Source organism: Streptomyces sp. NBC_00104 (assembly GCF_045160825.1).
Taxonomy (GTDB): Bacteria; Actinomycetota; Actinomycetes; order Streptomycetales; family Streptomycetaceae; genus Streptomyces.
Map to the genome: position 1 here is coordinate 6,950,370 of NZ_CP108215.1, position 114,549 is coordinate 7,064,918.

The window sequence follows — 114,549 nt, forward strand, 5'->3', positions numbered from 1 at the left end:
GGATGATCTCGGCCATGGGGAGATTCTCGCAGCCGGGTCAACACGGGCACCGGGACTTCACCCCACGCTTCCCTTGCACGGAGTGGACCTGCCGGACGCGGACCGTGTTCCGTACGGCACAATTCGCTGTCATCGCAGGGCAGTTGTACGGCCGCACGGCTGTGGTAGTGAGCGGACGTACATACGACCCCCGGCGACTTGCGAGGGCGTCCACGGCGGTGCCGATCACGGCGCTGCCGAAGGCGCTGAAGTAGCCGTCGACGACAGCACCTGACGACGACGGCTATGACAACAGCAATGACAACAGCAATGACGAAGCAATGACGACAGCAATGACTACGGCGGCGAATGCCGAGGCGGACGCGGCGCGGGAAGGCGGGCTCGGGCGTGGCGGTGCAGGAGGCGAGAGGCGGCATGGGTGCGGGAGCCCATGACGGTGGGTGCATGTGCGGGGGCTGCCCGCACGGGGCGCGCGCGGGACACCGGCGTGCGGTCGCCGAGTTCCTGCTGAAGCGGGAGGAGTTCGCGTCCGGGCAGGGGCTGCCGGCGGCTGTCGCGCACTCCGCGTCCGCCTCCCGGCAGTGGGTCTCCGACGAACTCACCCAGTCCGCGGCCCTCGTCGCCGAACGCGGCCGCGTCGAGGGCGAGGCCTGGATCGCCCGTCTGTGGCTGCGCACGGCGATCGTCGTCTGGGCCGCCGTCGTGACCCTCCTCCTCGTCCAGTCCCTCACCGCGATCGGCGCGGGCTGGACGGTCGCCCGTACCGCCGGTCTGCTCGCCGCCCTGCTGGTGGCCGCTGCGCTGACGGGCGCCGGATATCTGCACCGGGCACGCGGCGGCGCGCTCGCCCCGGTCATCGGCGAGGACAACCGCCTCTCCACCTCCCGTGCCGTCGCGGCCGGCTGGGTGCTCTTCGTCGTCTTCGCGGTCCTCGTCCTCGTCGGCCGCCTGGCCGCCGCCTCCGACCACCGCGAACGCGACGCCCTCATCGCCGGGCTCGACCTCGCCCGCGGCGCGGGCGTCGTGACCGTCCTGGCCGTCGTCTGCGGCATCGCGGTCCTGGTCCGCCGTGTGGTCGGCCTCCGCGTCCTCTCCCAACGTCTCCAGAAGGTCCCCGCCCACCGCCCGCGCGCCGCCGACCTCCTCACCGACGACTCGGGCCGAGGCAGCTTCACGGACATCCAGTACGTGATCATCTGCGGCGTCGCCCTGGCCTTCGCGGCGGTCCGCCTGGCCCGCCGCCCCGACCAACTCCCCGACCTCCCCTGGGGCCTGGCCCTCCTCGTCCTGGTCTCCGCGGCCACCTACGTCGCCGGCAAGTACGCCGAGGGCGGCCGCCCCGTCATCCTCTCCGTCGTCCGCGCCCGCGAGGCCGGCGACCTCGACGCCCCCATCCGCAACGGCGACGACATCGAGATCCGCGGCGCCGGCTTCGTCCCGCCCGGCGCCCAGACCGCCGACCGCCTCTCCCGCATGGTCGTCCGCATCGGTCCCGTCCACGTCCACGTCCCCCTCGTCCCCGTCGCCGGCGGCTTCAGCAACCCCACCGACTCCGTCCTCACCGCCCCCGTCCCCGCCGACGTCGAACCCGGCAAGGTCGAGGTCCAGGTCGTCACCGCGGCCGGCGTCGAAACCAACCGCTACACCATCGAGGTCTCAGCGGACTGAGCGACCACCGGCCGGCCGGAGCCCCGGCCGGAGCCCCGGCCGGAGCCCCGGCCGGAGCCCCTGCCGGGGCCTTTGGGACGGGCGGGATGCGACGGGGCGGGTAGGGGCTGCGGGGCGGGAAAGGGGCGGAGCGGGAGGGGCACCCGAGGCCACGGTCAGACCCCGACAAGGCACCCCGACCCGGAAAAACACGCCCGAACCATTGAGCGCCCCCACCCTTGCGAACGTATCGTCTGTTGAGGGGTCAACGGCACGGCGGACAAGAGGCGGCGCAGACCATGACTCACGACACTCGCACGGACTCCCCCACCCCCTACTTCAACGGCGGCCCCGAATGGCGGGACACCGCCACCCGCTACGCCCTGCTGCCCCTACGCGTCTTCCTCGCCGTCACCTTCATCTACGCCGGCCTGGACAAACTCACCGACAGCGCGTTCATGGCGTCCTCCGGCTCCGGCTCCATCGGCGACATGATGAGCGCCGCCCGCGACTCCTCCGCCATCCCGGCCCTGATCGACATGGCCCTGAACAACCCCGTCGGCTTCGGCTACGCCATCGCCATCGGTGAACTCGCCGTCGGCATCGGCACCCTCCTCGGCCTCCTCTCCCGCCTCGCTGCCCTCGGCGGCGCCCTGATCTCCCTCAGCCTCTGGCTGACAGTCAGCTGGTCGGCATCCCCGTACTACTACGGCAACGACCTCCCCTACCTCATGGCCTGGATCCCCCTGATCCTCGCCGGCGCCCCGGTCCTCTCGGTGGACGCGGCCATCCGCTCCCGCCGCCACGGCGTCAGCAGGCATCGCGCGGGCGCCTACCGCTGAGCCCCCAGAGCACCCCGACCGCGGCCTTTGGCCTCCGGCCCGGCCGGCTGGGGTGATCTGTCAGGACGCCGCGAGTACGGGTGTCGGTCGGAGCCCGCCGCCGAGCGGACGGTCCTGCCGCGCAGGCTGAGGCGAGTCTTGGTGACCGCCCCTTGGTGACCGCCCCTTGGTGTCCCTGGGCGACAGGCACGGCTGGAGGCGGTGGCGCAGCGCTGACCCCCATGTGCGCATGGCCCGGGCGGCCCCGGGGCGCAGCCCGGACGTACGCTCCGGGGCGCAGCCCAGACGCACGTCCCGAGGTCGGCTCAGCCGCGGGATACCTGGTCGGTACTGCCTGAGCCCAACGCACTGCCGGACCGAACCGGGCGCCGACCCGTCGCCCGACCTATGACCCGGCCCCTTCCTGAGACACCGCCCTGCTCGCCCTGCCCTGCCTGCCAACACCCGCCCGGTCCTCCGGCGTTGCGCGCCGCGCCTCTTCGGCAGCCGGCGCCCCGCGCCCCACCTTTCCGACCGCTCCCCGCCCACCCCTCTTGCCCGGCTGCTCCCGCTCATCCCGCTTCCCGACCGCTCCCGCTCATCCCCTTGCCCGACCGCTCCCGCTCATCCCCTTGCCCGGCCGCTCCCGCTCACCCCGCTGCCCCTCTCGGTCTCTCTGTTTCCTCTGCATGGGCCGACCCTGCCGACCCTGCCGACCCTGCCGACCCTGCCGTGCCTGCCGTGCCTGCCGTGCCTGTCGGCCCCGCGGCCCTGGTCGCCCCCGCCCCGGTCGCCCCCGGCGGTCCCATCGGCCCCGCTGTCCCCGTCCGCCCGGCCACCCGTCGCCCTCCTATCGCATGGTTCAGAGAAGCCACCGCTCCTGCCAGACACAGCCCCCCGACGACGAGCGGTATCACGACGAACCAAGGTGTCTGCCAGGCATTTCCCGCATCGCCGAGGTACACGACACCGGCGGCGGTGAGGAAGAGGCCGGCGACGAGCTTCCCGGGCCGGAAGTCATGACGCAGCACGGGCCACCTCCGCCTGTCCCAGACCGACTTCGAGGTCGATGGTGAGCGTGCCGCCGCTGGTCGATCCCTTTGCGGGGGCGAGCGTCAGCTGATCGCTCCTGTCCGGTGCCATGTCCAGGTCCTCCTTGCCGTCACCCGGCAACTGGAGGTCACCGAGGCCCACTTCTACGTCGAGCCGCACGGTGACGCCCGGTGGAACGACCACCCTCGCCTTGCCCGCGCCCACCTCCACGCTCGTGGTCAGCGTCTCTCCCTTCGGTATGTCCACCTTGGACAGGTCCAGCGTGGCGACGCCGGTCCCCAGCTCGTACCGGGCCGCCACGCTCTCCGCGTTCCGCGGTGTCCACTCCGTGCGGGCCCAGTCGGTGGTGATGTTCGCCGGGAGCGCCGCCGTGCACGCCAGGAGTCCCGCCGTGACCACGGCCAGGAAGATCGATCCCGCTCCCGTACGACCGAGGAAGGCGCTCAGGGCTATGCCCAGGCCGAACACGGTCAGCGCGCAGGCGAGTCCGGTCTGCAGGCTGGCTGCCAGAGGGCGGTCCTCCCAGGTCGCGCCGGTGCCGATGCCGCCGACGAGCAGCGCGAGCAGGAAGATCCAGCCGCCTGTCCAGCGCGGGCCGCGCGGCTTCGGTGGGCGCACGGAACGTATGTCCTGGCGGGAGGGCGGCACACCCCGGGCGATGTTGACGGCCGCCGCCATGTCCCGGTCGCGGCTCTCCCACGGCCCCCAGAGATAGCCCGTGCCGCCCACATGGGTGCCGTCCTTGACTATCGGGTCGCGCCACCAGGACGGGTAGGCGGAGGCCACGGGCGGCGCCTGGGCCTCCGGCGGGGCGTCGGCCACGGCCTGCGCGGCCAGGGGATCGGGGTCGGGCGCGCCGCGGTGCCGCGACCAGTACCCCGCGCCGGCCAGGAGCAGGGAGACGACCACGGAGAAGGTCAGGACGGTGGTGTTGCTCAGTAAGGTGAGGAAGACGCCGCAGCCGACCAGCGCGAAGAGCACCGCCGCGAGGGCCTGGCCGTCGACCCGGCCGGTCAGCAGCTTGCGTACCTCGTTCTCCTCCTCGTCGTCGTACGGCACGAACAGCCAGGCGAAGCCGTAGAAGATGAGGCCGAAGCCGCCGGTCGCGGAGAGGACCGCGAGCACCACCCGGAAGATCACCGGGTCCATGTCGCACTGCCGCCCGAGCCCGGCGCAGACACCGCCCAGCATTTTGAACCGTCGGTCACGGCGGAACCTGTGCGGGGCGGCGGGGCCCCGGCCGGCCGGATCGTCGGGGGTGGGTTGCCCCGTCGCGCCGGGGGTGGGCGGGGCTGCCGCGTCGGAGGCGGGGCGGCCCGCAGCTCCTGGCGGGTCGGTGCCCGCCGCTTGTTCCGCGGGCGCACCCGCGCGCGTGTGCGTCCGCGCCCCCGCCCGCTTCCCCGCGTCCCGGTGCGGGTGCGTGCCCGCGTCCCCGTGCGCGCGCGGCTCCTCCGTCCCCGTGCCCGGTGGGGGCACGGCGTCCTGCGGCCCGGTGGTGGGCCGCAGGGCGTCCGGACCCGAGCCGGGGCCCGGCTCCGCTGCCGCGTGCTGGTGATCCGTCATGCGTCCATCGTGACCGCCGAGGCGGTCCGATGGCAGTCGGGATGACCCTGGTCGAACCCTGATATCCGTCCCGGGGATGTGTTCGATCACGGTGCGGCCCGAAGATCAGGGGCGTCTCGGGGGTCGACCCTGATGCCTCGATCGGCCGTGCGTGTGAACATCGATGGCATGCCGGAAGCCGCAGCACTGCCAGTCGACACTCCGCGGCCCCCGCGCAAGCTCTACCGCAGCAGCGACGGACGCTGGCTCGGAGGCGTGGCGCGCGGGCTCGCCGGACATCTCGGCCTGCCCGTGACGTGGGTGCGGCTCGTGTTCGCCGGCCTCTTCCTGGCGGACGGCCTCGGCGCGCTGGTCTACGCGGCGTTCTGGTTCTTCGTCCCGCTCGGCGTGGGCGGCGTCGACAACCAGCGGCCCCCGGCCATCGCCACCGAGACCTCCCCGGACGGCCGCCGCAGGCTCGTGGCCCGCAAGCCTGACCGCGGCCAGATGGTCGCCCTCCTCCTCATGGTCGTCGTGGCCATGGTCTTCGTCGGCAACGTGGACCTCGGTGAGGCGGCCAGGGCGTATCTCTGGCCGACCGTGCTCGTCGCGGCCGGCGTCGCCCTGGTCTGGCGCCAGGCGGACAACGCGCGACGGGCCCGTTGGGCCGAGGTCGGCCGTCGTCGGCGCACGATCACGCTGCTCCGCTCCGTGGCCGGCGTCCTGCTGGTCACCGCGGGCGTCTCCGGGATATTCGTCCTGCAGGGTTCGGCAGCCCACCTCGGCTCGGTGCTGCAGGCCGCACTCGCGGTCCTCGTGGGCATAACGCTGCTGGCGGGACCGTACCTCGTCCGTATGACCCAGGACCTTTCCGAGGAGCGCCTGATGCGCATCCGCGCGCAGGAGCGTGCGGAGGTCGCCGCCCATGTCCACGACTCGGTGCTGCACACGCTGACGCTGATACAGCGCAACGCGGACAAACCGAACGAGGTCCGCCGTCTCGCCCGCGCCCAGGAGCGTGACCTGCGGAACTGGCTGTACAAACCCGAGGGCACAGGAAAGGACGAGGGCGACGAGCCCGACACGCTCGCCGAGGCCGTGCGGCGGAACGCGGCGGAGGTCGAGGACAAGCACGGCGTCCCCATAGAGGTGGTCGTCGTCGGTGACTGCCCCCTCGACGAGGGACTGACCGCGCAGATGCAGGCCGCGCGCGAGGCGATGGTGAACGCCGCCAAGTACGGTGGCGAGGGCGGCGCCGTACAGGTCTTCGCCGAGGTCGAGGGAAGGACGGTCTTCGTGTCCGTCCGCGATCGCGGCCCCGGGTTCGACCTCGACGCGATACCCGCCGACCGCATGGGCGTCAGAGAATCGATCATCGGCCGCATGGAGCGCAACGGAGGCACGGCACGGCTCCGCGCCGTACCGGACGGCGGCACGGAGGTCGAGTTGGAGATGGAGAGGGCGGAGACGACGTCATGAGTGACGCGAACGGGGCGAACGACCATGCCGCACAAGGCGGTTCGGGCACTGGCCCGGGCGGGGACCAGGGAGGTCCGGCCGCGCGGGACACGGGCGCGGGCTCGGCCGAGGGCGTGACCGCCGCCTCCGGTGCCGGTGTCTCCGGGCCCGGGCGGCACGTCCGGGTCGTGCTGGTGGACGATCACCGCATGTTCCGTACGGGAGTGCGGGCCGAGATCGGGCAGACGGACCGTACGGGCGTGGAGGTCGTCGGGGAGGCGCCCGACGTCGACCAGGCGGTCTCGGTGATCACGAGTACGCGGCCCGAGGTGGTGCTCCTCGATGTGCATCTGCCGGGCGGCGGTGGCGTCGAAGTCCTGCGCCGCTGTTCGGCGCTGATGGGGGACGCCGAGCAGCCCGTCCGTTTTCTCGCCCTGTCCGTGTCGGACGCGGCGGAGGATGTGATCGGCGTGATCCGGGGCGGCGCGCGCGGCTATGTCACCAAGACGATCACCGGCTCCGACCTGGTCGACTCGATCTTCCGGGTCCAGGAAGGCGACGCGGTCTTCTCCCCGCGGCTGGCCGGATTCGTCCTCGACGCCTTCGCCTCTACCGACGCCCCACCCGTCGACGAGGACCTCGACCGGCTCACCCAGCGCGAGCGCGAGGTGCTGCGCCTCATCGCCCGCGGCTATGCGTACAAGGAGATTGCCAAGCAGCTCTACATCTCGGTGAAGACGGTGGAGTCCCATGTCTCCGCCGTGTTGCGGAAGTTGCAGCTCTCCAACCGGCATGAGCTGACGAGGTGGGCGACGGCACGACGCTTGGTGTGAGGGGCGGGCCACCGCTGCTTCCGGTGTGCCGGCGGTGCGGCCGTCCGGCAGCCGCTGACGCGTGCCGAGGGATGGCTGGAGCTCGACGGGCGGGCAGGCCGGCCAGACACGACAAGGGGACCAATCTCGACTGGCCCGAGCTACCCAGTGCCATGCGAGTCGGCCCGAGCCACCCTGTCCGAGGGAGCCGCCTCGCGCCGCCCGGCTCAAGGCGCCCGGCCCGCGCAGCCCGACCAGGTCCACGCTGCCCGGACCGCCCGGACCGCCCGGACCGCCCGGACCGCCCGGACCGCCCGGACCGCCCGGACCGCCCGGACCGCCCGGACCGCCCGGACCGCCCGGACCGCCCGGACCGCCCGGACCGCCCGGACCGTTAGGCCCAACCCACGGCAGCCGGGCCCGCGTCGGTGGCCCGTGCCCCCGGCTCAAGCCACCCGCGTCGCCCCCACGTACGGCATCTCGTCGAGAGGGGCCACACGTACCGGGGCCGACGGGTTCGGGGCGTGGATCATCTGGCCGTTGCCGATGTAGATGCCGACGTGGCTGATGCCGGAGTAGTAGAAGACGAGGTCGCCGGGGCGGAGTTCGGAGCGGTCGACGCGGCGGCCGGCGTTGATCTGTGAGTAGGTGGTGCGGGGGAGGGAGACGCCGGCGGCGCGGTAGGCCGCCAGGGTGAGGCCGGAGCAGTCGAAGGCGCTGGGGCCGGTGGCGCCCCAGACATAAGGGCTGCCGATCTTGGAGTAGGCGTAGGAGACGGCCGCGGCGGCGCGGGAGTTGGGTGCGTCGGCGGTGGCGGAGGCGGGGGAGACCGGGCCGGTGAGGCCGCGCTGGGACGCGGAGGAGCGGGAGGCGTGCCCCGCGGTGCCGCCCGGGGTGTCGAACCGCGCGCGGTCCTCGGTGGTGAGCCGGCCGAGCAGCTGTCGTGCGTCGGCCAGCTTCGAGGTCACGGTTTTCTTGTGCCGCTTCAGCTGTGTCTGGCGGGTCTTGAGTGTGCCGAGTTCGACGCGGGCGGCTCCGCGCAGCCGTTCGATCTCCAGCAGTTGCTTCCGTACGCTCGCCACGTCCGCCGAGTGCCGGCTGCCGACGCGTTCGGCGAGGGCGGCACCGTCCAGGTACTGATCCGGATCGGCGGAGAGCGCGAGCTGCCAGGAGGAGTCCATGCCGCCACCCCGGTACTGCGCCGCGGCCAGCGAACCGAGCTCGTCCTGGGCGGAGTTGAGTCGTTCGGTGCGGCGGGCGGCCTGGTCGCGCAGCTCTTCGAGGTTCTCCTGCGCCCTGTCGGCCTTCTCCTTCGCGCCGTTGTACTTCTCGGTGGCGACCTCAGCCTCTTGGTACAGCTTGTCCACTTTCGCCTTGACCTGGTCAGGCGTGAGCTGTGGATCGGCGTGCCCGGTGCCGTCGAAACCGGTCGCGGTCGCCGCGCCCGCGAGGGCGAACGTCGCGGCGGTGCGGACCGTATGGCCGCCGAGTGAGCGCTGTCTGGGCTTGCGGTGCGCTGCCACGTGGAGTCCATGTCCTCTCCGTACGACCGCCGTCCGCAGTACGAACATCGTCTGTCCGTACGGACCGCCTGGGGGGAGCGGTTACGCGTCCGGCGGCGGCCCGCACAGGGGGAGCGGGACGCCGCCGGACCTTCTCGGCGGTGGTGTCCGACTGCCGCCCCTGGCCCGGGCGGCGGTGGGGAGCCGGTCACCTGGGAGAGGACGCTAAACCTGACGGCGAGGGGCCGGTAACGCGTTGTGCGGAAGTGGCGTGCACCGACCGCGAGGTGACCGTATGTGACCGTGATCCCGCCCTGACGCCGTCGACTTCACGCTGCGCGATGACCGATGCGGTCATTTCAGAACGAAAGGGGGTGTGGCGGTGCTATAGAGCGCATATATGCAAGATCATCACGGTGTCGCCGGACGTTCCGGAGCACCACCTTCGGCGCTCCGCGGCAGCCTGCCATCCCCTCCCCCGCCCCGGTGCCCGACGGAACACGGGCCTCTCATTAGGCTCCGCGCATGGACGTACTCATCCACATCCTCGTCGCTCTCCACATCATCGGCATCGCCTCCCTCCTGGGCGGTTTCCTCACCCAGATGAAGGCCATGGGCCAGGGCACCGCCCGCTTCGTCCCCGCCATGCTCCACGGCGCCCTCACCATGCTCGTCACCGGCGTCCTCCTCGTCGGCCTCAACCAGGCCGACGACCAGCCCGTCAACAACATCAAGATCGGCGTCAAGCTGGCCCTGCTGATCGTGATCCTGGGCCTGGTCTACGTGAAACGGGACGAGGAGGCGGTGGAGAAGCCGCTGTTCGGTCTGGTGGGCGCGCTGACGACCGTGAATATTTTCATTGCGGTGCTGTGGACATGAGGATGCCGCCCCCGAGGTGACTCGGGGATGATGCGGGAATGGCACGGTCGGGGGAGAGGCGCCTGGTGTTCCGGGTGCTGGGACGGTTTGGGGGGCGCTCGCAGCGGCGGGAGGCCTGTCGCTGTCGGGCTGGCTCTGGCAGTACACGAACCTCATGGGTTCGCGGGACGTGGCCGACGATTTCTTCGGTGCGATCCCCGTCGTTCTGCCGGGCGGTCTCGGACTCGCCGTCGCGATCGTCGCATGGGCGAACTGGGGCCCCCGGGCAGGCCGTCCGCAGCCCCCGGAGGAGCCCGCCGCCGTTCTCGCCGCCTCGGTCCGCAGGGTCGTACGCACCCGCACCTCCCGTACGAGCCGGCTCGGCCGAGTCGTGCGGCTGCTGCCGCTGGACGCGCGGACGAGCCTGGCCGGCGTCCACTGGCGCAGCCCCGAGGAGGGGGAGCGGTGGGCGCCCGTGGCGCGGGCCGTCGCGGCCGATCGCGACGGCCCGCTGGCCCGGGCCCTGTCCTCGCCGTTGATCCTGGTGCTGGCACTGAGCGCGTACGAACGCCGTGATCCGGCCGAACTCCTCGACCGTAGACGCTTCCCCGGGGTGGACGAGGTCACCTGGCGCGTCCTGGAGAACGCCGATCCGACCGCGAACTTCGAGCTCTGGCGCGACGACGACCGCCGGGGCCGGCGGTCCGAGGACCGGCGGCACTGGCCGGAGGTCGTGACCCGCGTCCTGGGCAGCGCGGACGACGCACTGCTGCTGTGGTGGCGCATGGCGGCGACGCATGCGCCCCGGTGGCTGGTGCCGGGGGTGCGATTGCCGCTGATCGTTCTGACGGTGCCGGCCGTCCGTGCCGCCGGTCCCGACGGGCCGGCCTTCGGAGTCCTGGTCGGTTGTGCGCTGGCACAGCTGTTCACCGTCCTGTCCGAGGACGGGGCGCCCCGGCAGGTCGGCGGCTGGGCCGCCGAGCGGCGGGGGCGTCGGCGAAGGGTGCGATGGGCCCTGGGGGGTGCGGCGGGGGTCGCCGCCGCGTCCAAGGCGATCGCTCTGTCGCGCACCGGCCGTTCCCCTGGGGCCCCGGTGGCGGTTCTGGGGGACGCCGGCCTCGTGCCCGTGGACCGGCTCACCACCGCCCGCGCCAAGCTCGCCGCGGAACCCGACGCGGCGTGGGCCGCCGTGAACCGGTACCGGCGGGAGACACCGCACATGGTGGAGCCGCCGGAACGGACCTGGCCGTCCCGCCTGCTACGCCGGGCGCACCACGCTGTGGATCGACGACTCCCCGTCGTAGAAGACCGACTCCTCGCGGACGTACGTCCCCGGCTTCGGGGCGTGGATCATCATGCCGTTGCCGATGTAGAGGCCGACGTGGCCGATGTTGTCGTAGAAGAAGATCAGGTCGCCGGGCCTGGCGTTGGCGAGGGAGACGGTGGTGCCCGCGTTGACCTGGTCGTAGGTGGTGCGGGGGAGGTCGACGCCGGCGGCCTTCCAGGCGGCCTGGGTGAGGCCGGAGCAGTCGTAGGAGCCGGGGCCGGTGGCGCCCCAGACGTACGGCTTGCCGATCTGCGCGCGGGCGAAGGCGATGGCCTTGGTGGCCTTCGAGGCGTAGGTGGAGTCCTCGGCCGGGGCGGCGGTCTCGGTGGTGCCGGTGGGCGTCTCCGCGCCGGTGGAGGTCTCCTCCTGGGTCCCCTGGGTCCCCTGGGCCTCCTGGACCGACGCCTGCGCCGCCTGTTGCCGCGCGAGTTCCTCCGCCTTGCGGTCGGCCTCCTCCTGCTCGCGCTGTTCGATCGCGGCGAGCCGGGCCTTCTCCTGGGCGGTGAGGGTGGAGAGCAGTTCGCGGGCCTCGGCGAGCTTCGCCTGGACCTTGGCCTTGCTGGTCTTGAGGGCGTTCTGCGACTCGGTGAGCTGCTCGAGGCTGTCGCTCGCCTCCCGGCGCTGCTCCGCCGCCTCGGCCTGCTGCGTGACATACGCGTCGACGGCGCCCTTCTGGCGGTCCGTCAAGCGGTCCATCAGCTGGTTCTGGTCGAAGTAGTCCTGCGGGTTGTCCGCCAGGAGCAGCGAGGCCTGGTCGGGGGTGGCCGCACCCGTGCGGTACTGGGCCGCGGCGAACGAACCCAGTTCCTCTCGCGCGCCGTTCAGCTTCTCCGTGCGTTTGGCGACGTCGTCGAGGAGGGTGTCGACCTTCTTCTTCTGCTTGGTCGTCTTCTCCTTGGCCGCGTTGTAGTTCTCGGTCGCCGACCCGGCCTGGCGGTAGAGGTCGTCGACCTTCTTCTCGACTTCCTCCAGGCTCGGCCTGTCGTCGGTCGCCGGCGCGGCGGTGGCCGTCTGGGAGAGCAGGGCCACGGAGGTGAGGGCGGCCGTGGCGAGAGCGGGGGTGCGTATGCCCACGCGTGTGCCGGCAGGACGCGGCTTGCGGTGCGGCGCCATGGTTCGGCGTCTCCTTCCGTAGTCCGCCTACCGAGTTAGCTGTCGGGTTCGGGCGCAAGCTTCGGAAGGTTTGCCCTACGACCCTCGCCGCGTGCGGCGGGCGGGTCGATTCACCCCAGAGGTCGGTGGGTCCCCGGCTCCGGCTGCCACGGGAGGCGTACCGGACTCGGCGGAGGCTGTGCGGCCCGGCGACGTTCGCCGGTTGGGTCGTACGGCCTAAAGAAAAAGTTAGCCAACTCGTGTGGCCCGTGTGAAGGTTGATGTTCGAAATGTCCGATACGTTTTCGTGACCTTAGCCTCTTCGACGCGACAGGCGGTACGCTCGATCGCTCACCGTCGTGGGGTGATCGCGGTGAGTGGTGCGGGTGGACTTCCCGGGGCGGCCTCCCGCTGTCGGTGGCGGCGCCTAGACTCGGAGAGCGATGAGCAGCCTCTTTGACGACAGCTTCCTGGCGGACCTCCAGGCCCCCCGCGGCCACGCGGAGGAGCCCCCGCCACCGCCCGAGGACGATCACGTACCGGAGCCGCTTCCGGACGATCTGTTCGGCGGGAAGTTCGACGTGCCGCCGGACCGGGACGCGTACTACCGCGGCGGCGCCCCCCGCCCGGCCCTGGACGCGGCGGCGCTCCTGGACGGGCTGAACGAGAACCAGCGCGCGGCCGTGGTCCACGCGGGCTCGCCCCTGCTCATCGTGGCCGGCGCCGGCTCCGGCAAGACCCGGGTGCTCACCCACCGCATCGCGCACCTGCTCGGCGAGCGGCATGTCCACCCGGGCCAGATCCTCGCGATCACCTTCACCAACAAGGCCGCCGGCGAGATGAAGGAGCGCGTCGAGCAGCTCGTCGGACCGCGCGCCCACGCGATGTGGGTCATGACCTTCCACAGCGCGTGCGTACGGATCCTCCGGCGCGAGTCGAAGAAGCTCGGCTTCACGTCCTCCTTCTCGATCTACGACGCCGCCGACAGCAAGCGGCTGATGGCGCTCGTCTGCCGTGATCTGGACCTCGATCCCAAGCGCTTCCCGCCCAAGTCCTTCAGCGCCAAGATCTCGAACCTGAAGAACGAGCTGATCGACGAGGAGGACTTCGCCGCCCAGGCCACCGACGGCTTCGAGAAGACCCTCGCCCAGGCCTACGCGCTCTACCAGTCCCGCCTCCGCGAGGCGAACGCGCTCGACTTCGACGACCTGATCATGACGACGGTCAATCTGCTGCGCGCCTTCCCGGATGTCGCCGAGCACTACCGCCGCCGCTTCCGGCACGTCCTCGTCGACGAGTACCAGGACACCAACCACGCCCAGTACGCCCTGGTCAGAGAGCTGGTCGGCACCTCCGAGCACCCCGTCGACGTACCGCCCGCCGAGTGGGACGTACCCCCCGCCGAGCTCTGCGTCGTGGGTGACGCCGACCAGTCGATCTACGCCTTCCGCGGTGCGACCATCCGCAACATCCTCCAGTTCGAGGAGGACTACCCGGACGCGACGACGATCCTGCTGGAGCAGAACTACCGCTCCACCCAGACCATCCTGAGCGCGGCCAACGCGGTCATCGAGCGCAACGAGTCCCGCCGCCCCAAGAACCTGTGGACCAACGCGGGCGCGGGCGCGCAGATCACCGGCTATGTCGCCGACACCGAGCACGACGAGGCACAGTTCGTCGCCGACGAGATAGACCGACTGACGGACGCGGGCGACGCGAAGGCCGGAGACGTCGCCGTCTTCTACCGCACGAACGCCCAGTCCCGAGTCTTCGAAGAGGTGTTCATCCGCGTCGGCCTGCCCTACAAGGTCGTCGGCGGCGTCCGCTTCTACGAGCGCAAGGAGGTCCGGGACGTCCTCGCGTATCTGCGCGTCCTGGCCAACCCGGAGGACTCCGTCCCGCTGCGCCGCATCCTCAACGTGCCCAAGCGCGGCATCGGCGACCGCGCCGAGGCCATGATCGACGCCCTGTCGCAGCGCGAGAAGATCAGCTTCCCGCAGGCCCTGAAGCGCGTCGACGAGGCGTACGGCATGGCGGCCCGGTCGACGAACGCCGTCAAGCGGTTCAACACGCTGATGGAGGACCTGCGGACCGTCGTCGAGTCCGGCGCCGGACCGGCCACGATCCTGGAGGCGGTCCTCGAACGCACCGGCTATCTGGCCGAGTTGCAGGCCTCCACCGACCCGCAGGACGAGACCCGCATCGAGAACCTCCAGGAACTCGCCGCCGTCGCCCTGGAATTCGAGCAGGAATCCGGAGCGGCCGCGGAAGGCGAGAGTGAGGGCGAGGCCGCGGCGGCCGCGACGCCCGCCGGGCTCTCCGCCTTCCTGGAGCGGGTCGCCCTGGTCGCCGACTCCGACCAGATCCCGGACGAGGAGGAGGACGGCTCGGGCGTCATCACGCTCATGACCCTCCACACCGCCAAGGGCCTGGAGTTCCCGGTCGTCTTCCTGACCGGCATGGAGGACGGCGTCTTCCCGCACATGCGCGCCCTCGGCCAGACCAAGGAACTGGAGGAGGAGCGCCGCCTCGCGTACGTCGGCATCACCCGCGCGCGTGAACGGCTCTATCTCACCCGGTCCTCGCTCCGCAGCGCCTGGGGCCAGCCCTCCTACAACCCGCCGTCCCGCTTCCTGGAGGAGATCCCGGCCACCCACCTGGAGTGGAAGCGCACGGGTGCCTCCGCGCCGGTGTCCTCGGGCCCGGCCGCGGGCATCGCGTCGTCGCTGTCGTCCTCGCGTTCCCGGTCCTCCGCCTCGGGCGCGTCCGGCTTCGCGACCCGCCGCACCAACGAGAAGCCGGTGGTCTCCCTCGCCGTGGGCGACCGGGTCACCCACGACCAGTTCGGCCTCGGCACGGTCGTGGGCGTCGGGGGCACGGGCGTGAACGCGGAGGCCACGATCGACTTCGGCGACACCAAGCCGAAGCGGCTGCTGCTGCGGTACGCGCCGGTGGAGAAGCTGTAGCGAGCTGGCCTGTCGCCGACATGACGCGGGCCCCTGCTGAGGCAGGGGCCCGGTCTTCGTCTCCGTGTCCGTAACGGGGGCCGTTACGGCGTCCGTTACGTCGGGTCCAGCCCGTGGCTGCGCAGCCACGGCAGGGGGTCTATGGCGGAGCCGCCCGCGGGGTGGACCTCGAAGTGCAGGTGCGGGCCGGTCGAGTTGCCCGAGTTGCCCGAGTAGGCGATGGTGTCGCCGGCCTTGACGGTCGTACCGGAGGCGACCTTGTACGTGGAGAGGTGGCAGTACCAGGTCTCGGTGCCGTCCTTGGCGGTCACGATGACCATGTTGCCGTAGGCGCTGTTCCACTGGGTGCGCACGGTGCCGTCGGTCGCGGCCATCACCGGGGTGCCGTACGAGACCGGGAAGTCGATACCGGTGTGCAGGGACATCCAGTTGACGCCGGACTGCCCGTAGTACGCGCTGAGTCCGCGCTTGGCGACCGGCAGTGCGAACTTCGGCCGCAGTCGCTCCTTGCGGGCGGCCTCGGCCGCCGCCTTCTTCTGCTCCAGCTCCTGCTGCGCCTTGAGGTCGATGCGCTCCTGCGTCCGGCTCGCCCGGTCGGCGAAGTCGTCGGCCTCGGCGGACAGGCTCTCCAGCTGGGTGTCGAGCTGGTTGTTGGCGGTGGACGGCTTCACGGCGGTGACGTCGTCCGACTTGACCGACGCCGTTGTCTCCGTGTCGTCCGACGTGGCCCCGACCGAGGCCGCCGCGATCCCCGCGACACCCATGACGCAGGCCGACGGAACGGCCACGGTCAGCAGGGCGGAACGTTTGGCCGGAGCCTTTCGACGCGATCGCGAGGCCGCGCGGGTGGCCGCCCGGCCGGGGCCCGCGCTCCTGGCTGCCGTCGCGGTGACCTCTTCCTCGCCGTCGAGGAGCGCGGCGCGGTCCGCGCCGTCGATCTCGAACTCGCCGTCCGTGTCGAGGGGTTGGTCCTGGTCGTACGGGGCGATCTGTTCGAAGGTCGCGGTCGCCTGCTGGGCGAATTCCACGGCCTCGGCCGAGAGGTCCACCACCACGGTCTGCGGATGGTCGTGGGCGTCGTGCGATTCCGCGGCGGAGCCGGCGTGCTCGTCGCCGACGGGGGTGCCGTCACTGTTCCACTGCGTGGCGTCGAACGCGCCCGTGTCGAAGTGCTGGGTGCCGACCCACTGCTGGGTCTGGTCGGACTGTCCCGACTGGCCCGTCTCGTCGGACCGTTCGGCCTGCTGCCAGCCGCTCGCGTCCCACTGCCCGCTCGTCTCGGGGCCCGCCGACTGCGTCGGGACGTGGGAGAGGTGTTCGTAACCGGCCGACCAGGACGTCGTGTCGTAACTGCCCGTGTCGTACGCGGCCTGGTGCTGGGCGGCGTACGGGTCGTAGTTCAGCGTCTGGTGGCTGCCCGTCGACCACTGCGAGGCGTCGTAGGAGCCGGTGCCGGTGTCATGGCCCGGCAGATCGCCGAAGAGGGGGTCGGCCGCGAACGTGCCGGTCGCGTGGGTGCCGGTGCCGGAGTCGAAACCAGTGGCGGAGTAATCGCCGTACGTGGTGAAGTCGCCGTAGGTGGCTTCCTGATGGCCGTACGACGCGTAGTGCGCCGGGTCGGCTTCGGAAGCCGGAGCCGGGGGTGTTGCGGTCCCCGACGGGTGACGATCGTTCACCAACTTCTCTTTCGCCTCGACGACAGGGGCTGGCAGAGCAGTGCGGTGACTGTACCCGGCGGTATGCGGGCGCGACAATCTTCAACGGGTTTCGCGCGCGCAGGAAACGGGCATTCGAGCGTCTTTCGGCGGTCTGTGGGCATGACTTTGGCTTTGCGTTCGAAGTTTGTTCGATAGTGGACTGCTGTGTGGGGGGTGTGGGACGCCCGTGCCGACAGGGCGGAGACGTTTCTCCGGGTGGTGGCGGGCCGGGGGTGGGGCGCGTTGTCGCCGTCGGGAGGGGTGTCGTGAGTCGGGCGCGTGGCGGGGGCGCATGGGCGTGCGCCACGTTTATCGCCTTACGTCCCCATTTCGCTGTCCTGTGACGAGCGTCACTGTGCTGTCGGCGGCGGTCGCCGGCTCATGCCACGGTCAGGCCGCCGGGGCGGGCGGTGGAGCGGGCGCCCGTCCGTGAGGTGTCCAGGGCCTGTCGTATCCCGGTGGCGACGGCGGGGTGCACGGGCAGGGCGAGATGGCCGATCCCGGTGACCCGGATGTTCTGCGCCATCAGGTCCGGGTGGTCGACACCGGCCGTCTCCAGCGGAACCATCACGTGGTCGAGGTCGCTCCAGAACGCCACGAAGTGCGTACGGCAGCCCGGCGCCGGCTCCCGCAGCTCCTCCAGCACCTTCGAACCCGGCCGCATCTGGCGGACGATCGGGTGCGCGTCCGCCAACGGCACGGCCCGGGTGCCGCCGTGCGGGGTGCCGAGCGTGACGAGCGTACGGACGCGGTGGTCACCGTCGAGCCGCTGCACGTAGTACCGCGCGATCAGTCCACCGAGGCTGTGCCCGACGACGTCCACCTGCTCCTGGCCCGTGCGCTCGCAGATGTCCTCGATGTGCCGGCCGAGCAGCTCGGCGGCGGCGCGGATGTCCCAGGTGAGAGGTGAGTAGTTGAGCGACTCGATGTGCCGGCCGCCGTGCTGCGCGAGGGAGCGGCGCAGCAGGACGAAGACCGAGCGGTTGTCGATGAAGCCGTGCAGCAGGACGACCGGGGGCCTCTCCTCGGTCGGCAGTCGGGGCGCGTCGGGTGGGGGGAGCGTGGGGGTGACCCGGCGCTCCTGCGTCATCCCGGACGGATAGAGCAGCAGATGCCCGGCGAGGATCGCCAACTCCAGGGCGGTCGCCTTGAGAAGGGTCATGGAAAGGCCTGCCGGCCTGGTGGGCAGGAACCGCTCACAGAGCGGAAGAAGGGGCGCGAGCGCCCTGGTGACCTTCATGCCCGACCTCCCGTCGGCAGACGGGTGGACGCCTCTGTCCCCCGTGTGCCCTAGTGGCGAGCCGGGGGCGGGCGGCGGACGGCGGGTGCGATGCGACGTGACGCGGTGCGTGTGGCGTGCGTGACGTGCGGTGCGTGTGCGACGTGTGAGGCGCCGATCACGCGACGAGGGTCCGGCTCTCCCGACTCCCCGCTGCCCTGCCCTCTGCCGTCTGCCGGTGCCGATCCGTCCCGTCCCCGTGGCCTCCCGCGGGCGGTGGATCGGTGCGGCACCCTTCCGACGACTCTCCTTGCGCACGCTTCCCCGTGGCGCGCACGCCGCGCGGGCCTCTGGCGGGCGGCCCGGAAACGGTCCGGATGCCGCGATCACCTCCGTGATCACCTAGGTCCCCGCGACGCGTGAGCCGCGGAAACGGGAGCAGTGCGCGGCGAACGTGTCCCACCGTGTGATTTCCCCCTCGCTCTCCGCCGCGAAACGGCCGGTTGCGGGATGCTGGAGATAACGTTCGTTCACTTCCTCGGGGCGCGGTGTGGGTAGGTGTTCTATGGACCGGAAACCGTGATGTGCGCGGTTTGCGTGGCTCGCTCGACATACGCGGCCGTGTTCCGTTATGGGTTGGTGTAGTCGTTTCATGGAGGCAGTGATGGGTGTGGCAGCCGGTCCGATCCGCGTGGTGGTGGCCAAGCCGGGACTCGACGGCCATGATCGCGGGGCCAAGGTGATCGCGCGGGCGCTGCGCGACGCCGGTATGGAGGTCATCTACACCGGCCTCCACCAGACTCCCGAGCAGATCGTCGACACCGCGATCCAGGAGGACGCCGACGCGATCGGCCTCTCCATCCTCTCCGGCGCCCACAACACGCTCTTCGCCGCCGTCATCGAACTCCTCAAGGAGCGCGACGCCGAGGACATCCTCGTCTTCGGCGGCGGCATCATCCCTGAGGCGGACATCGCGCCGCTGAAGGACAAGGGTGTCGCCGAGATCTTCACGCCGGGGGCGACGACGGCGTCGATCGTGGACTGGGTGCGGGCGAACGTACGCCAGCCCGCGGGGGCGTAGGCCGCCGGCTGTTCGGCCGCGGGTGCGTGGGGGCTGGTCGCGCGGTTCCTCGCCGCCCCTGCCTTTTCATGGGCGCGGCGAACTGCGCGAGAAGCCCCACCCGCGCGCAGTCGCTGATCCGCCCGCAGTCGCTGACGCGCCCGCCGCCGCCGACTCGCCCGCGCCCCCAACCCTCAGGCGGCTTCAGGTGGTTTTAGCTCACCTCGCATCGTCGCCCGCAATCGCAAGGTCGTCGCGAGCCGCTGAAACGCCTCGGCCCAGTAGCCACCGGCCCCCGGCGCCGAGTTCTCCGCGTCCTCCGGCGTCGCGGTGAGCGGTTCGAGCCGCACGGCCTCCGCGGGATCCAGGCAGCGCTCGGCCAGCCCCATCACCCCGCTGAAGCTCCAGGGGTAACTCCCCGCGTCCCGGGCGATGTTGAGCGCGTCCACCACGGCCCGCCCCAGCGGCGGAGCCCACGGCACCGCACAGACCCCGAGCAGCTGGAACGCCTCCGACAAGCCGTGCGTGGCGATGAACCCCGCCACCCACTCGGCCCGCTCGCCGTCCTCCAGCGTCGCCAGCAGCTTCGCCCGCTCGGCCAGCGACACGGCCCCCGGCCCGCCGGCCTCCGGTGTGGAGGGCGCCCCCAGCAACGCCCGCGACCACCCGGGATCCCGCTGGCGCACCGCCGCCCGGCACCACGCCCCGTGCAGCTCGCCCTGCCAGTCGTCCGCGACCGGCAACGCCACGATCTCCTCCGGCGTACGCCCCGCGAACCGCCGCGACCACGCCCCGAGCGGCGCCGCCTCCACCAACTGGCCCAGCCACCACGACCGTTCGCCCCGACCGGCCGGAGCCTTGGCCACCACGCCGTCACGCTCCATGCCGGGGTCGCACTCGTGCGGGGCCTCGACCACGATCGTGGCCGCACCGGCTGCCGTGGACGTGCTGCCCGTGCGGTCGACGGCCACACACGCGGTCGCCCGCTTCGCCATCCGCCGGGCGAGTGCCGAGTCGGGCAGCGCGGACAGCAACTCCGCGGCCGTGGCACGCACGTTCCGGCTGCGGTCGGTCAACGCGGCCTCCAGGAAGGGTTCGTCCGCCGCCTCCAGTCCCGTGCGAAGCGTGTCGAGGAACATCAGCCGGTCCTCGGCGCGCTCCGTCGACCAGGTGGACGCCAGCAACTCGCGTGCCGAGGCGGCGTCCCGGGCCCGTATCGCCGTCAGCAGGGCGACGCGCTCGGCGAACAGGCCCTCCTGCCACAGCTGTTGGACCCGCTCGGGCTCGTCCGGCCCGGGGGGTGCCGAGCCCCCGCCGGGCGCCGCACGCAGCGCGAAACGCCAGTCGGTGTTCAGCCGGGCCAGCCACAGCGCCCGCGCCCCCGCGAAGGCCAGCACGGCGGGACGCAGATCCGTCCGGCCGCGCGCCGCGTCCAGCAGCGCGGGCAGGACCTCCGCAGGCGCCGCGTAACCGTACGCGTTGGCCAGTGCCAGCCACTGGGGCAGCAGTTCCATCAGATCGGGCGCCGCGCCTCGGCGGCCGCCACCGGTGCCGGGCCGGTCGGCCAGCAACGTCGTCAGGCGCCGCATCGCCGCGAGCGGCAGCGGTGGCCGCCGCTCCGGCGCCGCCGGCTCCGGCCGCGCCGCCGCCCGCACCGGCCGTATCCCCGCCCTGCGCCGCACGGTCTCCACGGCCGCCGCGTCCAGCAACGCCACGGGCGCCTCCCGGCCGGACACCGCCCAGGGCGGCGTACGACGATCCGTGCCGAGCAACGCGGTGGTGACCAGCTCTTCCCAGGAGGGCCCCGCCGAGGATTCCGAGATGCCGGTCATGAGGTTCCTTCCGTATGCCACGAACCGCTGCTCCCGCCGCTGCCTCCGCCTGCCCTCAGCACAGCGCCACCGCCTGCCCGATCGCCTCCCGCGCACCCTCCGGCTCCGCCGCCCATGCCGTCAGAGGGGTGAAGCCCTGGTGGCCGCACTCGCCGAAGACCGTGACGGGTGCACCGCCGGAGAGGGCGACGAGGCGCCACAGGCCGGGACGGGAGCGGGCGAAGGGGGTGAGGGGGAGGGCGAGGTCGCCGTCGGCGTCGGCCAGTTGCCAGGAGTCGCCGTCCGGGGCGGGTATGACGCGGGTGAGGGTGACCGGGTGGGAGTCGAGCCAGGGGTCGTCCCGCAGGGCCGCGCCGTAACGGGCCGCCGCTTCGGACGGAGTGGTCCCCGGCGGTCGTACCGCGGTGGGCTCGGGCGCGGTGAAGAGCTCGCCCAGGGCCGCTCGCAGCTGTCCCGTGCCCGGGTACGCCGAGACCTCCGCCTCGAAGGCCAGACCGACCGGGAGCGACAGCTCGGGGGCGCGGCCGGCGGCTCCGTAGGAGAGGAGCAGCGCGGTACGGCCCGACTCGACGCCGTGCAGCCAGACGCGGCGGGTGGTGAGGCGGGAGTCGGACGTGTCGTACTGGGCGAGGGTGAGCCAGCGGTCGCGGACCGGTGGGCCGTCCGGGGAGCCGGGCAGCCCGATCCGGGAGCGGACCGTCGCCGCGAGGCCCTCCGGGAGCCGGTCACGGCGCAGCCAGCCCTGGTCGAGGAGATGGAGGAGAGCGCACTCCTCGAGGAGGCGGACGGGCCGACCGGGGCCCGAGCCCGGTATCGCGCCCAACTCCCGCACCCGGGCCGCCAGTCCGGGGGCCTGGGCGTCGACCATGCGGGCCGCCGTCTCCTCCCACAGCCCGTATCCCGCCTGTTCCGCGGCGGCCAGGCCGCCGCGGAACAGGTCGGTCAGGCGCTGTTCGAGCTCCGCCGCGCCCGCGGTGATCCGGTCGGCGCGCCGCTCCGCTCGGCGACGCGCCGCCTCGGGGTCAGCGGACGTGGCCCCAGATGCCGCGTCCGTCCTCGTCGTCCTCTCCGCTGCGCGCGTGCGGCGGCCTGCAAGCCACTGCTGCGCCCAGTCCGGCGCCTGCCCAGCCGGCACCGCGGCGTCGTCGCCCGCCCAGAGCAGGAGCAGCCCCAGCGCATGCTTGCACGGGAACTTCCTGCTCGGACAACTGCACTTGTAGGCGGGCCCGGTGGAGTCCGCCACGTCGATGATCGTCTGATACGGCTTGCTGCCACTTCCTTTGCACAGTCCCCACACCGTCCCCTCGTACGAACTGCCAGCACCCGACCACGGCCCGGCCGCGGCGAGTTTGCTTCCGGCTTTGCGCGACGCTGCGTCAGGTGCCAATGCCAGCACCTGCTCAGCCGTCCAGCGCACCCCCTGCTGAGTCATGTTCCGAAGGTAGATCCCACCACTGACAATTGGCTTGCGCGATCCAATTTCCGCAGGTCAGACTGGATTGTCAGTGGCGTGGTGCAGTGTGGTCACCAGATCAGAACCGGCCGAGCTGGAGGGGGACTCAGCCATGCCTGCGTCCATTGGAACGACCACCGTCGACCCGAGCCACAACCAGTCCGCGCCCGCGAACACGCACACGGGTGCGCGGGAGGACGCGCGTACGGGCGGCGAGGTCCTGCGGGCACACGCCGAGCACGCGTTCGCCGATGAACTGGCCCTGCTGGCCGCCCAGGACGACCGGCCCCGGCCGGCCCGCTGGAAGCTCTCTCCGTGGGCCGTCGCCACCTATCTGCTCGGCGGGACGCTGCCGGACGGCACGGTGATCACCCCGAAGTACGTCGGGCCGCGTCGCATCGTCGAGGTCGCCGTCACCACGCTCGCCACCGACCGCGCGCTGCTCCTGCTCGGCGTGCCCGGCACCGCCAAGACCTGGGTGTCCGAGCACCTGGCGGCGGCCGTCAGCGGCGACTCCACCCTGCTCGTGCAGGGCACCGCGGGCACACCGGAGGAGGCGATCCGCTACGGCTGGAACTACGCGCAGCTGCTCGCCCACGGTCCGAGCCGCGACGCCCTGGTGCCCAGCCCCGTCATGCGGGCCATGGCGGAGGGCATGACGGCCCGCGTCGAGGAGCTGACCCGCATCCCGGCCGACGTCCAGGACACGCTGATCACGATCCTGTCCGAGAAGACGCTGCCGATACCGGAGCTGGGGCAGGAGGTGCAGGCGGTCCGGGGCTTCAACCTCATCGCCACGGCCAACGACCGCGACCGCGGCGTCAACGACCTGTCGAGCGCCCTGCGCCGCCGCTTCAACACCGTGGTGCTGCCGCTGCCGGAGAGCGCCGACGCCGAGGTGGACATCGTCTCGCGCCGCGTCGACCAGATCGGCCGCTCCCTCGACCTGCCGGCCGTGCCCGACGGCGTCGACGAGATCCGCCGCGTCGTCACGGTCTTCCGCGAACTGCGCGACGGCGTCACGACGGACGGCCGTACGAAGCTGAAGTCGCCCAGCGGCACGCTCTCCACCGCCGAGGCGATCTCCGTCGTCACGGGCGGGCTCGCCCTCGCCGCCCACTTCGGTGACGGCGTCCTGCGCGCCTCCGACGTCGCCGCCGGCCTCCTCGGCGCCGTCGTCCGCGACCCCGCCGCCGACCGTGTCATCTGGCGGGAGTACCTCGAAGCCGTCGTCCGCGAGCGCCCCGGCTGGACGGACTTCTACCGCGCCTGCCGCGAGGTGAGCGCGTGACGGGGTGGCGGCAGGGAGCGCCGGAGACCGGCGGCGACGCCCTGGCCGACACGGTGGGCCGGGCGGCCGGAGAGGGGCCGTTGTTGTTGGGGGTGCGGCATCACGGGCCGGGGTCCGCGCGGGCGGTGCGGGCCGTGCTGGATGCGGCTCGGCCCCGGGTCGTGCTGATCGAGGGGCCACCGGAGGCGGACGCGCTCATTCCGCTCGCCGCCGACGAATCCATGCGGCCCCCGGTCGCGCTCCTCGCCCACGCGGTCGACGAGCCCGGCCGCTCCTCCTTCTGGCCCCTCGCCGAGTTCTCCCCGGAGTGGGTGGCCATCCGCTGGGCCCTGGCCCACGGGGTCCAGGCCCGCTTCATCGACCTGCCGGCCGCGCATTCGCTCGCCTGGGGGAGGGAGGAGGCTGCCGCCGCCGAGCCGGACGGGCCGACCTCGCAGCCGGAGGAGGCCACCGGGGAAGCGCCGCCGGACGAGGCCGCGGTCCCGGCCGAGCGCGCGGCGGAGGAGGCCGTCCGGGTCGATCCGCTCGCCGCGCTCGCCGAAGCCGCCGGGTATGACGACGCCGAGCGCTGGTGGGAGGACGTGGTCGAGCACAGGGGGACGGGCCGGGACGTCTTCGCTCCGTTCGCCGTGCTGGAGGAGGCCATGGGGGCGCTCCGGGAGGTGTACGGGACCGGCGGGCGTGACCGGGATCCGGTGCGCGAGGCGTACATGCGCTCGCAGATCCGGGCCGCGCAGAAGGAGTTCGGGGACGACGGCGTGGCCGTCGTGTGCGGGGCCTGGCATGTGCCCGCACTGCGGGAGAAGCGGACCGTGGTCGCCGACCGGGCGTTGCTGAAGGGGCTGCCCAAGGTCAAGGCCGACATGACCTGGGTGCCGTGGACCAACCGGAGACTGGCCCGGGCCGGCGGTTACGGCGCGGGCATCGACTCACCGGGCTGGTACGGGCATCTGTTCGGCGCGCCCGACCGCCCCGTGGAGCGGTGGCTGACCAAGGTGGCGGGGCTGCTGCGCGAGGAGGACCGGATCGTCTCCTCCGCGCATGTCATCGAGGCGGTACGGCTGGCCGAGACGCTCGCCGCGATGCGCGGGCGCCCGCTGCCGGGCCTGACCGAGACCACCGACGCCGTACGGGCGGTGATGTGCGACGGCTCGGACGTGCCGCTGTCGCTGGTGCGCGACCGACTGGTCGTCGGCGATGTGCTGGGAGAGGTACCCGAGTCGGCGCCGGCGGTGCCGCTGCAGCGGGACCTCACGAGGCTCCAGCGGCGGCTGCGGCTCAAGGCGGAGGCTCTGGAGCGGGAGTTGGAGCTCGACCTGCGGAAGGAGAACGACGCGGAGCGCAGCCGGCTGCTGCACCGGCTGCGGCTGCTCGGCGTCGAGTGGGGCGAGCCGACGACCTCGCGCGGCAGCACGGGCACCTTCCGGGAGGCCTGGCGGCTGCACTGGGAGCCGGAGCTGTCGGTGCGGGTCGCCGAGGCCGGGGTCTGGGGGACCACCGTGCTGTCGGCGACGACCGCCAAGGCCGAGGCCGACGCCGTCACGGCCCGTTCGCTCGCCGACATCACCGGCCTCGCCGAGCGCTGCCTCCTCGCCGGACTTCCCGACGCCCTGCCCGTGGTGATGAGGGTCCTCGCCGACCGAGCCGCCCTCGACACCGACGTCGGCCACCTCGCCCAGGCCCTCCCTGCCCTGGTCCGCTCCCTCCGCTACGGCGACGTCCGCGCCACCGACACCCGGGCGCTCGCGGAGGTCGCCGCGGGACTCGCGGAGCGCGTCTTCGTCGGGCTGCCGCCCGCGTGCGCCGCGCTCGACGCGGAGGCGGCACAGGAGATGCGCCGCCATGTGGACGCCGTGCACGGGGCGGTGGGGCTCCTCGGCGACACCGCCCCGGGGGAGCGGGCGCCACGGGACGGCGACATCCGGAGCCGGTGGCACTCGGTGCTCCACGTCCTCTCCGGGCGGGACACGGTGCCGGGTGTCATCCGGGGGCGGGCCGTACGACTCCTGCTGGACGACGGGGAGTTGGCGCAGGACGACGCGGCCCGGCTGATGGGGCTCGTGCTGTCGCCGGGGACGGCACCCGCCGACGCGGCGGCGTGGATCGAGGGGTTCGTCGGCGGCGGCTCGGGCGGCGGGATGCTGCTCGTCCACGACGAACGGCTCCTCGGCCTGGTGGACACCTGGCTGACCGGGGTGCCGGGGGACGCGTTCACGGACGTACTGCCGCTGCTGCGGCGGACGTTCTCGGCGTACGAAGCCGGAGTGCGCCGGACGCTCGGCGAGCTGGTGCGGCGCGGACCGGGGCAGCGGGGGAGCGCAACGGCCGGCGGGTCCGGCATACCGGGCTTCGCCGACGAGTTCGACAGCGACCGCGCGGACGCGGTGCTGCCGGTGGTGCGGCTGCTGCTCGGCCTGGACGGCGGCCGGGACAGCGCCGACGACAACGACCTTGTGGGGGTGGCGGGATGACGACCGACGGACAGAGCAGGCCGAGGCAGGCCGCCGAAGCGGTGGACGCCGGGGACGGGCACGGGCGCGGACAGCGGTTCCGGTCGGACACCGGTCGGACGACGACCGTGCCGGTGATGCCGCTCTGGGCCCGTCCTCGGACGGGGGCGCGCGGATGACGACCGGGGCGACGGGGACGACAGGGCCGGAGTCGGACGCGGCCGACGAGCGGTTGCGGCGCTGGCGGCTCGTGCTGGGCGGGGACTCGGCGGACGGGACCGGGTGCGCGCTCGGTGGGCGCGACGCGGCGATGGACCAGGCGTTGGCCGCGCTGTACGGGAAGGGGGACAAGTCGCGGGCGGCACAGGACCGTTCGGCGGGGCTCGGGGCGTCGGCGCCGTCCGTCGCCCGGTGGCTGGGGGACATCCGGACGTACTTCCCCTCCTCCGTCGTCCAGGTCATGCAGCGGGACGCCATCGACCGCCTCGGGCTGTCCGCACTGCTGCTGGAGCCGGAGATGTTGGAGGCGGTGGAGGCGGACGTCCACCTCGTCGGCACCCTCCTCTCCCTCAACAAGGCCATGCCGGAGACGACGAAGGAGACCGCGCGGGCCGTCGTACGGAAGGTCGTCGAGGACCTGGAGAAGCGGCTCGCGACCCGCACCCGGGCCACCCTCACCGGCGCCCTCGACCGCAGTGCCCGCGTCAACCGGCCGCGCCACCACGACATCGACTGGAACCGCACGATCGCGGCCAACCTCAAGAACTACCTGCCGGAGTACCGGACGGTGGTGCCCGAGCGGCTCATCGGGTACGGGCGGGCCTCGCAGTCGGTGAAGAAGGAGGTCGTCCTCTGCATCGACCAGTCGGGGTCGATGGCGGCGTCCGTCGTCTACGCGTCGGTGTTCGGGGCGGTCCTGGCGTCCATGCGGTCCATCAGCACCCGGCTCGTCGTCTTCGACACGGCGGTCGTCGACCTCACGGACCAGCTCGACGACCCGGTCGACGTCCTCTTCGGCACCCAGCTCGGCGGTGGCACGGACATCAACAGGGCACTCGCGTACTGCCAGTCGCAGATCACCCGGCCCGCGGACACGGTGGTCGTGCTGATCAGCGACCTCTACGAGGGCGGAATCCGCGACGAGATGCTGAAGCGGGTGGCGGCGATGAAGGCGTCGGGGGTGCAGTTCGTGACGCTGCTCGCGCTCTCCGACGAAGGAGCGCCGGCGTACGACCGCGACCACGCGGCGGCCCTCGCGGCCCTCGGCGCACCGGCGTTCGCCTGCACGCCCGACCTCTTCCCGGAGGTGATGGCGGCGGCGATCGAGAAGCGGCCGTTGCCGATACCTGACCGGGCGTGAAGGGGTGTACGGGGCCGGGGAGTTCGACCGCGCCGGGGTGCGCGGCTCGGGGCCGGTCGCGGGTGAACGGGGGCCGCGACCGCCGCGGCAGGAGGTGATCCGGACAAGGGAGGTTGAAAAGCGGACATGAGAACGCATCGGTGACATGGGGCTTGCGCGACGGCAGGAGTCCCGTGCGAGGATCGGCAACACTTCACAGCCTTCACACGGGTGTTCGCATCTCGCGCATCTTCGCCCCGTACTCCGCCGTTCCGTCGCACGGGAGGGTCCTCCCCGTTTTGACTTCAGCAGCCGCACTTCCCGGTGCCGGTGCCGTCCTGCGCGTGGTGCGCGGGGCCGCCGGGCGCCGTCTGGTGCAGGTGGCGCTGTTGGTGGGTGGGCTGTTCGTGCTGGGCGTTCTCTGCGGGGAGCGGGCGAGCGCGGCCGAGGGGACGCCGACTTCGTCGCTTCTCCCGACCGCCGTCACCGCGATCACCGGGACGGCCGGCCACGCGCTGCCGCCGGTCGGCGCGCATGTCGTCGCACCGGTCGCGCGGGACGTGGCCGAGCCGGTCACCGGACGGGCGGTGCGGTCAACCACCGAGCGGGTCGCGCGGCCGGTCACCGAGCGGGCGGTACAGCCGGTCACCGAGCAGGTCGCGCGGCCGGTCACCGAGGACGTCGTGCAGCCGGTGGTCGACCCGGTGCTGCGGCCGGTCACCGAGCACGTGGCGCGGCCGGTCACCGAGCACGTCGTACAGCCGGCGGCCGAGCATGTTCTGCGGCCGGTTGTCGAGGACGTGGTGCGGCCGGTCACCGATTCGGTGGTGCTGCCGGTCGCCGAGGGTGTCGTGGTGCCGGTGGGTGATCTCGTGGAGTCGGTCACCGAGGGGCTGGCCGGGGCGACGTCGCTGCCCGGGATACCGGGGCTTCCGGAGGTGCCGGAGCTGCCCGGGTGGACCACGTTGCCGGTGGAGACGCCGCCCGTCGACGCGACGCCGCTGGAGCCGGGGCGGGCGGGGGCCGAGAGGCCGGGCTCCACCGTAGACGTTGACGGCGGCAGGAACGGCGAGCCTGCTTCCCGTTCGGCTTCCGTCGCGTACGGGCCGAATGCGGTGGCCGGTGGTGCGCCGGCCAGCGGTGCGGTGGCCGTCACGGCTCCGCACCGGCACGTCGGTGTCGGGGGCTCCGCCGTCGTGCGGGTGCCCGCGCAGCAGAACCCCGGCGGTCTTCCGACGGGCAGCCTCGGCTGGCACTCCGCCGTCGACAACGGCGGGCCGCGGCACGCCGAGTCGTATGCCGTCGCGTCTCCCGACCCGGCGCCGGCGAGCCTCGTGCCCGGCGCCCCCGCCACCGACGCCGCGGACGGGACCCGGGACCGGCACCGGGACATCCCCGAGTTCCCCGGCTAGGGCCGGCCTCCTTCCGCCGCCAGGCCGGTCGCGCGGAGACGGACCACGTCCGCCCGCCGTCCGGGCGCCTCTCCCCCTTGTGGAGCCGGGCTTCCGGAGGCCCCGCACGTCGGCCCGTCGAAGCGGGAACCGCGACCTCGCCGGAATGACGGAGCTGTAGTGCCGGGCGCACAGCCGCCGGTCCCCGACTCCCGGATCCCGACGACTCCCGGATCCCGACGGAAGCGGCGTCACGCGTCGCGGCCCGGCACCCGATCCCGCCACCTGCTCCCGCCATCCGATCCCGGCACCGGTCCTCACGACGTGCCCCACGCGCCCCCCGACACACACCGGCTCCCTGGACCCGGCTCCCCGAAGGAACTGACGCACGCATGAACAAGAAGACCCGCCGCTTCATCGTGACGGCCCTCGACGACGCCGAGACGACGGTCGGGCACGCGGTCGGCGGAGCCGGGAATGTCGCCGCTCCGGCGGACGTCGTGTCCTCTCCCTCGGCGCACCCACCCCCACCCCCACCCTCGCCCCCGCCCCCGTAAGGCGGTCACGGACAACCGATCCTCCGGCTGAAACCCGGACAGCCGAAAGCCGTCGGCCTGGTCCGGGCGGACGCCGGGGGGTGGTGACGGGCGGTCTCCCATGGGGAGGAGATCACCCGTCGGGGGCCCTTCAAAGTCAGTGAAGGGCCTCGTGGGGACCTCACCGGACGTACCCCCGTCCGGTGAGGTCCCGCATACGCGGCACGCGGTGCCAGTGAGCGCGGCATCATGTGACAGGTATCACCGCTCAGGTGTGACCCGCGATTTAGGGGCCTCCCGGAAGCAGCGATAACCTGCGAGACGGACATGCCGCGCGCTCGGACACCGTGTGCGCCTCCCTTGTGACTCTCGGCGGACGTCACGTTGCCCTTCGCGGCACGCCCACGCATCAGACGAACCGCGATCACTGATAGGGACGGAAGCGCGTGGACCTGTTCGAGTACCAGGCGAGGGACCTCTTCGCCAAGCACGGTGTACCGGTGCTGGCCGGTGAAGTCATCGACACGCCTGAGGCGGCGCGCGAGATCACCGAGCGGCTGGGCGGCAAGTCCGTCGTCAAGGCGCAGGTGAAGGTCGGTGGTCGAGGCAAGGCCGGCGGCGTCAAGCTCGCCGCAACCCCGGACGAGGCCGTCGCCCGTTCGACGGACATTCTCGGGATGGACATCAAGGGCCACACGGTCCACAAGGTGATGATCGCCGAGACCGCTCCGGAAATCGTCGAGGAGTACTACGTCTCCTACCTCCTCGACCGCACCAACCGCACCTTCCTCTCCATCGCCTCCGTCGAGGGCGGCATGGAGATCGAGGAGGTCGCGGCCAACCGCCCCGAGGCGGTCGCCAAGACCCCCATCGACGCCAACGAGGGTGTGACCCCCGCCAAGGCGCGCGAGATCGTCGAGGCCGCGAACTTCCCGGCCGAGGTCGCCGACAAGATCGCCGACATCCTCGTCACCCTGTGGAAGACCTTCATCGAGGAGGACGCCCTCCTCGTCGAGGTCAACCCGCTGGCGAAGGTCGCCTCCGGTGACGTCATCGCCCTCGACGGCAAGGTCTCCCTGGACGAGAACGCGGACTTCCGCCACCCCGACCACGAGGAGCTCGTCGACCACGCGGCCGCGAACCCCCTTGAGGCCGCGGCCAAGGAGAAGAACCTCAACTACGTCAAGCTCGACGGTGAGGTCGGCATCATCGGCAACGGCGCGGGTCTCGTCATGAGCACCCTGGACGTCGTCGCGTACGCCGGTGAGAACCACGGTGGCGTCAAGCCGGCCAACTTCCTCGACATCGGCGGTGGCGCCTCCGCCGCCGTCATGGCGAACGGCCTGGAGATCATCCTCGGCGACCCGGACGTCAAGTCCGTGTTCGTCAACGTCTTCGGTGGCATCACCGCCTGTGACGAGGTCGCCAACGGCATCGTGCAGGCGCTGCAGCTGCTCGCGGACAGGGGCGAGGCAGTCACCAAGCCCCTCGTCGTCCGCCTCGACGGCAACAACGCCGAGCTGGGTCGCAAGATCCTCTCCGACGCCAACCACCCGCTGGTCCAGCGCGTGGACACCATGGACGGCGCGGCCGACAAGGCCGCCGAGCTCGCGGCTGCGAAGTAAGGACGAGGGAAAACAGCCATGGCTATCTTCCTCAACAAGGACTCCAAGGTCATCGTCCAGGGCATGACCGGTGCCACGGGCATGAAGCACACCAAGCTCATGCTGGCCGACGGCACGAACATCGTCGGTGGTGTCAACCCGCGCAAGGCGGGCACGTCCGTCGACATCGACGGCAACGACATCCCGGTCTTCGGCACGGTCGCCGAGGCGATCGAGAAGACGGGCGCCAACGTGTCCGTCCTCTTCGTACCGCCGGCCTTCGCCAAGGCCGCCGTCGTCGAGGCCATCGACGCCGAGATCCCGCTCGCGGTCGTCATCACCGAGGGCATCGCGGTCCACGACTCCGCCGCGTTCTACGCGTACGCCGGGACCAAGGGCAACAAGACGCGGATCATCGGCCCGAACTGCCCGGGTCTGATCACCCCCGGTCAGTCGAACGCCGGCATCATCCCCGGTGACATCACCAAGCCGGGCCGTATCGGTCTCGTCTCGAAGTCCGGCACGCTGACGTACCAGATGATGTACGAGCTCCGTGACATCGGCTTCTCGTCGGCCGTCGGCATCGGTGGCGACCCGGTCATCGGTACGACGCACATCGACGCGCTCGCCGCGTTCGAGGCCGACCCCGACACCGACCTCATCGTGATGATCGGTGAGATCGGTGGCGACGCGGAGGAGCGGGCCGCCGACTTCATCAAGGCGAACGTGAAGAAGCCGGTCGTCGGTTACGTCGCCGGCTTCACCGCGCCCGAGGGCAAGACGATGGGCCACGCCGGTGCCATCGTCTCCGGGTCCTCCGGTACGGCCGCCGCGAAGAAGGAGGCCCTCGAGGCCGCGGGCGTCAAGGTGGGCAAGACGCCTACCGAGACGGCGAAGCTCGCGCGCGAGATCCTCGGCGGCTGATCCTCTGCTCGGCTGAGCCCTCTGTGGGCCCGTATCCCGTTGTCCGGGGTGCGGGCCCACTGGCGTCTCCGGGTCTGCCCGCAGTGATGTCTCCGTGGGCGGACCGCTCAGCGGACTTCGGGGTGCAGGCGTTCCGGCCCGGCGGCCGTGTCTGATCTCAGTTTGGCGCGGAGTCTTTGCTGCGGTGCGGAGAGGGGGCCGGGGGCCGCTCTCGGGGGGATGCCCTGGACCGGGGCGCCTGGGGGGACCGGGGGTTCGTAGTGGTCGGGGGCGGTGTGGAGGGTGAGGGCGGTGGTGGTGAGGAGAAGCGTGGTGAAGGCGATGGCGGCGTGGATCCAGCGGCGGCCGCGTAGGTCGGCCCGGGCCCGGAGGGCCACGGGTTTGGTGGGGCCCGGGCGGACGTCGGAAGGGAGCGCGGCCAGCAGGCGGTTGAGGTCGTCGGGTGCGACCGGATCCGGGAGGCGTGCGGTGACGCTCGCGCGGGCGTAGAGGAGGCGGCCCGCCGCGGCGGGCGTGCTGGCCTCCGTCTCGGCGGCCGTGTCGGGCAGATCGAGGCCGACACCGTCGTAGAGGAGCAGGGTACGGCGGTACGGGGGCGGCAGTTCCAGGAGCGCGGTCAGCAGGGCACGGGCGGTGGGGTCGGCCGGCTGTGGTTCGTGTTCGTGGCGGTGCCGGCGGGGGCGGGGACGCAGTCGGTGCCAGGGGGAGAGGGCGTACTCGTGGGCCGCCGCCCGCACCCAGCCGGCCGGGTCCCGGTCGACGGCCACCTCCGGCCAGCGCTGCCAGGCGAGTTGGAAGGCGCGCTCCACCGCCTCGCGCGCGAGCCGGCGCTGCCCGGTGAGCAGATAGGTCTGCTGTACGAGGGTGGGGGAGCAGTACGCGTAGAGCGCGTCGAAGGCCTGGCCGGGCGTCAGGGGCGGTGGGGCCGGGACCGGATCGGCGGCGGCGTTGTCGGCGTCGCCGTCCGTGCCGAGGGGCTGCTGGTACCACTCGGTCCCGCTCTGGAGCGACGGCTCGCCGGAAGCCCCGTCCCCGGCCTCGGCTCCGGCTCCGGTCTCGGTTCCGGTCTTGGCTCCGGTCTCGGTCTCGGCTCCGGTGGCGGCCTCGTCCCCGGCCTGGGTCCCGGCCCCTGGCCCGGTCACCGGATCGCCTCCCGTCGTAGCGACCTCCGTCGGACCGACCCTCGCACGAAAAAGCACATAAGCACATATTGGGCGACACGTGCACGAATCCCTTGTTACGCCGGTAAAGCGCGTGTCGTTGGGAGCATGGCAGATGTGACGCACGCGACCGACTCGAACGACCCGACTGCGGGGCCGGGCCGCCCCACCGACCACGGCTGGTCGACCTCCTCCACGGCACCCGGGACACCCGGGACACCCGGGGCGCCCCTGCGGCACGCGGCGCCGACGGCGTCCCTGTACTCGTCGTCGCCTTGGTCTCCACTGTCGCCGTTGCTGAGGCGGGCGCGCCGCAGGTCGTCCGAGCTCGTCTCCGGGGTGCTGGGCGGGGCCCTGGCGGCGGGGCTCGGGCTCGCGGTGTTCACGGCGCTCGTGACGGTGCTGTGGATCAGCTCGCCGTACCCGGACAGCGGGCCCGGCGGGGCACTGCACGTGGCGGCGGCGCTGTGGCTGCTCTCCCACGGCGTGGAACTCGTCCGCATCGACACGCTCTCCGGCGACCCCGCCCCGGTCGGCCTCGTCCCCCTCCTCCTGCTCGCCCTGCCGGTGGTCCTGCTGCACCGTTCGGCCCGCGACCACGCGGGCGACGGCTCCGGGGTGAGCGCCCGTGCGATGTGGGCCGGGCTCGTCCTCGGATACGCGGCCGTCGGCGCGGTGGTCACGCTGTACGCCTCGGGGGGCGCGCTACGGCCGTCGTGGCTGTGGGCCGCGCTGTGTGTACCGCTGCTCGCGGCGCTCGCGGCGGGCACGGGGGTGTGGGCAGCGCGCGAGCGCCGTCGGCTGCCCCTGCCCGCGCTCCTCGGCGGGGCGCCGGAGACGGAGGGCCGTCGGCAGCTGGCGGTCGCCGCCGGACGGGCCGCCGGGGCGGGCGTGCTCGTGCTCGTCGGCGGGGGTGCCCTGCTGGTGGCCGTGTCCCTGGTCGGGCACGGCGCCGCGGCTCGCGACTCCTTCCTCCAGCTCACCGAAGGGCTGTCCGGGCGTTTCGCCGTACTGCTGCTCTGCCTCGCCCTCGTCCCGAACGCGGCGCTGTGGGCGGCGGCCTACGCCCTCGGCCCCGGCTTCGTCCTGGGCGCCGGACACACCACCGCGCCGCTGTACGCAGCCGCTCCGGGCGCGTTCCTGCCTCCGTTTCCCCTGCTCGCGGCCGTCCCCGGGGGTGGGGGCACACCGGTGTACTGGGCGGTGTGCGCGGTGCCGTTCGCCGCGGGGGTGACGGTCGGCTGGTTCATCGCGGCGCGGGCCGCCGCCGACCGGACGGCGCCGTGGTCCGCGCGACGGACCGCCGCCGCGGCCCTCCTCGCGGCCCTCGCCTCCGCCACCGCCTTCGCCCTCCTCACCCTCCTCGCCGGCGGTCCCCTCGGCGTCGCCGCCCTGACCGACTTCGGCCCGGTGTGGTGGCAGGCGGGGGGCGCGGCCGGGGCCTGGGTGGGCGTGGTGGGGGCGCCGGTGGCGTTGGCGGCGCGGTGGTGGCGCCTGCGCGCGCGGACCCGGAAGGGAGCGGCCGGCATCGGGCGGGCTGGGAGGACGACGACATCGGCGGTGCCGGTGGCCAGAGGGACCGGGCAGGGGAAGCGGCCCGGAGCGCTCGCGGCTGAGGGGACCGGACCGGCGCGGAGGTCGAACGGGCCTGCGGCCGAGTGGACCGCGTCGGCGAAACGGTTGAACGGGGCCGGCGTTGAGGGCGCTGGGTCGGCGAAGCAGGCGAACGGGCCTGCGACCGAGGGGAACGGACCGGCGAAGCGGTCGGCGGGGACCGTGGCCGAAGGGAATGGACAGAGGCAGAAGCCGGGGCAGAAGTCGGCGGGCGCCGGGGTGGTCCGGCGTGGGTCGCAGGCGACCGTGGGTGGGGAACTCCCGGGCGACCTGCGGGCGGCAGCCGCCGAGGACTTTCCGGGTGGGCCCGGCGGGCGGGGCGGGGCGGCGGACGGAACCGCGGACGGAACAGCGGACGAGCCCCGAACCGGTTCCCGAGCCCCGGAGCAGCCAACGGCGTCCGCCCTCGTCCCGCAGCCCGAGCCCCTTACGAGGCGCTCGCGCCGGTTGCCCGCGTGGCTCTCCGGTGCGAAGAGGCGTCCGGCCGCACCGCGGACCCGGACCGACCCCACAACCGCCCTCGACGCGAGCGCCGGCGCAGGCTCCGGCCGGGGTCTCGGCCCCGGCTCGGGCCCGAGCGTCACCACGGGCTCCAGTGCCGACGACGCCGAGGCCCTCGCACCGTACGACGCCCTGGATCCCTACGCCTACGGGTCCATCGTCCCCGCACCCCCGCCCGTCTGGGACCCGGCCTTCCGTGCGGCCCGCTGGGCGGCGGTGCGTGAGATCCCCACGACGGGCCGGGCCGAGAACGAGCGCACCCCTGTCTCCGATCCCGATGACTCGAAGCCTGATGACTCCGCGCCCGATGACTCCGTGCCCGCCCCCGAAGTCACGCCCGATCCCCACCCCGGGGAGGTCGTCTGACGAAGCGGAGCGAGCAGAGCGAGGTGAAGGGCGTCTACTGCGCGCCGAGCATCTCCCGCAGAGGCCCCTCCGGCAGGAGTTCCTTGCAGGACTTGGCGGAGGCGGTGGTGAGGGAGTCGTTGACGCAGGTGTAGTAGTCCCGGTAGACGAACTGGGCCGTGAAGGTGATGGCGACGATGGCGAGGGCGATCGTGGAGGTCACCAGGCCGCTGATGGCCGCGGTCTTCTGGGGGCGACCGCTCGGCTCGGGGGCCGCAGGCCGGGCCGGGTCCGGGGTGCCGGGCTTGGCGCGCAGGGCGCTGACGGCCCAGTACACGGCCAGCGAGCCGAGCAGCAGGGCGACGTACGGCCAGGCGAAGAGGGCGAAGAAGAAGGCCCACATGCCGCAGAGCAGCGAGTACCGCGCGCGGCGCTGGGCGGGGTCCGTCGGGTCCCAGCGCAGTCCGCTGCCCGGTCCGCCCTCGGGGCCCTGGCCCGGACCGCCCTGGCCACCCGGTCCGCCCTGGCCACCGGGACGCTCGCCGAAGGGTCCGCCGGACGAGCGGCCGGGCTGCCGGTCGCTCCACTGACTGCCCCACGGCGAGTGGCCACCGCCGTGGCCCGCTCCGTCGCCGGAATCCCGGCCGTCGGGCCGGCGCGGCTGCCACGGCCGGTCGGGCGCGCCTTCGGGTGGCGGCGCGAACGGATTGTCGTCCGAAGAACCTGAGCCCTGGCCCCGCCCGGGCTGCCCGGACTGCTCGGGGGCGTCCTCGCTCTCGCGCGGAGGCGTGGGCGAGGAACTCCGCTCGCGCAGCAGGAGCGAAGGAAGGCGGAGGCTGCGGTCCGGCATCAGGAGTGCGTCTTCCCCTTGGTGAATACGGCGGTGGATACGGCGGTGAACTCGGAGGCGTGCTCGGCGGTGGACTCCGAGGTGTGCTCGGCGGTGAAATCTACTGGTTGCGCATGAGCCGGCACTCCGTGAACGCCCCACACACCGACCGCGTTCCCGAGCCCACTCCTCGCAGACGCTACCTCGCGGCCACGCCCCCGTCCCACGGGGGCCGTCCGGTGTGCCGGTATCGTTGCTGGCGGTCGGCCGCTTCGTAGACTTCCCCGTATCAGGGGACGTAAAGCATTCGTATGAATGCACAAGTGCACCTTCGGCAGACCTGAACGTTCCCCGCAGAACCCGTAGAAAGGGCCCCATCGTGGCCGCCAAGCCCGTGGCCAAGCGCCTCGTCGTGCTGGTCTCCGGATCCGGCACCAACCTCCAGGCGCTGCTGGACGCCATCGCGACGACCGGCGTCGAGGCCTACGGCGCCGAGATCGTGGCCGTCGGAGCCGACCGCGGCGGCATCGAGGGGCTCGCCCGGGCCGAGCGCGCCGGGCTGCCGACCTTCGTGTGCCGGGTCAAGGACCACGGGACCCGTGACGAGTGGGACGCGGCGCTCGCCGAGGCCGTCGCCGCGTACGAGCCCGATCTCGTCGTCTCCGCCGGGTTCATGAAGATCGTGGGGAAGGAGTTCCTGGCGCGGTTCGGTGGGCGGTTCGTCAACACCCACCCGGCGCTCCTCCCCAGCTTCCCGGGGGCTCACGGGGTGCGGGACGCGCTCGCGTACGGCGCCAGGGTCACCGGCTGCACCGTCCACTTCGTCGACGACGGCGTCGACACCGGGCCGATCATCGCGCAGGGCGTGGTGGAGGTCCGGGACGAGGACGACGAGAGCGCTCTGCACGAGCGCATCAAGGAAGTCGAGCGAAGGCTGCTCGTCGATGTCGTGGGGCGGCTCGCCCGCAACGGCTATCGCATTGAGGGACGAAAGGTAGTTATCCAGTGACCGCCGACATCAACAAGCGGCCCCTTCGCCGGGCGCTCGTCAGCGTCTACGACAAGACCGGGCTGGAGGAGCTCGCGCGCGGGCTGCACGAGGCCGGTGTCGAGCTCGTCTCCACCGGCTCCACGGCCGCGAAGATCGCCGCCGCCGGCGTCCCCGTCACCAAGGTCGAGGAGCTGACCGGCTTCCCCGAGTGCCTGGACGGCCGGGTCAAGACCCTGCACCCCAAGGTGCACGCGGGCATCCTCGCCGACCTGCGGCTCGAGGACCACCGGCGGCAGCTCGCCGACCTGGGCGTCGAGCCGTTCGACCTCGTCGTCGTGAACCTCTACCCGTTCCGGGAGACCGTCGCCTCGGGCGCGACCCCCGACGAGTGCGTCGAGCAGATCGACATCGGCGGCCCGTCGATGGTCCGCGCCGCCGCCAAGAACCACCCCTCCGTCGCGGTCGTCACCAGCCCGGCCCGCTACGCCGACGTCCTCGCGGCCGTGCAGGACGGCGGCTTCGACCTCACCACCCGCAAGCGGCTCGCGGCCGAGGCCTTCCAGCACACGGCCGCGTACGACGTCGCCGTGGCTTCCTGGTTCGCGTCCTCGTACGCCCCCGCCGACGACTCGCAGTTCCCCGACTTCCTCGGGGCGACCTGGGAGCGCGCGCACACCCTGCGCTACGGCGAGAACCCGCACCAGCCCGCCGCGCTGTACGTCTCCGGGACCGGTGGCCTGGCCGAGGCCGAGCAGCTGCACGGCAAGGAGATGTCGTACAACAACTACACGGACACGGACGCCGCGCGCCGTGCCGCGTACGACCACGACGAGCCGGCCGTCGCGATCATCAAGCACGCGAACCCCTGCGGTATCGCGGTCGGCGCGGATGTCGCCGAGGCGCACCGCAAGGCGCACGCGTGTGACCCGCTGTCGGCGTTCGGTGGCGTGATCGCGGTCAACCGGCCGGTCAGCAAGGAGATGGCCGAGCAGGTCGCCGAGATCTTCACCGAGGTCATCGTCGCGCCCGACTACGAGGAGGGGGCCCTGGAGGCCCTCGCCAAGAAGAAGAACATCCGGGTGCTGAAGGCCCCGGGTGCGCCCGCCGCCCCGGTCGAGCTGAAGCCCGTCGACGGCGGTGCGCTGCTCCAGGTGACCGACCGGCTCCAGGCCGACGGCGACGACCCGGCCGACTGGACCCTCGCGACCGGGGACGCCCTCTCCGCCGACGAGCTGGCCGAGCTGGCGTTCGCCTGGAAGGCCTGTCGCGCGGTGAAGTCCAACGCGATCCTGCTCGCCAAGGGTGGCGCGTCGGTGGGTGTCGGGATGGGTCAGGTCAACCGCGTCGATTCCGCGAAGCTCGCCGTCGAGCGTGCCGGGGCCGAGCGGGCGCGGGGCGCGTACGCCGCCTCCGACGCTTTCTTCCCCTTCCCGGACGGGCTGGAGATCCTCACCGAGGCCGGCGTCAAGGCCGTGGTGCAGCCCGGCGGGTCGGTCCGTGACGAGCTGGTCGTCGAGGCCGCGCGGAAGGCAGGCGTGACGATGTACTTCACGGGCACGCGGCACTTCTTCCACTGATACCGCTGCCGCCCCGCTGAGGGCACAGGACGAAGGGCCCGTCGGACACACCGACGGGCCCTTCGCCGTACGCGACCGGAGCGGGGCCGACGCGGGCCGTTCGCTATGTCGTACCGCGCAGCGCCGGCAGTGCCCCGCCGAGTTCGCCCACCAGGCGCCAGGCCGCGCCGGGTGTCAGCGTGCCGCAGTCGCGGACCGCGTCCGTGAGATCGACGCCCGGCAGGTACTGCGTGGCCATCCACAGCAGTTCGTGACCGTTCTCGTCCTCGGGCTCGAATCCGGTGCCGAGCAACCGGGGCGCGTACGGCGTACGGACCCGGTCGTGCACTCCCGCCTCACGCTGGAACCGGCGCCGGAACTCCGTGTCCTCGGCGTACTCCGGCCGGATCACCTTCACCGCCGCCAGCCCGGGGCTGTCGTCGGCCGGCCGCGCCAGATACACCCCGCCCATCCCGCCGCTGCCGAGCAGCCCCAGCGGTACGTACGGTCCGAGGCGTCCGGGGTCCGACCGTCTCAGCGGGGTCGCGCCCGTCTGCTCCGGCGCGGCGTCACCCGACGCCGGGGAGTACGGCGGCGGTCCGGGCCGCTGGTCTGGCATGGGTCCCCAGGGTGGTGTTCTCTCCAGTCGCGAGCTGCCTCAACGGTCCCATGGGCAACGTGAGTTGACGAGAGACTACCGTGCGGTCGGAGCCGGGAACGGCCCGCCGGAGAAGGTCCGGCGGGCCGTGCCGGGTCAGCAGTTCTTGCTGACGACGTCCTTCCACTGCTTGTTCTTGCCCGTGTACGACTTGCCGTTGAAGTGCACCGGCTTGCGGTGCTTCTCGGTCGGGGTGCCCTTGGCCAGGTAGCGCTGCTCGTAGTGCAGGTGCGCCCAGTCGCCGCTGTTGCTGCCCGTGGCGCCGATCCGGCCGATCTGCTTCTTCGCGGCGACGCTCTGGCCCACCTTGACGTACTTGGTGGGCTTGTCCTTCAGGTGGTAGTACGCCGTGTACCAGCCGCCGCCGTGGCTGATGAGGATCACGTTCCCGGCGCCCTTGTTGGTGTAGGCCTGGACCACCTTGCCCTTGTAGCCCGGGTAGACGGGCTTGCCGGAGGAGCCGGTGTTCCCCTTCACCACCATGTCGATGGCGGGGTTGTGGCCCCAGGTGTTGATCTGCCAGTGCGTGTTGCACTTGAACGGCATCTGGAACTTCGGCTTCGCCGCCGCGGTCGCCGACGCCGGTGCCGCCATGGCCGTGCCGCCGGCCTCCAGGCCGAAGGAGAGCGCCAGGGCGGTCGCGGCGAGCGCGACGGCCGTCCTGCGGCGTGCGGGCATGGCTGTCGTCGTTGTGGTCGTCATCTTCGTTTCCCCGTTTCCCCGTCTTCCCCGTTGGTTTCGGTGCTTGCTGTGCTTGCTGGGAACGCCTCAAGCATCTGCGCGCGGCCCTGACTCCGGTACCTCGAAGGTCACAGGGTCACCGGCTCGACGGGGGTCCGCTCAACACGCCGCCACCCACTCGTGGGAGCGGAGCACCAGGCCGTCGGGATAGTTGACCTTGGTGTTCTCCTGGACGCAGCCGAACGGTTCCTTCCGGTTCGGCTCGCGGAAGAGTCTGACGTCGTCGTGCGGGTCGCCGGAGTAGCCGTTGTTGAAGGCCGACCTGGGCCTGGTGTCCTTCGCCCAGTCGCAGGTGATGATCCCGCCCAGCCAGTCGTCGTCGTACTCGTACCAGGCGCACATCTCGCCCTGTCCGTCCGCCTCCGTGAAGAAGCAGACGTCGCCCCGGTCGCAGCGCGCGTACCCCTGGGGAGCGGGTTCGCGCAGGGCCAGCAGGCCGGCCACGGCGAGGGAGACGAGCGTGAGCGCGGCCAGCCCGCCGAGGACGGCCGGATGGGGGCCGCGCCTCGGCCGGAGACGGGGGAGCCGTGGGGAGCGCGCCGCGCCGGCGGCCGTCTCGACCCGGCGGAGCAGGGACGACGCGGTGTGCGGGGCGCGGGCCGCGTGGGTCGGGGCGAGGCAGTCGGTGACGATCTGCCGCCAGGCGTCCGGCAGTTCGGGGGAGAGCCGCAGCTCCTCCCGGCCCCTCGCGTAGCGCAGGACCGCGTCGCGGCGGGCGGGCGGGGTGGCGCCCGGGAAGGGCGGGCCGCCGGTGAGGACGAGATGGGCGAGGACGCCGAAGGCCCAGACGTCGGCGGTCGGGCGGGTGAGGTGGCCGTGCTCGCCGACCTCGGCCCAGAGCAGCTCGGGCGGGGTGTAGTCGGGGGTGGCGAACGCGGGGGAGTAGGCGTGGGTGCCGTCCATCTCGGCGGCCAGGTTGAAGTCGGCGAGCCGTACCGAACCGTCCGCCATCAGCAGGACGTTGGCGGGCTTGAGGTCGCCGTGCACCCAGCCCGCGTGGTGGAGGTGGGCGACCCCCTCGCAGATCTGGGCGAGCAGCGAGGGCCCGCCGGGCAGGGCGACGGCCCGCTGCCCCCGCGACCGCCCGGCCAGCCGGTCGATCAGCTGGTCGAGCGAGCCCTCGGCGCGTTCCAGCACGAGGACGGAGGCGCCGTCGAGGAGAGGGTCCGACGGGTCGTCCACGGTGAGCGTCTCGTACATGCGGATGAGCCGTGGCCGCTGGAGGCGGCGCAGCAACTCGGTCTCCCGCTCGGCGAGTTCGCGCAGGTGGCGCAGCTGTCGCGGGGTGCGCGTGCCGGTGGGGTGGAACTTCAGGGCCGCCTCGGCGGGCAGTCCTTCGGCCGGCTCCGCGCACCGGGCGGCGTACACCGTCCCGAAGGCGCCGGAGGCCAGCGGCTCGCGGACCTCCCAGGCACCGACGCGATAGCCCTTCGGTACCGGCACGGCGTACGGCTCCTGCGTACTCATCGGCCCGCACCGCCCTTCAGCAGGGCCAGGTCGGCCTCGTGGACGAGGTCGAAGCGGAGGGCCAGGGAGACGAGGCGGTCCTTCTTGCCGTTGAGGCGGGGGCCGCCGGGCGGCGCGGACTCCGGGGCCGGCTTGAGGCGTAACTTGACGGCCAGATAGTCGATGTTCCACTGCACGGCGGTGCGGGACACCGACGGCCAGGCGGGGCGCAGCAGTTCGACCAGCTCGTCGGCGGTGGCGAGCGCGGCGTGCGGTTCGCCGCTCAGGCGCGGGGCGCACAGGGCGGCCAGCACCTGGAAGTACCGCTTGCCCCGGTCGAGCGGGAACGCGGACGCGGTGGGCGAGCCGTCGCAGGGGCCGACGTGGTCCAGGAAGTCATGGCGTGGGGCCCAGACGTCGAAGCTGAGCAACTCGTTCCCGGCGGGCAGCACCACCCGCGAGAACTCGAACGGCACCGGCGCGTCCAGCCGCCCCGGCGCGATCTTGATGTGCTCGCCGGCGCCCTCCGGGTTCTCGACGACGTAGGTCTGCGCGCGGCTCAGATTGCTGAGCGTCCAGTAGGCGCCCGTGGCCGTGATCTGTCCCGCCTCCCGGGACACGCCCTCGTGCGCGATGGTCAGATGTGGGGTGCCCGGCCGCGCCGTACGGCCGAAGGACAGGGACTCGCTCGGTGCGAGTCGGATCTGTGCGCCCGGACGCTCTCCGTCCACGGGCACGACGATGATGCTGTGCATGACTGGTTCCTCCCCCGAGGCAGGCATGGACGCGTCAGGCTACGCGGAGGGGCGGGAAGTGCCACAGGTCCGGCACGGACGGCGTTTCCTGGAGGAAGCGGCAGATGTCGTCACCTTCGTGACATCTGTGGCGTGGGTATGCGGAATGGCCGATACCCCGGTGCAGAGGCGTGCGTTCCGCTGCGAGGGTCGAGGGGCAACCCAAACGCTCGGGACTCAGGGGGTCAGTCATGCGGAACAGGTCGAGTCGGTCACGCCGGGTCGCCGTCGTCGGGGCGGTGCTCGCGGTGGCACTCGGTACGGGGGGCGGCGGCGCGGCGGCCGCCGAGGACGAGGCCGTGGTGATCTGCCAGACCGGGTACGTGTGTCTCCAGCCGCTGCTGGGCACCCAGCCGGTCCTGGTGAAGGAGGGCGAGCGGGCCACGTTCAACCCGGCTCTGCAAGTCACCGAGGTCACCAACATGACCCGCGTCACCTACTGCGTGACCGGTGGTCTCAGCTATGGGCTCCCGCCGGGCGGGACGCAGACCTGGGACAGCTCCGTGAACACCGTGGGGCCCAGGCCGGGGCCCGGCGCCTGTCTGGCGTGAACGCGCCGAAGGGCCGTGCCCCCTCCTGCGGGGGGTACGGCCCTTCGCTGCGCTCGGCGGCTCAGTGGCGCGGGCGGTTGAACCACTGGCCGGCGTCCTGCTTGCTGCAGAAGACGATGATCAGGACACCGAGGGCGAGGCTGATCAGAGCGAAGAGATTGGCGCCCAGGATGCTGATCACGCTGAAGAGCGTGACGAACGAGGCATAGACGATCGCGGAGATCCGGATGCCGCCGCGCCCGGTGGAGAACTTCGCAGCGGTGAGAATCCCCCAGACCGCGAAGCCCAGGGTGACCGCGCCGAAGAAGATGAAGGCGCCGGCGCCGAAGTTCGCGATGGTGTCCGCGTCCTCCGAGGAGAGTGCGGGGTCGCCCGAGACGCTGTCCGAGATGTAGTCGGCGAACCACGCGCTGGCCACCATCAGCGCCACGCCGCCGATCGCCTGGAAACCGCCCAGGACGTACAGCATGATGCGCGCGGCCCTCACACCGCCCGGGACCACGGCGGGCGCCCCCGGGTAGCCGCCGTAGCCCTGCGAGACCGGCGGGGCAGTCGGATAGCCGTACCCGGGCTGCTGGGGCGGGGTCTGCTGCGGGTAGCCGTAACCCTGGGCGGGCGGCTGCTGCTGGGGCTGGCCATACGGGTTGTTCGGGTCGCCGAAGCTCATGGCGGGGTTTCCTCCGTTGCCTGGTGCGGGGACGCGCGGCACGGGTCGGAGGAATGCCCTGATCTTTTGAAATGGTCACGCCCCCCGGCAGTGCCCGCGGCACTGTGCCCCAATCGTTTTATATGCCCGGCCGGATGTCCAGGGAGATTCATCGGGTGTTGTGCAAGTGCAACACATCCGATCTTGTCGGACACCGGCCGGATCTTGTCGGACACCGGCCGCCGAGCGCTCGGACACCGGCCGCCACCCGCTCCGGGACGGGCCGCCGAGCCGGTCCGAAAGCGGTGGGAGGGCGTCCGCCAGGTGACCGGATTGGAACCCGGCGCCGGTCATCCGCGAAGATTGGGGCCATGAGCGCCCAGATTCTCGATGGCAAGGCCACCGCAGCCGCGATCAAGTCCGATCTGACCGCCCGCGTGGCGGTGCTGAAGGAGAAGGGCGTCACGCCCGGACTCGGCACGATCCTGGTCGGTGAAGACCCCGGCAGCCAGAAGTACGTGGCGGGCAAGCACCGCGACTGCGCGCAGGTCGGCATCGCCTCCATCCAGCGTGAACTGCCCGCGACCGCCACCCAGGAGGAGATCGAGGCGGCGGTGCGGGAGCTGAACGAAGACCCCGCGTGCACCGGTTACATCGTCCAGCTGCCGCTCCCCAAGGGCATCGACGAGAACCGCGTCCTCGAACTGATGGACCCCGACAAGGACGCCGACGGCCTCCACCCGATGAACCTCGGCCGCCTCGTCCTCAACGAGCCCGCGCCGCTGCCCTGCACCCCGAACGGCGTCCTCACCCTCCTCCGCCAGTACGGCGTCGAGATCAAGGGCGCCGAGGTCGTGGTCGTCGGCCGCGGTGTGACCATCGGCCGCTCGATGCCGCTGCTCCTCACCCGGCGCAGCGAGAACGCGACGGTGACCCAGTGCCACACCGGCACGCGTGACCTGGCCGCGCACCTCAAGCGCGCCGACATCATCGTCGCCGCCGCCGGCTCCGCCCACCTGATCCGCCCCGAGGACGTGAAGCCGGGGGCCGCCGTCCTCGACGTCGGTGTCTCCCGCTCCGCCGAGGGCAAGATCGTCGGGGACGTCCACCCCGGTGTCGCCGAGGTCGCCGGCTGGATCTCCCCCAACCCCGGCGGTGTCGGCCCCATGACCCGCGCCCAGCTGCTCGTGAACGTGGTCGAGGCGGCGGAGCGCAGTGTCGGCTGACGGCAGGGCGGAGGGGGTGCCGGAGGTGACCGAGGCAGCTGAGGCGGCCAGGACGACCGAGCCGGCCAGGACGACTGAGTCGGCCAGGACGAGTGAGCCCGCCGAGGCCACAAAGCCGGCTGAGGCAGCTGAGTCGGCCGAGGCGCCTGATGAGGTCAAGGCGCCTGATGAGATTGAGGTGCGGGATCACATCAGCGTGCCCGGTGCCGACGGCAAGCCTGTTCGAGGTACCCGGCGGTTCCCGATGTTCACCAAGGACACCGCGCGGCCCGAGGGCGGTGGCCGGGCGGCGCCGCGTGAGGCGCTCGCGCCCGTGCGGCAGTGGCCGATCCTCGCCGTGCTGTGCACCGTGGGGCTCGGGCTGCTGCTCACCGCGCTGGACGCGTTCCGGGCCGGCACGATCCTGATCGGGGCCGCGCTGCTCGCCGGCGCGGTGCTGCGCTGGGCCGTCCGGGACGTCGGCATGCTCGCCGTCCGCTCCCGTTTCACCGACATGGCCACGTACATCGTCCTGGGCACCGCCATCGTGCTCCTCGCGCTGATGGCCCAGCCGAAGCCGCTGCTGGAGATCCCGTTCCTCAAGGACACGCTGCACTTCACGGTGGGCGACGAGGCGGGCTGAGGCCGTTTCGTCTCGCTCCCGGTCCCGCATGCACACGACGGCGGTCCGTCCCCTCCCCCGAGTAAGGACGGACCGCCGTCGCGCTCCACGTTCCTGCACGGCGAACGCCCCGTTCAACACCTGTCAGCCCGCTGTGGCACGGAAGTGACCATTCCGCCAAGGTGTCCGCACCGGGCCACGACGACGACACCCGGACGTCATCCCGGCATGCCGTCACCGGCGCTCGAAGCCGGCGCGGTCGCCTCGACACGGGGTGCGGGCCGCTTCGCACGCCCCTTCATCGCGCCCTTCGCTTCGCCTCACGAGGCCGCCCGAGTCACTCCATCGCGCTGTCCGAACTCCATGGCCCCGCCGTCCGTACGGGTGGGAACCGGTTCCCCCGCGACCGTCGTCACCTGCTCAGACCCAGACCCAGACCCAGACCCACCCTTGGGCCCCGAGGAGGCAGCCGATGAGCGCCTGGCAGCCGCTGCCGGACGAACTCCCCCCGGAGGTACAGCATTTCGTCGAGCAGCTGCGCCTGCTGAAGGACCGCACGGGACTGAGTCTCGTCGCGCTCGGCGCGCGTACCGCGTACAGCAAGTCCTCCTGGCAGCGGTATCTCAACGGCACCCAGCCCCCGCCCCGGCAGGCGGTCGCCGCCCTGTGCCGGGTCGCCGGGGAGGACGCCGAACGCTTCGGGGTGCGCTGGGAACTGGCCGTACGGGCCTGGCCGCGCCCGGCACCCCAGACCGTGCCCCCGTCCCAGCCGCCGAACACCGCGGGGGCGGGGGAGCGGGCGGCGGCGGAGGCCGGCTCGGAGGCGTACGAGGACGATCCCACGCTCCCCTGGTGGGACACCCCCGCCGACGAACCGAACCCCCGCCCGCCCGGCCGCGTCGCCCTCTACGCGGCCCTCGCCGTCCTGATCGCCCTGGCCCTCGTCGCCGCCGCGCTGATAGGGGCCGTCACGTTGTCGTGACGGCCCTCGCCCGGTGTCGCGCGGAGCGCCCCGGAGGTCGACCATGTCGACCTCGGTCGGCGGACCGGCCGGCGCCGGCGGCATGGGCCGTCACCGGTCGGCGTCGGCGGGATGGGCCGTCACCGGCCCGTGCCGGCGGAATCCGCCGGCACCGGCCCGCGACGGCAGATCCCTCAGCCGCGCCAGTCGTACGCGGCGACCTTCCACTTCGAGCCGATCCTGACGTAGTAGTCCCCGTCGAGCCGCTTGAAGTCCACCTCGTGCGCCAGGCCCGCGTAGGTCACCTTGCCGTCGTTGTACGGCCCGTCCAGGAAGCTGTCGGCCTGTCCGAAGGTCTCCTTGCCGACGATCCCGTCTACGTCCTCCAGGTCTTCCTGGGCCTGCCAGTACTTGGTCGCCGAGCGGGTCTTCCAGCCGAAGAGCCCGTCGATGTCCCACTCGGTGAAGGTGTGCAGATTCCCGCCGGAGTCCTTCCACTTGGCGCCGTCGGCGTACAGGACGCTCTGCCACAGCCGCGTCGCGTTGCTCTTGGAGTGCGTGTTGACGGACAGCGTGCCCTCGTCGCCCCAGTCGTTGTACGCGGCGCCGGAGCCGTCGACGACGTGTGGCCCGGAAGCCGTGGCGAGCGGAGCGGCGACGCCGAGCGCGAGCCCGGCCGAGGCCGTCACGGCGACGGCCGCGAGCAGCAGCCTGGCCTTGTGTTGCATGTGATCCCCCTGGTCTCCGTTGACCTTCGACCTTCACGGACGCACATGGGTCGCACGAGCACCCGTTCGACTCGTGTGGCGGTGCATGTGTGGTCGTTGTGTCGATGTGTTGACAGGTTCGAGGATGTGCCGTCCGGCCGCCCAACACCAGGGCTAACGTGAACATTTGGGATGGTTCGGGATGTCCCACGCGGGGACCTGCAATTCCGCCCGGAAATCCGGGATGTCGGTGGGACACTGGACCGCAGACCGGTTGGGGGGCGTGCGGCGGCGCATGATTCGGCCCGAAATGCTCCCGTGCGCCCCTTTTCAGGGAACTGACATCCCGACCGGGCGCATCCCAGTGGGTAGGCCGGAACAGGGCTCCGGAGAGGGCCCCGGGCCAGGTCCCGGACCAGGATTCAGCGAGGGCATCATGCGCGGCACAGGGATAGCGGGCACGGGGGGAAAGTGCAGAGACGTACGGGGGAATGAGGGGGGAAGCAATGCCTCGTTGGAGGGCCTTGCCCGATGAACTCGATCCACAGGTAAGGGAGTTCGCGGGCCAGCTCCGTCGGCTCGTCGACCGCGGTGGACTGAGCATCGCAGCGGTGGCCGACCGCACGGGCTACAGCAAGACGTCCTGGGAGCGGTATCTCAACGGCAGACTGCTCGCGCCGAAAGGCGCGATCGTCGCGTTGGCCGAGGTGACCGGTACCGATCCCGTCCATCTGACCACCATGTGGGAGCTGGCCGAGCGTGCCTGGAGCCGTTCGGAGATGCGCCACGACATGACCATGGAAGCGATCCGTATCTCCCAGGCGCGCGCCGCCCTGGGCGAGACGGGCGGCCAGTCCACCGTCAAGGGCGGCGGGAGGAACGGCAGGGCGGGCCGCAGCGCGACCGCGACACCGGGCGTGGCGGGCCCGGCGGGCGTCTCGCCGACGGTCCCGCCGCAGCCGCGCTCGTCGAGCGAGCGCACCTCGCGCGCGCCGTACGGGGGTTCGGTCACGCCGTCCCCCTCGTCACCGTCCTCCTCTTCCTCCGCCGCTTCCTCCGCCTCGCCGTACGGCGGAGTCGGCGGCTCGGGTGCGGTCGCCGGCGGCGCGTCGCGCGTCAGCTGGGGAGCCACGCCACCGTCGGGCCCCTCGGCGTCGTCGCCATCGACTTCGGTGCCGTCGTCTTCGCCGTCGCGGCCGGCCGGAGGGTCGCCGTCCTCGGCTTCCTCGGGGTCGGCATCGTCGGCGTCGTCCGCGTCCTCGTCCCGTGTCCCGGCCGGCGCGGCGGTTCCCGGTGGTGCCCAGGGGGCCGGTGGCGCCTCGGTCCCGTCCGGTGTCTTCGGTCCGCCGGAAAGCGGCGGCGGCCGCCTCGACGACGGCGATTCCTCGCCGAAGCGCCGCGTGACGATGTTCCTCGCCGGAGCCGTCGGCGCGCTCGTCGTGATCGCGGCGGCCTTCTTCCTCACCAACGGTGACGGGAAGGACCAAGCGGAGGGCAAGCCGCCCACCTCCCCGTCGACCTCGATCGGCACCAATCCCGACCTCCCGGCCGGGGTGAAGTGCAGCGGCAAGGACTGCGACGGCAAGGACCCGGAGACCATGGGGTGCATCGGCAGCCTCGTACGGACCACCGACGAGGCCACGGTGGGCACCACGAGGGTCGAGGTCCGCTACAGCAAGACCTGCCAGGCCGCCTGGGCCCGCATCACCGGTGCCGCCCAGGGCGACGAGGTCCAGGTCACGGTCGGCAGGACCAAGCAGACCGCCGCCATCGAGGCGGCCGGCGACAACATCGCCTACACCCAGATGATCACCGTGAGGGACGCGGGCGAGGCCACGGCCTGCGCGACGCTGGCTTCGGGGCAGAAGGGCTGCACGGGGTAGCGGGGCTGGAGGGGGCGGTGGGGCGGAGTGGGGCAGGGCGGAGGCGGGGCGCGCCGACGCCCCAAGGGGCGCGAGGACCGCGCGACCGGCCCCCACCCGCCCCCACCGGCCGGCAGCCGTACGCCCGCCCCCTCCTGATCACCCGTCACTCCCCGTAATCCGTGCTACCGAAAAAGTAATCACGGTGTAAGTGGAATGCCTGCCGAACTCCGGGGCAGGCGGACAGTACCCCCACGGGAGTCCGGCCCGCCCGGGAGATCGACACCCCCTCCCGGCCCGGCACCCCCACAAGGCGGCCGCCCTGGTCCTCCCCCTCTCCCGGACCGGCGGCCGCCTCTTCGTGGGGCCCGGCCCGCGAAAGCGACTTGTGGGGTGGGCCACACGAACCCCGGCCGTCCGGGATCCCGGATGCGCGGTAGCCTGACCACCGATCTCTCTTGACGCCAAGAGATCGATCATTTGTACGTCCCACGGGGCGGGGACGCCCCACCGCCAGCTGTCATACGGAGAACGCCATGACCCGCACTCCCGTGAACGTCACCGTCACCGGCGCGGCCGGCCAGATCGGTTACGCCCTGCTCTTCCGCATCGCCTCCGGCCAGCTGCTCGGCGCGGACGTGCCGGTCAAGCTCCGCCTGCTGGAGATCACGCCGGCGCTGAAGGCCGCCGAGGGCACCGCCATGGAGCTCGACGACTGCGCCTTCCCGCTCCTTCAGGGCATCGACATCACGGACGACCCGAACGTGGCCTTCGACGGCGCCAACGTAGGCCTGCTCGTCGGTGCCCGCCCCCGCACCAAGGGCATGGAGCGCGGTGACCTCCTCGAGGCCAACGGCGGCATCTTCAAGCCGCAGGGCAAGGCCATCAACGACAACGCCGCGGACGACATCAAGGTCCTCGTCGTCGGCAACCCGGCCAACACCAACGCCCTCATCGCCCAGGCCGCCGCGCCGGACGTCCCGGCCGAGCGCTTCACCGCGATGACCCGCCTGGACCACAACCGCGCGCTGACCCAGCTGTCGAAGAAGACGGGCGTCCCGGTCTCCGAGATCCAGAGGCTCACGATCTGGGGCAACCACTCCGCGACCCAGTACCCGGACATCTTCCACGCCACGGTCGCCGGCAAGAACGCCGCCGAGGTCGTCAACGACGAGAAGTGGCTCGCCGAGGACTTCATCCCGACCGTCGCCAAGCGCGGCGCCGCCATCATCGAGGCCCGTGGCGCCTCGTCGGCCGCCTCCGCCGCCAACGCCGCCATCGACCACATCTACACCTGGGTCAACGGCACCGCCGAGGGCGACTGGGCCTCCATGGGTATCCCGTCCGACGGTTCGTACGGAGTGGCCGAGGGCCTCATCTCCTCCTTCCCCGTCACCGTCAAGGACGGCAAGTACGAGATCGTCCAGGGCCTGGAGATCAACGAGTTCTCCCGCGCCCGTATCGACGCCTCGGTCCAGGAGCTGGCGGAGGAGCGCGACGCGGTCCGCGCGCTCGGCCTCATCTGAGACGTCCCGCAGCCGATGTCCGCACGGTCGCCGTCCGCACGGCCGACGTCCGCACCGCCGACGTCCGCACGGTCGACGTCCTGATGACGTCCCTTTAGCTTGCCCGCGCAGGCCCTGTCCCGGTTTCGACCAGGACGGGGCCTGTTCGGCGTATGCGCCGCTATCGTCGGTGCACGACGTCGTGTGCACGCCGACGGCGGCAAGGGGGACATGATGACGCGCTGGGACCCGCACCAGGGACGCTGGGTGGACGACCCTCCCGGACGGGGCAGCCCCTGGCCGCGCACGACCGCCGTCATCGTCCTCGCGGCCTTACTCGGCGGCGGCGCCGGCTTCGGGGTGTGGGCCCTGTCCCGGGACGGCGGAACGGCCCATGCGACCTCCACCAACGGCTCCCCGTCGACACCCCCGCCCTCCGTCTCGGCGGCGGGCCCGGGGGACGACGGGAACACCGCCCCGGCCACGCCGAAGCAGTCGGGCACGGACGCGGACGGCTCCGGCGGGGATGCGGACCCGGACGTGGACCCGGAGCCGGGCGGCGCGCCCGGCTACGTACGCTCCGACGACCCGGCCGGCTTCACCGTCGTCGTTCCCGCCGGCTGGGACCGCACCGCGAAGACGCCGAAGGACAAGCCGACGGTGGTGACGTACGACTCCCCGGACGGCAGCAGGACCCTCCAGCTCTTCCTGGTCAGCGAGGACACCCCCGCCGAGTCCATGGACCTGGCCGAGAACGAGGACTACGGCTTCGCCCGCCTCCCCGGCTACCGCGTCGTCGAACGCTCCGCCACCGACGACGACAGCTACTCCGAGATCGTCTACCGCTTCGACGGCGAGGGCGATGCGGGCCCCCGCCGGGTCATCGACCACCGCTTCCGCACGGCCGACGACAAGATCTACGGAGTCCGCCTCAGCGCCCCCGAGTCCACCCCCCTGGACGAGCTCCGCGAGCCGGTCACGATGGTGGCCACCTCCCTGTGCCCGACGGGGGCGACCTGCGTACGGGGGTGATCGCGGGGCGGGTTACGACGGGCGCGCGCTGGGATCAGGCCCTGAACCGGGGCGTGCGAAGGCCGTGTCACCGCCTCCGTGGCGCCGTGAGCCTCTTCTCGAAGAAGTGCGCCCCGTACACGTCGTCGTTGTACCGGGGAATCTCCGTGTACCCGCACGCCCGGTACATCGCCTGCGCCTCCGTCAACGAGGCATGCGTATCGAGCCGTACGACGCCGAATCCGCGCCCGGCGGCCACCCGCTCCAGCTCGCCGAGCAACCGCCGGGCGAGCCCGAGCCGTCGGGCCCCGGGATGCACCCACACGTGCTTGATCTCCCCGACCCGGGCCCCGGGATCGAGCGTCCGCAACGCCCCGCACCCGACGGCCCGTTCCTCCTCGTAGGCGACGAGGAAGGCGCCCGAGGCCCCCGAGACCTCATGGGGCGGCACGAGGGTGGCCGGATCGTACCCCTCGGGAAACCGCTCGTGGAGGTCGGCGGCGTAGGCGTCGAGGCAGGCGCGGGCGTCGTCCGACCCGCCGTCCACGGCCTCGACCCGGATCGCGGCGAGCCGCAGCAGCCGCCGCGCGGCCCCCAGCGCCTCGGTCAACTCGCCCCGCTGCGCCGGACTCAGCCCCTGCAGCAGCCCCTCGGCCAGCGCGTCGGCCCGCCGGTTCTGCTCCGCGACCTCGGAGCGCCCCGCCGGCGTCAACGCCGCGACCCGCACGCGGCTGTCCCTGCCATGCACCCCGACCCGGACCAGCCCCTGCGCTTCCAGAGCCTTGACCATCCGGCTCAGATACCCGGCGTCCAGCCCGAGCCGCGCCCGCAGTTCGCGCAGCGAAGTCCCCTCCCCGCCTCGGCCTGACTCCTCGATCTCGAAGAGCAGCCGCGCCTCCCCGAGGGGCCGGTCCTGCCCGAGATAGTGATCGTCCAAGGCTCCGATACGGCGAGTGAAGTACCGGTTGAACCGCCGCAGGCTCCGCACATCTGGCACGGCCACCGGTTCGGACTGCTGTTTGGCCTCCATATTTCTTTGACCTTAGTCAAGGGAATGAGGGATGTCGATGAGCACAGGCGAGCGAGCGAGTGGGCGGGCTCGGGGTCGGTGGCTCACGTCTTCTCCGGCCCGGGGGTTCGCCACGCCCTTCGCAAGCCGCCCGCCAGGTTCGTCAGGTTCGTCAGCAGTCCCGCCATCCGGGTTCGGCACCCGATTGGCCCCTTCGAAGAGTCGATCACTAGTCTGAGCGCCGATAAAGCGCGCATAAGACGGCGGCCGCTTTCGCGAACCGCATCGCGAACCGGCCCCGGCACGGCAGGGCCTATGAGCCCGACGGGGGAGCACACATGGGAGAACAGCGCAGGCGGCTGCGGTCCAGCACGGTCGTACTCGGTGGGATGGGCGTCGTCGCGGCGGCCCTGACCTCCTGCGGTTCCGATCCGGACCGCCGCTGCGTGGACCGCGACAGCTACGACTACGCCAACGGCTACAAGATCATCGCCGACAAGAACTGCAACTCCAGCTCCAGTTCGTCGTCGTCCTACCGCAAGAACCGCAAGAACAACAGCAGCGGCAACCGGAGCCAGGCCGGCTCGGCCGACGCCGCCTGGTACTACGACGCGGACGTCAGCGGCGGCCGGGCCGACTACGGCACCTTCAGCCGCAGCGAGGCCGTGGACCGGGACGGCTTCGGCTGCTCGGGCGACGGCGACGGCTCCGGCTCCGGCGGCGGCTGATCCGGCGGACGAGGCAGAACCATGGAACGCCGCACCATCGAACCCCGGCCGGGCTGGCAGAAGACCGTCGAGGACCAGGGGCTCATCTACCCGCTGACCCGCCACCCGGACGGTTCCCTGCGCCCGTACTGGGACGAGAGCGCGTACTACGTCTTCTCGCTCCCCGAGGTCGAGGCGCTGGAGGAGGTCGTCGAGGAGCTGCACGGCATGTGCCTGGCGGCGGCCGAGCACATCGTGTCCGAGGACCGCTTCGCCGACCTCGGCATCACCGACCCGCGTCTCGTCGGCCTCGTCGCCGAGGCGTGGCACCGGCGGGCCGAACTGCCGTCCGTCTACGGCCGCTTCGACCTCCGTTACGACGGGACCGGCCCCGCCAAAATGCTGGAGTACAACGCCGACACGCCGACCTCGCTCGTCGAGGCGGCCAGCCCCCAGTGGTTCTGGATGGAGGAACGCTTCCCGGGCGCCGACCAGTGGAACTCCCTCCACGAACGCCTCGTCGACGCCTGGAAGAAGCAGTCCCACCTGCTCCCGCCGGGCAGCCCCCTCTACTTCGCGCACTCCGCCGGCGACGAGCTCGGCGAGGACCTGATGACGGTCGCCTATCTGAAGGAGACCGCCGAGCAGGCCGGCCTCGACACCGACTGGATCTCCATGGAGGACATCGGCTGGGACCGCCTCTCCGACCGCTTCGTCGACAAGAAGCTCCGCTTCATCCGCAGCATCTTCAAGCTCTACCCGTGGGAGTGGCTCACCACCGACCGCTTCGCCTCCCATGTCCTCGCCACCCTCGACAACGGCGGCGGCACCGGGAGCACGATGTGGATCGAGCCCGCCTGGAAGATGCTCCTCAGCAACAAGGCCCTCCTCGCGATCCTCTGGGAGCTGTACCCCGGTCACCCCAACCTCCTCCCCGCCTATCTCGACGGGCCCCGCGAACTGGCCACCACCGCCGGCTACGTCGCCAAACCCCTCCTCGGCCGCGAGGGCGCCGGCGTCACCCTCCACGAACCGGGCGGCACCCCCGCCCTCCGCGAAGACCCCTGCTGCTACCAGCAGTTGGCCCCCCTGCCGACCTTCGACGGCAATCACGTCGTCCTCGGCGCCTGGGTCGTCGAGAACGAATCGGCGGGCCTCGGCATCCGCGAGTCCTCGGGCCCGGTCACGGACGAGCACGCCCGCTTCCTCCCCCATGTGATCCTCTGACCCCCGCGGCCCCCGCCGCCGCCTCCCGTCGTTCGTATGGTGGACGCCAGGGCCCGGGCGTCCACGGCGCCCGATAGGGTGGCCGGTGGGCCGTGACTGGCGCGCTGGGATGGGATGGACCATCGGGGAGCGGCCCGGGGAAGATGAGTGCCGTGCGCCTGGGCCGTACCGTGAACGCTGAACGCAACGTCCGGAGGTCCCCATGTCAGCCGCGCCCCTCTCCAACGAGTCCACCGCCTTCCGAGCCGCTCTCGATGTGATCCGCGCCGTCGAGCCGCGCGTGGCCGACGCCATCGGCCAGGAGGTCGCCGACCAGCGCGAGATGCTCAAGCTGATCGCCTCCGAGAACTACGCCTCCCCGGCCACCCTGCTGGCGATGGGCAACTGGTTCAGCGACAAGTACGCCGAGGGCACCATCGGCCGCCGCTTCTACGCCGGCTGCCGCAACGTCGACACCGTCGAGTCCCTTGCCGCCGAGCACGCCAAGGAGCTCTTCGGAGCCCGCCACGCCTACGTCCAGCCGCACTCCGGTATCGACGCCAACCTCGTCGCCTTCTGGTCGGTCCTCGCCCAGCGCGTCGAGGTCCCCTTCCTGGAGAAGGCCGGCGCCCGCCAGGTCAACGACCTCTCCGAGGCCGACTGGGCCGAGCTCCGCCAGGCCTTCGGCAACCAGCGCATGCTCGGCATGTCCCTGGACGCCGGCGGCCACCTCACCCACGGCTTCCGTCCGAACATCTCCGGCAAGATGTTCGACCAGCGCTCCTACGGCACCGACCCGACCACCGGCCTCATCGACTACGAGGCCCTGCGCACCTCCGCCCGTGACTTCAAGCCGCTGATCATCGTCGCCGGCTACTCCGCCTACCCCCGTCTCGTGAACTTCCGGATCATGCGCGAGATCGCCGACGAGGTCGGGGCCACGCTCATGGTGGACATGGCGCACTTCGCGGGCCTCGTCGCCGGCAAGGTCCTCACCGGCGACTTCGACCCGGTACCGCACGCCCAGATCGTCACCACGACCACCCACAAGTCGCTGCGCGGCCCGCGCGGCGGCATGGTCCTGTGCGACGACTCCCTCAAGGACCAGGTCGACCGCGGCTGCCCGATGGTCCTCGGCGGCCCCCTCCCGCACGTCATGGCCGCCAAGGCCGTCGCCCTCGCCGAGGCCCGGCAGCCCGCCTTCCAGGACTACGCCCAGCGCATCGTCGACAACTCCCGCGCACTCGCCGAGGGCCTGATGCGCCGTGGTGCCACCCTGGTCACCGGCGGCACCGACAACCACCTCAACCTGATCGACGTCGCCACCTCCTACGGTCTCACCGGCCGCCAGGCCGAGGCCGCGCTGCTCGACTCCGGGATCGTCACCAACCGCAACGCCATCCCGGCCGACCCGAACGGCGCCTGGTACACCTCCGGTATCCGTATCGGTACGCCCGCGCTGACCACGCGCGGTCTGGGCACCGCCGAGATGGACGAGGTCGCCGCCCTCATCGACCGCGTCCTCACCACCACCGAGCCCGGCACCACCAAGTCGGGCGCCCCCTCCAAGGCGCAGCACGTCCTCGACGCGAAGGTCGCCGACGAGATCTCCCGCCGCGCCACCGACCTCGTCGCCGGGTTCCCGCTGTACCCGGAGATCGACCTCGGCTGACCCCCCTCACCGCCGCCGGTCAGGCGTCCAGCAACTCCTGACGGGGCTCCCTCGGCGGTCCGGACCCGTGCCGGGCCGCCGCGCGGCGCAGGACGAGCGTGGCGCCTGCGGAGCCGAGGAGCAGGCCCAGGGCCAGAGCGGGTATCGCCCAGCGCGCCCGGTCGTTCAGGCCGGGTGCGTCAGCCGCGGCCCGGGTGTCGGTGGCCGTCTCGCCGACGCCGGCCCCGGCCTCCGAGAGCGAGTCGGTCGAGGGCGCTTCGCCCCGCGCCGGGCTGTCGGAGGCCTTGCCCAGGACGCCGAGCCCGGTGAGCAGGTCGCGCAGCTCCGCAGACTGCTTCGCCTTGTGCCAGGCGCTGTTGCCCGCGTCGCCGGTGTCCTCTTCGACGTCCAGGCTCGTGTTGATCCAGACGTCCTTCGTGTCGGGCGAGACCGTGTACAGCCGGTCCACCCGCCAGGGGGTCACGTCATGGAGCATCCAGGTCACGGTGACCATGTCGGTGACCTGCTCACCCCATGTGTCCCCCGCGGCCCACTCCGGAGCCTCCTCCCGGCTCCCGTCGAGCTCGGATCCCGCACGGGCGAGGAGCCTCTCCAGGAGGTCGTACTCCTTCTGTGTGCCGTACAACGACGCCGTCCGCTGACTGGTGGGGGAGACCAGCAGCGCGCTGGTCGGGCCGCCCGCCGCCGAGGGCGGCGCCCCCAGCAGGAGCAGGGCCGAAGTGGTCACCAACGCGCCCATCGCCGCCGCCAGTTGTCGCAGTCCACGCATCCGACACCCCCGATCGATCCCGGTGCGGTCCGTCCGCACTCGCGGTGTCATTCCTGGTACACCGCTCGAACCGCCGGGGTTCCCACCTCGACGCGACCGATCTAGGGCGTGTTTCGGAAGTCCCTTCTGCTCTGCGACGTTCGGCACGCTCCCCCACTCTCGGCTCCGCTCGAGCGGGAGGGACCCCCACCGCCGCACCGGACGAAAGGCCAAGTACGTCCAGTACGAGGCCTTTCGTCCGGCGCGCCGAGAGCACGCACCGGACGCCGCAGAGCCGCCCTTCGGGCGACGAAGGGACTTCCGAAACACGCCCTAGCTTGACTCTGTCGGGGATCTTGGGGTTGGCGAGGTCAACTGCCCAGGGTTCGCCAGGATTTCAGCCGAGGTAACTCGCGCTGGTCGAGGTAGCTCTGGAAGGCAGTCGGTCGGCGGGGTATGGGGGCTTCCTCGGCCGGTGGCAATCCGCTGAGGCGCTCGATGTTGACGGCGATGGCCGTCAGGACGTGCTGGATGTGGGCCTTTCCCTGCCCTCGGTAGCGGCAGCGCCGCATGCCGTGGCCGTGGGCGAACTCGTTGACCGTGCCCTCCACTCCGGAGCGGACCGCGTAACGCGTCTTCCACTCGGGCGTCTGCTGCTCGGCGCGGACACGGAGTTGCAGGTCACGGAGCTCTCGTGGAGGAAATCCCACGGTGCGGGCGCTGTCGGCGGTGGTGGTGCACTGGATGCGGGCCGGGCAGGGGCGGCACTGGCTCTTGGTGAACCTGGCCACGATCAGCGGGGCCGCGGTGGGCGAGGAGGTCGGGTAGGGGCCGTGCCAGCCCGCACTGACCTGCCCCTGCGGGCATGTGACTTGCTGATGGTCGTAGTCGATGCGGAAGTCGTCCCGGGCGAAGCCCTCATTTCGGCGGTGTTGGCGGGTGGGGTTGCTCTTCAGCGGCCCGGAGACGGTGACCTGGTGTTCGCGGGTGGCCTGTTCCAGGTGGGGCAGGGAGGTGTAGCCGGCGTCGACCAGGTGCTCGGCGGGCAGCAGTCCGCGGCGGGAGAGGCGGGTGTGGATGCCGGGCAGGACCTGGCTGTCGTGGGTGGTGGCCGCGGTGGTGGCCACGTCGGTGATCACGTTGGGGCCGTCGGGAGCGCAGGTCTCGGTAAGGTGGGCGGTGAACCCCTTCCAGCTGATGATGTGTCCGTGCCGTGCGTAGCGGGCCGAGGTGTCGTAGGGAGAGACGACCGCCCGGGACGAGGGCGGCAGCCCGGGCCCGCCTTCCTTCTCGGCGGTGCGCCAGCGCAGATGTCCTGCGGCGTCACGGTGGTAGTTCTGCACCATGATCTGGCGCAGGGCCTGGATACGAGGACCGGATGTGCGGTCTGCTCCGTGCTGGTAGAGGTGTTCCAGGAGTCGGACGGCGTCGTTTCCGGTGGCAAGAATCCTGGTCTTGGGCTTGGTGGGGTTCCTGCCCAGGCGGACCGGCCGGCCGTAGCGGAGCCCCCAGTCCTCATCGACCAGCTCGTCCAGCAGGTGCGGGGATGTGCCGGCGACTTCTTCGAGTGCGGCGCGGACCGCCTCGGTGACCATCTCCAGGCGGGTCAGGTCGCGCACCGCGGCCAGGACGTGGGTGGAGTCGGTGCGCTGCGTGGTGCGCCCGCGCACCAGGCCGGCCTCCTTGAGGCGGGCCAGTGCGAGGTCGAGGAGGCGGTCGGCGCGGTCGTCTTCGGCGAGACGGTCTCGGAAGTCGGCCAGCACACTGTGGTGGAAGCCGGGATCGTCCAGCTCCATGGCCATGGCGTACTTGAAGTCAATGCGGCAGCGGACCGACTCGGCGGCCTGCCGGTCCGACAGGCCGAGCAGGAACTGCAGCACACAGACGGTGGCCAGTTGAGCAGGCGAGAGCCCCGGACGCCCATTCCGCGGGTACCAGTCGGCGAAGTCCTCGTCGCACCACAGCCCATCGAGGCGGTCACGTACCCATATCGCCGTCGTGCCGTCCGGGTTGCTCGCCCGCGCAACCTGCGCAGTCAGAGACGGGACCTGCTCACCGGAACGGGGACGAAGAGACAACGAGCACCTCGACAGCTGTATCGGTCGGCGGAACTACCCGAGCATGCCCGTCGATCTTGCTGCCGCACCGGGAAACTCCAAGATCCCCGACAGAGTCAAGCTAGTCCAACGACTCCGCGATCTCCCGCGCCCGCGTCTTCGACCCCACGCCCTCCAGCCGCAGCGTGAACTCGTCGTCGTGGACCCACAGCAGGGTGGGCCCCGCCGTGCGCTCGGAGCGGGTGAAGCGGGAGCCGTCCCCGGAGGTCATCCAGAAACGCAGGAGGTGTGGCTCGGGGAACCACAGCGCGTCGTACGCACCCCCGCTCAGCCGGACCCACTCGACGACCTGCTCGCCCGCCACGGTCTTGCCGTACTCGGGTGCCAGCCGGGCCGCGTACTCGTCGAGCCGGACGGTGTCTCCCCGCTCGTCCCAGCAGAGGGTGATCACGAAGCGGTCCTTCGGCGCACGGGTCACGGACACGGCGTCCGGGGTGCCCAGCGCGCCCGGCACGAGCGGGGCGAACCCCGCCCGCCGCTCGGCCTCGGCGAGCGGGACCGGGTCCGGGCAGCCCGGCACCCGCGCCCCGGGCGAAGGCGTCGCCGACGGGTCGTACCGCACCTCGACCCCGCCGAAGTGGAACCAGTCGGCGACCGCCGCCCGCACCGGAGGGGTGAGGACGAGGACCGTGAGCAGCCCGCACAGCGCGGCGGTCAGCGCGCGCCGACGGAGCCGGGCCCACCGGCGCACCGCCCGCAGCCGCTCACCTGCCCCCGGCGGCTCGGCCACCGGGGTCGGCACCCCCTCGGCGAGTATCTGCCGCAGAACCCGCTCGACCATGGTCTCGTCGGTCTCGTCGGTCTCGTCCCCGTCGGCACCCGGCCGGTCCAGTGCCCGCCCGAGCGCCCGCAACTCCTCGGGCAACCGGACGCCACGGCCCTCACTCTCGGTGATCCCGCCGTCCTGGTCCCGTTCCCGGTCCTCGCCCCTGTCCGGCTCACTCACCCCCCATCACCTCCGCTCCCCTTCGCCAGCGCCTCCCCGGGCTCGAACTCGGGCAGCAGGCGGCCCAGCTTGCGCAGTGCTCGGCTCAGGCGGGACTTCACCGTGCCCCGGGGCCAGCCCAAGGCGGCCGCCGTCTCGGGCTCGTCCATCTCCAGCAGGTAGCGGTAGGTGACGACCAGCCGGTGTTCCTCGCTCAGCTTCTCCAGGGCGCCCAGGAGCGCGACACGGCGCTCTATCTCCAGCGCGGCGACCGCCGGGTCGGCCGAGGGCGGTATCAGCGGCTCGGCCTCGGCCAGGGCCGCCTCGCGGTCGGCCAGAGAGCGCTGGCGCCCGGCTGTCCGCACTGTGTTCCTCGTCTCATTGGCCACGATCGACAGAAGCCACGGCCGGAACACGGCGCCGTCCCGGAAGCGGCCCAGTGAGCAGTACGCCTTGAAGAAGGCCTGCTGCACCACGTCCTCCGCGTCCGCACCGGCGCCGAGCGCCCGGGCCGCCCGCAGCGCGATGCCCGTGTGGGCGCGCACCAGCTCCGCATACGCCTCCGGCTCACCGGCGCGTACGCGTGCGATCACCGCGGCCTCATCGACGATGCGGCCCCCCTCCCGCGTTCTCACAAAATGGGTACACCGCCCGAGCCCGATCGGTTCCCACCCGTGTCACATCTGTTTCCGGTCGGTTCCGGAACGGGGCCGGACACCTGAGAGAATGGTGAGCATGGCCTCTGACCGACCCCGCGTGCTGTCCGGCATCCAGCCCACCGCCGGCTCGTTCCACCTCGGCAACTACCTCGGCGCCGTCCGCCAGTGGGTGGCCCTGCAGGAGTCCCACGACGCGTTCTACATGGTCGTCGACCTGCACGCGATCACCGTGGCGCAGGACCCCGCCGACCTGCGCGCCAACACCCGGCTCGCCGTCGCGCAGCTGCTCGCCGCCGGTCTCGACCCGGAGCGCTGCACGCTCTTCGTCCAGAGCCATGTCCCCGAGCACGCGCAGCTCGGCTGGGTCATGAACTGCCTCACCGGCTTCGGCGAGGCCTCCCGTATGACGCAGTTCAAGGACAAGTCCGCCAAGCAGGGCGCCGACCGTGCGAGCGTCGGCCTCTTCACGTACCCGATCCTCCAGGTCGCGGACATCCTGCTGTACCAGGCGAACGAGGTGCCGGTCGGCGAGGACCAGCGCCAGCACATCGAGCTCACCCGTGACCTCGCCGAGCGCTTCAACGGCCGTTTCGGCGAGACCTTCACGATCCCGAAGCCGTACATCCTGAAGGAGACGGCGAAGATCTACGACCTTCAGGACCCCGCGATCAAGATGAGCAAGTCGGCGTCGACCCCGAAGGGGCTGATCAACCTGCTCGACGATCCGAAGGTCACCGCCAAGAAGGTCAAGAGCGCGGTCACCGACACCGACACGGTGATCCGCTTCGACACCGCGGAGAAGCCGGGCGTCAGCAACCTGCTGAGCATCTACTCGACCCTGACGGGGACGGGCATCGCGGAACTGGAGCAGAGGTACGTCGGCAAGGGCTACGGTGCGCTCAAGACGGACCTCGCCGAGGCCATGGTCGAGTTCGTGACGCCGTTCCGGGAGCGCACCCAGCAGTATCTGGACGACCCGGAGACGCTCGACTCGATTCTGGCCAAGGGGGCCGAGAAGGCGCGCGCCGTCGCCGCGGAGACGCTCTCCCAGGCGTACGACGCGGTGGGTTTCCTGCCCGCCAAGCACTGAGACGCACCACCTCTGCCCCCGAGCGCCGATCGCACCACCGGTCGCGCCACCGACAGCGCCGCACATCACTCCCGCTGCGCCTGCCCGGAACACCGCGGTGGCCGTACAGTCGATAGCCGGTGCGATGGATCGCGACCGACGGCGACCGACCGCGATCAACCGCGGCCAACAAAGACATATGACAACTCGCATGACACGACGACAGGAGACGACGTGGGGACCGTAACGATCGGTGTGTCGATCGCGGTCCCGGAGCCCCTCGGCAGCCAGCTCCAGGAGCTGCGCGCGGGCTTCGGCGACGCCGCGGCTCACGGTATCCCCACGCATGTCACGCTGCTGCCGCCGACCGTGGTCGAGGACGCGGAGCTGCCGGCGATCGAGACGCACCTCACCGAGGTCGCGGCGGCCGGGCGCCCCTTCCCGATGCGGCTGTCCGGCACGGGGACCTTCCGCCCGCTGTCGCCCGTCGTGTTCGTGCGGGTCGTCGAGGGGGCCGAGGCCTGCACCTGGCTGCAGAAGCAGGTCCGGGACGCCTCGGGGCCGGTGGCGCGCGAGTTGAACTTCCCGTACCACCCGCATGTCACCGTGGCGCACGGCATCGCCGAGGAGGCGATGGACCGGGCGTTCGAGGAGCTCGCCACGTACGAGGCCCAGTGGCCCTGCACCGGGTTCGCGCTCTACGAGCAGGGTCCCGACGGGGTCTGGCGCAAGCTGCGCGAGTTCGCCTTCGGCGGGTCGGTCGTCCCGCCGCAGGCGGGGGCGCCGGTGGGGGACACGGCGACGCTGCCGCTGGGTGGGGCGGGCGCCTGACAGCTCGGGGGTTCGGGCTGGTCGGCGGGTGCGGGTGAGGGGGAGTCGCTCGCGCGGTTCCCCTCACCCCTTGCGGGGCGCGCCCCGTCCTCCTACAGCGGCAGGCGGCGGAAGACCGACCTCGGGACGTGCCTCAGGGCTGCCATCACCAGGCGCAGCGAACCCGGGACCCACACCGTCTCGGAGCGTCGCCGCAACCCCAGCTCGATGGCGGCGGCGACCGCCTCCGGGGTCGTCGCGAGGGGGGTCTCCGGACGGCCCGCCGTCATGCTGGTCCGCACGAAACCGGGGCGTACGAGCATGACGTGGGCGCCGGTGCCGTGGAGGGCGTCGCCGAGGCCCTGGGTGAAGGTGTCGAGGCCGGCCTTGCTGGAGCCGTAGATGAAGTTGGAGCGGCGGGCGCGCTCGGCGGCGACGGAGGACAGGACGACGAGGGAGCCGTGGCCCTGCGACTGGAGGGCCCGCGCGCAGACCAGGGCGGACGAGACGGCTCCGGTGTAGTTGGTCTGGGCGACGCGCGCGGCGGCCACCGGGTCGCGTTCGTCGTTCGCCTGGTCGCCGAGTACGCCGAAGGCGAGGAGGACCAGGTCGATGTCGCCCTCGGCGAAGACCTTGCCGAGGATCGCCTCGTGGGACCCCGAGTCGAGCGCGTCGAAGCTGATGGTGTGGGTCTCCGCGCCGAGTCCGCGCAGGTGGATGGCGGCGTTCTCCAGATCCGGTGAGGGGCGCCCCGCCAGCCACACCGTGCGGGTGCGGCGGGCGATCAGACGGCGTGCCGTGGCGAGCGCGATGTCCGACGTACCGCCGAGGATCAGCAGGGACTGGGGGGTGCCGAAGGCGTCCTTCATGACAGCTCCTGGGTGTGGTGGGGGACGGAGATTTCCCTGGCGCTCACAGGCTCAGGCGGCGGGCCAGGTCCGACACGAAGACGCCGCCCGGGTCCAGCTCCCCGCGCAGTGCGCGGAACTCGGGCAGGCGGGGGTACATCGCGGCCAGCAGTTCGGGGCGCAGACGGGCGTCCTTCGCCAGGTAGACGCGGCCGGCGGCGGCCGCGACCTCCTCGTCGAGCGTGTCGAGGAAGGCGCCGAGACCGGGCAGGCTCGCCGGGATGTCCAGGGCGAGCGTCCAGCCGGGCATCGGGAACGACAGCCAGCCGGGGTCGCCCTCGCCGAACCGCTTCAGGACGGCGAGGAAGGAGGGGCAGCGGCGTGCCGAGATCCGGTCCACGATCCGGCGCAGGGCCTCTTCCTGGCCGTACCCGACGACGAACTGGTACTGGACGAAGCCGGACCGGCCGTAGATCCGGTTCCAGTGCGGGACCCCGTCGAGCGGGTGGAAGAAGGTGGAGATCCGCTGGAGTTCGCCGGTGCGGGCCCGGGGTGCCCGGCGGTACCAGAGCTCGTTGAAGAGCCCCACGGCCGTACGGCCGAGGAGGCCCTCGGGGACGAACGCGGGGGCGGCCGGGAGACGCTGGGGCTGGAATTCCAGCGGACTGGTGAGTGCGTCTCTCCGCAGCGCGTCCCCGCGCCGAAATCGGCCTCCACGCACGCGCGTGGAGGCCGATTTCCGTGACTCCAGCGCTTCCAGGGGCGCGTGCTCGCCGCGGGTGAGCACGGCGCGGCCCGTCGACGCGCCCCTGGCGAGCAGGTCGATCCAGGCGACGGAGTAGCGGTAGTAGCGGTCCGTGGCCGTGAGACGGACGAGTAGGTCGTCGAGGTCGCGGGCGCGTTCGGTGTCGACGGACATCCAGGACGTCTCGACGGGGAGGAGCCGGACGGTCGCGGTGAGGACGACGCCGGTCAGGCCCATACCGCCGGCCGTGGCGTCGAAGAGCGGGGTGCCGGGGACGACCGTGCGGATCTCGCCGTTCGCCGTCAGCAGTTCGAAGGACAGGACGTGCCGGGCGAACGACCCGGAGACGTGGTGGTTCTTGCCGTGGATGTCGGCCGCGATGGCGCCGCCGACGGTCACCTGACGGGTCCCGGGGGTCACCGGCACGAACCAGCCCAGCGGGAGCAGGACCTCCATCAGCCGGTGGAGCGAGACGCCCGCGTCGCAGAGGACGGTGCCGCCGTCCGCGTCGATGGCGTGGACGCGGTCGAGGCCGGTCATGTCGAGGACGGCCCCGCCCGCGTTCTGCGCCGCGTCCCCGTACGCCCGCCCCAGCCCCCGGGCGATCCCGCCACGCGCCCCGCACGCCCGTACGGCGGCCACGGTCTCGTCGTACGTCCGCGGGCGGAGCAGCCGGGCGGCGGTCGGGGCGGTGCGGCCCCAGCCGGTGACGGGGACGGTGCGGCCGGGGCCGGGGCCGGGGCCGGGGCCGGGGGGTGCGGAGGCCGGGGAGACTGCGGCGGCGTCGGCTGGCATGCCCGCGACCGTATCGCCGCGTATGCGAAGGAATCGGGCGCATCGGCCCGGCCGCTCTGCCGCCTCACCGAAATGGGTGATTAATGGGATGTCGTTCAAGAGTGCCGCAATTCTGGGACGGTCACCTAGAAGAGTGGCCTCGCATGGATGAAGTTGACGTCGTCGGCGGTGTGCGCGGCCTGGACCGGCGACTTCTCTCGGCGCTTCACGTCCATGGCGCGGACCCGCGCGTCGCGGGCGCCGCGCGCGGACTGTCCCGGGTGGGCGAGCACGGACTGCTGTGGCTCGCGGCCGGGCTGGCGGGGGCCGCCGTCGACCGGCGGCGGCGTCGTGTGTGGCTGCGCGGCACGGCGCTGACCGCCGGGGCGCACCTGGCCAGCATGGGCGTCAAGAGAGTCGTACGACGGCCGCGCCCCGCGCATGTCCATCCCCTGGTCCGGACGGTCGGACGGCACTCCTTCCCCAGCTCGCACGCGAGTTCGGCGGCAGCGGCGGTGGCCGTCGTGGCGCACGGCGCCCTGGGCGCCCCTCTCCTGCTCCCCGCCGCCGCCCCGCTCGCCGTCGCGATGTGTCTCTCCCGGCTGGTCGTCGGCGTGCACTACCCGTCGGACGTCGCGGCGGGCGTGGCCCTCGGGGCGCTCACGGCGCGGCTGGGCGCACGCTGGGTGGTGAGCGGCGATGGCTGAGCGCACGGTGGTCCTGGAGCGCCGGACGATCCCCGGGCGGGCGCCCCTGAGGGCCGGCCTCGCCCGTGGCCTCCTCCGGACGGCCCGCCCCCGCCAATGGATCAAGAACACCCTCGTCCTCGCCGCGCCCGCGGCCGCCGGTGAGCTCTTCACTCGCCGCGCGCTCACCCAACTTCCCCTCGTCTTCGTCCTCTTCACGGCCTGCGCCGCCGCCGTGTACCTCGTCAACGACGCCCGGGACGCCGAGGCGGACCGGGCGCACCCGGTCAAGCGCCACCGCCCGGTCGCCGCCGGGCAGGTGCCCGTGCCGGTCGCGTACGGCGTCGGCGGCGCCCTGGCCGTGCTCGCGACCCTGGCCGCCGCGTGGCTCTGCCCGCCGTACACCTCCGCGCTGCTGACCGCGTACCTCGGACTCCAACTCGCCTACTGCGTCAGCCTCAAGCACGTACTGGTCGTCGATCTCGCGGTCGTCACCACCGGGTTCCTGATGCGGGCGATGATCGGCGGGCTCGCGCTGGGCATCCCGCTCTCGCGCTGGTTCCTGATCACCACCGGGTTCGGCGCGCTGTTCATGGTCGCGGCCAAGCGGTACTCGGAGGCCGTGCAACTGGCCGACCGGGCCGGCGCGACCCGGGCGCTGCTCACCGAGTACACCGCCGGATACCTCCGCTTCGTCTGGCAGTTGGCCGCCGGCGTCGCCGTACTCGCCTACTGCCTCTGGGCCCTGGAGGAAGGCGGCGTACCGACCACGGGCATCCTGCCGTGGCGCCAACTCTCCATGGTGGCCTTCGTCCTGGCCGTCCTGCGCTACGCCGTCTTCGCCGACCGGGGCACGGCGGGCGAGCCCGAGGACGTCATCCTGCGCGACCGCGCCCTCACCCTCATCGGGGTCATGTGGCTGACGATGTACGGGCTGGCGGTGGCCGACTGGTGACGCGGTGGCCCCGGCGTCGAGCGAGGTGACGGCCGGGGGCGGATCCGCGGGCCGGTGTGGGGGTACCCGGTATCGGTCGGCGGCGAGTGGGGCAGAGTTCGGATCATGGACTGGCTGAAAAAGCTTCCCGGGGTGGGCCCTCTGGTGGAGCGTCTGATGACCACGCACGCGTGGCGGTCGTACGAGCGGCTGGAGCGGGTGAAGTGGACCCGCCTGGCCGCGGCGATGACGTTCATCAGTTTCCTGGCACTTTTCCCGCTGCTGACCGTGGCCGCCGCCGTCGCCGCGGCGACGCTCGGCGAGGACAGGCAGCAGGACCTGGAGGACCGGATCGCCGAGCAGGTGCCCGGCATCTCCGACCAGCTCGACATCGGCGGCCTCGTCGACAACGCCGGCACGGTCGGGATCATCGCCGGCGCGCTGCTGCTCCTCACCGGCATCGGCTGGGTCGGCGAGATGCGCGGCTGTCTGCGCGCCGTCTGGGAGAAACCGGACCCCGAGGAGAACCCCGTCCTCGCCAAGGTCAAGGACACGGGCGTCCTCTTCGGCTTCGGCGGCGCGGTGCTCATCTCCCTGGCCGCCTCCACCGTCGCCTCCTCGGCCGTCGGCTGGATCTCCGACCAACTGGGCATCGACCGCGACGGCTGGGGCGGCGTCCTCCTGCGCGTCGCCGCGTTCGCCGTCGCCGTCCTGGCCGACTTCCTGCTCCTCCTCTATGTGCTCACCCTGCTCCCCGGCGTCCAGCCGCCCCGCCGCCGCCTGGTCGTCGCCGCCCTCATAGGAGCCGTGGGCTTCGAACTCCTCAAGCTCCTCCTCAGCGGCTACATGCAGGGCATCGCCTCCAAGAGCATGTACGGGGCCTTCGGCGTCCCCATCGCCCTGCTCCTCTGGATCAACTTCACCACCAAGCTCCTGCTGTACTGCGCGGCATGGACGGCGGAGGGCAGCAAGGAGAGCGGGGATACGGAGGATGCTGACCCTCCGGCCGAGGACGGCGCCCCGTGAGGGGCGCGGGGAACCGCGCGATCAGCCACGACGAACCCGCGGTCCGCATCCGCCACGACCCACGCGGACGCTCCCCGCCGCCCTACTTCCGCAGCCGCAGCGGCCACTTCCGGTTGACCAGGAACACCCCACCGGCCAGCAACACCAGCACACCCCCCGTGATCCCCAGCGCGACCCCGATCCCGCTCGCCCCGCCGGAGGCACTCGCGGCGACGGACTTGCCACCCGCCCCACCCGGGGCGGACGCCGACGCCGTGGCCCCCGCCTGCGCACTCGGCTCGGCGGCATCGTCACCGGAGGTGTCCGCACCCTTGGGCGGCACCAGCTCGCCCACCGGGGTCACCTTGCCCGCCGCCTTGAACCCCCAGTCGAAGAGGCTCGCGGTCTCCTTGTAGACCTGGTTGTGCTCGTCCTTCTCCGGGTGCATGACGGTGACGAGGAGGACCCGGCCGTCCCGCTCGGCGACCCCGGTGAACGTGGCGCCCGCGTTCGTGGTGTTGCCGTTCTTCACACCCGCGATGCCCTGGTACGAGTCGAGGCCGCTGTCCCCGGTGAGCAGCCGGTTGGTGTTCTGGATCTCGAAGGACGAACGGCTCTTCTTGCCTTTCTTGCCCTTCTTGGTCTCGCCCGGGAACTTCGCCCGCACGGTGGAGCAGTACTCCCGGAAGTCCTTCTTCTGCAGCCCCGACCTGGCGATCAGCGTCAGGTCGTAGGCGGACGACACCTGCCCCTTGGCGTCGTAGCCGTCGGGGCTGACCGCGTGCGTGTCGAGCGCCTGGAGCTCCTCGGCGTGCTCGTTCATGTCCGCGACGGTCTGCTTCACACCGCCGTTCATGGCCGACAGGACGTGCACCGCGTCGTTGCCGGAGCGAAGGAAGACACCGAGCCACAGGTCGTGGACGGAGTACGTCTCGTCCTCCTTTATGCCGACCATGCTGGAGCCCGCGCCGACGCCCGCCAGGTCGGCGGGGGCGACCTTGTGCTCGTCGTCCTTGTTGAACTTCGGCAGCAGCGTGTCCGCGAACAGCATCTTCAGCGTGCTCGCCGGGGCCAGCCGCCAGTGCGCGTTGTGCGAGGCCAGCACCTCACCCGACTCGGCGTCGGCGACGATCCAGGAGCGGGCGCTGATGTCCTTGGGCAGGACGGGCGCGTCGCCGCCGAGACTGGCCTGGGTACCCGGCTTGCCCAGCAACTCGCCGCCGACGGTCGACATGGTCGCCGGGGGAGTCGCGGACGGCGAGGCGCTCGGACTGGCGGACGATGAGGCGCTCGGACTCGGTGACGGCTTCGCCGCGAAGGCCGGCGCGGCCGTCAGTGTCGACAGCGATGTCAGGGAGAGGGACAGCAGGGTGGCTGAGGTGACCAGCAGGGGGCGCCTGGCGGTCTTCTTGGAGGCGGGCACGATCGAGAAAGTACATGCCTCCAACCGGTAAATCCCACCGGAGCGCGCGGTGGCGTCTTCCCTTCTGCTCACGCCCCCGCTCGCACCCCGGCGTGAGGACCGTACGGCTGACGGCGATACTGAACGCATGAAGCTCAGCCGCCCCCTCTCCTGGTTCCTGCTCGCCTTCGGGGTGTGGAGCTGGGTCATCTGGATCACTTTCGTCAAAAACCTGTGGAAGGACGGCAGCGGGCTCGCGTTCGACGACGCGGGCGATCCGACGGCGTACTTCTGGGTGCATCTGACGCTCGCCGTCGTCTCCTTTGCCCTTGGGACGGCTGTCGGGGTCATCGGGTTGCGCGGGGTGCGCGCCCTTCGTCGGACCGTGTGACCGGGAGTACGACTTGATGATCTTCGTCTTCGTCCTTGTCGCCCTGCTGGTGCTGGGCCTCTTCGGGGTGCTGCACTGGTACGCGTGGCGCCGCCTGGTGCGTGACACGACACGCGGGCCGGGTCTCGCCAGACGCGTGGGCACGGTGGTGTTCATCGCCGGGCCGGTGCTGATGGTCGCCGGCTTCGCGTCCGAGCGCGCCCATGCCCCCTTCTGGCTGCAGCAGACGCTGACCTGGCCGGGCTTCATGTGGCTCGCCCTCTCGCTGTACCTGTTCCTGGCCCTCCTGGCGGGGGAGCTGGTACGGCCGCTGGTGAGCCGCCTGGTGGCGCGGCGTGCCCCGGCGCCCGCGCGGCAGCCGGAGCCGCTGGTGCGCGAGCCGGAACCGGTCCCGGCGGGCGCGCAGCCCGCGGAGGCCGCGGAGGCCGCCGAGCCCGGACAGCGGACACCGCCCTCCGCGACGGAACCCCCGGCCCCGACCGCCCCGGCCACTCCCGCGACCTCGACCGACCCCTCCCGCCGCCTGTTCGTCTCCCGTGTCGTCGGCGGGGCAGTCGCCGCCGCGGCCCTCGGCACCGTCGGCTACGGCACCTACGGCGTCGTGCGCGGCCCCCGGCTCAAGCGCGTCACCGTGCCGTTGGCGAAGCTGCCGCGCGCGGCCCACGGTTTCCGGATCGCGGTGGTCAGCGACATCCACCTCTCGCCGATGCTGGGCCGGGGCTTCGCGCAGAAGGTCGTGGACACGATCAACTCGACGCAGCCCGACCTGATCGCGGTGGTGGGCGACCTGGTCGACGGCGACGTGGCGGACCTCGGTCCGGCGGCGGCGCCGCTCGCCGGGCTGAAGGCGCGGCACGGCAGCTACTTCGTCACCGGCAACCACGAGTACATCTCCGGCGCCGAGCAGTGGGTCGAGGAGGTGCGGCGGCTGGGCCTGACCCCACTGGAGAACGCCCGCCGCGAGCTGCCGTACCTCGATCTCGCCGGGGTGAACGACATCGCGGGGGAGGACGAGGGCCGGGGTCCCGACTTCGCCAAGGCGCTCGGCGACCGGGACACCTCGCGGGCCGTGGTGCTCATGGCCCACCAGCCCGTCCAGATCCACGACGCCGTCGACCACGGCGTCGACCTCCAGCTCTCCGGGCACACCCACGGCGGCCAGATGTGGCCCATGACCTACGTCGCCGAGGCTGCCAACCCGACCCTCGCGGGCCTCGAACGGTACGGCGACACCCAGCTCTACGTCAGCCGCGGCGCGGGCGCGTGGGGACCGCCGGTGCGGGTCGGGGCGCCGTCGGACATCACGGTGGTGGAGCTGGCGTCGAAGCAGGCGTGACGGGGCGTCAAAAGCCTTTCGGTGACCGGCGCGGAAGGCTTTTGGAAACTTATGGACGAGATGCTTACTAATTTCTTTCGCAACTCAACAAAACCCGCCTTCCGTCACCACAGCCGACTGTGGTTAGGTGATCCGCGCCACCAAGGAACCACTGTGTGTAGTGGGCCGGGTGGGGTCCTTGGAAGGGGCGTCGATGCGGTCGGTTCGCCTGCGGATTCTCGCGTCGCTGCTCGTGCTGGCGGTCGCGGCGATCGGCGGCTGGCAGCTGCTGCCGGCCCAGCTGGACGGGAACAGGACGATCAGCGTCGGAACGACCGACACGGTCACCTCGCTCGACCCGGCCGGAGCCTACGACGCCGGGTCCTGGGCCCTGTTCAGCAATGTGTTCCAGTCTCTGCTGACCTTCGAACCGGGCGGCGCCACACCCGTGCCGGACGCCGCGCAGAGCTGTGGGTTCGCCGGCAACGCCCTCACCGTCTACCGCTGCACCCTGCGCCAGGGCCTGAAGTTCCCCAGTGGCCGCGAGGTCACCGGGAAGGACGTCAAGTACTCCTTCGACCGGGTCAAGCGCATCAACGCGGACGTGGGCCCCGCCGCCCTGCTCGACACGCTCCAGTCGGTCAGCGCGAGCGGGCCGACCGTCAGCTTCCGCCTCTCCTCGCCGGACGCCACCTTCCCGTCCAAGGTGGCCACCGGCGCCGGGGCGATCGTCGACCGCACGATGTACCCCACGAACCGGCTGCGCACGGACGGCGGCGCCGACGGCACCGGGCCCTACACCCTGACCTCGTACACGGACGAGCAGGCCCGCCTGACACCCAACGGCGACTACCGGGGTGTCGCCCAGGCCGTCGGCAGCCCCGTTCTCATGCGCTACTACAAGGACTCGGCGGCGCTGCAGAAGGCGTGGAAGGCACGGCAGGTCGACGTCGTCACGCGCACACTGCCGCCCGCGACGCTCGCCGCGCTGTCGCCCAGCGATCCGGACCAGCGGGTCACCGAGGCCGACAGCACCGAGACCCGCAACCTCGTCCTCAACGTGCGGGCGAACTCGCCCTTCCACGACCGCCGGGTGCGGCAGGCGCTGGCCGCGCTGATCAACCGCGAGAAGCTGGTCGCCGAGGTCTACCAGGGCACCACCGACCCGCTCTACTCGCTCATCCCGGCCGGCATCACCGGCCACACGACCTCGTTCTTCGACGCGAACCCCAAGCCCGACCCGCAGCGGGCCCGCCGACTCCTCGACGAGGCCGGCGTCGACATGCCCGTGCGCTTCACCTACGGCTACGCCGAGGGCCGGGGCTCGGCCGCCGCCGAGGCCGCCGAGCTGAAGCAGCAGCTGGAGGCGAGCGGGCTGTTCTACGTGACGACCAAGGCGTACGAGTGGACCGCCTTCCAGAAGCGGTACGCCGAAGGCAAGCTGGACAGCTACGGGGTGGGCTGGGTCGCCGACTACCCCGACCCCGACAGCTTCAGCGGGCCCCTGGTCGGCACCGGCGGCTCCCTGGGCAACGGCTACAGCAGCGAGCAGGTCGACCGGCTCGTCAAGGACAGCCGGCGCTACGAGGACCGCAGCCGGGCCGCGGCGGACTTCAAGGAGCTCCAGGAGGTCGTGGCCCAGGACGTGCCGATCATCCCGCTGTGGCAGCGCAAGGAGTACGTACTTAGCGGTGAGGACGTCGGCGGGGCACAGTATCTGTCCGACGGGACCGGTGTGTTCCGGCTGTGGCGGCTGGACTGGATATGACAGACGCCGTGTGACAGCTGACGCGAACTCGTGGGCCGGATGTTCGCGGGAGTGACACGACGCGCTCGCTCATCGCATCGTCTTGTGTCGAGGGTGTGATCGGAGTGAGGGGCGAACGTGTCGAGACGCGACTCCTTCCGGCTGCCCCGCCATCCGGCGTCCGTGGGGCTCGCCCGGCGACGCGTACGGGAACACCTGGTCGACTGGGGACACGGGGCGGACTCCCCGGCCCTGGACGACGTCGTGCTCGTCGTCTCCGAACTCGCGACCAATGTCGTCCGCCATGGTCCTTTGCTGGAGCGGGAGTTCGAGGTCGCGGTGACCGCGCTGGCGAACGGGTCCTGCTTCGTCGAGGTGTCGGACGAGGGGCTGGACGCGCCCCGGATCAGGGAGGCGGGGGACTGGGAGGAGGCGGGGCGGGGGCTGCGGCTCGTGGAGCACATCGCGGCGGTGTGGGGGGTATGGAGTCGGGGGCGGCACGGGAAGACGGTCTGGGCCCGGGTGGATGTGCCGCACACCCCAGGGGGAGGGGCTACGTGAGGGAGGACGACCGCGGGTCTTCCGCGGTGGTCCGTGCCGTTCCCCGCGCCGCTGGGCTTCCCAGTGTCACCGTCACTTTCAAGCCAACGCCCGGTGCCGTGGTCACCGTGACGTCACCGCCGTGGGTCTCGACCACTCCTTGCACGATCGCCATGCCCAAGCCGCTGCCCACGCCGCCTCCTGCCCTGAAGAAGCGGTCGAAGATCCTGGCCGCGTCCTCCTCGGCCAGGCCCGGGCCCTCGTCCGCCACGGAGAGGCGTACGACTCCGGCCACGCGCTCCACCCCCAGCCGTACCGGCACGTCCGCCGGCGTATGGGCGCGTACGTTGCTCACCAGGTTGCCCAGAACCTGGCGCAGGCCCGACTCGTCGGCCCGGACGAGGACAGTGTCCTCCGCGCGGACGGTGACCGGGCGGTCGGGTTGCTGGGCGCGGAGATCGGCGGCGGCGTCACGGACCAGGCGGCTGAGGTCGACGTCCCTGAGCCGGAGTTCGGGGCGCTGGTCGAGGCGGGCGAGGGTGAGGAGTTCGTCGACGAGGTGGCCCATGCGGTCGACCTCGTTGTTCATGCGGTCCCAGGCGCGCCGTCGTTCGTCGGGGTCGGTGAGCATGCCCTTGTCGTGGAGCTGGAGATAGCCGCGGATCGCGGACAGGGGCGTGCGCAGCTCGTGGGAGGCGTCGCCGACGAACCGGCGCAGCTGGGCGGCGCTGCGTTCGCGGGTGCGGTAGGCCGTCTCGACCTGCTGGAGCATGGAGTTGAGGGCGAGGCGCAGCTGTTCGACCTCCAGGGTGGCCTCGCTGCTGGAGGGGACGCGGCGGGTGAGGTCGCCCTCGGCGATCGCCGACGAGGTCTCGACCATGTCCTCCAGCGGCCGCATCCGGCGGCGCACGCTGAACAGGGTCAGACAGGCGAGCGTCGCGAGGAGCAGGCCGCCGACGGCGAAGTCCAGCTTGAGGGCCTTGGCGATGACGTTGTGGAGCGACTCGGTGGAGGCGGCGAGGAGGACGGTCGTGCCGTCGTCCATCCGGGCCGCGGTGACGCGGTGGGGGGCGCCCGCCACCTCGACGTCGTACGGTTCGTCGTCCGCGACGAGGGCGGCCGGATCGTCCACCGCGGCGGCGACCGCCCGCTGGCTGTCGGTCGGCGGGAAGCCGGCGATGGTCAGCGGCTCGCCCCTGTCGCCCAGCGCGGTGAAGACGGAGCCCTGGACGAGAGAGTCGGCGTCCCCGGCGGCGGGCTTGCCGGAGGCCCGGTCGCTGAGGGCGACCAGCGCGCTCAGCGCGTCGATCTGCTCCATGCCGATCCGTGCGGCACCGATCGAGTCACGGGTCGCCATGAGCTCCCGGTCGACGCTGTCGAGCAGATACAGCCGCATGCCCATCGCGCTGAACGTCGTCGCCGCGACGACGCCCACGGCGAGCAGTACGACGTTCGCGAGCGTGAGCTTGGCGCGCAGGGAGTACAGGCCGTGCCGGCGGCAGCGGCTCGGAAACCTTCGGGGAAGGGTCATGCCAGCCCGTATCCGACGCCCCGCCGCGTGGTGATCACCGGCGCGCCGAGCGCGTCCAGCTTGCGCCGCAGATAGCTGATGTACGTCTCGACGACGGTCGACTCGGCCGGTGCGTGCTCGTACTGCCATACGTGGCGCAGGAGTTGCTCCTTCGGTACGATCCGCCCGCCGTTGCGCACCAGGAACCGCAGCAGCGCGTACTCGGTGGGCGTCAGCTCCACCGTGCGGCCCGCCCGGTGCACCGAGTACGTCGTCTCGTCCAGCTCCAGGTCGCCGTAGCGCAGCGGCGGGCGCTGGGGCAGGACGTCGGCACGCCGGGTGCGGCGCAGGACGGCGGTGACGCGGGCGACGACCACCTCGATGTCGAACGGCTTGGTGATGTAGTCGTCGCCGAAGCCGAGGGCGCCCACGATCTCGGCGGGCGCGTCCCGGGCGGTCAGGAAGACCAGCGCCAACTCCGGCTGCCGAGACCGCAGTTCGTGGCCCAGGGCGCGGCCGTCGCCGTCCGGGAGCATCACGTCCAGGAGGGCCGCGTCGGGCCGGGTGCGTTCGGCGAGCGCGAGCGCGTCGCGGACCGTACCGGCCGTCATCACCTCGAAGCGGTGGTAGCGCAGTGCGATGGAGAGGACGTCGGCGATGCTCGGCTCGTCCTCGACGACGAGCACGGTCGCTCCCGCGCAGCCGGTGGTCGTGCCCTGGGTTCCGGTCATGTCCTCAGTATCCGCACGCGAGTTCCCGCAGGGGCCCGGTCCCGCTTTGGAGTTCCTTGAGAGTCATGGCCCGGCCATGTCGCCGTGCGTGTGCCGCGGTCGAGGGTGATGCCAGGACCTGGGGGACCAATCGACCGTCGGACAAGGAGAGTTGATCGTGGCGACCTTGGCACGGTGGTGCTATCGGCACCGGCTGGTGGTCCTGTTGCTGTGGGTGGGGACCGTGTTCGGCGTCGGCTTCGCCGGCACGAGCGCGGGCACGGACTACGCGAATGTCTTCTCCCTCCCGGGCACGGACTCCAAGCACGCGTACGACCTGATGGACAAGGCCTTCCCGGAGCGCGCGGGCGACACCGACACGGTGGTGTGGAAGGTGGACGAGGGGTCGGTGGACGACGCCTCCGTACGGTCCCGGATCGAGCCCGCCCTCCAGGAGATCGGCCGGATGGCGGGCGTGGGGGACGTGACCAGCCCGTACGACGAGGGCGGCCGGGGCGGTGGCGGCGGCGCGGGCGTCAGCCGGGACGGGGCGATCGCCTACGCCCAGGTGACCTTCACCGAGCAGGCGAACTCCGTACCCAAGGAACTGATCGACGACGTCATCGAGACCGCCCAGGGCGCCGAACGAGACGGTCTGCGGGTCGAGTTGGGCGGTCAGGCCATCGCACGGGCGCAGGAGGCCACCCAGGGCACGTCCGAGGCGGTCGGCATCCTGGCGGCGGCGGTCGTCCTCTTCCTCGCGTTCGGCTCGCTCTTCGCGATGCTGCTGCCGATCGTCGTCGCGATCGCCGGTGTCGGCACCGGCATGATGGCCACCGCCCTGCTCAGCCACACCACGAACATCCCGGACGTGGCCCCGCTGCTCGGCTCGCTGATCGGCCTCGGCGTGGGCATCGACTACGCCCTGTTCATCGTCACCCGGCACCGGCGCGGCATCCTGCGCGGTATGAAGCCGGAGGAGGCGGCGGTCACGGCCCTCAACACCTCCGGCCGCGCGGTGCTGTTCGCGGGCGGCACGGTCTGTATCGCGCTGGCCGGCATGCTGGTGATGAACCTCCGCTTCCTGGACGGCGTCGTCATCGCGACCTCGCTGACCGTCGTGCTGAGCGTCCTCGCGGCGGTCACCCTGCTGCCGGCCCTGCTCGGCGTGCTCGGCCCGCGCGTCCTCAGCCGCCGCCAGCGTCGCCGCCTCGCGGCCGCCGGCCCCGAACCGGAGCTGACGAGCGGCCTGGCGGCCCGCTGGTCGGCGTACGTCGAGCGGCGTCCGCGTTCCACCGCCGTCCTCGCCCTCGTCGTCATGCTGATCCTCGCGATCCCCGTCCTGTCGATCCGCCTCGGCACCTCCGACCAGGGCAACCACCGCGACACCACGACCACCCGCCAGGCCTACGACCTGCTGGCGGAGGGCTTCGGCCCCGGCTTCAACGGCCCCCTCCAGGTGGTCGTGGACGGCACCGGAGCCGACGGGCTGGTCGCGCGCATCGATTCCACGGAGGGTGTGGCCCAGGTGGCCGCCGTACCGCCGGCGAACGGCGTCACGGTGATCCAGGTGGTCCCGACGACGTCCCCCCAGGCCGAGGAGACGGACCGCCTCATCGACCGGCTGCGCGAGGACGTGATCCCCGCGTCCGGGGCGCAGGCCCACGTCGGCGGTGTCACGGCGGTGTCCAAGGACTTCGCCTCGGTGACCGGCGACCGTCTGCCCTACTTCATCGCGACGATCATCACGCTCGGCTTCCTGCTCCTGCTGGTCGCCTTCCGCTCGCTCCTCGTGCCGCTGACAGCCGCGCTGATGAACCTCGTCGCGGCCGCCGCGTCCTTCGGCGTCCTGGTGGCGATCTTCCAGTGGGGCTGGGGAACGGAGCTTCTCGGCATCGGCAGGGAGGGCCCGATCGCGGCCTTCCTCCCGGTCATCATGCTCTCGCTGCTCTTCGGGCTCTCCATGGACTACCAGGTCTTCCTGGTCAGCCGGATGCACGAGGAGTGGGTCCACACCAAGGACAACGCCCGCGCCGTCCGCGTCGGCCTCGCGGAGACCAGCCGGGTCATCAACTGCGCGGCCCTGATCATGATGTGCGTCTTCAGCGCGTTCGTGCTGAGCGGCGAACTGGAGGCCGCGATGGCCGGCATCGGCCTGGCCGCCGCCGTCGCCCTCGACGCCTTCATCCTGCGTACGGCGCTGGTGCCGGCCGCGATGCATCTGCTGGGGAAGGCGAACTGGTGGCTGCCGGCGGGGCTGGAGAAGCGCTTGCCGCACCTGGCGGTGGAGCCGAAGGAGGAAGAGCCGAATGAGGAGGAGCCGAATGAGGAGGAGCTCCCGGCCGCGGGGCCCCCGTTGTCGGACGGCGGCCCCGCCTCCGTGATCCACGGCTTCGTCCGGGCGGCGGACGGCGAGCCGGTCGAGGGCGCCGAGGTGACGCTGCTGTCGCGGGGTGGGCGTCAGCTGGACCGGGTCACATCTCTGGCGGACGGCTCGTACATCGTCGCGGTACCGGGCCCGGGGGCGTATCTGCTGGGGACGACTTCACCGTCGTCCGCCTCGCGTGCGCGTCAGGTGGTCGTGGGGGAGGGGCCGCTGGTGTACGACGTGGAGACGGCGGGGGTGGCCGAGGGGGAGGTGGACGCGGTCAACCAGCTCAGGCCAAACCGGCTTTGAGGAGGCGCTCGACGTCGAGCACGACCTTTCCGCCCACGGACTCGGGGAGCGTGACGAGCTCCCCGGGGAGGTGGATCCCGTGTGTGGCGTAATTGCCGCGCCCCGGTTCGGTCAGCACATGGAGGCGCTGGTGCTTGCGGTCGACGATGACGTAGACGGGGATGCGGGCCTTGGCGTAGTGGGTGACCTTGGTCTGCAGATCCGTTCTCCAGTTGCTGGAGGTGACCTCCATGACCAGACGGAAGCACATCGGGTCGTAGCAGCTGTTCTCCACCAGGTGATCACGGTAGTCGTCGTCGACCACCGACAGGTCGGGGATGGCGTAGTCCTCCGGGCCGCTGGGCAGCCAGAGGCCGATGCCCGGGAGCGCACGCACGAGGCCCAGATCCATGAAGGGGGCTGCGAACAGCATCAGCGCCTCGGAGTGAGGGCCGTCCGGTGCTGGGCTCACGAGGATCTGGTCTCCGATGATCTCGACGCGGAGGCCCGGAACGCTCTCCATGATGTGGTTCGCTTCGGCGATCAGCGCCCGCTCCTCGTGCGACCGCTCGACAGCTGCTGCGGACATCAGGTGCCTCCCATGGGCTGGTGTCGAGAGCATCATCGTAGGCAGGCAGGGTGCCTGATGTCCCCTTCAGACCGTTCACCCGAAAGTGATCACTCCGCTCCCCGCCCCTTGACCCCCGGCTCCGACACCACCTTCGTCATCCCCGGCAGGAAATCCGTGAACAGCTCGTGCACCTCGCGGACCAGTGGTCGCATCACCCGGAACCGCGCCAGCGAGACACCCCGGGTCGTCAGCCGGGCCCCCCGCTCGGCGAGCCGGTAGCTGCGCTCGCGTCCCTCCGTCCGGTCGAAGACCCAGTACATGACGAGCCCCATCAGGGAGAGCCACATCAACTCGGGCAGAATTTCCCGTAGTTCGTCCGGGACCTTGGCCTTCGACCCGGCGAGCACCTCGCGGTGGATGGCGATGGACTCCTCGCGCGGCCCCTCCGACTCGGGGGAGAAGGGGCTGAGGGGGCTGTCCGGATCGGCCGCGTTCTTGAAGAACTGCGCCGCGAACTCGTGGTACGGCTCCGCCACGTCCAGCCAGGCCTTCAGCACCCCGGCGATCCGTGCCTCCAGATCCGTCTCCCGCTCCAGCACCGTCCGCACCGCCGCCCGGTGCTCCGCGCCGATCCGGTCGTAGAACCCCTGGATCAGGTGCTCCTTGCCGGCGAAGTAGTAGTACGCGTTGCCGACGGAGACCCCGGCCTCCTTGGCGATGGCCCGCATCGTCGTCTTGTCGTACCCGCGCTCCTGGAAGAGCCGCAGCGCGGTCTCCAGGATCAGCGCGCGGGTCTGTTCGGACTTGGCGGTGCCCTTGGGGCCGGGTTGCTCGGCGCCGTCCCTGGGGCCGCCGGGCTCCGTGTCGACCTGGTCGGCGGGGGGCTCTGCGCTGGGGCTGTCGTTCACTGCGGGCACGGGCAGAGCCTAACGAGTCGGGCAGGTACCGGTGTCGCAGCCACCGGGAGGGCGGTACAGCCACCCGTACCGCCGGTCGTACGCCCATCCCGTCAGCTCGGCTCCGCCGCTCCCACAGCCCGAGCCGGGCTGCCGGTGGGCGCCCCGCCACTTCGCGGTGGTGAGTACGGCGGTGCGCGCGAGCCGGGCCCCCGCCGGGGTGCTCAGCCGGTGCGCGAGCGGCCGGTGCTCGCGCAGCGCCCACAGACACACGATCCAGGCGCCGGACCCCCGGTACACCTGCCCGCCGTCCCCCACGATCGTGATCTCCTCCAGCGTCGCCCCGTGATCGAGCGACGGAAACAGCAGCCGTGCCTCCTGCGACCCCGCCGCCACGAACGCCAGCGGCACCAACTGCCGCTGCCTGCCGAGCCACTCCCGCAGGAAGGCGCACAGCCCGCACCCGGCGTCGTACAGCACGGTGAGCCCGCGAACCGGGACGCACTCGGCGCCCCGGCCCGCGGTGGCCGCCTCGGCCGTGGTGCTCATGCCCGCCCTGCCGGAGCGACCCAGCCCTGCGGCGCGACCGGCGGCAGCTGCTCCCGCTCCATCACGCCCCGCCGCCGGAACTTGTTCAGCACGAACACGTTCCCCAGGTGCAGCGCCCCGAGCACGAGCAGCACCACACCGAGCTTCGCCGACACCGCCTCGAACACCTCACGCGGGCTGCTGATGGCGCCGTCCGCGTTCAGATACAGCGCCACGAACCCCAGGTTCACGAGATAGAACCCGACCACCAGCAGATGGTTCACCGCGTCCGCGAGGTTCTCGTTCCCCCGCAGCACGTCCGCGAGGAAGATCCGCCCGTTCCTGCTCAACGTCCGCGCCACCCAGACCGTCAGCCCCACGCTGACCAGCAGATAGACGACGTACGCGATGACCGTGAGGTCCATGTCCCCACCCCTTCCCGGCTTCTTGAACGTGTTCAAAACGTTCTGAGGGAGACTGTAGACCTATTTTTGAACACGTTCAAGCGGTCATCCGGTGCGGGCCAGCTCCGGCCGCTTGGTGTAGTCCGTGAACCCGACGACGTTGCCCCAGGGGTCCGCGAACTCGACGGTCCACCCGGTGGCGATGGAGAACGGCGCGTCGAGCGGCGGCACCCCCGCCGCCGTGAGCGCCCGCGCGGCCTCCCGGGCGTCCCGCACCTCCAGCCACGCCCGTGCCGTCCCCCACGCGGGCGACCGGTGCGGCAACTCGTCCTCCACGCGGAGCAGCAGCCCGGGCGTCTCCTTGCCCACCTTCAGCCCCGCGATCCCGGCCTCGTCCAGCCGGAACGCCACGGCGAAGCCGGCCCGCTCGTAGAAGGAGACGGCTTCGCCGAGGTCGCCGACGGGGAGGAGGAGGTTGTCGAAGCCGAGCAGTTCGTACGACTCGTACGACTCGTGTGACTCGTTGTCTGACATGTCGTCAGATTAGAGCGTCGGTCGATGTAGCCGCGGGAGCGACAGCACGCGTCGCATGGCACGGTCGGGCTGACGGGCCTGGGCGTGGAGAGGGGGCCGATGGCGATCCGGGTTTCCAGTAGCTCGAGGGGGCGAGGTCGGTGGCGCCGGAGGAGTCGGCGCCGGAGGACAGGGAGTCCAGGCCGGTGCCACCGCCGCTCGCCGCGATGCCCTTGCGGAGCATGAGCTGGGAGTGGACGTCCGTGCGGTACACCATGTCCGTCACTCCGTCGCCGGTGATGTCCAGGACGGTGACGATGTCGCGCTCGGTCCAGGCGGAGGCCGAGCCGGTCACGAACTCCCGCGCTCATACGAGGGATTCGTTCGCTGTAGGGCCCTACGCGCCGACGGGCGGCTGCGGCTGAGCGTGAGGGACAGCAGCCCGTGTCTGCCGCGCGAGAGGCCGGAGCCGGGGCTCGATGCCGAAAGCGGACGGGGACTGTGGCTGTCGAGGGCGTGCGCCGACGAGTGGGGGCATTACCTCGTCGTCAACGGGCGGGTAGCGGCGGTGGTAAGGAGGTGTGGGCGGAGTGGCGTTTCCCGGGCGTATAGACCGAGTGGGCCGCCCGTTCGCGGAGGACGGGCGGCCCACTCAGGAGCTATCGCTTTGAGGTCAGGAGAGGCGCGGTGCGTGGTCTCCTGTGTCAGACCTCTGTGTCAGGCCTCGCAGCCGCCCACCCGCCGGCTGCTCACCGCGATGTCGTCCATCCGCATCTCGAACGCCGCCGGAGCCGGGTTCGCCTGGTACAACTGCCAGCCCAGCTTGAGCTTGTCGAAGGTGGGGAAGACGAAGTCGTCCGTCGTGCCGCCGTGGTTCTTCGTGGAGACGGTCAGGTCGGGCTGGGCCACGCCGTTCAGGTAGACGGTGACGCGGTTGTCCGTGGCGTCGAGGTGGAACTCGGCGCACTGCCACTTTCCGGCGACGGCCGGAGCCGAGGTCTTCCAGTTGGTCCAGTCGCCCGTCGGGCCCAGATCGGAGCCCACGCCCCAGAAGTTGCCGGGCTCGGTGGGCGCGTACTGGCCGCCCAACGGCCGCACCAGCGTGGGGGAGTCGGCGCCGGAGGCCTCCGCGAGGGTCCAGTGGGCCCAGTCGGGAGCAGTCGGGAACTCGGTCACGCGCAGCCGCATCCGGGCCCAGAGGCTGTTGCCGGGCGGGGCGAGGTCGGACAGGACGACGAAGGCCCGTCCGTTGCCCTCGGTCCGGATACGGAGTTCACGGCCACGACCGTCGGTACCAGGCTCGACGGACAGCGTGCCGTTGGAGGCGTCAGTGGTCCAGCCCCGGCCCTTGGTCACCGGGCCGAGGGGGAGGTGATTGAAGTTCTCCCGGACGAGTGTGCCGCCGTACGTGTGGTCGGACGTGTCGTGCGGGACGGGCGTCGCCGAGGCTGTGGGGGGTATCGCGACAAGGATCGCGGCCGCGGCCGACAGTGCGGCCGCGGCTTTCCTCAGGTTGGTCATGGGGTCAGTCTGTGATCAACCGCCCCATCAGTCACACAAGTTGGTCGCGATCCAGCCAAGCGGCAACGTCCCTGCGCGCCGCGGCTACTGCGGGAAGCCCGGCTTCAGGCTCAGCTCCGTCACGGTGCCCGTCGTGATTCCGGACGCGCTCGCCCGGAAGAACAGGCTCGTCTCGCGGTTCACGCTCCCGGCGAGGAGGTCCTTGTCACCGTCACCGTCGAGGTCGCGCAGGCGGATGGCGGAGCCGAACATCTCGTACTCCTTGGGGTTGCCCGGAACTCCCTCCGTCGCCCGGCTGAACCACTGGGAGCCGGTGCCGGCCAGGCCCTTCTTGCCGCCGCGCAGGATGTGGAAGCCGCCCGCGTCCTTCGCGGAGCCGACCTTCTCTCCGGGGACGCCGACCGCGAGGTCCGGGTAGCCGTCGCGGTTGGTGTCTCCGGCGGAGAGTTCGTACCCGAAGCCGTCACTCTTCGACGCGGCCGTGGCGACGCCGGAAGTGGCCTGGGTGAGGCGGTACTTGGCGGTCGGGCCGCTCTTGCCGCCGCGCACGACGACCACCGAGCCCGCGCCCTTGTTGTACGACGTGTCGCTGACCGCCAGGTCTCCGTAGCCGTCCTTGTCGAAGTCCGCGACGACGCCGGTCGGGTCGTAGTCCGGCTCCGAATTGTTGATCGCGACCAGCTTGTCGCTCCACTTGACCGTCTTGCCGCCGCGCAGCAGCCAGGCGTCCTGCGTCATCTTGTCCTTGCGGTACCCCTGTCCGAGGACGTACAGGTCGGTGGCCTTGTCCTTGGTGACCTTTCCGGCGACGAGCCCGGTGGGTTCGAAGGTGTGAGTCGGGCCTGAACGGGTGTGCTTGGTGACCTTGCCCGTCTTGCCGGCCCGGGTGAAACCGCCCCGGTAGATGTGGACGGTGTCGAGGCCGTCGGCGACCGCCAGGTCCGCCTTGCCGTCGCCGTCGAAGTCGCCGGTTTCGAGCTCGTTGCCGAAGCTGAGGTGGGACTTCGCCTTGACGGGGAGCCGGGTCGCCTTGGTGCCGAGGCCGGACTTGGCACCCCACATGATGGTGACCGCGCCCGCACTGACCTTCCCGTTCACCTTCTCGCTGCGGTCGGCGACCGCCAGATCGGCGTAGCCGTCGCGGTTGAGGTCGGCGGCGGCGAGATCCTCACCGAACCCGTCGCCGTAGCCGCCCGCGTCACCGGCCGTCCCGGGGACGCCGGCGCTCTTCTGCGTGAAGGTCTTGGTTGTGCTGCCGGGACCCGTGGCGGTCCCGTACGTCACGGTGAACTCACCGTAGCCGGGGATCGCGTAGTCCCGGTACCCGTCGCCGTTGAAGTCGTCGGCGTACTTGGCGGGGGAGGCGCTCGCGGCGCCCGTCGTGAGGGTGAGCAGTCCGCCGGTCAGCGACACGGCCGCGGCCGTCGCGAGAACCAGGCGGGTATTCCTGCGCGTGAACATGCGTCTCCTGCGGTGTGCGCGGGGCTCACTGGGCGGCCCGGCGCTGGTATGGGTGCCTGTGAGGGCAGAGCGCGTACGACTGATGTCGGGCTCGTGGTTCGCCCGAGGCATCGGTGTATTGCGTGGCTTTGCCGAACAGGCGTACAGAGGAGACACGCGTCGAGACGCGAGGGTTGAACGGGACGCGTGGGATTCAGGAGCGCCGGACTACGCCACCACGACCCGGGTCCCATTGAAGTTCGCGACGATCTCCAGCTCCCCGCCCAGCGCCTCCACGTAGGCCGCGACCGTTCCCACCTCGGCGGAGTCGGTCCTGCCGCGCTCGATGGCGGACACCCTTTCCTGTCGTACGTGCATACGGTCGGCCACCTCACGCTGGGTGAGGCCGAGTTGCCTGCGCATCTCGGCCAACCGGTGCGCACGTGCCTCGGCGACCATGCGCCGGGCACCCGCCATGATCTCGTCCAGGTCCTCGGTGTCGAAGACCTCTTCCTTGACCTCGTCCCATGAGTGAAAGCTGGTCATCGCTCTGTCTCCTTGTGACGGCGCCGGGCCAGGTGGTCCAGCCACTCGGTATAGCGTTCCTCGGCCAAGGGGATCGCGCGGCGGTACCACGCCGTCCATCGCCCCGCCTTGTCACCCGCGACCAGGAGTACCGCGCTGCGCTCGGGATCGAAGGCGAAGAGAATCCTGATCTCGGTGTCTCCGGCCGAGCCCGGCCGTAGTTCCTTGAGGTGGTGCAGGGTGGACCCCTTGATCCGGTCCACAAGAGGGCGTCCCAGGTCCGGGCCCTCCTCGACAAGGGCCTGAATCGCCTGGCCCACCAGCCGTGCCGTGGTGCGGTCGTCCTTGCGCAGTCTGTGTAGCCAGTCGCGCACCTCTCCGGTCATTTCAAGATGCCAGGCCATCAACGATCACCGTGTAGTACGTGTACATACTAGTACTCTGGTGTACTGGCCGTCATCCGGTCCGGCAGTCCGGCGCAGATCACCCGATGGAGTGGCCCCTCTCTCGTGGGCTGCTCCCACCCCCTGCTTTCAGTGCCACCTTCGGTTCAACTCCCCTGCTGACCCTCAGAAGTCGGCGCTCCCTGGACTCGTCCTCTCCGAAGTGCTGCGTGACGTCGTCCTGTTCGTCGGAGTGGTGGCCGGGGGTGACGGCCCGACCTGGGCAGGACGGCGGGCCCGGCGGGCGCTTCCCGAGTACTGGACGTCGTGCGCTTTCGGTGCGCTGAACCAGGGTGCCGCGGCCCGTCGGAACGGGAACGGGGACAGCAATGAGAGGGGGCAGTAACGGGAACGGAACTCCGCAGACCGGCTATCTCCCCTACGAGGGCGACCGTATGCTCGTTGTCATCCTCAGCAAGGCGATGCTGCTCGCCAAGGACACGGAGATCACCGACCCGACGATCCTCAGCCAACCGGCACCTGTGATCACGGGACTGTGACTCCGCCCACACGCGGGAGTCGGTTCGGCGCCCGGCCGAAGTAACAACTTCTCTCCGGGCCCTTCCCTCCTGCAATATGACGGACAGCCCATAGTGAGTTTTTCAGCCGCTCAAGCAAACAACACGCAGGAGTCAGTACCGTGACCGAGCAGCCTCAGCAGCCCGCTCAGCCCCCGCAGCCGCCGCAGCCCGGATACGGGTACCCGAGCGGCGCCCCGGGCCAGCCGGGCGCCAACCCGTACGGCGCCCCGCAGGCCGGCGACCCGTACGGGGCTCCGCAGGGCGGCTACCAGCAGCCGGGCGCGGGCCAGCCCGGCTACGGCTACCCGCAGCAGGGCGGCTACCCGCAGGGCGGTTACCAGGTGCCGCCCACGCCGGGCGGCGCGTACACGGGTGACCCCAACGCCCCGTACGGCTACGACCCCTATGGTCGCCCGTACTCCGACAAGTCCAAGATCGTCGCGGGCATCCTCTCGCTGTTCCTGGGCGCCTTCGGTGTCGGCCGGTTCTACATCGGCCACGTCGGCCTCGGCGTCGCGCAGCTCCTCACCTGCGGCGGCCTCGGCATCTGGTCGCTGGTCGACGGCATCATCCTGCTGACCGGCAGCAACACCACGGACTCCAACGGACGTGTCCTGCGTGGCTGAACGCGGCCTCACCACCTTCCGGCATCCGGCGGCGGCCCCCTTCGCGGTGGCCGCCGCCGGGCTGGCGGGCGCCGCATACCTGTACGGCACCAACCCGCACGAGCCCAGCCATCTGCTGCCCCAGTGCCCGTTCCGCTATGTCACCGGGCTGCTCTGCCCCGCCTGCGGCGGCACCCGCATGGTGTACGACCTGATGCACGGCCAGTTCGCCGCCGCCTGGCACGACAACCGGGTGCTGCTGCTCGCCGCGCCCTTCGCCCTGGCGTTGCTCGGCCGCTGGTTCGTCGAGGGAGTGCGCGGCCGCCGCTGGCGCCCCGAACTGAAGCCCCGCACCCAGGCGTTGATCCTGGGTATCGCGGTGACGTGGACGATCGTCCGCAATCTTCACTGAGCGATCACGGCCGAATCGGGCTTTCTTCCCGCCGCCGGCCCCCGTAAATCCCTTACGCCCGCTTTATGTCGCCCAGTTGTCGCAAGTTGGCTGGAATCGGATCACGGAATCGGAACGATCGCCTTATTCCTCTCCCATCCGTCCCACGAGTCTCACTACGCTGCAACGGCGACAGGGGGGATGACGGGGGATTACGTCGTGCTCGATCGTTGGCCGGTGTTCGCCGTGCCTGATTGCTGCCGGTATTGTGCCGCGCCTTCTCTCCTGTGATGCCCCCCGGAGCAATCCGCTTCGGTTTCAGTCAGTACATCCAGGAGTTATTTCCATGACCGTCCCCACCCCTGACGCTCCCTTCGGCCACGACCCGCAGGGTCGCCCGTACTCCGACAAGTCGAAGATCGTCGCGGGCGTCCTGCAGCTCTTCCTCGGCACGCTCGGCATCGGTCGTTTCTACGTCGGTTCCGTCGGCGTGGGCGTCGCCCAGCTCCTCACCTGCGGTGGTCTGGGCTTCTGGTCGCTGATCGACGGCATCCTGTTCCTCACGAGCAACGACCGCACCGACTCGCAGGGCCGTGTCCTGCGCGGCTGATCGCGCTGAGGATCGCCGCGAGGTGATCGACCGATGGGCCTCGTCCACCGCGGAGCTTCCCCGAAAGCTCCGCGTGGGGACGAGGCCCTCGTGCGTGGGCCGCACACCCGCCTCCGCCGGGAACGCGGAAGGCCCGCAGGTGAACCTGCGGGCCTTCCGTCACGGACATCGGCGGCGGATCAGAAGCGGCGCGTGATGAGCGCCCGCTTCACCTCCTGGATCGCCTTGGTGACCTCGATACCGCGCGGGCAGGCGTCCGTGCAGTTGAACGTCGTACGGCAACGCCACACGCCGTCACGGTCGTTGAGGATCTCCAGCCGCTGCTCTCCGGCCTCGTCACGCGAGTCGAAGATGAAGCGGTGGGCGTTCACGATCGCGGCCGGACCGAAGTACTGGCCGTCGTTCCAGAACACCGGGCACGAGGACGTGCACGCGGCGCAGAGGATGCACTTCGTGGTGTCGTCGAAGCGCTCGCGGTCCTCGGCGGTCTGGAAACGCTCACGCGTCGGCTCGTTGGTGTCCTTCGTGATCAGGAAGGGCATCACGTCCCGGTACGCCTGGAAGAACGGCTCCATGTCCACGACCAGGTCCTTGAGGACCGTGAGGCCCTTGATGGGCTCGATCGTGATCGGCTTCTCGGGGTTGATGTCCTTGATCAGCGTCTTGCAGGCCAGACGGTTCTTGCCGTTGATCCGCATGGCGTCCGAGCCGCAGATGCCGTGGGCGCAGGAGCGGCGGAAGGTCAGGGTGCCGTCCACGTCCCACTTGATCTTGTGCAGCCCGTCGAGGACACGCTCCTTGGGGTCGATCTCCAGGACGAAGTCCTGCCAGCTCGCCTCGGCCGCGACCTCGGGGTTGAAGCGGCGCACGCGGAACGTGACCGTGATGTACGGGGAATCGGCGAAGCCGGGCTCGGGGCTGCCTGCCGCGTCCGCCTTGTCCAGGGTCGGGGTTGCCATCAGTACTTACGCTCCATCGGCTGGTAGCGGGTCTGGACGACCGGCTTGTAGTCGAGGCGGACGGTCTCGGAGCCGTCGTCGCCGACCTCGCGGTACGCCATGGTGTGACGCATGAAGTTGACGTCGTCCCGGTTCGGGTAGTCCTCGCGGTAGTGACCACCGCGGGACTCCTTGCGGGCCAGCGCCGACACGGCCATGACCTCGGCCAGGTCGAGCAGGTTGCCCAGCTCGACGGCCTCCAGGAGGTCGGTGTTGAACCGCTTGCCCTTGTCCTGGATCGCCACGTTCTTGTAGCGCTCGCGCAGCTCGGCGATCTTCTCGACGGCCGTCTTGATCGTCTGCTCGGTGCGGAACACCATGACGTTGGCGTCCATGGTCTCCTGCAGCTCGCGCCGCAGCTCCGCCACGCGCTCGTTGCCCGTGGCCGAGCGCAGCCGCTCGATCTGCTCGACGACCAGCGACTCCGGGTTCTCCGGCAGCTCGACGAAGTCGGCCTTCTGGGAGTAGTCGGCGGCGGCGATGCCCGCCCGCTTGCCGAACACGTTGATGTCGAGCAGCGAGTTGGTACCGAGACGGTTGGCGCCGTGCACGGAGACACAGGCGACCTCACCGGCGGCGTACAGGCCCGGGACGACGGTGGTGTTGTCGAGCAGGACCTCACCCTCGACGTTCGTCGGGATGCCGCCCATGGCGTAGTGGGCGGTCGGCTGGATCGGGATCGGGTCCGTGTAGGGCTCGATGCCGAGGTACGTCCGCGCGAACTCGGTGATGTCCGGGAGCTTGGCGTCGAGCTGCTCCGGCGGGAGGTGCGTGAGGTCGAGGTAGACGTGGTCGCCCTCGGGACCGCAGCCGCGGCCCTCGCGGATCTCCGTGTAGATGGACCTCGAGACCACGTCTCGCGACGCCAGGTCCTTCATCACCGGCGCGTACTTCTCCATGAAGCGCTCGCCGTCCTTGTTGCGGAGGATGCCGCCCTCACCGCGGGCGCCCTCCGTCAGCAGGATGCCCATGCGCCAGATGCCGGTCGGGTGGAACTGGAAGAACTCCATGTCCTCCAGCGGCAGACCCCGGCGGTACACGGCGGCCTGGCCGTCACCGGTCAGCGTGTGCGCGTTCGACGTCACCTTGAAGAACTTGCCGCAGCCGCCGGACGCGTAGATCACGGCCTTCGCCTGGAAGACGTGGATCTCGCCGGTGGCGAGTTCGTACGCGACGACACCCGCCGACTTCTTGACGCCGTCGACCTCGGTGATCAGCTGGTCGAGCACGTAGAACTCGTTGAAGAACTCCACGCCGTGCTTGACGCAGTTCTGGTAAAGCGTCTGGAGGATCATGTGGCCGGTGCGGTCGGCCGCGTAGCAGGAGCGGCGGACCGGGGCCTCGCCGTGGTTCCGGCTGTGACCGCCGAAGCGGCGCTGGTCGATCGTGCCGTCCGGCGTGCGGTTGAACGGCAGGCCCATCTTCTCCAGGTCGAGGACGGAGTCGATGGCCTCCTTCGCCAGGATCTCGGCGGCGTCCTGGTCGACCAGGTAGTCACCGCCCTTGATCGTGTCGAAGGTGTGCCACTCCCAGTTGTCCTCCTCCACGTTGGCGAGCGCGGCGGCCATGCCGCCCTGCGCGGCGCCCGTGTGGGAGCGGGTGGGGTACAGCTTGGTCAGCACGGCGGTGCGGCTGCGCTGCGTGGACTCGATGGCCGCGCGCATACCGGCGCCGCCGGCGCCGACGATGACGGTGTCGTACTTGTGGATCTTCATGATCGGTTGCCTCAGCCCCGTGCCTAGCGGATGTTCGGGTCGAAGGTGAAGATCACCAGCGTGCCCAGCAGGATGGTGAACACCGTGGCGGTGTAGAGCAGGCCCTTGAGCCACAGCCGGGTGTTCGCGCGCTCCGCGTAGTCGTTGATGACGGTACGCAGGCCGTTCGCGCCGTGCAGCATCGCGAGCCACAGCATCAGCAGGTCCCAGGTCTGCCAGAACGGCGAGGCCCAGCGACCCGCGACGAACGCGAAGCCGATCTTGGAGACACCGCCGTCGAGGACGAGCTGGATCAGCAGGTGGCCGATGACCAGGACGACCAGGACGATGCCGGACAGGCGCATGAAGAGCCACGCGACCATCTCGAAGTTGCCGCGGGTCGACCTGGGGGTCTTCTTGGTGCGCTTGCGGGGCGGCTCGATGAAGGGGGCCGGGTTGTCGGGGCTGTAGCCCGACAGCTCCTCGGCGCCCTCGACGGGGCCGATGCCGGATGCGGTGGTTTCAGTGGCGGACATCTGCCTCAGCTCCCGAAGACTTCACGGACGGCGTGGCCGAGGACGGGGTACAGGGCCCCGATCATCAGCACGAGCCAGATGCCGACGACGGACCAGAGCATCGTCCTCTGGTGACGGGGGCCGTTCGACCAGAAGTCGACGGCGATGACCCGAAGACCGTTGAGCGCGTGGAAGAGGATGGCGGCGACGAGGCCGTACTCCAGCAGCGCGACGATCGGCGTCTTGTACGTGGCCACGACCTTGTCGTAGGCGTCGGGGGAGACGCGGACGAGAGCGGTGTCCAGCACGTGTACGAACAGGAAGAAGAAGATGAGGACGCCGGTGACTCGATGAGCCACCCAGGACCACATTCCTTCCCGGCCGCGGTACAGCGTTCCAGCCGGCACGGAAGAACCCTCCGGGAGCGGGGATTGGGGCCGGCCGGCTTGCTTGTCGGTCTGACCCGGCCGGGTACGGTCCACCGGCCCCGGCCATGGTAGCGACGTCGTTGCACTTGGCTTAAGCCGGGAGGGTTGGTGTGATCAAACTGGCATACAAAGGTGCACGTAAGGGTGAGTAGCGGGCGGCATTCGGGGCGGGGGTGCTGGTGGGGTGCCGGGTGCGGGTTCGTTGTGGCTGGTCGCGCAGTTCCCCGCGCCCCTGGAAGGTCGCGGAGTTCCCCGCGCCCCTGAAGGATCGCGCAGGACCCCGCGCGCCTAGAAGGTCGCGCGGTTCCCCGAGCCCTTGAAGGATCCCGCAGTTCCCCGCGCGCCTAGAAGATCGTGCGGTTCCCCGCGCCCCCGAGGTGGCCGGTCAGCCGCTCTGCGGCCAGGTGGCGCAGTTCCTCCGCCACCACCACCCGTTCCTCCTCCGGGTCGTTCCCCAGGCGGGAGCGGATGCCCTCCAGGGTGCGGTCGAGGAGTTCGTCCGGGTGGGAGGTGTCCAGGGAGATGACGAACACGTGGCCGAAGCGGGCCTCGTAGGCGGCGTGGGCGGCGTTCAGGGCGGTGTGGGCCACGCCGTAGGTGTCGTCCGGGAGGGTGGGGAGGACTTCGCCGGCGAGGGCCTCCGCCAGGTCGGCCGCCGTGAGGTCGTACGCGGCCTCGTCCGACGCGGCGAGGAGGGCGTCGAGGTCGGGGTAGGGGCGGTGGTCGGTGAGGCGATGGGCCCAGCGGAGGCTGCGCAGGCAGGTGAGGAGGGTCTGCCGGGCCAGGTCGGCGGGGGCGTGGTTGAACTCCTCCAGGGCCGACGGGCCGGGGGTGCGGGCCTGCTCCGGGATGGCGACCTGGCCGGGGAGAGGGGGGAGGCGGTGCGGAGGCAGCGTGGATCCTCGGCGGTGCGTAGGGGTCGGCTGGGCAGGCCGTGCGAAAGGTGCCACCACGTTATCGAGGCGGGTCATGAGCTGTCCGTTCGGTGCCCGGAATTCACCCGGACGGAAGAGTTTCGGAACCTGTGGTGGACGGGTGGTGCGGTTGGACGTCGTAGGTTCGAGAAGGGGCTCGGAAGAGAGTCGGGAGAGGACCGGGGGAAGGACGCGGGCGAGAGGTGCGTGAGATGTCGTGGATGCTGACCGGGATCGGGACCGGGGGCGTGGCGTGAACCGGGGTCGGCGCAGGGCACCCCGCAGGAAGACGGCGATCACGTCGAAAGGGTTGCTCCTGGGCGCGGGCGTCGTCCTGGCGGGCGGCGCGGTCGCGGCGGCTGTGACCGTGTGGCCGGGCGACGAGAAGCGCACGCCCAGCGGGGCGCAGCCGTCGCCGGGCCGGTCGTCGCTGAGCGAGGCGGAGAGTTCGCCGTCCGCGTCCCCGTCGCCTTCGCGCACGTATCCGCTGTCCGGGAAGCCCCTGACCATCCCCGCCGTACGGCAGCACGAGGCCGCCCGTGGCCCCGGCTGGAAGCCCGCCGACGGGGGCCGGGTCGTCGTACGGAACGCGGCGCTGGCCGACGAGGCGCGCTTGACCGCCGGGGAGCTGGGGCTGGCCTACGCGGGGGAGACCGAGCCCCGGGACGGGGACGTGGAGCTGGCGCTCACCGGGGCGGACGCGCCGCGGTCGGAGGCGTACACGCTGACGGTGAAGGACCGGCGGGTACGGATCGCCGCGCCCGCCGAGGCGGGTGTCTTCTACGGGACGCGCACCCTGAAGCAGGAGGTGCGCGGCGGCGGTACGGCGCCGGAGGGCGTCGTCCGGGACGAGCCGGCCAAGCCGCAGCGCGGGTTCATGCTCGACATCGCGCGCAAGCACTTCACGGCCGGCTGGATCGAGGACCGCATCCGTGAGCTGGGCGACCTGAAGTACAACCAGCTCGGGCTGCACTTCTCCGACGACCAGGGCTTCCGGATCGAGTCCACGAGCCACCCCGAGGTGGTGTCGGACCAGCACCTCACCAAGGCCCAGGTGAAGAAGATCCTGGACCTCGCGGAGAGCCGGCACATCGAGGTCGTACCGGAGATCGACTCTCCCGGGCACCTGGGAGCCGTGATCGCGGGCAATCCGGGGCTCCAGCTGAAGAACGCGCAGGGCGTGGCCGCGAGCGGAGCCGTCGACATCGCCAACCCCGAGTCCGCCGAGGTCGTCGACGAGTTGCTCGACGAGTACGCCGACCTGTTCCCCGGCGCGTACTGGCATCTCGGCGGTGACGAGTACCGGGCGCTGATGGTGTCGAACCCCGAGGCCTCCTATCCGCAGCTGGCCGCCGCCGCGCGGCAGAAGTACGGCTCCGGCGCGACCGTCGCCGACCTCGCCACCGGCTGGCTGAACGACCGCGCCAAGGTGATGCGCGGGCACGACCGGACGGTACGGGCCTGGAACGACGGGTTCTTCCGGGGCGGGTCCGTCCAGGCGGACAAGGCGATCCAGGTCGCGTACTGGACGGGCAAGGAGATCGGGGCCCGGCCGCCGGTCGAGTATCTGAGCGCCGGGCGTCAGGTGATCAACTACAACGACGAGTACCTGTACTACGTCCTCGGCGAGCCCAACCAGTTCGTCTACCCGACCGGGCAGCGCATCTACGAGTCCTGGACGCCACGGGTGCTGCGCGGCATCACCGCCGTCCCCGCCCAGTACGACGACCAGATCCTCGGCGGTGTCTTCGCCGTCTGGTGCGACCTGGCGAACCGGCAGACCGAGGCGCAGGTCGCGGCGGGCGTCCGGATGCCGTTGCGGGCGCTGTCGCAGAAGCTGTGGGATCCGGCGAAGCCGGGGATGAGCTGGGCGCAGTTCCGGGAACTGGCGGGGAAGGTGAGCTGAGCCTCCGGGGGCGCCGGGGAACGGAATCGGGTGGACGGGCAGGGCGGGTGAACCGTATGTTCCGAGTGTTCTGAGCGCCGAGCGTCAGGGTCTGGGGAGAACCGCGTTCGGTGCGTTTCGACCACACGGGGGCTTCACGGTGAACTGTGCGCGCTGCGGAAACCATGCGGCGGCACCCGGCGGCGAGCTGTGCCGGTGGTGCGGGGCGGCAGCCCCGCCGCTGCCCACGCACCCGGCGCGGCCCGCTCCGCCGCCGCACGGGGCGCCCTGGCTGCGGTCACCGGTGGGGTACGGACGGGCTGTGGCGGTGCTGCTCGGGGTGGTCATCGCCGTCGACCTGCTCTCGATAGGGGCGGACATCGCGTTGCTCGACGTGAGTGGCCGGATGGCGGACGGGGAGTCGCGCGCGGCCGTCGCGCGGGATGCGGACTCGGCGGACCTGCTCGTCGATCTGGCCGGTGGCCTGCAGATGCTCAGCTTCTTCGCCACCATCGCCGTTTTCCTGGTGTGGTTCCACCGGGTACGGGTCAACGCCGAGGTGTTCGACCCGTCCGGACACGGGCTGAGGCGGGGCTGGGCGATCGGGGGCTGGTTCGTGCCGCCCGTGCTCCTGTGGTTTCCGCGACGGATCGCGATCGATTGCTGGGATGCGAGCAGTCCGCGGGAGAAGCCCCGGTCGCACGCGCTCGTCAACGCCTGGTGGGCGCTGTGGCTGATCAGCGTCGTGGTGAGAGAGGTGGCGGACAAGGCGTATTACGAGGCGGAGGCGGGCGCGGAACACCGGTCGGCCGCCCTGCGGATGCTGTTCGCGGACGCCGTCGAGATCGTGGCCGCCGTGCTCGCCATCCTCTTCGTCGTCACGCTCACCCGGATGCAGGACGACAAGGCGCGGAGCGGCCCGCGCGAACCGGAGCCCGTCTCCCTCTGAGCCCGTCTCCCTTCGGGGATGTCTCCGCGCAACCGTACGGATTGCCCGATTCCGGAGCGAACCGCCGTACGGGTGTGGTCTATTCCCGGTATGGGGTACTGGGGGTACTACGTCGTGGGCAGAAGCGAGCGGCCACTCGCGGAGCTGGACGCGCTGACCGGGGCCGAGGGCATGACGCTGTGTGCGACGGCGGCCGACGGCTGGCAGGTGTGGGCGTACCCGACGGGCGCGCCCGGTGGCGAGGCCACGGGGGACGCCGGGGACACCGGCGACGTCGGGAACATGAACACGCTCGCCCGGGAGACGGACGCGCCCGCGTTGTTCGGTTACGTCATGGGCAGCGACTGTGTGGTCGTCGAGGCCGCCGGGCCGGAGAGCGGGGCGTGGACGACGTGCCTCGCGCGGCGCGCCATGGCCGCGTATCTGGGTGACGGCGAGGGGCTCACGGTCGAGGACTTCTTCCTCGAACCACGCGACGCCGCCGAGCGGGCCGTCGCCTGGGCCGCGGAGGCGGGACGGGCGGTCGTCGAACAGTCGTTGGTCGAGGTGTTGAGCGCAGAACCTGGACCGCCGGACCTCCTGGCTGAAAACATTCTCTTCCGGTTGCTCGACCGGCTCGGGGTCGTCCCTCTGTGACACTCCCGTGTCGTCGCACGCAGTAAGGGGAAGTGCGGGCTCCGTATAACCGGGGCATGATCGAGCGGGATCTAGGGGAGGCGCGATGAGCCTGGTGGAGCTGATGGCCCAGGCCGACGAACGCGGTCTGGCGGCAAGCGGGTTGGCTTGTTTGGACCGCTGCGTACCGCTTCTCGGGGGTGACGACGAGGTCTTGCGTCCGCTGTGGGCGGGGCTGGTGGACGACGGGGAGGGATGGGGCGAGAGGGTGGCGAAGGTGCGCGGCGAACTGGCCCCGCACGCCTCCGAGTCCGCCTCCGACTCCGTACCCGGCTCCACACCCGGCTCCGGTGGGGGCGAGGAGGTCGTCCTGCTCGCCCGCCGGATGCTCGACGCGGTTCCCGCGGAACGGTCCGGTGACGGGCTGCGCGAGTGGGCCGAGGTGTGTTCCGTCTCCGCTCTGCGGATCCATCAGCTGCTCGACCCGCTGGACGCCGGGGGCGACGACTCCGTGGCGGCCTGCCGTGAGGGGCGCGAAGAAGGAGCCTCCCATCTCGTCGCCGCCGAACTACGGCGGCAGGTCGTGGTGTTGGACCTGCTCGCGCAGCACGGCGCGGCGGGGCTCCGGCAGGCGCTCGGTGTGGCCACGGAGGGGCGGCGGGTGCTGCGGGCGGTCGTGTCGCGGCGGGCGCGTGGAGCGCGGCGGTAAACCTCGTTTCCCTGGCGGGTCCTGTGGGTGTCCTGGGGCCGGGTGTGGCGGTCCTGCGCCGGTGTCGGGGACGGCCCGAAAACGCGAAACGTCTGGTGCGGGGCGGGCGCTATTCCGAGTGTGAGCGCACAGCAGACATTCAGTTCGGTCAGTACCTCCGGCCGGCCGGCGAGCCCCGGGAGCCGGTCCGGGAGCGCGGCGAAGCCCCTTCGGTGGGCGGCCGACGCGGTGGCGATGATGCGGGAAGGGGCGCGGGTGCGTCTCGACTACTCGGCGCAGAGTCTGTGGCGGGTGGACCGGATGATCGAGGACATACGGCGGGAGGGGGCGCCCTTCGCCGCCGTGGAGGGTGCGCTGCGGGGGTTCGGGGCGTACGGGGGTGAGGTCGTCGTGCGCTGGGCCGGGGGCGAGTGGGTCGAGTCGGACGGGGCGTACTGGGTACGCACCTGGGACGGCCGCTTCTGGGATCCCTTCGACGAGGCCCGCCGGTGCTTCGCGGGGGACGGGTCCCTGCGGTTGCTGTGCCATGACGCGATGCCCTCGGGCTGACGCCGGGGGATTTCGCCCCCGCCGCCCCTACCCGTCCCATCCTCAAGGGGCTGCGCCCCTTGGACCCCCAGCCGCGGATCTCCAGCCGCGGGTCCGGTGGGGCTTCTCGCGCAGTTCCCCGCGCCCCTGACCCGCGCCCCTGTCAGGGGCGCGGGCAGCTCTACGGGGTCAGGAGCTGACCCAGGCGGCCGGCTGGGGGCGTGTCCAGTTGGGTGAGGCCGTAGTACGACGAGTTCGTCGGAGCCGGTGTGCCGTTCACCGACGGGACGTACAGGATCGTGCCGTTGCCGGTGTCCTCGCCCTCCGTGCCGGTGAGGAGGTCGGCGTAGCCGTCGCCCGTGACGTCGGTCAGGGAGGTCGCGGAGCCGAACTTGTCGTCGGTCTCGGTGGAGCCGGCGATGTCGGGGGCGTCCTGGGAGAGGGCCAGGGAGCCCGTGCCCGTCAGGCCGGCCGAGGTGCCCTTGAGGAGCCACACCGAGCCCGCGTTGGCGCGGTTCGTCCCGGCGCGGGTGATGTCCTCGTTGGGGGCGCCGGTGAGGACGTCGGCGTAGCCGTCGGCGTCGACGTCACCGACGGAGACCGAGGAGCCGAAGCCGTCGGAGGTCTCGGAGGCGCCCTCGACGTTCGCCGTGGCCTGGTGGATCGTCTTCGGGGCGGTGGCTGTGGTGGTGAAGCCGGTGGAGGCGCCGGGGACCACGGTGACCTGGCCGCCCGCGTTGCCGCCGGACTCGGAGGCGTACGGCTGGCCGATGACGATGTCGTCGTAGCCGTTGCCGTCGACGTCCCCCGCGGCGACGGCCCGGCCGCCCCTGACGGTCAGGGTCGAGACCTTCGTCAGCCCCAGCGACCGGGAGCCCTTGAACCAGGTGACCTTGCCGATGCCGGACGCGTCGCGGTAGTTGAGGGCCACGTCGGCGTAGCCGTCCCGGTTGAAGTCGCCCGTCGCGGCGTCCGCGTGGGCGAGGGAGCCCGTCGCCGTGGTGAGGTCGCCGGCGACCTCGTGGCCGTCGCCGAAACGGGCCGCCCAGTTGCCGCCCGTACCGGTGGCCGCGGTGAACACGTCCGCCTTGCCGTCGGCGTTGAAGTCCCCGACCGCCACGGTCGCGCCGAAGCGCGCGCCGGTCGGCTCGTAGTCGTCGCCGAGGGCCATGGTGTCGGCGCCTGAGGTGAAGGAGGGCCCGTAGAGGATCGTCACCGCACCCCGGTCCGCGTGCCCCGTGGTGTCGTCCTCGCCGGGCGCGCCGACCGCGAGGTCCGCGTACCCGTCGCCGTCGACGTCACCCCACGCGGTCGCCGCGCCCCACTGGTCACCGGACTCGGCGGCGCCCGGCACGCCCGTGCTCGCCTGGTCGAGGCGCAGCCTGGACGCGGAGACGGGGCCGTTCACGCCGCCCGGGACGAGGGTGATCGAGCCGCTGCCGGTCCGGTGCGTCGGCGCCACCAGGTCGCTGACGCCGTCGCCCGTGTAGTCGGCGGTCGGGATCGCGGAGCTGCGGCCGGGGGAGGCGGCGTACCGGCGTACCTCGGGGAGCTCGGCGTAGAGGTTCGCGCCCGGGGACGTGGTGGCCGCCGCGTCGCCGCCGCCGGAGATCACGTCCAGCTCGGCCGACTCGCCCTGCGCGTACACGCCGGTGTCCTCGGCCGCGGTCAGCGTCACCTTGCCGGTCGGGTCACCGGCGTACTGGCCCAGCTTCCACGCCGCCAGCCGCGCCACGGACTCCACGGCCGCCCGGCCCGGCCCGCCGCCGCTGTCGAAGTCGCCGAGCACCGCGACGCCCGTCGAGTCCCCGTCGAAGCCGGGGGTGTGCTCGCCGCGCACGGAGAGGTCCGCGCCGCCCGCCCGGCCTTCATAGATGCGGCCGCACTTGTCGACCACGAAGTTGTAGCCGAGGTCGCCCCGGCCCGCCGTCCGGACGTCGTGCGCCATGAGCGCGCGGATCAGCGCGGGGGACTCGGCACAGCTGTAGGAGTTGGTGCCGCCCGTGTCGTGGACGAACACCGCGCTGATCCTGTCGATGTACTCGGCCGTCCCCGTCACGGTCGACTCGTCCGCGCCCCAACGGGCCCGGCTGATGATCGGGGGGCGCGTGACGGTCGAGGCGAGGGCGGTGGGCACGTCGTCCGCGGCGGCCGTGTGGGCGCCCGGCCCGACCACGGCGTACGACACCAGGCCCGCGCCGCCGGCCACGACGGCTCCCAGCGCCCACCACGTCCTCCGCTTCGGGCTCGGCGGCTCGTACACGCGGCTCCTACGGCGACTCAAATGTCCCACCCCTGAATGACCTGACTGACTGACTGACCTGAACGACCTGAACGACCTGAGACGAACAGTACGAAGACGCCACCCCGGCACAGGGGTGCCCCTCTATTCGCGCACAGGCCGTCGCGAACATCGGTATCGACCGGTACGGGTGTGGCCCATGTCACGACGGAGGCCGGTGTTCACGCTTCCGGGTCATCTTCCGGGGTTGGCGTGACGGCCTGTGACACTTCCGCGAGATGCGGCGCAGATCACGGTGGGGGCTTGGCGGCGGCCGGGACGGCCCCCGGGAACGCGATCCCGGCACTGACGTGGCACTGTCTCGGACAGCTTGGAGCCAGGGAGGGGAACCTCGGCGCGTGCAGGCGTACGACGGGGAACTGGGCGCGGCCGTGGCGCGGGCCCAGGACGGGGACGAGGCCGCGTTCGCGGTCGCGTACCGGCTCGTGCAGCCCGGGCTGCTGGGGTATCTGCGCGGCATCGTCGGGGACGACGCGGAGGACGTCGCCTCGGACGCCTGGCTGGAGATAGCGCGGGACCTCGGGCGGTTCAAGGGCGACGGGGCGGGCTTCCGGGGCTGGAGCGCGACCATCGCCCGGCACCGGGCCCTGGACCATCTGCGGCGCCAGAAGGTCAGACCCCGGGCGACCGCGCTGGAGAACGACCTGCTGGAACTGCCGGGCGAGCACAGCACCCACGATCAGGCGTTGGAGTCCCTCTCCACCGGGCAGGCCCTCGCGCTCGTCGCCCGGCTGCCCCGCGACCAGGCCGAGGCCGTTCTGCTGCGCGTGGTCGTCGGCCTCGACGGTCCCGCGGCCGCCCGTGTCCTCGGCAAACGCCCCGGCGCGGTCCGCACCGCCACCCACCGGGGACTGAAGCGACTCGGCCAACTCCTGCGCAGCGAGGGTGTGACGGATGACGGCCCCCGGACGCTGGGGGAGTCGAGATGACCGACAGCGACGGGACGTACGGCGAGGACGGGACATACGGCGGGAAGGACGGGAAGGAAGGGCACGAGATGCCGTCGGGCAGGGCGGAGTCGGACGAGGGTGAACGGCGTGGCCGCGGAGGGCGGGACGACGGCCGCCGGGCCATGAGCGACGCCGCTGCCGCCGCCGACCGCGTTTCCGGCGCCCCCGTATCCGATGGCGTCACCTCCCGTGGCCTCGATGCCCGGGCCGCCGCGTCCGGCGCGGCCGCCTCCCGGGACACCCCCTCCGTCGACTCCCTCCTCGCCGCCGCCGTACGCGCGGGAGTGTCGGCCGACAGCGCGGGGGAGGAGCGGGCGGTGGCCGCCTTCCGGGCGGCACGGGAGAAGGGGGCGGGTACGGCCCGTACCCGGCGCCGGGACGACTGGCGGCCCAACGCGCGGCGCCGCGTCCAGCTCTCCGTACGCACCACTCTGGCCGTCCTGCTGGCCAGCCTCACCCTCGGCGGTGTCGCCTTCGCGGCGATCGGCTCGGCCGCGCACGACGACAAGGACGCCGACGGGAACCGCGGAGGCCGCGGAGGCCAGGACCGGCGTACCCGCACGACCGACGGCGCCCCCGCCCGGCCCGGCCCCTCGAACGCCCCGCGTACGCATCCCTCGACAACCGGCCGCCCCGCCCCGGCCGGGGAGCACGTCGCCTCCCAGCGGCCGGACAGGGCCGCGGGGCAGGCCGACGCCAACGGCAGCGGCGGCGGCAGCGGCAACAGCAAGGGCAGTGGCCCTCACACCAGCAGCGGTGACGGCAAGGGCACCGGCGACAAGCAGGGAGAGCCGCCCCGGCCCGGTGAGCCGAACGCGTCGAGTGAGCCGAACGCGTCGAGTGGGCCGAGTGGGCCGAGGGTGTCGAAGGAGCCGAGTCCGCCGAGTTTGTCCGGCGGTGGGCCGGGACAGGAGGGCGAGGCCCCGGGCGCGCGGCAGGGGGCCCGGAAAACGAAGTGAGGCCGGCGTGCTCGCAAGACCCCCGTACTCGCAAGACACCCGGCCGACTCCGCCGATGGCAACGGTCGGGGCCGCCACCCCCCACAGGAGAGGCCCCGACCGTCGCGCGGCACGGGCCGCGCGGCGACCCGTACTACCTACAGCGCCGCGTCGACGTTTTCTGTCACACCTGGCCGCATCACGAGTTAGTTGCATGTTCTACGGACATGGACGGCCAGCGGTTTCAGGCCGTAACGTGCCATTCGCGCCGGATCGTGGATGGGCGGAAGACCACCACAACCGTCTACGGCCCGGCACCGACCATCCATTGAGGACCATGACGGCGAGAACCCGGTCCGCGAGAGCGGCGCCGGTCGAGGCGCAAAGAGGGGCGCGCGCGGGTGCTGGGGGACGACGCGGAGCTGACCGCCGCGGTGCTTGCGGCACAGGACGGGGACGAGACCGCGTTCCGGACTGTGTACCGCACGGTGCACCCACGGCTGCTCGGGTACGTGCGGACGCTGGTCGGCGATCCGGACGCGGAGGACGTCACCTCCGAGTCCTGGCTGCAGATAGCCCGTGACCTGGAGCGGTTCAGCGGTGACGCCGACCGGTTCCGCGGCTGGGCCGCGCGGATCGCCCGCAACCGGGCCCTGGACCACATACGTATGCGCGGGCGCAGGCCCGCGATAGGCGGCGACGAGACCGAGCTGACCGGCAAGGCCGCCGAGTCCGACACGGCCGGCGAGGCGATGGAAGCCCTGTCGACCGACCGCACGCTGTCGCTCATCGCCCAGTTGCCGCAGGACCAGGCGGAGGCGGTGGTCCTGCGTGTCGTGGTCGGTCTCGACGCGAAGACCGCCGCGGAGGCCCTGGGCAAGCGCGCCGGAGCGGTACGAACGGCCGCACACCGGGGGCTGAAGCGGCTCGCGGAACTGATCGGGGAGAATCCGGAGACGGCTTCGGAGGCCGACCCGGAATCCGGCGACCCGCTGGACGCCGTACCCCCACCGAGAGGCGCGCGTGTACGCGCGGCCTCGTCCGCCGGTGTGACGCATACGCGTTCGCGGACGCAGAAGGATGTGTGATGGCCGACGAGCAGTACAGGTGGCTGAACCGCGACGCTGCGGAGCGGCTGCTGCGTGGGGAGTCCCTCGAAGCCGTCGACGCCGACACCCGCGCCCGTGCCGACCGGCTCGCCGAGGCGCTCGGTGCCCTGTCCGCCGAGTTCGCGCCGGTCTCGCCGCAGAGCCCCGAACTTCCCGGCGAGGAAGCCGCGTTGGCCGCCTTCCGCATGGCGCGTACGGCTCGCTCGGCCCATCCGGCCCACCCCGGTGAGCACGGTCCGGCCGCGGAGCCCGGCCGGGGCAGCCGTACGCACGCCACCGCGGTGCCCGCCGACGACGGGGGGCTCGTCCACCTCGGACGTCCCGTGCGTCCGTCCGCCGCGTCCGACGGACGCCGGGCCCGCTGGGGCCGGCCGGTGCGGTTCGGGCTGGTCGCGGCGGTGGCCGCCGGGATGCTCGGCGGGGTCACGGTGGTGGCCGGTGTCGGCGCGCTGAGCGGGTTCCGCGACGACGAACCGGAACCCTCCGCCACCATCTCCGCCGCTCGGACGCCGGACCGGCCGCTGCTGTCGCCGTCGCCGAACGCGGAGGAGAGTGATGGCAGGCGCGGGGCGTGGGGCGACGTGACGCCCAAGGCGTCCCCGGACGGCTCCTCGACGGGCGATTCCCCCTCCGAAGAGGGCACCGGCGGTACGGACGAGGACCGGCAGCCCGGTGACACCGGGCAGGGCGAGGCCCCCACCCAGGAGTGGTGGAACAAGGTGCTCTCCGCCTGCCGTGACGTTCGGGACGGCAAGAACCTGGACGCCGACCGCCGGCGCGGTCTGGAGGACGCGGCGGGCGGCAAGGGCAAGGGACAGCTGAAGCGGTACTGCGAAGGCGTCCTGGCCGGCGGCGGCGACAACCCCGGCAAGGCGAAGCGCCCGGGCACCGGAGCCGGAGCCGGTGGCGGGACGGGCAGGGGCACCGGTACCGGGACGTCGGACTCCGGCGGCTCCGCCGGCGGTGGCGACAAGAAGACGCGGTCCGGCGACTCCGACGAGGATCCCGACCCGGACGGCGGCAAGGGCCGCCACGGGAACGGGAACGGGAACGGGAACGGCAAGCACCGCCAGGGGAACGGCAAGGGCCACGGAAACGGAAACGGCCCTGGGAGCGGGAACGGCAAGAACCAGGGCGGTAAAGGCGGGAAGGGCGGGAAGGGTCACAAGGGCAACGGTGGCAACGGTGGCAACGGCCACCGGGGTCAGCTCGCCGCGGTGACCCCGATCGACTTCACAGTCCGCGTCACCCCCTCCTGACCTGCGCTTTCGCATCCGTCACGAATTCTTTCGCGGAACGGGTAACACTTTCGGCCGCCCCGGCGCAGTAATGAGTGAGCCGACTGGTCATCGGCCGTCGCACAGAGCCGGGGTTCCCCCCGTACCTACGGCTCGTGCACCTCGGCGCGGGCGGGACACGTTCCCCCGGTCCCGCCCGCGCCCCATCACCCCCGTGGTCCCCCGTGACCCCGTACCTCTCCAGACGCGCCGGACACCCTCCCGCTATGCGTCATGTGACGCACGCCACTCCGCTTGTTCGACAGGTGCCCCGACGGGCGCCCCGACAGGTGCTCCGACGGGCGCTCCGGCGAGTGCTCCGTCCACGGCCCCCGTCCAGGGCCCCCGTCACCAGTACACGACCACCTTGTCGCCGTTCCTGACCTGCTCGAACAGCTGTGCGATCGCCGCCTTGTCCCGGACGTTGACGCAGCCGTGGGAAGCCCCGTAGTAGCCACGGGCCGCGAAGTCGGAGGAGTAGTGGACGGCCTGGCCGCCGCTGAAGAACATCGCGTACGGCATGGGGGTGTCGTAGAGGGTCGACCAGTGGTCGCGGGACTTGAAGTAGACGCTGAAGACGCCCTCGCGGGTCGGTGTGTACTCCGAGCCGAACCGCACCTCGACCGTCGTCAGGGTCCTGCCGTCCACCATCCAGCGCAGCGTGCGGCTGGTCTTGCTGATGCACAGCACCCGCCCCGTCATGCAGCGCGGGTCGGGTGACGCGGCCGGCTGCCCGCCGTACGCGTACAGGTCCCACTTGCCGGGCTCCCGCGTCATGTTCAGCAGCCGCGCCCAGGTGACGCTGTCCGTCTTCCCGGTCCGCGGCAGCCCGCGCTTGCCCTGGAAGCCCTTGACCGCCCGGACCGTCAGATCGTCGTACGTCCCCGTGGGCCCGGCGAAGAGCCACGCGACCTGCCGCAGCCGGGCCTGCAACTCACGTACGTCCAGTCCTTCGTCCCCCTGGGACCACAGGACCCGAGGGGCGGGTGTGGGGGTGGGCGTGGGGGAGGGCGGCGACGCGGTGGTCGGAGCCTTCTCGCGCTGCCCCTTGTCGTCACCGTCCCCGTCGGCCTTGTCGCCGTCGCCGTCGGCCGCCTTGCCGCTCCCGTCCTGCTTCGGGGCGCCGCTCGGTGTGGCGGTCACGTCGATGCGTACCGGCTGGCGCTGGTCGCCGTGCACCTCGATCCCCTGGGCCGTGCAGGCGCCGGTCAGGGCGAGTGCCGCGAGCGCGGCCACTGATCTCCGCATGTCCTTGGTACGCATCCCGACCCCCGTCGTCTCATCGACGCGTCCGACGCGCCGGTGCCCGGTCGCTCCGCGGAGTGCTTGCGGAGAGCTTTCCAGAGAGGTTTCCCGGACGTGACCCGTCGCGAACAAAGGGGCATGGTTGTGAGCAAGGTCCCAGCCCGGGCCACTCCAACGGGCGCACGGCCGCCGCTACAGTCCGTCGCGAGGGTCGTCGTACTGGCGAGTAACCAGCGAGCAGCACGGAGGCACACACCATGGCGCGCGAGTCGGAGTCCGGACTGCCCATCGAGCCGGTGTACGGGCCGGAGGCGCTGCGGGACTGGGATCCGGCGGACAGACTCGGCGAACCGGGCGCGTACCCGTTCACCCGCGGCGTCTACCCGTCGATGTACACCGGCCGCCCCTGGACCATGCGCCAGTACGCCGGCTTCGGTACGGCGGTGGAGTCCAACGCCCGCTACCAACAGCTCATCGCCAACGGCACGATGGGGCTGTCCGTCGCCTTCGACCTGCCCACCCAGATGGGCCACGACTCCGACGCCCCGATCGCCCACGGCGAGGTCGGCAAGGTGGGCGTGGCGATCGACTCCGTCGACGACATGCGGGTGCTGTTCGGCGGCATCCCGCTGGACAAGGTCTCGACGTCGATGACGATCAACGCACCGGCGGCCCTGTTGCTCCTGATGTACCAGTTGGTCGGCGAGGAGCAGGGCGTGCCGGCCGAGCGGCTCACGGGCACGATCCAGAACGACGTGCTGAAGGAGTACATCGCGCGCGGGACGTACATCTTCCCGCCCAAGCCCTCGCTCCGCCTGATCGCCGACATCTTCAAGTACTGCAAGGCCGAGATCCCCAGGTGGAACACCATCTCGATCTCCGGCTACCACATGGCCGAGGCGGGTGCCTCCCCCGCGCAGGAGATCGCGTTCACCCTCGCCGACGGCATCGAGTACGTCCGTACGGCGGTCGCGGCGGGCATGGACGTCGACGACTTCGCCCCCCGCCTGTCCTTCTTCTTCGTCGCCCGTACGACGATCCTGGAGGAGGTCGCCAAGTTCCGCGCGGCGCGCAGGATCTGGGCCCGGGTGATGCGGGACGAGTTCGGCGCGCAGAACCCGAAGTCCCTGATGCTCCGCTTCCACACCCAGACGGCCGGGGTCCAGCTGACCGCGCAGCAGCCCGAGGTGAACCTCGTCCGCGTCGCCGTCCAGGGCCTGGCGGCCGTGCTGGGCGGCACGCAGTCCCTGCACACCAACTCCTTCGACGAGGCGATCGCCCTCCCGACCGACAAGAGCGCGCGGCTCGCCCTGCGTACCCAGCAGGTGCTGGCCTACGAGACGGACGTGACGGCCACGGTCGACCCGTTCGCCGGTTCGTACGTCATCGAGAAGATGACCGACGACGTGGAGGCGGCGGCCGTCGAACTGATGCGGAAGGTCGAGGATCTCGGCGGCGCGGTGGCGGCCATCGAACACGGCTTCCAGAAGAACGAGATCGAACACTCCGCCTACCGCATCGCCCAGGAGACCGACTCCGGCGAGCGCGTCGTGGTCGGCGTCAACCGCTTCCAGCTCGACGAGGAAGAGCCCTACGAGCCGCTGCGCGTGGACCCGGCGATCGAGGCCCAGCAGGCCGAACGGCTCGCGAAGCTGCGTGCGGAGCGGGACCAGGCGGCGGTGGATTCCGCCCTGGCCGCGCTGAAGAAGGCGGCCGGGGGCGAGGACAACGTGCTGTACCCGATGAAGGACGCGCTGCGGGCTCGGGCGACGGTGGGGGAGGTGTGCAACGCGCTGCGGGGGGTCTGGGGGACGTATGTCCCCAGCGACGCGTTCTGAGCTGGGGATTACCTCGTACGAGTGATCGAGGGCGGAAACAGCCCGGCCCCGGTTAGGCTCATGAAGAGTGCTTCCGAGAGGAGGGTGCCATGACTGTGATAGAGCGCGAGATGACGATCGCTGAGGCCGCGGACCGTGTCTCCAGCTGGCTGCCCGGACATCGTGTGGAGATCCTTCGAGGGAGCCTTATCGTGTCACCGCCGCCGGACGAGCCGCATCAGGGAACCGTGTTCGAAGTCGGTTATGAGATCCGGCGGGCAGGGGCCAAGGAGGCTGGTCTCAAAGTGCGCCCCGGTATCGGGCTATGGCTGCCGACTGGCCCGGCGGATTATGCGATTCCGGATCTGTCTGTCGTCGAGGCCGATATCGGTGACGCACTTGTCCAGAAGAACTGCTACGCCCCGCACGTTTTCCGAATGGTGTTGGAGGTGACTTCCTCGAACTGGGCCGACGACACAGCCTTCAAGGCCGAGATTTATGCCGAGGCAGGCATCCCCGTCTATCTCATCGCCGACCGCAGGCACGACGAGGTCCTCCTCTACACCGACCCGGTCGGCGGCAAATACCCCGCCCCCGTCCGTTACAAGCGAGGCCAGACCGTCCCCGTGCCCGAATCCGTCGGTGTCACCCTCGACCTCTCCGTGGACACCCTCCTCGACGGCGACGACTGACTGGCCTTCCCACCCGTCCGGGCGTGACCCGCTGCGGCCGCGTATGCGGTGAGGCCCTTCGGGGTCCGCCCAGCCCGACGTAGCCGTCAGGGCGGACGAGGAAGACACCGGTGCCGTAGGCCTCGTAGGGCGGGATGTGGCCGGGCGTACGTTCCTGAGCCGAGGCCCGGCCGCCGGGTGGCCCGGCCACGGTGTTCCCCGCCCCGGTGGACCCGGGTGGGCAGCCCGAGCGGCTGGGTGGCTGTCGGCTCTGCCGTGCCACCACCCGTCACTCACCGCCCCGAACTCACCGCCCCGGATTCACCTCCCCGGTTTTCCCGCCCTCGCCTTCCTGATCGCCCTCGTCACCACCGGCGGCAGCAGGTCCACGGCCAGCTTGCGGGCGCCGCTCCGCGGGGGGCGGGGGCGGGCCGGGGGCTGCGGCCGGCGGGCTGCCGGGGCGGGGGCCGGGGGCGTGGGCTCCGTCCAGTGGCGGGACTTCGGGAAGGCGGGGGCCTTCATGCCCTTGGACTTGAGGCGGATGATGCGGTGGCCGGCGGCCTGCTGGTTGCTGAGGTGGCAGTCGTCCCGCCCCGCGACCATCTCCAGGAGGGCGTCCTGGATCGGCTCCGGGTCGTCCCAGGTGCCGTAGAGCTTCTGCGTGCTGAGGCAGACGGGGTTGAGGCCCCGGTTGAGGACGGCCTCCCACGCGGCGACGGAGACCCCGGGCGTGTGCTCCGAGCGGAAGTCGTCGAGGACGACCACGCCGCCCGGGAGGAGTACGTCGCGTGCGGCGCTGATGTCGCCCTCGACGTGCTCGTACAGGTGCGAGGCGTCGATGTGCACGAAACGGCAGGAGCGCGGCTTGACCTCGCCGGGGACGATCGAGCTGGGGCCCTGCAGGACGCGGGGCAACTCGTCGTGGAAGGAGAGGTAGTTCGCCTCGAAGGCCCGGCGGGTGAGCGTGCTGCGGTACGACTTGGTGGCCTCCGCCGCGTTGGCGTCGTCCGGAGCGTCGCTCTCGAAGAGGTCGCAGACCGTGTAGGCCTCGCCCTCCTGGAGATGCCGGCCGAGGAAGATGGCGCTCTTGCCCATGTAGACGCCGACCTCCAGGAGGTCGCCCCTCCCGCCCGCGACCTCCTGTCGGCTCAGGAACCAGTCGAAGAGCAGTTGGTCGAGCACCGGGAACCAGCCGGGAACGTCATCGAGTTCACGGGGGAGTCGGATCGTGCCGTGTTCAGAGGTCATTTCAGAGGCCATGAGGACAGAAGACTCTCTTGCGTCGACGAGGCGAACAGGCGAACGGGCCAGGAACCTATGAGACGGCCATGGCCCGGTCAAGGATGATGCGGAGCCTCTCCGTGGAGGAGTTTTCGAACCCCCGGGGCGGGTGAACAGTGGGCCAATTTCACGTTCGCCCACGGCGTCCCCCGAGTGACGCGCGCAGCAGTGGTTGCAACGGACGTTCGACCCCCCGGTGCAGCAGCCAGGCGAGCGCCAGCATCAGCGCCACGGTGAGCGCGACGGTCAGGGAGGACGGAACGCCCAGGCCCTGGTGCAGTGCCTGCACCACCGGCCAGCCCAGATGCTCGTGCACGAGGTAGAAGGGGTACGTCAGGGCCCCCGCGGTGGTCAGCCACGGCCAGTCGACGCGGTTCAGGAGGCCCAGCGCGACCGCCCCCACGGCCACGAAGCCGACGGTGACGGCGAGGACGATGCCGAGTTGGGAGCGGTAGGAGAAGAAGTCCGCGTTCGGCGCGTGCCACATCGCCTCGACCGTCTGGTACTGGCTCAGCAGGAGGCTGAAGACCACGATCAGCCAGGCCGTGGCGTCCCGGCGGTCGCGGTGCACCAGATAGAGGCCGATGCCGCCGATGAACAGGGACGCGTACTCCGGCATCAGGACCAGGTCCAGCAGCGGTTCCTTCGAGGCCCGCGCCAGCACCGAGGCCAGCGTCCAGCCGCCGCAGAACCAGATCACGCGTCTGCGGGTCACGCCGGGCAGGACCACGCACAGCGCGAACAGGACGTAGAAGCGGACCTCCGCCCATAGGGTCCAGCACACACCCAGGACGCGGTCCGCGCCGAGCGGCATCTGCAGCATCGTCAGGTTGACCAGGAACTCACTGGCGGACACCCGCGCGAAGGTGATCCCCGGGAGGGCGAAGACCGCCGCGACCAGGATCACCGCCGCCCAGTACGCCGGCAGCAGCCGGGCCGCACGGGAGGCGACGAACGACTGGACCGAACGCCCCCAGCCACTGGCACAGATGACGAACCCGCTGATCACGAAGAAGGCCTGAACACCCGCCCAGCCGTACGCCAGCCAACTGTGGGCGGTGGGGAACTGCACGGCCGGCGAGGCCCCCCACGCCTTGCCGATCTCCCCGTCGCGACCCCCGTAGTGGTAGGCCGCGACGGCGAGTGCGGCGAGCAGCCGCAGCCCGTCCAGCGCATACAACCGAGGCCGAGCCTCACCCGGGCCCCGACAGGGGCGCGGGGCTGTATCGTTTCGCGGCTTCGCCGCGGGGCGCGACCAGCCCCCACCGACCCGCGGCCGGGACTCGACAAGATCACCGGTCTTCGTCGCAGAAGTCACCCCGGGGCTCACCCCAAGGTCGCCCGCTTGAGGGACCGGGCCCGCCGCGCGACTCTTCGTACGGTCGCGTTGCGCGGGATGAAGGCGAGCTGGACGGGGATGCCACCGGGCAGCCCCAGCGAGGTCAACCGGCGCCGCTTGAAGTACCGCAGGGTGTGCGCGCTCAGATGCCTCGTCAGATACGCCTCGGTCTCCGCGCGCAGCGACGGGTAGATCTTCGGCTGCATCGCGAAACCCACCGCCCGGACCAGGCCGTCGAGGTCCGCCACCACGGTGCCCGGCCGCTGGGAGGTGACCGCCGCCCGGTCGCCCAGCTCCGGCAGCAGCGCGTCCACGATCGTGACGGGCACCCGGTTGCTGTTCTCGTACGGGGCGAGCCGGTCCAGCAGCGTGCCGGTGCCGACGCGGGCGACCGGGAGGCCGTACAGCGCGGAGGCGGTCAGCAGGGCCGTGGAGAAGCAGCCGACGACGAGGGCCGGACGCATCCGCTGGTAGAGCACCTCGGCGAGGACCGGCGTGGACAGCACCGTCAGGTCGGCGCCGAGCCGCTCCGCCTCCTTCTCCAGGCCGCGCGACCAGCGGGCCGGCGCGCTGGGGTGCGGCTTGAAGACCACCGTGGTGTGCCCGAGCGCGACCGCGCCCTTCAGCATCCGGACGTGGAGGTCCTCCTCCTCCTCGGCGGTGAGGATGCCGAGCGCGGAGAGGTACTGGCCGAGCAGCAGCGCCGGCTCCTCGATCGCGGGCAACGCGTCACCGGTGTCGACGAGTTCCGCCAGCACCTTCACGAAGGCGTCCGTCGGCACGATCTCCGCCTCGACCCCGAACTCGGTGAGCAGCAGCGGCTTCAGGTCCGGGACCAGGTCGAGGTGGAGCAGGCGGTCGATGCGGGTGCCGACCAGCGGGTCGATCTTGTTGCGGGTGGGGCCGTAGCTCATCAGGCCGTCCGCGTACACCGTGACGGGGGCGCCGGTGAAGATCTGGGTGAAGCCGAGGGCCGGGTGGACCTGGATGGACTCCACGGCCAGCTCGACGTCGTCGTCGCCCAGGTTCCACAGCAGCCGCAGGTGCCGCTCCCACAGGGGGACGTCGTCGGTACGCGGGGACCAGCCGCCGGGGTGGAAGGGGGAGATGGTCTCGTTCCAGGAGATCACCTCGTCGAAGCGGTCGCGCAGCCGCTCGAAGCCGGGCATCTCGTCCAGGCCGGGGGCCGTCTCGGGCGTCGCCGCGTTGTTGGAGATCAGCAGGATGCGCCGGGCGGCGGGGCGGAAGCACTCGGTGTCCAGGGCCGCGGCCAGCGTGGCCGTGCCGTACAGCGTGGACGCCATGAAGATCTGCGTGGTCACGCGGCGACCCCCGTGGCGGCGGGACGGCGGCGCAGCCGGCGCAGCCGGGTGGCGCGCTGGACGTCCATGGAGTCGAGGGCCTCGTCGAGCACGTCCTGCGGCATTCGGCGCAGCGCGACCGCGCTCATCGACTTCAGTTTCCGTGCCACCGCCGGCTCGAACCTTTCGATGGATCCCAAATGATGGGAGATGATCGCGCAATATGTACGCACGGCCTTGGGGAGAAGTCTGTCCGCGTCCCGGTCCTTCGCCGTTTCCGCGATGACCTGGTCGAATGCGCGAAGGAAATCGAGCTGTCGCACGTCGCCGATCTGGGTCAGCGAGGAAGCCACCCCGCGCCGGTAGAAGACGCCGAGCAGCCCCACGGTGGCGAAGGAATCGGCCTCCCGGTGGAGCTTCCAGATCCACGGCCGGTCCTCGGCCGTGCGCAGCCCGTGGGTGAAGTGCAGCACCCCCTTGTCGACCAGCCGGCGGTGGTAGATGCCCGCCCAGGCGTACGCGTAGTCGACGGAGGTGGAGCGGTCGGCGGGCAGGATCGCGTCCCGCGGGTTCATCACCACGCCCCGGCGCCCGTTGGGCACGCGGTGGATCGAGCGGGCTCGCGCGGTGCACTGGACATGGTCCGTGCGCACGAAGTCGCAGCCCAAGTCCTCGATGGCGCCGAGCAGTTGGGGGTAGTAGCCGGGGGCGAGCCAGTCGTCCCCGTCGAGGAACGTGAGGTACTCGCCGCGGGCCTCGTCGATGCCCGTGTTGCGCGCGGTCGCCAGTCCTCCGTTCTTCTCGTGTCTGACATACACCGCCCCCGGCAGCTCGCGCTCCGCGCGCGCGAGAATGTCCGGTGTCTCGTCGCGCGAGCAGTCGTCGACGAGAATGAATTCGAAGTCCTCACGAGCGTTGGCTCCGAGGCTCTTCAGGGTGTCGGGCGCGTATTGCTGCACGTTGTAGAACGGCACGATGACGGAGAGCTTGACCACCCCCGTGACGTTAGGCGGCCCTCCGGCATTCGTCTTGACCACCTGCTTGATGTCAGGTGAACGACGCGTGGCGGTACCGTGAACCAGGCACTTTTCCCCGCTTCCCGCGCCCCGATTCCCCATTCGTCGATGCGCTGTTAACCCTTTGTTGTATTCGGGTTGGGCCGTTCAACGGAATCACTTCCTAGCGTCTTCGATGTGCCAGCAAGTGCTACGAACGGCCGGCGAGTCGCCGTACTCGCGGATTCCGACACCCGGTGGAAATGGGGCGCGCTCACCGCGCACCGTCTCGCACCGGAGGATTCGGACGTCCGCCTGGACGGCTTCCTCCTGCGCGGCCGAGCCACCCCCACCGCCCGCCAGCTCCAGGAGGTCGGCGTCCGCGCCGACTCCCTGCGCGAGGTGACCGGCCTCGAATTCCTGCGCGCCATGAAGGCCATGAACGCCATGAAGGAGGACGCGTACGACGTCATCGTGCTCTCCCTCGTCGGCGGGGGCGTCCAGGCGATGCTGCACGGCCTGCGCCGGGCCTGGGACGGGCGTACCAAGCGGCCCGTGGTCGTCACCGGATACGTCGGTGTCGTCTACGAGAAGCTCGCCGACGGTCTGCTGCTGCGGCACGGCGCGGACCTCGTCCTCGCCAACTCCCGCCAGGACGCGGATCGTTTCCGGGCCGTGTACGAGGGCGTGGGGGCCGACGCCTCCTCGGTCACCGAGGTCGCCCTGCCCTTCCTGGGCGGCACGCCGTACGCCGGCACCCAGGACCCCTACACGGTGGTCTTCGCCGTACAGCCGTCCGTCCCGGACAACCGCCGGGACCGTACGTACCTGCTGAACCGGCTCGTCCGGCACGCGAAGCTGCACCCGGACCGCCAGGTGCTGCTGAAGCTGCGCTCCAAGCCGGGCGAGCACACCACGCACATCGAGGAACTGCCGTACCAGAAGCTGGTGGAGCGGCTCCCCGGCGGCGCGCCCCCCAACTTCCGTCTGGTGTACGGGAACATGGGCGAGGTCCTCGACACCACCGACCTGCTGGTCACCGTCAGCTCCACGGCCGCCCTGGAGTCGCTGCACCGCCGGATCCCCACCGTCGTCCTCACCGACCTCGGGATCCGCGAGACCCTCGGCAACCACCACTTCGTGGGCTCCGGCTGCCTCGCCTCCTGGGACCAGCTGGACGCCGGGTACGAGCCGGCACCGGACCCCGAGTGGGTGGCACGGCAGGGCGTCGTCGCCGGGGGCACCTCCCGGACGAAGTCCGGGGGAGGCTCGTACGCCACCGCCTTCGACGCGGCCCGCGACCGCATCACCAAACTCGTCGCGGCCGACGGACTGCCGCCCCTCGCGCCGTACTACACGCCCGTCACCGCGCCCGGCTATCTGCCCGGCATCCTCGCCCGCCACCACCTCGGCCCCGACGGCGCACCGCTGCCCGGGGAGCCCGCCGCCGACAAGCAGGCCGGGCCCGTACGGCAGATCGTGCGCCGGGCGGCCCGCGGCGCCTACCGCCACGGAGTGCAGCGCGTGGCGCCCGTCATCCGCCGGATGGGGGAGCTGTGAGCCGCCGCCCCACCTCTTCGCACGCACCGCAAGGAGTTCCCTCCATGTCCCACCCGGAAGCGGGCCGAACGACTTCCGAACGCCGCGTCCTCGCCGTGATCCCCGCGCGCGGCGGCTCCAAGGGCGTCCCCGCGAAGAACCTGGCCCCCGTCGGCGGCGTTCCGCTGGTGGCCCGCGCGGTGCGCGAGTGCCTCGCCGCCCGGCTGGTGACCAACGTCGTCGTCTCCACCGACGACCACGCCATCGCCGCCGCGGGCCGGGAGGCCGGGGCCGAGGTCGTCCTGCGCCCCGCCGCCATCGCGGGCGACACCGCGACCTCCGAGGCCGCCGTCCTCCACGCGATGGACGCCCACGAGGCGCTCCACGGTGCCGCTGTCGACGTCGTGATGCTCGTCCAGTGCACCAGCCCGTTCATCCTCCGCGAGGACATCGACGGCGTCGCCCGCGCGATCGTGGAACACGGCGCCGACACCGCCCTGACCGTGGCCCCGTTCCACGGCTTCATCTGGCGGGACACGGCGGACGAGTTCACCGGCGACGGCGACGGCGATGGCGATGGCGACGCGAGCCGCGTCGGTGCTGCGCCCGGTGGAGCCGTGGCGGCGGTCGGCACCGGTGTGGCCAGGTCCACCGGCACCCCGGCGGGCGAGTTCGGCGCTGGGAGCGCGGTGACCCGCGCCGACGCGCCGAGGGCCGACCGCGCGTCGGCGGCGCAGGGCGCGCCCGCGTACGCCGCCGGCGGTGTGCTGAGCGGGGCCGACGCGGCACGGGCGGACGCCTGGCTCGGCGCCGCTCCGGCGGACGACCGCGCGTCCGGGCCGGGCGGCACCGGCGGACCGGGTGAAGCCACCGCCACCGACGCCACCGCGGCCGGCGGAGCCCCGGCCGTCGCCCTGGCGGGCGACAGCCACGCCACCCCCGGCCCCACCGCCGGAGGCCACGGCGTCAACCACGACAAGTCGTTCCGCCCCCGCCGCCAGGACCGCCCCCAGGACCTGCTGGAGACCGGCGCCGCCTACGCCATGGACGCGGCCGGCCTGCGCAAGCACCAGCACCGCTTCTTCGGCCGTACGGAACTCGTCCGCACCGACCCCGCCCGGGTCCTGGAGATCGACGACCCGCACGACCTCGCCCGCGCCCAGGCACTCGCGCCGCTCTTCGACGCGAACCGGCCGGGCGCCCTCCCCACCTACGACGACATCGACGCCGTAGTCCTCGACTTCGACGGCACCCAGACCGACGACAGGGTGCTGATCGACTCCGACGGACGGGAGTTCGTCTCCGTGCACCGCGGCGACGGACTCGGCATCGCGGCCCTCCGCAGGAGCGGCCTGACGATGCTGATCCTGTCCTCGGAGAAGAACCCGGTCGTCGCCGCCAGAGCCCGGAAGCTGCAGATCCCGGTGCTCCACGGCATCGACCGGAAGGACCTCGCACTGAAGCAGTGGTGCGAGGAGCAGGGCATCGCGCCGGAGCGCGTGCTCTACGTCGGCAACGACGTCAACGACCTCCCGTGCTTCGCCCTCGTGGGCTGGCCCGTGGCGGTCGGCAGCGCCCACGACGTCGTACGCGGCGCCGCACGCGCGGTCACCACCGTCCCCGGTGGTGAAGGCGCGATCCGGGAGATCGCCGGCTGGATCCTCGGTCCGTCTCTCGACTCTCTCGACCCCCTCGACAAGTAAGGAACCGTCCCACCATGAGCACCAACTCCCGTCTGCGCACGTTCGGTTCGAAGACCGCCGGCCCGGGTCACCCCGTCTACGTCGTCGGCGAGATCGGCATCAACCACAACGGTGA

At 71.6% G+C, this 114,549-nt stretch carries 99 protein-coding genes, 4 pseudogenes and 1 riboswitch (2 of these 104 running past the window's edge); of the genes and pseudogenes, 56 read left to right on the forward strand and 47 right to left on the reverse strand.

The genetic code is table 11. From position 1 onward, the window contains the following. A pseudogene (locus OG272_RS30605) lies at positions 1-16 on the reverse strand (SHOCT domain-containing protein); it reaches 388 nt to the left of the window's first position. 398 nt (positions 17-414) lie between these two features. Here OG272_RS30605 and OG272_RS30610 point away from each other — a divergent pair. Together OG272_RS30610 and OG272_RS30615 are read left to right on the forward strand one after the other, a co-directional pair. After that, positions 415-1,668: a hypothetical protein gene (locus OG272_RS30610; RefSeq protein WP_326578466.1), complete on the forward strand. Its 1,254-nt coding sequence runs from the start codon at positions 415-417 to the stop codon at positions 1,666-1,668. A 278-nt stretch (positions 1,669-1,946) separates the two neighbouring features. Then, complete coding sequence (locus tag OG272_RS30615; RefSeq protein ID WP_326578464.1) at positions 1,947-2,489, forward strand: DoxX family protein; 543 nt, start codon at positions 1,947-1,949, stop codon at positions 2,487-2,489. 996 nt (positions 2,490-3,485) lie between these two features. Here OG272_RS30615 and OG272_RS30620 read toward each other — a convergent pair. Beyond that, positions 3,486-5,084: a PspC domain-containing protein gene (locus tag OG272_RS30620; protein ID WP_405895292.1), complete on the reverse strand. Its 1,599-nt coding sequence runs from the start codon at positions 5,082-5,084 to the stop codon at positions 3,486-3,488. A gap of 168 nt (positions 5,085-5,252) precedes the next feature. On the opposite strand from OG272_RS30620, the gene OG272_RS30625 reads away from it, so the two are divergent. Continuing rightward, the gene (locus OG272_RS30625; protein WP_327728131.1) at positions 5,253-6,542 is read left to right on the forward strand and encodes a PspC domain-containing protein; all 1,290 of its coding nucleotides are present in this window, start codon (positions 5,253-5,255) and stop codon (positions 6,540-6,542) included. Beyond that, a complete protein-coding gene (locus tag OG272_RS30630; RefSeq protein ID WP_327728130.1) occupies positions 6,539-7,354 on the forward strand; it encodes a response regulator transcription factor in 816 nt (271 codons plus the stop codon). Before OG272_RS30625 ends, OG272_RS30630 begins: the two co-directional genes overlap by 4 nt. A 425-nt stretch (positions 7,355-7,779) precedes the next feature. Here OG272_RS30630 and OG272_RS30635 read toward each other — a convergent pair whose 3' ends face one another. Then, positions 7,780-8,856, reverse strand: coding sequence for an NlpC/P60 family protein (locus OG272_RS30635; protein WP_327728129.1), 1,077 nt, complete (start codon positions 8,854-8,856; stop codon positions 7,780-7,782). Between the two features lie 504 nt (positions 8,857-9,360). Here OG272_RS30635 and OG272_RS30640 point away from each other — a divergent pair. Then, positions 9,361-9,714: a hypothetical protein gene (locus tag OG272_RS30640; protein ID WP_326578453.1), complete on the forward strand. Its 354-nt coding sequence runs from the start codon at positions 9,361-9,363 to the stop codon at positions 9,712-9,714. 1,237 nt (positions 9,715-10,951) lie between these two features. Here OG272_RS30640 and OG272_RS30645 read toward each other — a convergent pair. After that, positions 10,952-12,133 carry an NlpC/P60 family protein gene (locus OG272_RS30645; RefSeq protein WP_405895293.1) on the reverse strand — a complete coding sequence of 394 codons (1,182 nt, stop codon included), beginning with the start codon at positions 12,131-12,133 and terminating at the stop codon, positions 10,952-10,954. Between the two features lie 8 nt (positions 12,134-12,141). Continuing rightward, positions 12,142-12,315: riboswitch (cyclic di-AMP (ydaO/yuaA leader) on the reverse strand. 240 nt (positions 12,316-12,555) lie between these two features. On the opposite strand from OG272_RS30645, the gene pcrA reads away from it, so the two are divergent. Continuing rightward, entirely contained in the window at positions 12,556-15,078 is a 2,523-nt protein-coding gene (gene pcrA / locus OG272_RS30650; protein ID WP_405895294.1) for a DNA helicase PcrA, read from the forward strand. Positions 15,079-15,173: 95 nt separating this feature from the next. Here the strand turns inward: pcrA and OG272_RS30655 are convergent, their stop codons facing one another. Both OG272_RS30655 and OG272_RS30660 read right to left on the reverse strand, forming a co-directional pair. Further along, positions 15,174-16,754 carry a M23 family metallopeptidase gene (locus OG272_RS30655; protein ID WP_405895295.1) on the reverse strand — a complete coding sequence of 527 codons (1,581 nt, stop codon included), beginning with the start codon at positions 16,752-16,754 and terminating at the stop codon, positions 15,174-15,176. Positions 16,755-17,154: 400 nt separating this feature from the next. Next, positions 17,155-18,015 carry an alpha/beta fold hydrolase gene (locus tag OG272_RS30660; protein WP_326578443.1) on the reverse strand — a complete coding sequence of 287 codons (861 nt, stop codon included), beginning with the start codon at positions 18,013-18,015 and terminating at the stop codon, positions 17,155-17,157. Between the two features lie 643 nt (positions 18,016-18,658). On the opposite strand from OG272_RS30660, the gene OG272_RS30665 reads away from it, so the two are divergent. Next, the gene (locus tag OG272_RS30665) at positions 18,659-19,075 is read left to right on the forward strand and encodes a cobalamin B12-binding domain-containing protein (RefSeq protein WP_326585658.1); all 417 of its coding nucleotides are present in this window, start codon (positions 18,659-18,661) and stop codon (positions 19,073-19,075) included. Between the two features lie 173 nt (positions 19,076-19,248). Here the strand turns inward: OG272_RS30665 and OG272_RS30670 are convergent, their stop codons facing one another. Further along, on the reverse strand, positions 19,249-20,886 hold the full coding sequence (locus OG272_RS30670; RefSeq protein WP_327728125.1) for a DUF5691 domain-containing protein: 1,638 nt from the start codon (positions 20,884-20,886) through the stop codon (positions 19,249-19,251). A gap of 55 nt (positions 20,887-20,941) precedes the next feature. Further along, positions 20,942-22,318, reverse strand: coding sequence for an SWIM zinc finger family protein (locus OG272_RS30675; RefSeq protein ID WP_327728124.1), 1,377 nt, complete (start codon positions 22,316-22,318; stop codon positions 20,942-20,944). 133 nt (positions 22,319-22,451) lie between these two features. On the opposite strand from OG272_RS30675, the gene OG272_RS30680 reads away from it, so the two are divergent. From OG272_RS30680 to sucD, 7 genes are all read left to right on the forward strand, one after another. Further along, on the forward strand, positions 22,452-23,630 hold the full coding sequence (locus tag OG272_RS30680) for an AAA family ATPase (protein WP_327728123.1): 1,179 nt from the start codon (positions 22,452-22,454) through the stop codon (positions 23,628-23,630). A gap of 41 nt (positions 23,631-23,671) precedes the next feature. Further along, complete coding sequence (locus OG272_RS30685) at positions 23,672-26,101, forward strand: DUF5682 family protein (protein WP_405896093.1); 2,430 nt, start codon at positions 23,672-23,674, stop codon at positions 26,099-26,101. 154 nt (positions 26,102-26,255) lie between these two features. Further along, positions 26,256-27,440 carry a VWA domain-containing protein gene (locus OG272_RS30690; RefSeq protein WP_327728122.1) on the forward strand — a complete coding sequence of 395 codons (1,185 nt, stop codon included), beginning with the start codon at positions 26,256-26,258 and terminating at the stop codon, positions 27,438-27,440. A 278-nt stretch (positions 27,441-27,718) separates the two neighbouring features. Further along, positions 27,719-28,831 (forward strand): hypothetical protein, encoded by a 1,113-nt coding sequence (locus OG272_RS30695; protein ID WP_405895296.1) that lies wholly within the window; start codon positions 27,719-27,721, stop codon positions 28,829-28,831. A 371-nt stretch (positions 28,832-29,202) separates the two neighbouring features. Then, positions 29,203-29,367 carry a hypothetical protein gene (locus tag OG272_RS30700; protein ID WP_327728120.1) on the forward strand — a complete coding sequence of 55 codons (165 nt, stop codon included), beginning with the start codon at positions 29,203-29,205 and terminating at the stop codon, positions 29,365-29,367. A 425-nt stretch (positions 29,368-29,792) separates the two neighbouring features. Then, entirely contained in the window at positions 29,793-30,971 is a 1,179-nt protein-coding gene (gene sucC, locus OG272_RS30705) for an ADP-forming succinate--CoA ligase subunit beta (protein ID WP_326578431.1), read from the forward strand. Between the two features lie 18 nt (positions 30,972-30,989). Then, on the forward strand, positions 30,990-31,874 hold the full coding sequence (gene sucD, locus OG272_RS30710) for a succinate--CoA ligase subunit alpha (protein ID WP_326578430.1): 885 nt from the start codon (positions 30,990-30,992) through the stop codon (positions 31,872-31,874). A 107-nt stretch (positions 31,875-31,981) separates the two neighbouring features. Here the strand turns inward: sucD and OG272_RS30715 are convergent, their stop codons facing one another. Next, a complete protein-coding gene (locus OG272_RS30715) occupies positions 31,982-33,016 on the reverse strand; it encodes a sigma-70 family RNA polymerase sigma factor (protein WP_328223913.1) in 1,035 nt (344 codons plus the stop codon). A 126-nt stretch (positions 33,017-33,142) separates the two neighbouring features. Here OG272_RS30715 and OG272_RS30720 point away from each other — a divergent pair, with 126 nt between their 5' ends. Beyond that, positions 33,143-35,515, forward strand: coding sequence for a DUF6350 family protein (locus tag OG272_RS30720; RefSeq protein WP_405895297.1), 2,373 nt, complete (start codon positions 33,143-33,145; stop codon positions 35,513-35,515). Positions 35,516-35,549: 34 nt separating this feature from the next. On the opposite strand, the gene OG272_RS30725 is transcribed toward OG272_RS30720, so the two are convergent. Continuing rightward, positions 35,550-36,344, reverse strand: coding sequence for a hypothetical protein (locus OG272_RS30725; protein WP_327728116.1), 795 nt, complete (start codon positions 36,342-36,344; stop codon positions 35,550-35,552). After that, positions 36,344-36,469 carry a hypothetical protein gene (locus OG272_RS30730; protein WP_327728115.1) on the reverse strand — a complete coding sequence of 42 codons (126 nt, stop codon included), beginning with the start codon at positions 36,467-36,469 and terminating at the stop codon, positions 36,344-36,346. Before OG272_RS30730 ends, OG272_RS30725 begins: the two co-directional genes overlap by 1 nt. A gap of 233 nt (positions 36,470-36,702) precedes the next feature. On the opposite strand from OG272_RS30730, the gene purN reads away from it, so the two are divergent. Both purN and purH read left to right on the forward strand, forming a co-directional pair. Next, positions 36,703-37,332 carry a phosphoribosylglycinamide formyltransferase gene (gene purN, locus OG272_RS30735; RefSeq protein WP_326578422.1) on the forward strand — a complete coding sequence of 210 codons (630 nt, stop codon included), beginning with the start codon at positions 36,703-36,705 and terminating at the stop codon, positions 37,330-37,332. Then, positions 37,329-38,891: a bifunctional phosphoribosylaminoimidazolecarboxamide formyltransferase/IMP cyclohydrolase gene (gene purH, locus OG272_RS30740; RefSeq protein ID WP_326578420.1), complete on the forward strand. Its 1,563-nt coding sequence runs from the start codon at positions 37,329-37,331 to the stop codon at positions 38,889-38,891. Before purN ends, purH begins: the two co-directional genes overlap by 4 nt. A 118-nt stretch (positions 38,892-39,009) precedes the next feature. Here purH and OG272_RS30745 read toward each other — a convergent pair. From OG272_RS30745 to OG272_RS30760, 4 genes and pseudogenes are all read right to left on the reverse strand, one after another. Further along, positions 39,010-39,489 (reverse strand): annotated as a pseudogene (locus tag OG272_RS30745) (serine/threonine protein kinase); the annotation flags it as partial. Positions 39,490-39,624: 135 nt separating this feature from the next. Further along, positions 39,625-40,230, reverse strand: a complete 606-nt coding sequence (locus OG272_RS30750; protein ID WP_327728114.1) for a M23 family metallopeptidase — start codon at positions 40,228-40,230, stop codon at positions 39,625-39,627. Positions 40,231-40,368: 138 nt separating this feature from the next. Then, entirely contained in the window at positions 40,369-41,736 is a 1,368-nt protein-coding gene (locus OG272_RS30755; RefSeq protein ID WP_327728113.1) for a protein kinase domain-containing protein, read from the reverse strand. Next, positions 41,733-42,470, reverse strand: coding sequence for an FHA domain-containing protein (locus OG272_RS30760; protein WP_326578414.1), 738 nt, complete (start codon positions 42,468-42,470; stop codon positions 41,733-41,735). The genes OG272_RS30755 and OG272_RS30760 overlap by 4 nt, the downstream gene beginning before the upstream one ends. Before the next feature lie 230 nt (positions 42,471-42,700). Between OG272_RS30760 and OG272_RS30765 the strand changes: the two genes are divergently transcribed. Then, on the forward strand, positions 42,701-43,060 hold the full coding sequence (locus tag OG272_RS30765) for a hypothetical protein (protein WP_326578412.1): 360 nt from the start codon (positions 42,701-42,703) through the stop codon (positions 43,058-43,060). Between the two features lie 61 nt (positions 43,061-43,121). Here the strand turns inward: OG272_RS30765 and OG272_RS30770 are convergent, their stop codons facing one another. After that, positions 43,122-43,727 (reverse strand): hypothetical protein, encoded by a 606-nt coding sequence (locus tag OG272_RS30770; protein WP_327728112.1) that lies wholly within the window; start codon positions 43,725-43,727, stop codon positions 43,122-43,124. A 350-nt stretch (positions 43,728-44,077) separates the two neighbouring features. On the opposite strand from OG272_RS30770, the gene OG272_RS30775 reads away from it, so the two are divergent. The 3 genes from OG272_RS30775 (at position 44,078) to OG272_RS30785 (ending at position 46,515) form a co-directional block, all read left to right on the forward strand. Continuing rightward, positions 44,078-44,932 carry a bifunctional methylenetetrahydrofolate dehydrogenase/methenyltetrahydrofolate cyclohydrolase gene (locus OG272_RS30775; protein WP_326578408.1) on the forward strand — a complete coding sequence of 285 codons (855 nt, stop codon included), beginning with the start codon at positions 44,078-44,080 and terminating at the stop codon, positions 44,930-44,932. A gap of 172 nt (positions 44,933-45,104) precedes the next feature. Next, on the forward strand, positions 45,105-45,554 hold the full coding sequence (locus OG272_RS30780; RefSeq protein ID WP_326585655.1) for a DUF3017 domain-containing protein: 450 nt from the start codon (positions 45,105-45,107) through the stop codon (positions 45,552-45,554). 451 nt (positions 45,555-46,005) lie between these two features. Continuing rightward, positions 46,006-46,515, forward strand: a complete 510-nt coding sequence (locus OG272_RS30785) for a helix-turn-helix transcriptional regulator (RefSeq protein ID WP_327728111.1) — start codon at positions 46,006-46,008, stop codon at positions 46,513-46,515. Between the two features lie 173 nt (positions 46,516-46,688). On the opposite strand, the gene OG272_RS30790 is transcribed toward OG272_RS30785, so the two are convergent. After that, positions 46,689-47,222, reverse strand: a complete 534-nt coding sequence (locus OG272_RS30790) for a peptidoglycan-binding protein (RefSeq protein ID WP_326578404.1) — start codon at positions 47,220-47,222, stop codon at positions 46,689-46,691. Positions 47,223-47,707: 485 nt separating this feature from the next. On the opposite strand from OG272_RS30790, the gene OG272_RS30795 reads away from it, so the two are divergent. The 3 genes from OG272_RS30795 to OG272_RS30805 all read left to right on the forward strand — a co-directional run bounded on the left by OG272_RS30795 (position 47,708) and on the right by OG272_RS30805 (position 51,600). Beyond that, complete coding sequence (locus OG272_RS30795; protein ID WP_405895298.1) at positions 47,708-49,084, forward strand: DUF2690 domain-containing protein; 1,377 nt, start codon at positions 47,708-47,710, stop codon at positions 49,082-49,084. Positions 49,085-49,599: 515 nt separating this feature from the next. Beyond that, positions 49,600-50,589: a malate dehydrogenase gene (locus OG272_RS30800; protein ID WP_037694352.1), complete on the forward strand. Its 990-nt coding sequence runs from the start codon at positions 49,600-49,602 to the stop codon at positions 50,587-50,589. Between the two features lie 210 nt (positions 50,590-50,799). Beyond that, positions 50,800-51,600: a hypothetical protein gene (locus OG272_RS30805; protein ID WP_327728109.1), complete on the forward strand. Its 801-nt coding sequence runs from the start codon at positions 50,800-50,802 to the stop codon at positions 51,598-51,600. A gap of 67 nt (positions 51,601-51,667) precedes the next feature. On the opposite strand, the gene OG272_RS30810 is transcribed toward OG272_RS30805, so the two are convergent. Continuing rightward, the gene (locus OG272_RS30810; RefSeq protein ID WP_405895299.1) at positions 51,668-52,609 is read right to left on the reverse strand and encodes a GNAT family N-acetyltransferase; all 942 of its coding nucleotides are present in this window, start codon (positions 52,607-52,609) and stop codon (positions 51,668-51,670) included. Between the two features lie 317 nt (positions 52,610-52,926). Here OG272_RS30810 and OG272_RS30815 point away from each other — a divergent pair, with 317 nt between their 5' ends. From OG272_RS30815 to OG272_RS30825, 3 genes are all read left to right on the forward strand, one after another. Continuing rightward, complete coding sequence (locus OG272_RS30815; protein ID WP_327728107.1) at positions 52,927-53,316, forward strand: hypothetical protein; 390 nt, start codon at positions 52,927-52,929, stop codon at positions 53,314-53,316. 21 nt (positions 53,317-53,337) lie between these two features. Further along, positions 53,338-54,522 (forward strand): glutathionylspermidine synthase family protein, encoded by a 1,185-nt coding sequence (locus tag OG272_RS30820; protein ID WP_405895300.1) that lies wholly within the window; start codon positions 53,338-53,340, stop codon positions 54,520-54,522. A gap of 202 nt (positions 54,523-54,724) precedes the next feature. Beyond that, positions 54,725-56,173, forward strand: coding sequence for a glycine hydroxymethyltransferase (locus tag OG272_RS30825; RefSeq protein WP_328506251.1), 1,449 nt, complete (start codon positions 54,725-54,727; stop codon positions 56,171-56,173). A gap of 19 nt (positions 56,174-56,192) precedes the next feature. Here the strand turns inward: OG272_RS30825 and OG272_RS30830 are convergent, their stop codons facing one another. The 4 genes from OG272_RS30830 to OG272_RS30845 form a co-directional block, all read right to left on the reverse strand. After that, on the reverse strand, positions 56,193-56,942 hold the full coding sequence (locus OG272_RS30830; RefSeq protein WP_327728104.1) for a hypothetical protein: 750 nt from the start codon (positions 56,940-56,942) through the stop codon (positions 56,193-56,195). 350 nt (positions 56,943-57,292) lie between these two features. Beyond that, on the reverse strand, positions 57,293-58,999 hold the full coding sequence (locus OG272_RS30835) for an IS1182 family transposase (protein WP_328222359.1): 1,707 nt from the start codon (positions 58,997-58,999) through the stop codon (positions 57,293-57,295). 100 nt (positions 59,000-59,099) lie between these two features. After that, positions 59,100-59,984 (reverse strand): hypothetical protein, encoded by an 885-nt coding sequence (locus OG272_RS30840; RefSeq protein ID WP_405895301.1) that lies wholly within the window; start codon positions 59,982-59,984, stop codon positions 59,100-59,102. Further along, on the reverse strand, positions 59,981-60,598 hold the full coding sequence (locus tag OG272_RS30845; protein ID WP_326578384.1) for an RNA polymerase sigma factor: 618 nt from the start codon (positions 60,596-60,598) through the stop codon (positions 59,981-59,983). The genes OG272_RS30840 and OG272_RS30845 overlap by 4 nt, the downstream gene beginning before the upstream one ends. Positions 60,599-60,698: 100 nt before the next feature. On the opposite strand from OG272_RS30845, the gene trpS reads away from it, so the two are divergent. Together trpS and OG272_RS30855 are read left to right on the forward strand one after the other, a co-directional pair. Further along, positions 60,699-61,712 (forward strand): tryptophan--tRNA ligase, encoded by a 1,014-nt coding sequence (gene trpS / locus OG272_RS30850; protein WP_326578382.1) that lies wholly within the window; start codon positions 60,699-60,701, stop codon positions 61,710-61,712. Between the two features lie 213 nt (positions 61,713-61,925). Then, complete coding sequence (locus OG272_RS30855) at positions 61,926-62,522, forward strand: 2'-5' RNA ligase family protein (RefSeq protein ID WP_327728100.1); 597 nt, start codon at positions 61,926-61,928, stop codon at positions 62,520-62,522. Between the two features lie 92 nt (positions 62,523-62,614). Here OG272_RS30855 and OG272_RS30860 read toward each other — a convergent pair whose 3' ends face one another. Then, the gene (locus OG272_RS30860) at positions 62,615-63,370 is read right to left on the reverse strand and encodes a decaprenylphospho-beta-D-erythro-pentofuranosid-2-ulose 2-reductase (protein WP_326578378.1); all 756 of its coding nucleotides are present in this window, start codon (positions 63,368-63,370) and stop codon (positions 62,615-62,617) included. 43 nt (positions 63,371-63,413) lie between these two features. Further along, the gene (locus OG272_RS30865; RefSeq protein WP_327728099.1) at positions 63,414-64,889 is read right to left on the reverse strand and encodes an FAD-binding oxidoreductase; all 1,476 of its coding nucleotides are present in this window, start codon (positions 64,887-64,889) and stop codon (positions 63,414-63,416) included. A 143-nt stretch (positions 64,890-65,032) separates the two neighbouring features. Between OG272_RS30865 and OG272_RS30870 the strand changes: the two genes are divergently transcribed. From OG272_RS30870 to OG272_RS30880, 3 genes are all read left to right on the forward strand, one after another. Further along, positions 65,033-65,575 carry a phosphatase PAP2 family protein gene (locus OG272_RS30870; RefSeq protein ID WP_327728098.1) on the forward strand — a complete coding sequence of 181 codons (543 nt, stop codon included), beginning with the start codon at positions 65,033-65,035 and terminating at the stop codon, positions 65,573-65,575. After that, entirely contained in the window at positions 65,568-66,509 is a 942-nt protein-coding gene (locus OG272_RS30875) for a decaprenyl-phosphate phosphoribosyltransferase (RefSeq protein WP_327728097.1), read from the forward strand. Before OG272_RS30870 ends, OG272_RS30875 begins: the two co-directional genes overlap by 8 nt. A 105-nt stretch (positions 66,510-66,614) precedes the next feature. Further along, positions 66,615-67,514, forward strand: a complete 900-nt coding sequence (locus OG272_RS30880; RefSeq protein ID WP_327728096.1) for a YihY/virulence factor BrkB family protein — start codon at positions 66,615-66,617, stop codon at positions 67,512-67,514. An 82-nt stretch (positions 67,515-67,596) separates the two neighbouring features. On the opposite strand, the gene OG272_RS30885 is transcribed toward OG272_RS30880, so the two are convergent. Then, on the reverse strand, positions 67,597-68,916 hold the full coding sequence (locus OG272_RS30885; protein WP_326578368.1) for a D-alanyl-D-alanine carboxypeptidase: 1,320 nt from the start codon (positions 68,914-68,916) through the stop codon (positions 67,597-67,599). A gap of 127 nt (positions 68,917-69,043) precedes the next feature. Between OG272_RS30885 and OG272_RS30890 the strand changes: the two genes are divergently transcribed. The 4 genes from OG272_RS30890 to OG272_RS30905 all read left to right on the forward strand — a co-directional run bounded on the left by OG272_RS30890 (position 69,044) and on the right by OG272_RS30905 (position 72,909). Next, complete coding sequence (locus tag OG272_RS30890) at positions 69,044-69,286, forward strand: SCO4848 family membrane protein (protein WP_326578366.1); 243 nt, start codon at positions 69,044-69,046, stop codon at positions 69,284-69,286. A gap of 16 nt (positions 69,287-69,302) precedes the next feature. After that, positions 69,303-70,622, forward strand: a complete 1,320-nt coding sequence (locus OG272_RS30895) for a metallophosphoesterase (protein ID WP_405895302.1) — start codon at positions 69,303-69,305, stop codon at positions 70,620-70,622. Positions 70,623-70,815: 193 nt separating this feature from the next. After that, complete coding sequence (locus OG272_RS30900; RefSeq protein ID WP_405895303.1) at positions 70,816-72,369, forward strand: ABC transporter substrate-binding protein; 1,554 nt, start codon at positions 70,816-70,818, stop codon at positions 72,367-72,369. A 117-nt stretch (positions 72,370-72,486) separates the two neighbouring features. Next, positions 72,487-72,909 (forward strand): ATP-binding protein, encoded by a 423-nt coding sequence (locus OG272_RS30905; RefSeq protein WP_327728093.1) that lies wholly within the window; start codon positions 72,487-72,489, stop codon positions 72,907-72,909. Here the strand turns inward: OG272_RS30905 and OG272_RS30910 are convergent. Beyond that, positions 72,902-74,419, reverse strand: coding sequence for a HAMP domain-containing sensor histidine kinase (locus OG272_RS30910; protein WP_327728092.1), 1,518 nt, complete (start codon positions 74,417-74,419; stop codon positions 72,902-72,904). The genes OG272_RS30905 and OG272_RS30910 overlap by 8 nt on opposite strands. Then, a complete protein-coding gene (locus tag OG272_RS30915) occupies positions 74,416-75,129 on the reverse strand; it encodes a response regulator transcription factor (RefSeq protein WP_327728091.1) in 714 nt (237 codons plus the stop codon). The genes OG272_RS30910 and OG272_RS30915 overlap by 4 nt, the downstream gene beginning before the upstream one ends. A gap of 166 nt (positions 75,130-75,295) precedes the next feature. Here OG272_RS30915 and OG272_RS30920 point away from each other — a divergent pair, with 166 nt between their 5' ends. Continuing rightward, positions 75,296-77,785, forward strand: coding sequence for an MMPL family transporter (locus OG272_RS30920; protein WP_405896094.1), 2,490 nt, complete (start codon positions 75,296-75,298; stop codon positions 77,783-77,785). On the opposite strand, the gene OG272_RS30925 is transcribed toward OG272_RS30920, so the two are convergent. From OG272_RS30925 to OG272_RS30965, 9 genes are all read right to left on the reverse strand, one after another. Then, positions 77,766-78,353, reverse strand: coding sequence for a Uma2 family endonuclease (locus tag OG272_RS30925; RefSeq protein WP_327728090.1), 588 nt, complete (start codon positions 78,351-78,353; stop codon positions 77,766-77,768). The two genes, OG272_RS30920 and OG272_RS30925, sit on opposite strands and share 20 nt — an antisense overlap. Before the next feature lie 89 nt (positions 78,354-78,442). Then, positions 78,443-79,243: a TetR family transcriptional regulator gene (locus OG272_RS30930; RefSeq protein ID WP_405896095.1), complete on the reverse strand. Its 801-nt coding sequence runs from the start codon at positions 79,241-79,243 to the stop codon at positions 78,443-78,445. An 18-nt stretch (positions 79,244-79,261) separates the two neighbouring features. Next, positions 79,262-79,780, reverse strand: a complete 519-nt coding sequence (locus OG272_RS30935) for a thiol-disulfide oxidoreductase DCC family protein (RefSeq protein WP_405895304.1) — start codon at positions 79,778-79,780, stop codon at positions 79,262-79,264. Then, positions 79,777-80,184 carry a hypothetical protein gene (locus OG272_RS30940; protein ID WP_326578349.1) on the reverse strand — a complete coding sequence of 136 codons (408 nt, stop codon included), beginning with the start codon at positions 80,182-80,184 and terminating at the stop codon, positions 79,777-79,779. The genes OG272_RS30935 and OG272_RS30940 overlap by 4 nt, the downstream gene beginning before the upstream one ends. Positions 80,185-80,268: 84 nt before the next feature. Further along, positions 80,269-80,697: a VOC family protein gene (locus tag OG272_RS30945; protein ID WP_327728089.1), complete on the reverse strand. Its 429-nt coding sequence runs from the start codon at positions 80,695-80,697 to the stop codon at positions 80,269-80,271. A gap of 696 nt (positions 80,698-81,393) precedes the next feature. After that, a complete protein-coding gene (locus OG272_RS30950; protein ID WP_327728088.1) occupies positions 81,394-82,197 on the reverse strand; it encodes a hypothetical protein in 804 nt (267 codons plus the stop codon). An 84-nt stretch (positions 82,198-82,281) separates the two neighbouring features. Next, the gene (locus tag OG272_RS30955) at positions 82,282-83,658 is read right to left on the reverse strand and encodes an FG-GAP and VCBS repeat-containing protein (protein WP_327728087.1); all 1,377 of its coding nucleotides are present in this window, start codon (positions 83,656-83,658) and stop codon (positions 82,282-82,284) included. Between the two features lie 207 nt (positions 83,659-83,865). Next, positions 83,866-84,183: a helix-turn-helix transcriptional regulator gene (locus OG272_RS30960; protein ID WP_326578342.1), complete on the reverse strand. Its 318-nt coding sequence runs from the start codon at positions 84,181-84,183 to the stop codon at positions 83,866-83,868. Beyond that, positions 84,180-84,548, reverse strand: a complete 369-nt coding sequence (locus OG272_RS30965; protein ID WP_326578340.1) for a type II toxin-antitoxin system RelE/ParE family toxin — start codon at positions 84,546-84,548, stop codon at positions 84,180-84,182. Before OG272_RS30965 ends, OG272_RS30960 begins: the two co-directional genes overlap by 4 nt. 196 nt (positions 84,549-84,744) lie before the next feature. On the opposite strand from OG272_RS30965, the pseudogene OG272_RS30970 reads away from it, so the two are divergent. The 4 genes and pseudogenes from OG272_RS30970 to OG272_RS30985 all read left to right on the forward strand — a co-directional run. Beyond that, positions 84,745-85,105: pseudogene (locus tag OG272_RS30970) on the forward strand (hypothetical protein); the annotation flags it as partial. Positions 85,106-85,245: 140 nt separating this feature from the next. Beyond that, a complete protein-coding gene (locus tag OG272_RS30975; RefSeq protein ID WP_326578336.1) occupies positions 85,246-85,752 on the forward strand; it encodes an NINE protein in 507 nt (168 codons plus the stop codon). Beyond that, positions 85,745-86,143, forward strand: coding sequence for a DUF2752 domain-containing protein (locus OG272_RS30980; protein WP_326578334.1), 399 nt, complete (start codon positions 85,745-85,747; stop codon positions 86,141-86,143). The genes OG272_RS30975 and OG272_RS30980 overlap by 8 nt, the downstream gene beginning before the upstream one ends. 325 nt (positions 86,144-86,468) lie before the next feature. Beyond that, the gene (locus OG272_RS30985) at positions 86,469-86,732 is read left to right on the forward strand and encodes a TM2 domain-containing protein (protein WP_326578332.1); all 264 of its coding nucleotides are present in this window, start codon (positions 86,469-86,471) and stop codon (positions 86,730-86,732) included. A 179-nt stretch (positions 86,733-86,911) separates the two neighbouring features. Here the strand turns inward: OG272_RS30985 and OG272_RS30990 are convergent, their stop codons facing one another. The 5 genes from OG272_RS30990 to OG272_RS31010 form a co-directional block, all read right to left on the reverse strand. After that, positions 86,912-87,691, reverse strand: a complete 780-nt coding sequence (locus tag OG272_RS30990) for a succinate dehydrogenase iron-sulfur subunit (RefSeq protein WP_326578331.1) — start codon at positions 87,689-87,691, stop codon at positions 86,912-86,914. Beyond that, positions 87,691-89,445: a succinate dehydrogenase flavoprotein subunit gene (sdhA, locus tag OG272_RS30995; protein ID WP_327728086.1), complete on the reverse strand. Its 1,755-nt coding sequence runs from the start codon at positions 89,443-89,445 to the stop codon at positions 87,691-87,693. The genes OG272_RS30990 and sdhA overlap by 1 nt, the downstream gene beginning before the upstream one ends. 23 nt (positions 89,446-89,468) lie before the next feature. Next, entirely contained in the window at positions 89,469-89,960 is a 492-nt protein-coding gene (locus OG272_RS31000; RefSeq protein WP_327728085.1) for a succinate dehydrogenase hydrophobic membrane anchor subunit, read from the reverse strand. 5 nt (positions 89,961-89,965) lie between these two features. Further along, positions 89,966-90,346: a succinate dehydrogenase, cytochrome b556 subunit gene (sdhC, locus tag OG272_RS31005; RefSeq protein ID WP_405895305.1), complete on the reverse strand. Its 381-nt coding sequence runs from the start codon at positions 90,344-90,346 to the stop codon at positions 89,966-89,968. Between the two features lie 365 nt (positions 90,347-90,711). Further along, complete coding sequence (locus OG272_RS31010) at positions 90,712-91,338, reverse strand: 2-oxo-4-hydroxy-4-carboxy-5-ureidoimidazoline decarboxylase (RefSeq protein WP_326578322.1); 627 nt, start codon at positions 91,336-91,338, stop codon at positions 90,712-90,714. A gap of 196 nt (positions 91,339-91,534) precedes the next feature. On the opposite strand from OG272_RS31010, the gene OG272_RS31015 reads away from it, so the two are divergent. The 5 genes from OG272_RS31015 to OG272_RS31035 all read left to right on the forward strand — a co-directional run bounded on the left by OG272_RS31015 (position 91,535) and on the right by OG272_RS31035 (position 95,988). Next, a complete protein-coding gene (locus OG272_RS31015) occupies positions 91,535-93,187 on the forward strand; it encodes a beta-N-acetylhexosaminidase (protein WP_405895306.1) in 1,653 nt (550 codons plus the stop codon). A gap of 301 nt (positions 93,188-93,488) precedes the next feature. Beyond that, the gene (locus tag OG272_RS31020) at positions 93,489-94,115 is read left to right on the forward strand and encodes a DUF4328 domain-containing protein (RefSeq protein WP_326578320.1); all 627 of its coding nucleotides are present in this window, start codon (positions 93,489-93,491) and stop codon (positions 94,113-94,115) included. Between the two features lie 90 nt (positions 94,116-94,205). After that, the gene (locus OG272_RS31025) at positions 94,206-94,751 is read left to right on the forward strand and encodes a hypothetical protein (protein ID WP_327728082.1); all 546 of its coding nucleotides are present in this window, start codon (positions 94,206-94,208) and stop codon (positions 94,749-94,751) included. 85 nt (positions 94,752-94,836) lie between these two features. Further along, positions 94,837-95,439, forward strand: a complete 603-nt coding sequence (locus tag OG272_RS31030; protein WP_327728081.1) for a hypothetical protein — start codon at positions 94,837-94,839, stop codon at positions 95,437-95,439. A gap of 120 nt (positions 95,440-95,559) precedes the next feature. Next, entirely contained in the window at positions 95,560-95,988 is a 429-nt protein-coding gene (locus OG272_RS31035) for a hypothetical protein (RefSeq protein WP_327728080.1), read from the forward strand. A gap of 160 nt (positions 95,989-96,148) precedes the next feature. On the opposite strand, the gene OG272_RS31040 is transcribed toward OG272_RS31035, so the two are convergent. After that, on the reverse strand, positions 96,149-98,230 hold the full coding sequence (locus OG272_RS31040; protein ID WP_405895307.1) for an FG-GAP-like repeat-containing protein: 2,082 nt from the start codon (positions 98,228-98,230) through the stop codon (positions 96,149-96,151). Positions 98,231-98,607: 377 nt separating this feature from the next. Here OG272_RS31040 and OG272_RS31045 point away from each other — a divergent pair, with 377 nt between their 5' ends. The 4 genes from OG272_RS31045 to OG272_RS31060 all read left to right on the forward strand — a co-directional run bounded on the left by OG272_RS31045 (position 98,608) and on the right by OG272_RS31060 (position 102,525). Then, on the forward strand, positions 98,608-99,198 hold the full coding sequence (locus OG272_RS31045) for an RNA polymerase sigma factor (RefSeq protein ID WP_326578310.1): 591 nt from the start codon (positions 98,608-98,610) through the stop codon (positions 99,196-99,198). Continuing rightward, a complete protein-coding gene (locus tag OG272_RS31050; RefSeq protein WP_405895308.1) occupies positions 99,195-100,178 on the forward strand; it encodes a hypothetical protein in 984 nt (327 codons plus the stop codon). Before OG272_RS31045 ends, OG272_RS31050 begins: the two co-directional genes overlap by 4 nt. A gap of 380 nt (positions 100,179-100,558) precedes the next feature. After that, complete coding sequence (locus tag OG272_RS31055; protein ID WP_326578306.1) at positions 100,559-101,245, forward strand: RNA polymerase sigma factor; 687 nt, start codon at positions 100,559-100,561, stop codon at positions 101,243-101,245. After that, positions 101,245-102,525, forward strand: a complete 1,281-nt coding sequence (locus OG272_RS31060; protein WP_405895309.1) for a hypothetical protein — start codon at positions 101,245-101,247, stop codon at positions 102,523-102,525. Before OG272_RS31055 ends, OG272_RS31060 begins: the two co-directional genes overlap by 1 nt. Before the next feature lie 366 nt (positions 102,526-102,891). Here OG272_RS31060 and OG272_RS31065 read toward each other — a convergent pair whose 3' ends face one another. Next, positions 102,892-103,806 carry a L,D-transpeptidase family protein gene (locus OG272_RS31065; protein WP_405895310.1) on the reverse strand — a complete coding sequence of 305 codons (915 nt, stop codon included), beginning with the start codon at positions 103,804-103,806 and terminating at the stop codon, positions 102,892-102,894. 239 nt (positions 103,807-104,045) lie between these two features. Here OG272_RS31065 and OG272_RS31070 point away from each other — a divergent pair, with 239 nt between their 5' ends. Together OG272_RS31070 and OG272_RS31075 are read left to right on the forward strand one after the other, a co-directional pair. After that, positions 104,046-105,626 (forward strand): methylmalonyl-CoA mutase family protein, encoded by a 1,581-nt coding sequence (locus OG272_RS31070; RefSeq protein ID WP_327728073.1) that lies wholly within the window; start codon positions 104,046-104,048, stop codon positions 105,624-105,626. An 89-nt stretch (positions 105,627-105,715) separates the two neighbouring features. After that, on the forward strand, positions 105,716-106,297 hold the full coding sequence (locus OG272_RS31075; RefSeq protein WP_327728072.1) for a Uma2 family endonuclease: 582 nt from the start codon (positions 105,716-105,718) through the stop codon (positions 106,295-106,297). 300 nt (positions 106,298-106,597) lie between these two features. Here the strand turns inward: OG272_RS31075 and OG272_RS31080 are convergent, their stop codons facing one another. The 4 genes from OG272_RS31080 to OG272_RS31095 form a co-directional block, all read right to left on the reverse strand. Next, the gene (locus tag OG272_RS31080; protein WP_327728071.1) at positions 106,598-107,524 is read right to left on the reverse strand and encodes a class I SAM-dependent methyltransferase; all 927 of its coding nucleotides are present in this window, start codon (positions 107,522-107,524) and stop codon (positions 106,598-106,600) included. Positions 107,525-107,684: 160 nt separating this feature from the next. Next, positions 107,685-108,875, reverse strand: coding sequence for an acyltransferase family protein (locus OG272_RS31085; protein WP_405895311.1), 1,191 nt, complete (start codon positions 108,873-108,875; stop codon positions 107,685-107,687). Between the two features lie 8 nt (positions 108,876-108,883). Then, positions 108,884-110,218, reverse strand: coding sequence for an alpha-2,8-polysialyltransferase family protein (locus tag OG272_RS31090; protein ID WP_327728069.1), 1,335 nt, complete (start codon positions 110,216-110,218; stop codon positions 108,884-108,886). Beyond that, positions 110,215-111,192: a glycosyltransferase family 2 protein gene (locus OG272_RS31095; protein WP_326578292.1), complete on the reverse strand. Its 978-nt coding sequence runs from the start codon at positions 111,190-111,192 to the stop codon at positions 110,215-110,217. The genes OG272_RS31090 and OG272_RS31095 overlap by 4 nt, the downstream gene beginning before the upstream one ends. A gap of 198 nt (positions 111,193-111,390) precedes the next feature. Here OG272_RS31095 and OG272_RS31100 point away from each other — a divergent pair, with 198 nt between their 5' ends. The 4 genes and pseudogenes from OG272_RS31100 to OG272_RS31115 form a co-directional block, all read left to right on the forward strand. Continuing rightward, a complete protein-coding gene (locus OG272_RS31100) occupies positions 111,391-112,752 on the forward strand; it encodes a DUF6716 putative glycosyltransferase (RefSeq protein WP_326578290.1) in 1,362 nt (453 codons plus the stop codon). Between the two features lie 44 nt (positions 112,753-112,796). Then, positions 112,797-113,216: pseudogene (locus tag OG272_RS31105) on the forward strand (cytidylyltransferase domain-containing protein); the annotation flags it as partial. A 39-nt stretch (positions 113,217-113,255) separates the two neighbouring features. Next, on the forward strand, positions 113,256-114,434 hold the full coding sequence (locus OG272_RS31110; protein WP_405896096.1) for an HAD hydrolase family protein: 1,179 nt from the start codon (positions 113,256-113,258) through the stop codon (positions 114,432-114,434). Between the two features lie 14 nt (positions 114,435-114,448). Next, positions 114,449-114,549, forward strand: the 5' end (the start) of a protein-coding gene (locus OG272_RS31115) for an N-acetylneuraminate synthase family protein (RefSeq protein ID WP_326578286.1). The gene runs 838 nt beyond the window's last position; the window shows 101 of its 939 coding nt (coding positions 1-101); its start codon is at positions 114,449-114,451; its stop codon lies beyond the right edge, outside the window.

Coding starts and splice junctions, on each gene's coding strand:
- OG272_RS30640 (WP_326578453.1), top strand. CDS start 9,361: ATGGACGTACTCATCCACATCCTCGTCGCTCTCCACATCATCGGCATC.
- sucD (WP_326578430.1), top strand. CDS start 30,990: ATGGCTATCTTCCTCAACAAGGACTCCAAGGTCATCGTCCAGGGCATG.
- OG272_RS30815 (WP_327728107.1), top strand. CDS start 52,927: ATGGGAGAACAGCGCAGGCGGCTGCGGTCCAGCACGGTCGTACTCGGT.
- OG272_RS31030 (WP_327728081.1), top strand. CDS start 94,837: ATGAGCCTGGTGGAGCTGATGGCCCAGGCCGACGAACGCGGTCTGGCG.
- OG272_RS30865 (WP_327728099.1), bottom strand. CDS start 64,889: ATGCCAGCCGACGCCGCCGCAGTCTCCCCGGCCTCCGCACCCCCCGGC.
- OG272_RS30960 (WP_326578342.1), bottom strand. CDS start 84,183: ATGACCAGCTTTCACTCATGGGACGAGGTCAAGGAAGAGGTCTTCGAC.
- OG272_RS30620 (WP_405895292.1), bottom strand. CDS start 5,084: ATGACGGATCACCAGCACGCGGCAGCGGAGCCGGGCCCCGGCTCGGGT.
- OG272_RS30890 (WP_326578366.1), top strand. CDS start 69,044: ATGAAGCTCAGCCGCCCCCTCTCCTGGTTCCTGCTCGCCTTCGGGGTG.
- OG272_RS31070 (WP_327728073.1), top strand. CDS start 104,046: ATGGCGCGCGAGTCGGAGTCCGGACTGCCCATCGAGCCGGTGTACGGG.
- OG272_RS31065 (WP_405895310.1), bottom strand. CDS start 103,806: ATGCGTACCAAGGACATGCGGAGATCAGTGGCCGCGCTCGCGGCACTC.
- OG272_RS30785 (WP_327728111.1), top strand. CDS start 46,006: ATGAGCGCCTGGCAGCCGCTGCCGGACGAACTCCCCCCGGAGGTACAG.
- OG272_RS30680 (WP_327728123.1), top strand. CDS start 22,452: ATGCCTGCGTCCATTGGAACGACCACCGTCGACCCGAGCCACAACCAG.
- OG272_RS31080 (WP_327728071.1), bottom strand. CDS start 107,524: ATGACCTCTGAACACGGCACGATCCGACTCCCCCGTGAACTCGATGAC.
- OG272_RS30875 (WP_327728097.1), top strand. CDS start 65,568: ATGGCTGAGCGCACGGTGGTCCTGGAGCGCCGGACGATCCCCGGGCGG.
- OG272_RS30775 (WP_326578408.1), top strand. CDS start 44,078: ATGAGCGCCCAGATTCTCGATGGCAAGGCCACCGCAGCCGCGATCAAG.
- OG272_RS30625 (WP_327728131.1), top strand. CDS start 5,253: ATGCCGGAAGCCGCAGCACTGCCAGTCGACACTCCGCGGCCCCCGCGC.
- OG272_RS30670 (WP_327728125.1), bottom strand. CDS start 20,886: ATGACCGGCATCTCGGAATCCTCGGCGGGGCCCTCCTGGGAAGAGCTG.
- OG272_RS30985 (WP_326578332.1), top strand. CDS start 86,469: ATGACCGTCCCCACCCCTGACGCTCCCTTCGGCCACGACCCGCAGGGT.
- OG272_RS30720 (WP_405895297.1), top strand. CDS start 33,143: ATGGCAGATGTGACGCACGCGACCGACTCGAACGACCCGACTGCGGGG.
- OG272_RS30755 (WP_327728113.1), bottom strand. CDS start 41,736: ATGAGTACGCAGGAGCCGTACGCCGTGCCGGTACCGAAGGGCTATCGC.
- OG272_RS30770 (WP_327728112.1), bottom strand. CDS start 43,727: ATGAGCTTCGGCGACCCGAACAACCCGTATGGCCAGCCCCAGCAGCAG.
- OG272_RS30990 (WP_326578331.1), bottom strand. CDS start 87,691: ATGGCAACCCCGACCCTGGACAAGGCGGACGCGGCAGGCAGCCCCGAG.
- OG272_RS30760 (WP_326578414.1), bottom strand. CDS start 42,470: ATGCACAGCATCATCGTCGTGCCCGTGGACGGAGAGCGTCCGGGCGCA.
- OG272_RS30665 (WP_326585658.1), top strand. CDS start 18,659: ATGGGTGTGGCAGCCGGTCCGATCCGCGTGGTGGTGGCCAAGCCGGGA.
- OG272_RS30860 (WP_326578378.1), bottom strand. CDS start 63,370: ATGAAGGACGCCTTCGGCACCCCCCAGTCCCTGCTGATCCTCGGCGGT.
- sdhA (WP_327728086.1), bottom strand. CDS start 89,445: ATGAAGATCCACAAGTACGACACCGTCATCGTCGGCGCCGGCGGCGCC.
- OG272_RS30925 (WP_327728090.1), bottom strand. CDS start 78,353: ATGTCCGCAGCAGCTGTCGAGCGGTCGCACGAGGAGCGGGCGCTGATC.
- OG272_RS31010 (WP_326578322.1), bottom strand. CDS start 91,338: ATGACCCGCCTCGATAACGTGGTGGCACCTTTCGCACGGCCTGCCCAG.
- OG272_RS30795 (WP_405895298.1), top strand. CDS start 47,708: ATGCCTCGTTGGAGGGCCTTGCCCGATGAACTCGATCCACAGGTAAGG.
- OG272_RS30965 (WP_326578340.1), bottom strand. CDS start 84,548: ATGACCGGAGAGGTGCGCGACTGGCTACACAGACTGCGCAAGGACGAC.
- OG272_RS30940 (WP_326578349.1), bottom strand. CDS start 80,184: ATGGACCTCACGGTCATCGCGTACGTCGTCTATCTGCTGGTCAGCGTG.
- OG272_RS30750 (WP_327728114.1), bottom strand. CDS start 40,230: ATGACGACCACAACGACGACAGCCATGCCCGCACGCCGCAGGACGGCC.
- OG272_RS30820 (WP_405895300.1), top strand. CDS start 53,338: ATGGAACGCCGCACCATCGAACCCCGGCCGGGCTGGCAGAAGACCGTC.
- OG272_RS30800 (WP_037694352.1), top strand. CDS start 49,600: ATGACCCGCACTCCCGTGAACGTCACCGTCACCGGCGCGGCCGGCCAG.
- OG272_RS30805 (WP_327728109.1), top strand. CDS start 50,800: ATGATGACGCGCTGGGACCCGCACCAGGGACGCTGGGTGGACGACCCT.
- OG272_RS30915 (WP_327728091.1), bottom strand. CDS start 75,129: ATGACCGGAACCCAGGGCACGACCACCGGCTGCGCGGGAGCGACCGTG.
- OG272_RS30700 (WP_327728120.1), top strand. CDS start 29,203: ATGAACAAGAAGACCCGCCGCTTCATCGTGACGGCCCTCGACGACGCC.
- OG272_RS30880 (WP_327728096.1), top strand. CDS start 66,615: ATGGACTGGCTGAAAAAGCTTCCCGGGGTGGGCCCTCTGGTGGAGCGT.
- OG272_RS30830 (WP_327728104.1), bottom strand. CDS start 56,942: ATGCGTGGACTGCGACAACTGGCGGCGGCGATGGGCGCGTTGGTGACC.
- OG272_RS30870 (WP_327728098.1), top strand. CDS start 65,033: ATGGATGAAGTTGACGTCGTCGGCGGTGTGCGCGGCCTGGACCGGCGA.
- OG272_RS30955 (WP_327728087.1), bottom strand. CDS start 83,658: ATGTTCACGCGCAGGAATACCCGCCTGGTTCTCGCGACGGCCGCGGCC.
- OG272_RS30765 (WP_326578412.1), top strand. CDS start 42,701: ATGCGGAACAGGTCGAGTCGGTCACGCCGGGTCGCCGTCGTCGGGGCG.
- OG272_RS31060 (WP_405895309.1), top strand. CDS start 101,245: ATGGCCGACGAGCAGTACAGGTGGCTGAACCGCGACGCTGCGGAGCGG.
- OG272_RS30660 (WP_326578443.1), bottom strand. CDS start 18,015: ATGAAGGTCACCAGGGCGCTCGCGCCCCTTCTTCCGCTCTGTGAGCGG.
- OG272_RS30690 (WP_327728122.1), top strand. CDS start 26,256: ATGACGACCGGGGCGACGGGGACGACAGGGCCGGAGTCGGACGCGGCC.
- OG272_RS30615 (WP_326578464.1), top strand. CDS start 1,947: ATGACTCACGACACTCGCACGGACTCCCCCACCCCCTACTTCAACGGC.
- OG272_RS30630 (WP_327728130.1), top strand. CDS start 6,539: ATGAGTGACGCGAACGGGGCGAACGACCATGCCGCACAAGGCGGTTCG.
- OG272_RS30825 (WP_328506251.1), top strand. CDS start 54,725: ATGTCAGCCGCGCCCCTCTCCAACGAGTCCACCGCCTTCCGAGCCGCT.
- OG272_RS30610 (WP_326578466.1), top strand. CDS start 415: ATGGGTGCGGGAGCCCATGACGGTGGGTGCATGTGCGGGGGCTGCCCG.
- OG272_RS30810 (WP_405895299.1), bottom strand. CDS start 52,609: ATGGAGGCCAAACAGCAGTCCGAACCGGTGGCCGTGCCAGATGTGCGG.
- OG272_RS30645 (WP_405895293.1), bottom strand. CDS start 12,133: ATGGCGCCGCACCGCAAGCCGCGTCCTGCCGGCACACGCGTGGGCATA.
- OG272_RS30790 (WP_326578404.1), bottom strand. CDS start 47,222: ATGCAACACAAGGCCAGGCTGCTGCTCGCGGCCGTCGCCGTGACGGCC.
- OG272_RS30900 (WP_405895303.1), top strand. CDS start 70,816: ATGCGGTCGGTTCGCCTGCGGATTCTCGCGTCGCTGCTCGTGCTGGCG.
- pcrA (WP_405895294.1), top strand. CDS start 12,556: ATGAGCAGCCTCTTTGACGACAGCTTCCTGGCGGACCTCCAGGCCCCC.
- OG272_RS30725 (WP_327728116.1), bottom strand. CDS start 36,344: ATGCCGGACCGCAGCCTCCGCCTTCCTTCGCTCCTGCTGCGCGAGCGG.
- OG272_RS31025 (WP_327728082.1), top strand. CDS start 94,206: ATGGGGTACTGGGGGTACTACGTCGTGGGCAGAAGCGAGCGGCCACTC.
- OG272_RS30935 (WP_405895304.1), bottom strand. CDS start 79,780: ATGAGCACCACGGCCGAGGCGGCCACCGCGGGCCGGGGCGCCGAGTGC.
- OG272_RS30675 (WP_327728124.1), bottom strand. CDS start 22,318: ATGACTCAGCAGGGGGTGCGCTGGACGGCTGAGCAGGTGCTGGCATTG.
- OG272_RS30910 (WP_327728092.1), bottom strand. CDS start 74,419: ATGACCCTTCCCCGAAGGTTTCCGAGCCGCTGCCGCCGGCACGGCCTG.
- OG272_RS31000 (WP_327728085.1), bottom strand. CDS start 89,960: ATGTCCGCCACTGAAACCACCGCATCCGGCATCGGCCCCGTCGAGGGC.
- OG272_RS30950 (WP_327728088.1), bottom strand. CDS start 82,197: ATGACCAACCTGAGGAAAGCCGCGGCCGCACTGTCGGCCGCGGCCGCG.
- OG272_RS30895 (WP_405895302.1), top strand. CDS start 69,303: ATGATCTTCGTCTTCGTCCTTGTCGCCCTGCTGGTGCTGGGCCTCTTC.
- OG272_RS31050 (WP_405895308.1), top strand. CDS start 99,195: ATGACCGACAGCGACGGGACGTACGGCGAGGACGGGACATACGGCGGG.
- OG272_RS30945 (WP_327728089.1), bottom strand. CDS start 80,697: ATGTCAGACAACGAGTCACACGAGTCGTACGAGTCGTACGAACTGCTC.
- OG272_RS31075 (WP_327728072.1), top strand. CDS start 105,716: ATGACTGTGATAGAGCGCGAGATGACGATCGCTGAGGCCGCGGACCGT.
- trpS (WP_326578382.1), top strand. CDS start 60,699: ATGGCCTCTGACCGACCCCGCGTGCTGTCCGGCATCCAGCCCACCGCC.